The following is a 115,343-nucleotide window of genomic DNA, read 5'->3' as shown; positions in this document are numbered from 1 at the left end:
CCGTGGTTTTGGGCGGCACATCGCTGACAGGTGGGCGTGGCACCATGCTGGGAACACTGCTGGGCACCATGACCATTGCGGTGATCGGCAACGGCCTCATTCTCATGCATATCTCGCCGTTTTTCACACAGATTGTCACGGGCGCGATCATTCTGGTGGCGATCTGGCTGAACACCCGGATCTTTTCCGCAAACTTCCGCTTCGGCGCGGCGAAGAAGGGGTGAGATATGACCAGTGAACTCTCTGAGGCTCACATCCGCTCCGGCAAAGTGATGACGGTGGCCGGCCCCATCTGCGTGGACGAGATGGGCGTAACCTTGATGCACGAGCATATCCTCAACGACTGCCGCTGCTGGTGGCATCAGCCCAAAACGCCTGATCGGCAATATCTGGCGGAAGGCTTTGTCTGCATGGAGATCCTCGGCGAATTGCGCCAGGACCCCTTTGTCAACAAGCACAATATCACCCTGGATGATGAGCCTTTGGCCATCCTTGAGCTGATGGATTTTGCCAAAGCGGGTGGCAAGACCGTGGTGGAGCCAACCTGTCAGGGCATTGGCCGCAATCCTCTGGCGCTCCGCCGTATTGCCAAGGCATCCGGGCTGAATATCGTGATGGGAGCTGGCTATTATCTGGCCTCATCCCACCCCGCCAAGGTGGCGGAGATGACGGTGGAGGCCATTGCCGATGAAATCGTGGCTGAGGCACTGGTCGGCGTCGATGGCACCGATGTCAAAATCGGGTTGATTGGTGAAATTGGCGTATCGTCTGATTTTACCGCTGAGGAAGAAAAGTCACTGCGGGCCGCAGCGCAGGCGCAGCTACGCACCGGCCTGCCGCTGATGGTGCATCTGCCCGGTTGGTACCGGCTAGGCCATAAAGTGCTGGAAATAGCCGCCGAAGAAGGCGCAGACCTGCGCCATATTGTGTTGTGCCACATGAACCCATCTCATGATGATCTGACTTATCAAGGCGAATTGGCCAGCCGAGGTGCCTTTATTGAATATGACATGATCGGCATGGATTTTTTCTACGCCGATCAGCAGGTGCAATGCCCCAGCGATGAGGATGCCGCCCGCGCCATCGTCAAGCTGGTGGAGATGGGCCATCTCGACCGCATCCTGCTCTCCCATGATGTGTTTTTGAAGATGATGCTCAGCCGCTATGGCGGCAATGGCTACGCCTATATTCTCCGGCATTTCTTGCCGCGCCTCCAGCGTCACGGCCTCAGTTCTGACGCTCTCACCACCCTCATGCGGGACAATCCCCGTTCGGTCTTTCAGGCTGGTGCCTGAGACCTGTTGCATAGATAAGGAACACATATCATGACAAAGAAAATTCTCCTCGTGGGTGAAAGCTGGGTCAGCTCCGCCACCCATTACAAAGGTTTTGACCAATTCGGCAGCGTCACCTTTCATCTGGGCGCAGAACCGCTGGTAAAGGCGCTGGAGGGGAGCGAATTTGAGCTGACCTATATGCCTGCCCATGAAGCCGTGGAAAAATTCCCCTTCGAGATGACCGGTCTGGATGCCTATGATGCCATCATCCTCTCCGACATCGGGGCGAATTCCCTGCTGCTACCGCCTGCCGTCTGGCTGCATTCCAAAACCGTTCCCAACCGCCTGAAGCTGATCAAGGCCTGGGTGGAAAAGGGCGGTAACCTGCTGATGGTCGGCGGTTATTTCTCGTTTCAGGGTATTGACGGCAAGGCTCGCTGGCGTCGTACAGCGGTGGAAGACGTGCTGCCCGTCACCTGCCTGCCCTATGATGACCGGGTGGAAATTCCAGAAGGCTCCACCGCCAATGTGATCAAGCCCGATCACCCAACCGTTGCTGGCTTGAGCGGCGAATGGCCGCTGCTGCTCGGCGTCAACGAGGTTGAGGTGCGCGAGGGTGCGGAGGTCATCGTGCGTCTGCCTGAGGATCAGGGCAGCCACCCGCTTCTAGTCACAGGCACGTTTGGCAAGGGCCGCACTGTGGCCTGGACCTCGGATATCGGCCCTCATTGGCTGTCGCCTGCATTTTGTGAATGGGAAGGCTATGGCAAGCTGTGGAAGAATATTCTGGGCTGGATGACGCAAGCGCGGTGATGCTCTCACGTGGCGAGGATGGCGGCCAGCTCGGTCTGTGATGGAAAGGCCGACCGGGTTCCCCGGCGACTGACGGTGATGCTGGCGGCCTGTGCCGCATGGCGCAGCGCCAGCCCATCGGGCATGACATGGCGCAAACTGCTGGACGCCAGCGTAACCGCCATGAACGTGTCGCCAGCGCCTGTGGTGTCAACAACAACGGAACGAACGGCTGGGATTGTGGTGGTGCCGGTGCGATCCGCCAAGATCGCACCCTTGCCGCCAAGGGTAATGATGACGGTGCCAACACCGGCGTCACGCAGGCATTGGGCTGCGGTTTCGCTACGTTCCCCGGTCAGTTTTTCGGCTTCGCCCTGGTTTAAAAAAGCGATGTCGATCAGCGGCCAAAGGGCGGCAAAGCCGGGCCGAAGCGGTGATGGGTTGAAGGCGGTGATCATGCCGCAGCGTTTGGCCTCGTGTAGGAAGGCAGCCGTGGTGTCATCGCTGAGATTGCCTTGCAAAATAGCGAAATCACCTGGTTTTGCTGCCTGCAAAGCACCGGCAACATGCTCTGGCCGGATGCTGGTGGCACAGTCTGTTGTGGTGATGATGGCGTTTTCGCCGTCCGGTGTGGTGAAGATGATGGAGACATCGCTGGCTTTATCGGCGAACTCGATCAAACGGAGATCAACAGGTTCCACAGCGAGGCCCTGCCGGATCAGCGAGGCGCGAAGGTCGCTGCCAACAGCGGCAATCAGCGTGGTGTTCAAACCGGTGCGGCCCAGCACAATCGCCTGATTGGCACCTTTGCCGCCCAGATCCGCGCTTTGCTGCTGGCCGAAAATCGACGCACCCGCCTCTGGCATGGTCGGGACAGACATGATTTCATCGATTGCGACATTGCCGATAACGAAGGCACGCATGGTAAACTTTCAAAAAGACCGGGCTTTCAAAAGGGAAGAGAAATGCTGAACATATCCGACAATACATCAAGCACTATGCGAGAAATTTTTGACCGCGACAAGGCGTTGATCGGCATGATCCATTGCCCGGCTTTTCCCGGTGCGCCGCGCTACCGCGGTGCAAGTATGACTGAGATTTACGATACCTGTATGCGAGATGCAGAAGCGCTGATCGAGGGCGGAATGCATGGACTGATCATTGAAAACCACGGCGATATTCCCTTTTCCAAGCCGGATAACATTGGGCCGGAAACATCCGCTTTCATGAGCGTGGTCACCGACCGTATCTGCCGCTCAGTTGGCGTTCCGCTTGGCATCAATGTCCTGGCCAATGCGCCCATTCCGGCCTTTGCCATCGCTATGGCGGGCGGGGCGAAATTCGTGCGGGTCAACCAGTGGGCCAATGCCTATGTGGCCAATGAAGGCTTCATGGAAGGACGGGCGGCAGAAGCCATGCGCTACCGTTCCATGCTGCGGGCCGAACATATCAAGGTGTTTGCTGACAGCCACGTTAAGCACGGTGCCCACGCCATCACCGCAGACCGCACCATTCAGGAACTCACCCGCGATCTCGCCTTTTTCGATGCCGATGCGGTGATTGCCACCGGCCAGCGTACTGGCAATACGGCGACGATGGAGGAGATTGAAGAAATTGGAGCGGCGACGCATCTGCCTCTTTTGGTGGGGTCAGGTGTTTCCAAGAATAATATCGTCGAGATCCTGAAACGCACCCACGGGGTTATCGTCGCTTCATCCCTCAAGCATGGCGACGTCTGGTGGAACCCGGTGGATATTGAGCGGGTCAAGGCTTTTGTGGCGGCGGCCCAGCCCGGTTTGAAGGCGTAAATACCATGGCAGATGCGGGAAACGAACTGTTACAGGTCAATGGCGAGCGGCTTTTGGCCCGATTGGACCAATTCGCCGCGATTGGCGCGACACCCAAAGGCGGTGTTAATCGGCAGGCGCTCACAGTGCTTGATCGTCAGGCGCGGCAATTGCTGGCCGATCTTGGTCGGGCGCGTGGGTTTTCCGTCTATCAAGACCCGATCGCCAATCTGTTCCTGCGCCGCGAGGGCCAAAACCCAGATCTGCCGCCACTGCTGATCGGCAGCCATCTCGACAGCCAGCCCTCTGGCGGGCGGTTTGATGGTGCGCTTGGCACACTCTCCGCGTTCGAAGTGCTCGAAACATTGGAAGACCACGGCATAGAGACAGAGCGAGCGGTGGAAGTCGTTGCCTTTACCAATGAAGAAGGCTGCCGTTTTGCACCCGGATGCATGGGGTCCACGGCCTTTTCGCAAACGGTTATTCCCGTCGCATGGCCTATGGCGCGGGCAACGGATGGCGCGCTGCTTTCCGATGACTTGGCAGCAACGCTTGCTGATTTGCAAGGTGCTGCCATGAGGCCGCTGGGCTTTCCGGTGTTTGCTTATCTTGAAGTGCATATCGAGCAAGGCCCATCCTTGGAAAAAGAGGGTTTGCCAATCGGCATCGTCACGGGCATTCAAGGCACTCGCTGGCTTCAGGTCACCATCTCGGGCCAGACTGCCCATGCAGGCACCACAGCACTGTCCTACCGCAAAGACCCCATGCGCGCCGCCGTTTCCGGCTTGAACATGCTCTATAATGAAATCATGCCGCAAGATGCCCATTCACGCCTGACAGTCGGCCGGTTTTCGCTGGAGCCGGGGGCCATCAATGCCATTCCGTCAGCGGTGACGTTTTCACTGGATATTCGCCACCCCAATTTTGAGCAACTGGATCTGATCGAAGCGAAGATACGCAAGGTTATGCAAGATCACGCAGGGGAAAATGGATGTGATCTCGAAATAGAACTGCTCTTCGATATGCCTCCAGCTCGTTTCACGGATCATTTGGTTACCATACTGGAGAGCGCCGCGATTGATGCCGGTTTTGCCCATAAATCTATGGTGTCCGGTGCTTTTCACGATGCACTCTTCATCAATCGTGTCGCACCCTCTGCGATGATTTTCACTCCATGCCGAGATGGGTTGAGCCATAACGAAGAAGAGTATGTAAAGCCTGCGGATTCTGTTGCAGGGGCGCAAGTGCTGCTGACTGCAAGCTTGCATCTCCTGTCTCAACAATAGGGCTGAGAATAGCCACCTGCCGTTTCGAAAACCAGAACGAACCATGCAAGGCCACCGATCTCCAGGAGCATTGCAACGGTTCGTCTCCTTGCATTCCGCTAGCCGCAATTGCTTTTCAGTTCCATCCCGCCGCGCGTATGCAGCTCAAAAGGGGATCATGAAATCCATCAAAATCAAACAGGTAACGATTCACGTTTTGTGAACAATGCTCTAGGTTTACAGTGCCTGCAGACGTCGTCGAAGCAATAGTTTGCTGAAAGTCCCGCCGCTATTTTCCGGCAGACACTGACCGCTTGTATTGCCGCGGCGTTTAACCAGGGCATGTTGGTTAACCGGCATAACCATGGACGGCCTGTGCTCTTTCTTCCGTCAGGTAGCCGTTCTTGATGTCTTCGGCGACGGCTTCGGGCGCACGCAGTTTGGGGTCGCCAAAGCCGCCGCCATTGCCGGTTACGACACGGATGACGTCGCCGGTGTTGACAACGACATTGGTTGCAAAGGACAGGCGTTCGCGGGTGCCGTCCGTCCGCCGAACTTCCACATAATTGACCGACCCGTCGAGCCCGCCCGCCACGCCCCATGGCGGGATGCGGGTGCGGGTGTAGCCCACTGACAGGAAATTATTGTCGGCCAGCACACGGTAATGGACGTCGATCCCTTTGCCGCCGCGCCACTGGCCCTCGCCGCCGGGCTCCGCGTTCAGCATGGCCTGGTCCACCGACAGGCCATAACGGGCTTCGGCGATCTCGGCCGGGCAATTGAAGGTCTCGCCGTGAAATCCGGAAAACTGGCCGCTGTTCCCGTCGTAACCCTCCCAGGCACCCCAGCCGCCCACCTGTGGCTCGACGATCGTGTAATGACGTCCGGTGACGGGATGCGGTCCGCCCACTACCGTACCGCAGATGGAGGCAAAATTGCCAGCGGGGACGACGCCGGGAAAGTGCGAGGAGAGGGCCCGCAACAGCATGTCGAAAAGGCGTATCTCGACCTCTGAATAATAGCCGAGCGCGCCCGGTGCCTCGACATGGAAGATGGTGCCTGGCTTTGTGATTACCTTGAGCGGTTGGAAGAAGCCGCCATTACCGGGCGCTTCCGGGTCCGTGAAGGATTTGAAGGCGAGCTGGACGGCAATTTCGGTGCCTTCGCGGCTGGAATTGGACGAGCCCTTCTGTGCGGGATTGTCGCGCAGATCCACGATGAATTCCTCATCGGTGATGGTGAGGGAAACCTTATGGATCGCGCCGGTATCCTGCTCTTCCTCGAATGTGTAGGTGCCGGCCGGGATGCGCTTGAGGGCAGCGCGGGCGCGGCGCGCGCCGAATGCCATGAAGTCGGCCACGGCAGCCTCGAATGTGGCCGGGCCGTATTTGGTTACCAGTTCCAGAATGCGCCGCTCGCCAATCCGCAATCCAGCAATGCCCGCCCAGAGATCGCCGCGCAGAAAGTCCGGCAGTCGCGTATTGACGTAGAGAATGTCGAAAACCGCCTGGTTCGCACGTCCTTCTTCGAACAGCTTCACCGCAGGAATGCGGATCCCCTCCTGGAAGATTTCAGTCGCATCCGATGACATGGAACCCGGAACGTTGCCGCCGACATCGTTCCAGTGGGCGATGTTGGCAACCCAGGCGATCAGCTTGCCGTCGTAAAAGACCGGGGCGGCCAGAACCATGTCGTTCAGGTGGGTGACGCCGCCGAAATACGGGTCGTTGGAGGCGAAAAGATCGCCCGGCCGGATCTCTTCCGGCTTGTACTTCTTGAAGATGCCGGCGATCGCCTTGTCGAGCACGCCGATGAAGGCGGGAATGCCGGCGCCCGATGCGGCGATCTGACCATCCTTGTCGAGGACGGAGGTGGACAGGTCGAGGACCTCGTAAATGATAGCGCTCATTGAGGTCTTGCGCTGAGCAACGAACATCTCGTCGGCCACCGCTTCCAGCGCGTTCTGGATGATGTCGAAAGTAACGGGATCGTGGGGCTCGGTCATCAGATCAACTCCGGATGGTGATATGCGTGTTGCCGTAATCGTCGATCAGGACGATATTGCCTGGGTGAACGACGATGGTGGTGCCGGGATCCTCGATGATTGCCGGTCCGGCGAACTGCATTCCCGGCTCGAGCTTTCTCGCGTCATAGATCGCGGCTTCGTGGACACCTTCCGTCGCGTAGTCCACGCTGCGGCGACCCTTGACGGCCTGCTCGACTGACGCTCCGGTTCGTGGCAAGGGAACAAGCTCCAGCTTGCCGATTTCGCTCGACGCGATCAGATGCAGGCCGATGATTTCGACGTCGGCATCCAGCCGGTAGGTGTATTCTCGCTCGTAGATCTCGTGGAAATCCGCCACCATGCGGGCGGTCTCTTCCGCGCCTATCGGCCCGGAGATGACCGGAACCTCGACGGCAAATTCCTGGTTGCGGTAGCGGCAGCGGATCAGCGGGCGCATGGTCACCTTCGCAGCCTCGACCCCTTCATGCGCAAACTCTGACACGGCAAGCGCTATCGTCTGCGAGACCAGATCGTCGAGTGCTGCGTGATCCGTTTCGTCTAGCAGGCGGGTGACGAAATAATCCCGGCGCAGATCCGACATCATCATGCCCCAGGCAGAAAAGACCGAGGCTCCGCGCGGGATCACCACCTTCTTGACATTCAGTTCCTGGCCGAGCGACACGGCATGCATGGCGCCGCCACCGCCGAAAGCCACCAGAGTGAAGTCGCGCGGATCGTAACCGCGATTGACGGAAACCAACTTGAGGGCATTGACCATGTTGGAATTCGCGATGCGGACAATGCCGCGCGCAGCCTCGGTGGGGGAGACGCCGAGTTGCCCGGCAAGTATGTCCAATGCCGTATTGAGCGCCGCCATGTCGGCGACGACTGAGCCGCCGCAGAAATAGTCGCGATTGATGCGGCCAAGTGCCAGATTGGCATCCGTCGTTGTGACGTTCGTTCCACCCCTGCCGTAAGCGGCGGGGCCGGGCGATGCGCCCGCGGACTGCGGACCGACATGAAGCTTGTTGAAGTCGTCCACCCAGGCGATCGAGCCGCCGCCATTGCCGATTTCCACCAGATCGACCACCGGCACCATGATGGGATAACCGGCCGATGTTTTGTTGCGCTCAATCCAGTAGTCGGTCTTGATCCGCACCTGCCCATTCTCGATTAGCGAGCATTTGGCGGTGGTGCCGCCGATGTCGAGCGCCAGGACGTTGGGTTCGTTGATGATGCGGCCAAGCTCGGCAGCACCCCAGAAGCCGGAGGCAGGCCCGCTTTCGACCATGGTGATCGGCACGGCCTTCACGGCATCGACAGAATCGACGCCGCAATTGGACTGCATGATGAACAGGTTGCCGCGATATCCCTTGTCCCTCAGGCCGGTTTCCAGCTTTTCGAGATAGCGCTGCGCCTTTGGCTGTACATAGGCCGAAAGCACCGTAGTGTTGGAGCGCTCGTATTCGCGCCACTCGCGGGTGATCTGGTGGGAGGCGACGGCAGCAATCTCCGGCCAGCGTTCATGGATCGCCTGCAGAACGGCGCTTTCATGCGCAGGGTTGGCATAGGAATGCAGAAGGCAAATGGCGATTGCCTCCACCTTCTCAGCCTTGAATCCGGCAAGGATGGTGTCGAGTACGGAAAGGTCAAGCGGTATGGTTTCCCGGCCCTGATAGTCCATCCGCCCCTGCAGTTCCTGCCGCAGGTGGCGCGGCACGAAAGGCGCCGGCTTGCGGTACATCAGGTTGAAGAAGTCGGGCCGGTTGCCGCGTCCGATTTCGAGCGCGTCCCGGAAACCCTTCGTGGTGATCAACCCGACCTTCGCGCCTTTGCGCTCCGTCAACGCATTGATGATGACGGTGGTGCCGTGAGCGAACAAATCGACGCTGGCGATATCGACTCCGGCCTTGTCCAGCACGTTGAGCACGCCCTTTTCAAAGTCTGGAGGGGTCGTGTCCGATTTTTCCGTGCGCACGGTCTGTACGCCGCTCACGCGATCGGTTTCGAAATAAACCAGATCCGTAAAAGTGCCGCCGACATCGGTGGAGACACGGATAGTTTTGTCCGTCATGTGTGGTGTTCCCTAAAGACGATGCGAACCTGCCGGTGTCGCCCGGTTGGCGACGTTCAGCGCCGCGAATTCGATGCGGCGAGCGCGACCGCAATCACGATGATCACTCCCGTTGTCAGGTCCTTGAAGAAAGGATTGACGTTGAGGATGTTGAAGCCATTGCCGATGAGCGCCATTAGGAGCACGCCGGCGATCGATCGCCAGATTGCGCCCGCGCCGCCCGTGATCGCCGTGCCACCGAGAATGACCGCCGCAATCGCTTCCAGTTCAAGACCGGCGCCCGCCTGCGGTTCGGCCATGGAGAGGCGCGACACAGTGATCACACCGGCAAGCCCTGCCGCGCCGCCACTGAGCGCGAAGGTGATTATCTTGACCAGATTGGTTCTGATGCCGGAGAGGATGGCCGCTTCTTCATTGCCGCCGACGGCGAAGACCTTGCGACCGAAGGTCGTGCGGTTGAGCAGCACCACCATCATGATCATGAAAACGATGACGACGATGATCGCCACGTTGACCATGCCGATGCGCCCGCGCCCGAGCCAGGAAAAGGCATCGATACGCACCGGAATGAGTGAGCCGCCGGTGATCAGGATCGCGATACCGCGATAGACGAGACTGGTTGCCAGGGTCACGAGGAAGGAATGTACGTTGAAGGTGGTGATGATCAATCCGTTGACAGTGCCGAGCGCCAGCCCGATCAACGGGCCCGCAAGGATGGCGACATAGGGATCGACCTGGGTTGCGATCCAGCCGGACGAGACCGCGGCCACGCCGAAGATGGCACCGGTCGACAGGTCGAATCCGCCGCCGATGATGACCAGTGTCAATGCGCAGGCGATGATCATCAGCGGCGCGCTTTGATTGACGATATTGAGTAGGTTGCGCACCGTCAGAAAACTGTCCGAAACCAGGCTGAGGCCGATCAGCAAAGCCGCGATGATGACGAGAACGCCGTATTCGCGGGCAAAGGCGCCTGCGTTGAAAGGTCTGCCTTCACCTTTTGCAGGTGCGGCTGTCTGTGATTTGGTCATGGACCCTTAAACTCCTCGGATGGCATGTTTCGGCTCTGGATTTCGAAGATGCGCTTGAGGGCCCTTTCGACCGTCAGGGAGCGGCAATCTTCCTCGCCGAAAATGCGGCCCTCGCTCATGAGGTAGCCGCGATGCGAAAGATTGATGACTTCCTCGAGTTCGGACGAGATGAGCACGACACCCGCTCCGCTCGCAGCCATTTCAACAATGAAGGCGTGAATGCGCTGGCGTGCGCCGATATCGACGCCGCGGCTCGGCTCGTCCAGAATGAGAAGGCTTGGTTCGGCCACTGCCCATTTGGACAGAAGCACTTTCTGCTGGTTGCCACCGGAATAATAGGCGACGTCCCCGTCGATCTTCTCCGGTACGATGCCAAAGTGCCGGATCATGCCACCGGTGCGGTTGCGCTCCTGGCGGCTCTTGAGAAAACCGAAGCGACTGATCCGGTCCAGGGTCGCAAGGCTGATGTTGGGTCGGGTGGTCTGGGTCAGAACGAGGCCCTGCTTGCGACGATCCTCGGGAACAAGGGCGACGCCCTGCGCCACTGCCGAGGGAATATCGAGCCGATCCTGTCGCTGTCCCCGGATGAAATAGTCGCCCTTTGTGATGGTGTCGGCGCCGAACAGCGCGCGGGCCACCTCCGTGCGGCCGGAGCCGACAAGGCCGATCAGGCCGACGATCTCACCCGGCCTGACCGTCAAAGAGATATCGTGCAGACCGGTGCGGGTCGAGACCGCACGCATTTCCGCGATCGGGGCGATCTCGCGCGAAGGTGCAGCAGGCAGGGTTGGCCAGACGATTTCGAAAGCTCGGCCCAGCATGCTGTCGACAAGGCTCTCCTTGCTTTCGTCGGCGATGTTCGTTGTGCGCACCACATGGCCGTCGCGCATGATGGTGACACGGTCGCAATTAGCGATGATATGGTCGAGAAAATGGCTGACATAGATGATGGTTACGCCCTGGCTTTTCAGTCGGCGGATGAGAAGATGCAGGCGTTCCGCCTCGTCCTCCGTCAGCGACGAGGTTGGTTCGTCCATGATGATGACGCGGGCGTCGCGGGCGATTGCCCGCATGATCTCGACCTTCTGCCGTTCGGCGATCCTGAGGTCCGCCACCTTCGCATCCGGGTCGAGCCCGAAGTCGCAGGTGATTTCGAGTGCCGCAAAGCGTTCGCGATCGCCGCGCGTGAGAAAGCCTGCCTTGTTGGTCTCCCGGCCGAGGAAGACGTTCTGCAGCACGGTCAGTTCCGGCACCAGCTGAAGTTCCTGGTGGATCATGGCAATGCCGCGTAGAAGCGCTTCGCGCGGGGAATAGCGGCTCATCTGCTCGCCAAAGACGACGATCTCGCCTTCGTCAGCGGAATAGTATCCGCCGACGATCTTACCCACACTGGATTTGCCCGCGCCATTTTCACCGACCAGCGCGTGAACCTTGCCCGCCTCGAAATCGATGCCGATGTCGTGGAGAATGCGTGTGCCGCCGAAACTCTTCGCAACGCCATGGATACGAACGGCGATGTCGCCTTTGGTCATAGAGCGTGGTCTCCGGATGTATCGAGATGCATCGTCCGCATCTGGAATAGCGTCGATGTCATGGGCTGACGATCAGCCCTGCCATTCAGCCGTAAAATCGGGATGGGCATCGAGCCAGGCCTTATCGACGATCTGCGGAATGTCTCGCAGCTTGGATTCGTCAGTCCAGACAGGTACGGTGCCGCCCTTCAGCGAAGTGACGACGGATTCAAGCGCTGCGGAACCCATGGAGACCGGGAAATTGGCAAGTGACGCCTTGAAGGTGCCTTTGCGGATCTTGTCGACGGTGATCTGGTTCAGCCCGCCGCCGATGAGATAGACGGAAGAGGGGTCAATACCGGCATCTTCTAGCGCGATCTCGACGCCCAGCAGATGCTGGTCGGCATTGGACAGCACTGCGTCGATCTTCGGATTGGCCTGCAAGATATCCTGCATAGCCTTGAGGGACGTGTCGGGGCTGTAATTGCCTTCGCCGGTCGCCACGATTTTAATGTTGTCATGCTTGGCGAGAACGGTCTTGAAGGTCTCGTAGCGCAGATTGTCGAATGGGTAGATCAACTGACCGATCATGATGACGACGTTGCAGGGGCGCTTGCCCTCGCAGGATTTTACCACGGCCTCTGCCTGTGCGGAGGCACCGATCGACGGGTCGGACGCGACTGTCGTCGTCAGTCCCTTGACTTGCGGCTGCATGTTCTTGAGGTCGGGGCCGATGGGGAAGAGGGTGGTGGCGACCTTGATGCCGGCAGCCGTGGCGTCCTCGAGCGCGGTGGCGATGCCGACCGTATCGTTGGGCGCGATGATGATCGCGTCGAAGCGCTTTCCGGCGGTCAGGTCTTCGACCTGGCTGAACTGCGTCGGGGCAGAGAATTCACCATCGAAAATCTCGGTGGTGACGTTTCCCGCCGCCTTGGCCGCCTTTTCAATGCCGGCATAGATGGCCTGGTTGAAGCCGTTCTGGCTAGAGGCGGCCAGAAAGGCGATCTTCAGAGGCTTGTCCTGGGCGGTAGCCGCAAACGGCGTGAGGCAGGTGCTAAGCAGAAGGGCGGCGGCAAGAATTCCATATTTCATGGGCTTAGGTTCCTTGTTCTCTGGATGTTGAACCTGCGGCCTTTCCGGCTCTTCACGGTTGGTCTGAAGGACGGCGTCTACCTTTCCGTTGCCGGATGGGCGGTGCCGTCGAAATCTGGGTTGAACGTGGCATTCTCGACACTGCCTTGAGCAAGCAGAAGGAAGCAGAGCGTGACGACCGGTTGCCAGAGAAGCGCGCGCCCGACGCGCTCGGCATCGTAGTGGCCCTTCTTTGCCAGGAGATTCACCGAGCCGATGACGACATCGCTGGCGACTGCCGGAATATTCAGATTGGACTCGAAGCCGAGGTCGCGGATTTTCTCCCAGTCGAAGAACACCTCTGCAATTTCCTCGATGGTCGTGGAGGAAAAGTGCTTCCGTCCGACCAGAACGGTCTCGAAATAGAGGTTGCGGTCGAGACGTTTAAAATTGCCTGTCGGATAGGCTTCGACATTCTCGGAAAAGACGCGGCGTGATCGCATGTTGGCGACGTCGTAGATCGACGCCGTGAGGAGGCCGCAGCCGACGTCGCGGTGGATGCCATCGCGAAGATAGCTGAAAAGTGAAGCCGCAGCGTCCGGTCCGGCTGCCCGTCTCCAAACTTCATCGACGTCGTACGGGTGTCTCATCTGTGAACTCTCTCCGTCCAGTCGAACCTGTCTGTCTCGGTTCGTCGATCTCGTAAGGGCGATCATCGCTATGCGATTTCGGCATCTGAGGTCCGATATCAAAAAAGCTATCACCCAAAATTTCATATGTCGACAAATAATATTTTCATTGTGGTTGTTCCCTTCGAGTGTCTGTGAGAGGTTCTGGGTGACGATCACGCTTGGGAATGGGTGCATGTCGATGTGTCCAAGAAGGAGTTTCAATGCCATCAAATGAAACTGCAAAACCAGACCAGTCTTTGGATCTGGTCAAACTTTCAGAGGCGCTTGACGCCGTGATCGAGGCAGGGTTCCAGAGGCAGGTACAATGGCTGGGCCAGCTCGTCTCTTTCAGATCGGTTCGTGGCAACGAGGCGCCGTGCCAGGATTGGCTGGCATCGGAGTTCCAGGCGCGCGGCTGGCTGGTGGACCAGTTCGCGATTGCCGACGTGCCGATTGCAGGGAAGCCTGGCGCTTCGCCGGCAGTGGATGTGGACTATGTGAAGGCCATTCAGGTCGTTGCCTCGCTTCCAGATCCAGATCCCGCCCATCGCAGCCTTATCTTGCAAGGGCACATCGACGTGGTGCCGCCGGGCGCGCCGGAATTGTGGGATCGTGATCCATTCCAGCCAAAGGTCGAAAATGGTTTCATGTGGGGACGCGGCACCAACGATATGAAAGCCGGTGTCTGCGAGATGGTGTTCGCGCTCGATGCTCTCCGCGCGCTCGGCTATGTCCCAGCCGGACAAGTCTTCGTCGAAACGGTCAGTGAAGAGGAATGCACCGGCAATGGCGCCCTTGCTACGCTCGAGCGTGGCTATCGGGCGGACGCCTGCCTTATCCCGGAATCGCTCGATCATCGCCTGCTGCGGGCCGAGCTTGGATCCGTCTGGTTTCGAGCCCGGATACTCGGACGACCCGGCCATGTCCTGAGCGCCTCGCGCACCTCGAACGCGATTCTTGCCGCATTCGAATATGTCGCCGATCTCGAGGAACTCACAAAAACGATCAACGAGGAGGCAAAACAGCATCCCTGGTTCGGTCACATTGAAAGCCCGGTCAAGTTCAGTCTTGGCAAGATTCAGGGAGGAGACTGGCTTGGCTCCGTACCCTCTTGGTGCGAGATCGAATGCCGGCTGTCGGTCCTGCCGGACCATCCGCTGCCACAGGTCAGGCAACGTGTTCTGGATTGCATCTCCGCCTGTGCGAAACGCCTGTCCGCTGAAAAAATTCCGGACGTCACCTGGATTGGATTCCAGGCAGACGGCCACGTCTTCCAACCTGGTTCGGAGGCGGAAGCCGTCCTTTCCAGGTGCCATCGCTACGTCATGGGCACGGAATTGGAAACGTTCAGCCAGACCGCAACGAGCGACACACGGCAATACGACCTGTACTATGGCATTCCGACGCTCTGCTACGGCGGTCGCGGTTTCGACAGCCATTCTCCTCGGGAACGAACAGATCTCGATAGCGTGAAATCCATGACAAAAATCATCGCAATTTTTATTGCGGATTGGTGTGGACTAAGGCAGATGTCGGTGGCGGATCTACTTAATGCGCGTCAACAATAAACATGCGTGCTTCCTGAGCCTCATCGCGTTCGACCTTGATTGGCGCATATTCTGACGACTTATAAAACGCCTGCGCATCGGCGAGGGTGGCGAATTCGAAGATACCAGCCATAGGCAAAGGGATCACATCCCCTTCCAGAATCTCGGCTACAGGGCCAAAGTGGAGGATACGGCCTCCGGCTGCTTTTAACGCGGCTTGAAAGCGTGGCGCCAACGCGGCTTGTTTGGTTGGATCTTTGATCCGTAGGTTGACGTGGACATAGGCAGTCATGGTGCAGCTCCCTATAATACTGTATATACAGTATTAGGTGAGTCGAAGATTGTCGAGACCTGAAAATGACGGATGCTTCAGATTTCTATCGCCGCGTTGAAGCCGAGTGCCCGGCCTTCCAGGCCCGGGTCGCCGCGAGGGCACTGACACGCTACTACAATGCCTGCTTTCGACCCTTGGGGATCACCGCAGAGCAGTTCAGCCTTCTGGTGGGAATTGGCGGTAGCCATGAGCCAACGCTCGCTGAACTGGCGGCACGCGCTGGTGTCGACGCCACCACTCTCAGCCGAAGTGTAAAGAGCTTGGAACGGAATAATCTTGTGCATAGTCGTGGGGGGCGGGGCCGGGCTGGTAAACGCCTAGCGCTTACCGACGAAGGCCGCCAATTGATGGCCAAGTCCATGGCCGCCTGGGAGGATGCTCGCGTCCGCCTGGCTGAGGCTCTCGGTGAGGAAGCATCGCGTGTCACGGGAAGCGTCATGTCACAGCTTGCTGTCGCCGCGCAGACTGCGACCTCGGCGGCCGGTTTCGGAGTGGCCTTCGACGCGACGGAATAACATGGTTAGGCGGAAGCGCCACGCTCACTGCATCCGACACATTGGCTCATCAGAGCATGAGTTAGTGGTATGCGTGGGAGCCACGGAGCAGATCCTCCAACTCAGCCGATCAATGGACTTATGACATTCGAGCAAACCCAAAGGATGGTGGCCGGCTCGCTGGAAGTGCTGACCAGCGCATGCCCCATCATGCTGTCGAAATAGCAGCTGTCGCCGGCATTGAGGACGGTGGGGGAGTAGAGATCGGTATGCAGAGTGACGCTGCCTTCGAGAACGTAGACGAATTCCTCTCCAGGATGGACGACCAATGTCTCGAATTCCTGTACCGAATGCGCGTTGATCCGCGTCAGTAGCGGAATGATCTTTTTGTTGGCAATGTCTGCACAGAGAAGTTCATATTCGTAATGACTGGTCTTCAGCTTTGAGCCTTCGCCGGCACGGGTGACGGCGCGGCGTCCGCTGACTGGTGAGCTAGGCTTGTGGGCGAACAGTTCAGATACATCGACACCCAGGCCGCTTGCCAGGCTGAGGATCGTCTCATAGGTGGGCGACATTTGCGCGTTCTCGATTTTCGAGAGCGTCGAGGGGGCGAGAGTACTCCTTTCGGCGAGTTCGCCGATGCTGAGACCCGCATTTTTTCTCAGTTTGCGCAAAATTACCGAAAGAGATTTCGTACCCGCTCGCGGCGAGCTGCGCTGAGAGGTCTCCGTCTCCATATGCGATCTTCCCATTGTCACGTCTCAGGTGCATCACTTGTAGACGTTGTTTCTTATGTAACTTCCGATGGCCCATGCCACAGAGCCGCAACTTCTGCAAGGATCAACCTGATCCCCGCCCCGCGACATCAGGTTGGTGCCCATCTTTGCTGCGCGAGAAGTTCCATTTTCTCCAGATCGCTCTTTTGCAGGCACACGCCCTCCCGCATTGAACGCTCGCGTGTGACCAGCCGGCGATCACCTGGCAGGCGCGAGACCTTTGCCAGCCGGAGCCGTTCGACCAGATGCCGGACGCGGCGGCTGAATTGTGCGTTGCGGCCAGCATCCGGATCGATCAGGATAACAAGCTGGCCCGTATGCGGCGTCTGCGCCCCGGGATAGTCGGACCAGTCCACTTCATAGGAGAACTTGCCTCCGGTCAAAGCGGCGCTCATCACTTCCACCAGCATGGAAATGGCCGAGCCCTTATAGCCGCCGAATGTCAGCAATGCGCCGCCATCCAGCACCGCATGGGGATTGACGGTTGGCTCTCCGTTCCGGTCGATGCCGAGCCCGGGCGGCAGGCTGAAGCCGTCGCGCGCGGCAATCTGCACATCGCCATTGGCGATGGCGCTGGTGGCCATATCGACGACCATGGGGGCCATGCCGTCACAGGGCGCGGCAAAGGCAACCGGATTGGTGCCGAAAACCGGCACCTTGGCATCGAAAGGCGCGGTACAGGCAAAGCTGTTGACCATCGCGATGGCCAGTAGTCCCTCTTCGGCGAAGGGCACGACATCCGGCCAGAGCGCACTGAAATGATGGGAATTGCGGATCGAAAGCAGCGCGACGCCTTCCTGCCTTGCGCGCTCCTTTAAAGACTGTGCCGCGAAATCAAGCGCGACCTGGGTAAATCCGTTACGGGCATCGACCCGCAGGAAGCCCGAGCCACCGGTCTCCAGAACCGGCACGGCGGCAGGATCGACCCAACCGCTGCGGATGGAACTTACATAGCCGGGCATTCTGAAAATGCCATGTGAAAGCGCGCCATCACGTTCGCATCCAGCGCAATTGGCGCTGAGGATGTTCGCGACGTGCTCGCTGGCTCCAGCCGCCAGGAAAATGCGCTTGAGGAGGTTCTGAAGGGCTTCGAACGGCAGGCGGCAGGTTTCCGCTGCGAAATTCGTTTTCAATGTCATAGGGCAACTTCACAAATGTTTCTTATAGGAAAGATAAGCGTCAAATAGGGTAATCGCAAGCGGATTATTCCTTGATTGCCTTTGAGTAAGGTTCGTTCGATTTATCAGCGCCTAAAATGTTTTTCTGAGAATGTTATTTCTTATCAGTAATCTAGCGTTTTGATCGAATTCGAAAATGATGATCTTAAGAAATTTTTATTGACAACATGGCCTCTTAAAATACGATAGGAAAATAATTTCTGATCAGAAAAATATAAGCGCCTTCCTTAAAGGGTGACATAAAAAGGGAACTAAATCATGGGCATGATGAGCAGAATGTCATCGCGATTGTTGGGAATGACGGCTGCCGCCGCGCTTTTGGGCGCTGGTACGGCTCTTGCGGCTTCGGGCGATCTCGTCGTCAATGCGCCAACCGCGCCATCAACCCTTGACCCGGCCTGGGCCTGCGGTGTTCCGGATATCGGGTTTCTGCAGAACTTCTATGTGCGCCTGGTCGATCTCGGCATCAAAAAGAATGCTGCGGGCAGCGAGGAAGTAGATTACGGCTCGGTTCGGCCCTATCTGGCAAAATCGTGGACGATCAGCGATGATGGCAAGACCTATACGTTCAAGCTGAATGACAATTACAAGTTCGCCTCCGGAAAGCCGGTCGATGCGGCTGCTGTCAAATATTCCTTCGAGCGCGGCCTCAAGATGGGCGGTTGTGGCCAATACTTCCTGACCGATGGATTCCTCAGCCCGAGCATTATCGAATCGATCGAGGCGCCTGACGCGACCACAGTTGTCATCAAGTTGATCCAGTCCAATGCCAATTCTCTCGCCGACTGGGCGACGGGTGCGGCATCGATCGTCGATCCGACGGTCGTTGAAGCCAATGGTGGCGTCGTTGCCGGTAAGCCGAACGAATACATGTCGTCGCATGTTGCTGGCTCCGGGCCATATGTGCTGGATTCCTACTCGCCTAACCAGTCGGCCCATGCCACGGCCAATCCAAATTTCGGCGGCGAGCCGCCGCTGGCGAAGTCGATCCAGATGAACTGGATTTCGTCAGCTCCGACCCTGCTTCTACAGGCCCGAAGCGGGCAAGCGGACGTCACCTACGGTCTCTCCAAGCAGGCGGTATCGACGCTTAAGTCTTCGCCGGATGTGAAGGTTGAGGCCTTCTCCAATCCCTTCGTCCAGCAGATGATGCTGCCGAACACAAAGGCTCCCTGGGATAACCCGAAGGTGCGCGAGGCCGTCGCCCATGCCGTCCCTTACGAGGATATCGTGAAGAAGGTCGCATTCGGATACGGAACGCTCTATTTCGGTCCGGTGCCACCGAGCATGGCCGGTTTCAATGCCGAACTTAGCAAACCGATCCAGTTTGATCTTGCCAAGGCAAAGACATTGCTGGCGGAGAGCGGTGTGAAACTGCCGGTCGACGTTGAAGTTCTCGTTCAGGAAGGCGACACTACGCAGCAGCAGATCGCCACCGTCTTGCAAAGCACCTGGTCGAAGCTCGGCATCAACCTGAAGATCCGCATTGCGCCAGGCGCCGAATATCAGGACCTGACGCAGGGCCATAAGGTGCAGTCGCTGATGCGGCTCGATGGTCCGGGTGTCTTCGAGGCTGGCTACTATTTCGGCTACGACGTCATGTGCAAGACGCCCTATAACCTGACGGAATCCTGCAATCCGCAGCTTGATGAGCTGGTCGTGAAGTTGCGGGCGACGTTGGACAAGGTCGAGCATCAGAAGATCCTTGACGAGATCACCAAGCTCTGGCGAGCAGACTATCCGAAGCTCCTCTTCTTCGAAGACCAGCCGGTCATTGTCCTGAGCAAGAATGTCAAGTCGTTCCGTTTCGCGCCGCTCACCGACTTCCGCTTCATGGGTAAGTAAACCGCCTCTACTGCTTAATTCCTTAAATCGGCATGGATTTAAGGAGGAAATTATCCAGCAAATTTAAAGTGTTACGGCGTCCTTTGTGCGCTTTATAAAACGCACGGCGCTGTAAGGCACGTTGTCGGTCGCCGATATTTCCCTCTCGGCGGTCGATGAGAACAACGTCGTGTCGGGCGCACAAGAAGCGAAGCCTTCTGCGTCACTGCGACCCATCAGGAGAAAACACGCATGGCTACCCGGATTGGTGTCGATATCGGCGGCACCTTCACAGACCTTGTTTACTTCGATGAGGAAAACGGCAGAACGGTTGAAGGAAAAGTTCCCACCGTTCCATCAGCGCCTGAGGAAGGTGTCGCGCATGCGATCCGTGCTCACGTGCCTCAGGACATTATCGATAGCGCCGCGTATTTCCTGCATGGAACGACAGTGGGCCTCAATGCTCTGCTTGAGCGCCGTGGGGCCAAGGTCGGCCTGATCACGACACAGGGCTTCCGCGACGTCCTTGAAATCCGGCGCGGCGACCGCGCGGAAATGTACAATCTGTTCTGGAAACAAACGGTGCCGCTCGTTCCGCGCCGCCTTCGTCTGGAAGTCGATGGGCGCATTCGGGGCGATGGCACGGTTCTATCGCCGGTGACGCGAGAAAGTGTTCTGGCGGCCTATGAACTGCTGGCGGCAGAAAAGGTCGACAGCATTGCCGTCTGCCTGATCAGCGCCTTTGCCAATCCGCAGCACGAGCTTGAGATCGAAGCCATTCTTCGTGATGCGGGATATGAGGGCGGCATTTCGCTCTCCCACAAGATCTCCGGGGAATACCGGGAATATGAGCGCACGTCGACAACTGTCATCGATGCGTTCGTTCGCGGTCGCATGTCGAATTATCTCAGGCGGCTGGAAAACACGCTGCGCAATCTCGGCTTTAAGGGTCAGTGCCTGATTACGCGTTCCGGCAGTGGCTCCATGACATTTTCCGAGGCGGAAGACCGACCGTTCGAAACGATTATGTCCGGGCCTGTCGGCGGCGCTCAGGGGGCAGGTGAGCTTGCCAAGATGCTTGGGCGGAAGGCCATGATCACCGCCGATGTCGGCGGGACGAGTTTCGACACGGCTGTCATCATCGATGGCGAACCCCAGGTTCTATTCGAGGGCATGATCGACAATATGCCGGTGCAGACCCCATGGGTCGACGTGCGCTCGATCGGTTCGGGCGGCGGGTCGCTTGCCTATGTCGATGCGGGCAATCTCATGCGTGTAGGGCCACAAAGCGCTGGCGCCGTTCCGGGGCCTGCCTGCTACGGTAAGGGAGGTACCCAGCCCGCGCTCACCGACGCTGCGGCCTATCTTGGCATGCTCGGTCCGGGTAATCTCGCCTCCGGCATCCATCTCGATATCGGCAAGGCCGAGGCCGCGCTTGCCCCTGTCGCATCGGCAATCGGACAAGATATCGAAACGACGGCGGCGGGCGTTCTGCGCATTGCCAGCTCGGCCATGGCCAATGCCATGCGGGAGATTTCTCTGGACCAGGGTTTTGACCCTCGGGAGATGACGTTGCTGCCCTTCGGTGGCGCCGGACCGCTGATGGCGACCCTGCTTGCGGACGAGTTGAAGATGAACGAGATCGTCGTGCCGCCACTCGCCGGCAATTTCTCTGCCTGGGGACTTCTCGGGGCGGACATGGTCCAGTCGGCAGCGCGTACCCGCATCCTGGATCTGACGGATGACAGCCTTAAGATCGCCAATGAGGTGCTGGAAGGGCTTTTTGTCGCGATCCGGTCGCGAAGCGAGCGTTCGTTCGCCGAAGCGGTCAATGCCGTTCGCCTCGACCTGCGCTACAAGGGGCAGGAGCACCGGCTGTCTATCGTTGCCGATAACGAGAATGGCAGGATCTCTGAGAGCGCGGAGTCCATCAAGACGAAGTTCCGCGCCGAATACACCAGGACATTCGGCAGCACGATGAACGACGAAATCGAGGTGGTTTCCATTCGTGCCACCGTGCGCGTGCCGTTGCCGCGGCGGGAAATCCGCTTCACGCACGAGCCGGAAGCCGTTGCAGAGTTCCAGACGCTTGAGGCTTTTTCGTTCGAGAAAGGAAAGCGCATGTCCTTTGCGATCGTACAGCGTCAGGCGATTGCCGGTACGCTCTCAGGCCCCGCCATCATCACCGAAGGAACCTGCACCACCTATCTGGACGCCGATTGGACGGCGCGGATCGGGACTGTCGGCGAAATCATTCTGGAACGGAAGAGTTAATCATGAAGCGGAAAGATCCAGTCCTTCACTTGGCAGGGGTTCCCAGCAAGGGCCTTGCCGTCAACTCCGATCCGATCACGACGGAAGTCGTGCGGCATGCGCTGAATTCGGCCGCCAACCAGATGAAGCGGGCGCTGATCCGTACGGCTTTCTCGCCGATCATTTACGAGGTGCTGGACTTTGCTGTCGCCATCTATGATCGCGAGCTGCGCATGCTCTCTCAGGCGCCAAGCCTTCCCATCTTCATGGGAACGCTGAACTTTGCCGTGCGCGAGGCCGTCAAGAATATCGGTGGCGAAGACAAGCTCTTCGATGGCGATATCCTGATGTACAATTGGCCTTATGGCACTGGTTCGCATCCCCAGGACATGGTCATCATCATGCCGGTCTTCTATCGGCAGGACCTGATCGGCTACACGGCGATCAAGGGCCACTGGCTCGATATCGCCGCCAAGGATCCCTATTGCACCGACACCACGGATGTCTTCCAGGAAGGCACGATCTTCCCGGGCGTGAAGATCTACAAAAAGGGTGAGCTTAACGACGACATCTATCGCATGATCCTCGGCAACAGCCGCGTTCCCAAAGCTGTGTCGGGTGATCTTGATGCCCAGGTTACCGGATGCCGCGTCGGAGCCAAGAGCTTCCTCGAGGTGGTGGAGCGTTTCGGCCTCGAAACGTATCGCAATGCTGTCGAGCATATGTTTGACCATGGAGAGGCCATCATTCGCAGCTTCTTCGAGAAGATTCCCGATGGCCGCTATGTGGGCAATGGGGAAATGGACGATAACGGCGTCACCAAGAACAGAATCCCCTTTGAAATCACTGTCGACGTGAAGGGCTCGGACGTCACCATCGACTTTTCCGAAGTCCCTGATGCGCAAGGCGGTCCCGTTAACAGCCCCCTGCCATCGACGATCTCGGCGAGCCGTGTTGCGATTACCATGCTTGCCGGCTATGGCGAAGCGCCCCATGAAGGCCATTTCCGGCCGATCAAGGTCATCACCCGCCCCGGCAGCATGTTCGATCCCGAACCGCCGTCTCCCTGCTTTCTCTATGGCTGGTCGGCATTGCAGGCGATCGAAGTCATCTACAACGCTATTTCCAAGGCGCTGCCTTCATCCGTTCCGGCCTGCTCTGGCGGATGCATTTGCTCGGTCGTCTGGTGGGGAACCCGCGAGGAAACCGGCGAGGCCTGGGCGGATGGCGCCCCGCATCCGACCGGGCAGGGCGCCTGGGATGGCGGCGATGGCGGCACCATGCTGCATATCTCGGAATCGGCCACGCGCTTCACCCCGGTCGAGGTCTGGGAGGCCCGAAATCCTTTCCTCGTCGAGCGTCTTGCTCTGGCACAGGATTCCGTCGGTCCCGGCAAATATCGTGGCGGACCAGGCATCGATCTGTTCTTTGAAATGACGGAAGACACATTCATCACAACGGTGTTCGAACGCTCGAAGAACCAGCCTTGGGGACTTGAAGGCGGCCTTGGCGGCCGTGCGAACAATGCAATGGTGGTCATGCCGGACGGCACAGAACATGTCGTTCCGAAAACCACGCATTTCCTCGTCCCCAAGGGCGGCTTGCTCAAGCTTCAAACCGGCGGCGGCGGCGGATATGGCGAGCCCGCTGAGCGACCTCTGGAGAAGATCCAGGCCGATCTCGATGATGGTTATATCTCTGAGGCCTTTGCGCGGCAGCATTATCCGCACGCATTCTGAATCTCATGAGCCGGAAGGGATAGGATTTCTCCCGGCTCTTTTTGCAAGGGAACATCATGCGGTCCTTCTTCGGTCAAATATTCAGGGACAGTGAAATGGCAACGGGTGCGATCATTCTGGCCGTCCTGTTCGCCATCGCGATCTTCGGGCCGATGGTCTGGCATTTCGATCCGCTCGAAGTGGACATCTTGACCGCTCTTTCACCGCCGGACTGGTCGCATCCGATGGGAACGGATGATGTCGGTCGCGATGTGCTGGCCCGCTTCATGAGCGGCGCACGGGTTTCATTGGGCGTGTCGTGCGTGGTAACGGTTCTCGCCACGCTGCTTGGCGGGGGGCTTGGCCTGCTCGCCGGTTTTTCAGGCGGCTGGTTTGACCTCGCCGTTTCGCGGATCATGGATGCAATCTTGTCCTTTCCGCCGTTGATCCTGGCCATGGCAGTTGCGATCGGGCTCGGTCCCGGTGTTGTTTCAGCCGTGTTCGGCATCGTTCTGGCGGCGATCCCCTGGTATTATCGCCTGCTTCGCAGCGAGGTGCTGCGCATTCGCAATCTCTCCTATATCGATGCGGCGCGGGCCCTCGGCGTATCCCGGCTCAGCATCCTGCGCCGTCACGTCCTGCCGCAGACGGTTTCAACGGTTTTGATCCAGGCGTCGTCGGTCTTCAGCTTCGCGATCCTGACGCTGGCAGCGCTCGGCTTTGTCGGCCTCGGCATCCAGCCGCCGCTGCCCGAATGGGGAACGATGATCACGGAAGGTCTCGCCTATGCGCTGACGGGGCAATGGTGGCTCGGCCTTTTCCCCGGCCTTGGCATCTTCCTTCTGGCCGCATCCGCGAACCTGATCGCCGACCGCCTGCGCGAATATTACGATCCAAAATCCGCGATGGGAGGGCATTAAACATGCTTCGCTTCATCATGGAACGGGTCTTTTCCGCGCTGCTGACGCTTTTGGGCGCCTCCCTTATTGCCTTCATCGTGTTGCGCGCCGTGCCGACCAACCCCGCACGTCTCATTGCTGGCCCCTTCGCGACAGACGAGGTCATCGGGCAGGTGGAGGCAGCGCTTGGCCTCAATAAGCCGCTTTACATACAATATGCTGATTATATTGTCGGATTTGTCAGAGGCGACTGGGGGTTCTCCTATAGCGCCGGCCAGCCGGTGCTTCAGCAGATCGGGCAACGCCTGCCAGCTAGCGCGGAACTTGCGCTTTACGCCTTCCTCTTTGCCTTCATTGGCGCGATAGTCCTGACGGTGTTTTCCGTCTTTGCGCGTTCGCGCTGGCTCGATCGGCTGCTGCGTGGCTCTGCTTTCGTTTTCGTTGGCGTTCCACCCTTCTGGATCGCGCTGCTTTTCCTGATCATCTTTTCGGAAAATCTCGGCTGGTTCCCAGGCCCTGTTGGGCGTGGCGATGCGCCTCCGGCGCTCGTGACAGGGCTCTACAGTATAGACTTCCTGCTCGCCGGAGACGTGTCCGGGTTCTTCGGCGCGCTTCACTATCTGGCGCTTCCGAGTGTGACGCTCGCGCTGGGATCGCTCGGTTATCTGATCCGGCTATTGCGCGCCAATCTCCTCGATACGGCAAACGAACCGTTTGTCACTGTGCTCCACGCTAAGGGCGTTCGCGGCCTTGCGATAGCATTTGGCCATGTGTTGCCGAATGCCTTCCTGCCAACGCTCACGGCTGGTGGGTTGATCCTCGCCCAGTTGCTGGGCGGGTCCGTGCTGGTCGAGCGCATCTATACCTGGCCCGGTGTCGGCGGGTTGGTGATCGATGGTATCCTCAGGCAGGATTATGCTGTGGTGCAGGCCTTCATCCTGTTGAGCGCGTTGATTTATATCGTCGTCAACTTCCTTGTCGACATCCTTTACGGTGTTGTCGACCCAAGGGTGAGGCGCTCATGACCATGAACACCCAAGCGTCCTCCTCCGCCACGCTCCTGAGCGTCTGCGACCTGAAGACGACCTTCGACACGCCGCGCGGCCTCGTCACCAGCGTGGATGGTGTGTCGTTTTCCATTGCTCCGGGCAAGACACTGGGTCTCGTGGGCGAATCCGGTTCGGGCAAATCGGTGACCAGCCTTTCGTTGATGCGCCTCATCGAACGCAGTAACGGCCGGATCGCCGGCGGTTCCATGCTGTTCAAAAGCCGAAACGGCGAGGTCGATCTTGTCAGGCTGCCGGAAAAAGAGATGCGAACCATTCGCGGCAACGAAATCGCGATGGTATTCCAGGAGCCGATGACCAGTCTCGATCCGGTCTGGCCGGTCGGTAAGCAAATCGCCGAGGCCGTCCGGCTACACCAGGGTGCCAGCAAGGCCGAGGCACGCCACCGTGCCATTGAAATGCTGCGTCTGGTCGGCATTCCAGCCCCGGAGAAGCGTGTCGATGACTATCCACACCAGATGTCGGGCGGAATGCGCCAGCGCGTGATGATCGCAATTGCGCTGTCCTGTCGCCCGTCACTGCTGATTGCAGATGAGCCGACAACGGCGCTAGACGTGACGATCCAGGCGCAGATTATCGACCTTATCAAGCGTCTGCAGGTCGAGATCGGCATGTCCGTTCTTTTCATCACCCACAATATGGGTGTGATCGCGCAGGTCGCTGATGACGTGGCTGTCATGTATGCCGGGCAGATCGTGGAGCACGGCCCCGTGCGACGGATTTTTTCCAATCCCCGCCATCCCTACACGATCGGCCTGTTGAACTCGATCCCGCGCAAAGGGGCTGTCGGCAGCGACGGTCGCCTGCCAGCGATCGGAGGCATTCCTCCCAGTCCCCTCGACCTTCCGGCGGGCTGTCGCTTCGCGCCTCGTTGCACATTCGCGACGGACGACTGCTCGCGCGCCAACCCACCGTTCGAAAGCGTCGAGGCGGATCACATCGTCCGCTGCTTGCACTGGAAGGAGGTGGCGCCATGAGTGACAAACCTGATCTTCTGGTTCTTGAAAACCTCGTCAAGCGCTTTCCGGTGAAGCGCGATAGGTTTTTCGGCCCCGCCCGCTACGTCCATGCTGTCGCGGATGTGAATTTTTCCGTGCGCAGGGGCGAGACGGTTGGACTTGTCGGCGAATCTGGATCGGGAAAGACCACCATAGGCCGACTGGTCATGCGTCTGGATGAGCCAAGCAGTGGCAATATCGTCTTCGACACGCAGAATATTGGAAATCTTGTCGAGCGCGATATCCTGCCTTTTCGCAAGCGTATTCAGATGATCTTCCAGGACCCGTTTTCGAGCCTCAACCCGCGCATGCGGGTGGGCGCGCAAATTGCGGAAGGACTTGAAGTGCATGGCATTGGCAACAAGGTGGACCGTGCGTGCCGTGTGACGGAGATGCTGGACCATGTCGGCCTGCCGGTGGATGCCGCAAACCGTTACCCGCACGAGTTTTCCGGCGGCCAGCGTCAGCGCATCGTGATTGCCCGCGCGCTGATCGTTGAGCCCGAATTCGTTGTGGCCGATGAGCCTGTCTCAGCGCTTGATGTGTCCGTGCAGGCACAGGTTCTGAACCTCCTGCAGGATCTTAAAGAGAGGCTACATCTGACGATGCTGTTCATCTCGCACGATCTCGCTGTCGTGGAGCATTTATGCGACCGCGTCGTGGTGCTTTATCTTGGACGGGTGATGGAGATTGCACCTCGCGACGCGCTCTATGCGCGCCCGCGCCATCCCTATACGGAGGCGCTTCTTTCGGCCTCGCCTGTTCCAGACCCCGACCACCAGCCGATCCGCGCCATGGCGGAGGGTGATCTTCCCAATCCGATTGATCAGCCGAGCGGCTGCGTATTCCGAACGCGGTGCCGCTACGCCATGCCGGCTTGCGCGCAAACCGTGCCACCCTTGCGGGCGGTGGGTCCCGATCATGTGACGGCCTGCCTGCGCGATGATATTCTTTAGCAGAGGTCTGCTGAAACCGGGTTCACCACAGGCCGCAATTAAAGGAACCTTCGAATGCGCACCAACAAGGTTATTCATGTTATCGGGGTTCACGCGGAAGGGGAGGTCGGCGATGTGATTGTCGGTGGCGTCTCACCCCCGCCGGGCGACACGCTTTGGGAGCAGTCGCGTTTTATTGCCAGCGACGACACCTTGCGCAACTTTGTGCTGAATGAGCCACGCGGCGGGGTATTCCGGCATGTCAATCTGCTGGTCCCGCCGAAAGACCCGCGCGCGCAGATGGGCTTCATTATCATGGAGCCCGCCGATACGCCGCCGATGTCAGGCTCGAACTCTATCTGTGTTTCGACCGCCATTCTCGACAGCGGCATCATTTCGATTCAGGAACCGCTGACGCATATGGTCCTGGAAGCACCGGGCGGTATCATCGAGGTGACGGCGGAATGTGCCAATGGCAAAGCCGAGCGGATCAATGTGCTGAATGTGGCCTCTTTCGCAACACGGCTCGCCGCCGCGCTGGAAGTCGAGGGGCTCGGCACACTCACGGTCGATACCGCCTATGGCGGCGACAGTTTCGTGATTGTCGATGCGGTCGGTCTCGGCTTCTCGCTTAAGCCCGACGAGGCAAGGGAACTGGCGGAACTCGGTATGAAGATCACCGCCGCCGCCAACGAACAGCTCGGGTTCGTGCATCCGAGTAATGCGGATTGGAACCATATCTCCTTCTGCCAGATGACGACGCCAGTCACGCGCGAAAACGGCATCCTGACTGGCAAGAGCGCCGTTGCGATCCGTCCCGGCAAAATCGATCGCTCCCCAACGGGAACCGGCTGTTCTGCCCGACTTGCCGTCATGCATGCGCGGGGAGAAATCGGAATTGGTGAGGCCTATATCGGGCGCTCGATCATAGACTCCGAATTCAAGTGCCACATCGACTCGCTGACAGAGATTGGCGGGCTTAGCGCCATTCGCCCCGTCATTTCCGGCCGCGCCTGGATAACCGGAGTGTCCCAATTGATGCTCGACCCGACCGACCCATGGCCTTCGGGCTACCGGCTTTCGGATACCTGGCCAGCATTTTGAACGAGGAGAGGGCGATCACCGCATCGGCATGCCGCAGCCCGGCTCACGACGGCAAGATACAGATGGTCACAAGAACGACCGTCATGTCTGGGTGCCGCCCGCTTGGTAAGGTGATGTCGTCGATGTATGCGCTTGTTCGTCCAGCCCGAGAAGTTCAATCCAAAACCGGGTCAGCTCTGCGTGGGCACCAGCAGGTCAAGGCGCTCACGACGAAATCGTCAGGCTCCGGTCGCAGGCATGTCCTATGAGGGCGGCATCGTGGCTGACGATCAGTACGGCGCAATTCTGTTCGCGTGCCAGTTCGCTAAGCAGTTCAATGGTTTCCTGTTGAGTGATGAGATCGAGCCTTGATGTTGGTTCGTCGGCGAAGAGGAAGACGGGATCAAGGAGCAGTGCCCGCAGTAGCGCGAAACGCTGTAATTCGCCGCCGGAGACTTCCGCTGGTCGGCGTCCGAGCAATGTCTGCGACAAGTGCAGGCGCTCCATCAGCGGCGTGATCCGTGTCGGGTCCAATCGGTGCAGGCGGATAAGATCGTCCAGATTAGTGCCTATGCGGATCTTGGCTGGAAATGCGGAGGGCGGGTCCTGGTAGATCTTCTGATAGCGCGTCCGGGCGACATCCGCCGGGCGGCTGACCGAGCCCTTGTCCGGTTGCAGCAGTCCAAGTAGAATGTCACCGAGCGTGCTCTTACCCGAACCACTGGGACCAGTGACGCCGACAATCTCACCCGCAGCTATGTCTACATCAAGCCCCTCAAACAGGCCGTTTCCACCACGGCTCTTGGCGATGGAGCGGGCGGTCAGGATGGGGTCGCCCTTCATTTCAGATCGGCTGGCATTCCTCTGCCAACGGTCCGGATCGGCTGCGATCAGGCGGCGCGTATAATCATGTACCGGGTGAGCCAAAATGGTTGCGGCCTCGCCGTGCTCGACGATGCGTCCATTGACCATGATGGCTAGGTCACCGCCCATTTGCCGTGCGAGCGCCAGATCATGCGTGATGGTGAGGACCGAGCCGCCTGCCTCGATTTCTTTCATCAACAGTGCGATGACGTCGTCGCGGCGGGAGACATCGAGCCCTTTTGTCGGTTCGTCCGCAACCACAATCCGGGCGCCCCCTGCGCGTGCTGCGGCAAAAGCCACCCGCTGCGCCATGCCACCGGACAATTCGCCCGGCAGCTTTTTCTCGGCATCGGCCACGCCGAGCGCGGCCAGGTCGATACGGGCCGCCGCGAGAGAGGCTGTCGTCGTCATGCCGCCAACAAACCTATGTCCCTCGGCAATCTGCCGGGCAGAATCCATGGTTGGGTCCAGCGCCAGCCACGGTTCTTGCGGCAGAATGCTGACCTTGCGCCCCCAGAGCGCGCGATGCCCCAAGGGGTTGGCGAGGTCAAGGGCAATGCCGTCTATTATGGCGTTGCCCTTCGCGGTCAGTCCGTCCGGCAGGATGCCCATGATGGCTTGTGCGAGCAGGCTCTTGCCCGATCCGGTTTCGCCAAGAATGGTAAAAGCGCGTCCGGCATGAAGCGTGAGGCTGACCGGCTCTACCAGGACGCCGGTTGAGGTGCAAACCGTCGCATTGGTCACATCGAGTAAAACGGTCATGGCTTGTTCTTTCCCCCGATGAGCTGCAACGCGAGAACGATCAGAAAGATCGTTGCGATTGGTTGGAGAATGGCGTGGGGGGCTTCCTCATAATAGGGAAGAAGCTCGATCATCATGGCACCGAGCTCGGGTGTTGGAGGCCGAACGCCGACGCTGACGAAACCGAGGGCGGTGATAGCCATCATGGCGGATGCTGCCCCATAGGCCCCCATAGTCAGCAGCACCGGCGCGATGTCCGGCCATAAATGCCTGCGTAGAATATAGATTGGCCCGAACCCGAGAAGCCTTGAGGCTTCGACGGCTGGTGACGCAAGCAACGGCTTTGTGAGAGCGCGGGTGATACGGAAGTATTCGACCCAAAGCACCAGAGAAATGCCGAGATAGAGCATGGCGGCGCTATCGGGGACGATCGCGGTCAGCATCAGGATCAAGAGTAGTCCGGGCAGAGCCAGAAAGGCTTCCGAGACCGCACCGATCGCCCTATCGATAAAACCGCCGCGCCAGGCGGCGGCAGCACCCAGAAGAGCGCCAGGGATCATCGCGGTCAGGACCGACAGTGCTGCCAAGCCGAGGGATAGCCGCAGCGCAGCCGAAAGGCGCGCTTGCATCGAGCGGCCAAGGTGGTCGTATCCGAACCAGTTACTCACAGTCGGCCCCTGCAGCGAGAGCCGTAATGATTGTTTCAACGGATTCTCGCCCCCGATCAACAGAGGGAGGAAGGCGAATACCAGCAGGCCTGCGAGGATCGCAAGTCCCGCCAGCCGGCGTGGCGGCCAACGCGCCTCAGTTGGCGCTGTATAATCGAGAGCCGTCATGTCGTGCGTCTCCGAGGATCGATGATGTGACACATGAGGTCGATGCCCGCGTTGAGGATCACGAAGAACAGACCCATGATAAGAGCTGTGCCCTGGATCATCGGCAGGTCCCGTCCAAAAATGGCATGGACCAGCGCATGTCCAATCCCCGGCCAAGCGAACAGCGTCTCGACCACGACCACGCCTTCAACGAGGTAGACGAACTGGACGCCGAGATAGGTGACGATCGGCACAGCGACGTTGCGCAAACCGTGATGACGAAAGACCTGCCATTCTGAAAGGCCCTTGGTGCGTCCAAACGCATAATAGGCGGATTGGGAGACGGAGAGCATGGCGTCTCTGGCGACGCGATTGGAGACCGCCGCAAGACCGAGCGCCAGCGTAAGGGCTGGCAGGACAAGGTGGCCGCCGTGCTCGTGCCCAGCGGTCGGCAACAGATTGAGGGTGAGACCGAAGACGATAATCAGGATCAGACCAACGACGAATTGCGGCAGTGCCCGCAGCGCGGTCGACAGTAACATCAATGCACGATCGAGCAGACCGCCGGGTCGCAGACCCGCCAGAACGCCAAGCGGCGGGCCGATGAAGCGATAGCAGAATGGCGACAAGCGCCAATTCAAGCGTATGGCCTAACTGGGCACGGATGGCTTGCGCCACCGGCTCACCGGTCACCAGAGATGTGCCGAGATCGAAACGCAGCAGGTCCAGCAACCATTGCCCGAGAGCGGCAAGCGATGGTTGGCCGATGTTCAACTCCGCTGCAACTTTGGCCGCCGCGGCGCTATCGACGATGTCGTAGCCGTAGCGGCCAGCCGCGATCCGGTAGACAAGGTCTCCGGGCAGCGACCTAGCCATGACGAACGTCAGGATACCAACCATGAGCGCCACCAGAGCTGCCTGGATGAGACGGCTGACGATAGTGCCGATCATTTTGCCCACCGCATATTCTGGAGGCCAAAACTCCGCTCAAAGGGGTCGATGGCAGCCCCCTCCAGCTTTGGAGATACTGCAATCGTCTGCTGATACCAGGCAATCGGAATCACTGGCAAATCGTTTTGAATGGCAGCGACGGCTCTATGACGCAAGGTTTCGGCTGCTGCCGGTTCCGTGGCACGGGTCAGCTCGTCAAGGGCCTTGTTGAAATCCGTATTGGCCCAGTTCATGGCACCCCAATCGCCGCCCTTGGGGCCATAGTCAGAAAGCATCGTGCCAATGGGATCGGGAACCAGGGCGAAGTTGCGCGCCATCAGCGCCAGTTCCAGCGTGCCGTCCTGATGCTTGGCTGGGATTTCGCTGGAATTGGCCGAATTGATCGTCAATGCGACGCCGATTTCCTTGAACTGGTCCTGAAGGACGGCGGCAATCAGCGGTAACTCGGGGCGATCCGGATAGGTGGTCAGCGTCAGGGCGAAGCGCTTTTCGTCCTTCTGAAGAATGCCATCTGATCCGGCCTTCCAACCGAGTTCGGCAAGAAGGGACTTTGCCTTGTCTGGATCATAGGTGAGGGGGGCAAGCGACTTGTCGTACCAGATTCCGACGCTCGGTGGGAAAAGCTGGGTTGCTGCGGCCGGATAGCGCAGGATGGCCACCGCCAGCCCTTCACGGTCGATGGCAAGGCTCAGCGCCTCGCGCGCCTTGACGTCTTCAAGTGAGGCCAGACCAGCATTCACCTTCAACAATACGCTGCGCGGGATCGAGGTCGAGAGCAGCTTGACCTTGTCGCTCTTGGCCAGACGTGTGCGGCTGGCCGGATCGAGGTTGAAGACATAGTCCGCATCGCCGCTTTCAGCCATCAAAGCGCGGGTTTCTCCGCGGCTTACCGTGAGATAGGTCGCTTTCTCAATGGCGGGCTTGCGGCCCCAATAGCCATCAAACCGTTCGACGGCGAGACTTTGCGGTGCCTCGATACCTGTCAGCTTGAAGGGGCCGGTGCCGATAATTGCCTTGACGCTGTTGCCCTCATAGGCAGACGGCGCAAGTATCTGTGCGCGACTTTCAGCAAGGAAGGCCAGAATTGGGGCAAAAGGCCGCGTCAGCGTAACGACAACGGTGCCTTGCCCGTCGGCGGTTATGGACTCAATCGGCGCTTTGCTCAGAAGGCCGGGTTTGCCCCGCGCAATGTTCAGCGCTCTGGCGACATCTTCCGCAGCAAGCGCCGATCCGTCATGAAAGGTGATACCCGGCTGGAGACTGAAACGCACCGACGCGCCGTCAGGCGAGGCGACCCAGCTTTTTGCGAGCGCCGGTGCCGGGTTGCCGTCCTTGTCGGATTCCACCAGTGTTTCGACAATGCCCATACGCAGGAAGATATCGCCCGACTTGGCTGGATCCAACCCGGTGATCTCGAAGGGAGCGACGACGTCCACGATCATGTCGTTCGCGCCGGCAAACGCCGAGCCGGAAAAGAGCAGCAGTACAGATGCTGCGAGCATGGATATGGATGTCTTGAGCATGGGCATCTCCCTTATGTTATATCGTTACGCTATTAGCCATACTCGTTTTCGTTGTCGAGACCTTGATGGATATTCAATTGTCCAGTTCTGCGATTGCAATGGCTGGCTGTGGAAAACTTGCGGAGTGATGCTGCTTCCCATGCATCGAACGCTTCGAGCCGATGGTAGCGGATTGTGTGCGCGGCGCGGCGGGACGGAACTGAAAAGCAATTGCGGCTGGCGGAATGCATGGAACGGCAGGTTTCTATTCCCAGCCCTATTGTTGAAGCCCTTGTGGTGGCAGTGGTCGAGGCTGGATGACAGGTCAGCCTTTGCTGCGCCGTTTATTGGTTGTGATCCGCTTTGGGATAAAGCCATAGCGCTTCATCAACGCCATCAGCAGGCGCTTGGCCGAGCTTTTATCACGCCGCTTTCCAAAAGCGGTCATAGGCGGAAAATTCCAGTTCTAAGCGGTCCAATTTATTGGGAAGCGCTACTTTTGCGTGTAAATTAAAAGATGATAAAAGCAATCATGTTTTTAATTGACAACACCTATAATCGCGCTAAGGTCAGGGCATAAAAAAAATTTATACAAAAGTCTCGTCAATACAAACGTCTAGGGAGACGTCAATGAATACGGGCATTCCAATATATTTTCTAATAGATCCAAACAAACTTATACCGACCGAAGAGGTTGACGAAATTCATGTCGTGGGGCTCGAACGCAAGATCGTGCGGCATGGCGTTTGGACCGATCCCATCTACGTCCATAAAAATGCATTCTTTGTGATGGATGGACACCATCGCCTCACGGTTGCCAAGAGGCTTCAGCTGGAAGTTATACCGGTCTCATTCAGGGACTATGACACTGTTGAGGTCAGCGCTTGGCGGCCAGGTGAGATCATTACACCACACAGCATTTTCGAAATGGCGCGCACCGGCAATAAATTCCCTGTCAAGACAACACGACATATTTTCAATGGACCTAAGCCTGAGTGTGCGGTTCCACTTGACGATCTCAAGTATCCCCGTAGCAAAAGCTGGGCACCAGCACCTTTTGATGGTGCGGGATTTATTATGACGTCGCAATAGACGTTACCTCATCACATAAGTCTTTACTGCATAATTTGTTAAACAGGACTCTGTTTAAAGAAAAACTATGCGGAACTTTTAGAGTGTTACAGAGTGCTTTTTGCGTTTTGTAAAGCGCTCCTCCTATGGTCAATCCTCAAGAAATACACGGGTCCTGTTTCAGGAATCCCTTGCGCTTTCGCATGCCCAAAAACCATTTTCGCCATAAAGGACAGTTCATGACTAAGTCATACCTGCATACACCTGCGTTGCATATTTTGAGTCGCACAGACATATCGGATATTGAGTTACCGCCGGCCGAGGTCATCAGGTTGGTCGAAGATGCCTATCGATATTACGCGAATGGTGCCTCTCGTTGCCCAACGAAATTGATGATGCCTCTTCCAAAGGAGGAGCGCGATGCCGTATCCTATTCCATGCTGGGATATGATGGCGCTCTGGAACAACTGGGTTTCAAGACATCCTATCGTCAAGGCAATGATAGTGCAGAAAAATATTATACGACGATCAGCCTTTATGATGACACAACCGGCTTGCCCTTTGCGCTTATGGATTGCCAGCGGATTGGTGGCTCACGCACGCCGGCTACGACAGCCATCATTGCAAAATATTGCGCCAAGGAAAACCCGCAGTCCGTTTTGATGGTTGGAACCGGCGCGCAGGGCGTCAATACACTGGCCTATCTGTTGACGGCATTGCCATCACTGAAGACGTTTCGCCTCTACGGCACGCACCCGGATGGGTTGGCGCTGAGCCTCTCGACATTCGCCAAATACTTTCCTGATCGCACCATTGAATTGGTGGATGATGTGCCCGAGGCTGTTTCTCAATCGGACATCGTTGTGGCCGCCTCGGGGCGTGCAGCGCATCCGAAGATCCAGACCAATTGGCTCCCCGCTGGAGGGTTGTTGATTTCAGTTGCGAGCAAAGGTGTCGAGGCCGGTGCCCTGCACCAAGCCGATTACGCTATTGCCACAAACGAAGGCCAGATGGGCGTGACCGGCAAAAGGCTGGCAGGTGAAGGGCAAGTTGCCAGCATTGACGCCGAACTCCCGGAGATCGTTGCGGGTCGAAAGCCTGGACGTCGCTCACAGACTGACCGGGTTTTTGCTTTCAGCAGTGGCATGATCATTACGGATATTCCCGTTGCGCATGCTTTTGCAATGCGTGCGATTTCGGCGGGCCGGGGTACGAGGGTCGAGCTATGGAAATAGCACCCAATACGATACGGGCTGCACCCAATACGATGCGGGCCATTGAGCGGCCTTGGGCGATCGACATCAAGCGTGATGTCAAAATTCTGGATCAGATTGCACACGTCGCCAACGGCCCATTTCACCTCGTTCATCCGCAGAGTTTTGCCGATAACTTGCTGGCGTTTCAGGCAGCTTTGCGCCATCGAAACGTTAACGGGCATGTGTTTTATGGCAAAAAGGCCAATAAGGCGGCGGCATGGCTCCGCGAAGTGGCCAAGCATAATGGTTCGGTCGATGTCGCAAGTGTGCCTGAATTTCACCATGCACTTGCCAATGGCATCCGTGGTGAAAACATCGGGGTAACAGGGGCCGCCAAAAGCGATGAGCTTCTATGGTTGTCAGCCCGACACCGGGCAATTGTTGCGATTGATGCATTGGACGAACTTGAACGGGCGATCATGATCGCATCTGAAACAGGATCATTGCGGATTTTGTTGCGCATCTTGCCGCCCAAGGCACCAAACAGCCGCTTTGGTCTCAATCCAAACGATCTTGCTACAGCTTTGCAGCGCTGCGCCGAAAACCGGCACTCTATTATTATGGACGGATTCTCGTTCCATCTTGACGGGTACGCCGTTGCACCACGAGCAGAGCTGGCATCTGCGTTGATTGAGCGGTGCAGAGAGGCAAGAGAGCGCGGATTTCCCTGCAATGCGATCTCGATTGGCGGAGGCTTTGCCTGCCGTTACGTTGATGAAGAAGATTGGCTCGCGTTTAACGCCAATCTCAACCCCAGCCACTTTCATGCAGGCAAGAGCTTCAGCCAGTTTTATCCGAATTATCAAACTCCCACGGGTGCAGATATGCTGGATGCTATCCTGCAATCACCGACAGGAAATGCGACCCTGTCGGCACAGCTCAGCGCCGCCAAGATACAGCTCTATCTCGAGCCGGGAAGGGCGCTGCTGGATGGCGCGGGCATGACGGTGTTCCCGGTCCAGGGGTTTAAGCAGAATGATGACCACGGCATTGTCACCGTTGCCGGACTGAGCATGAGCCTGTCCGAGCAATGGAAGAACAGTGAATTTCTGCCCACGCCCTCTCTCATTCAGCGCGGGGCAGCGCGTGCGCAAATACCAGTTCGGGCTGCCATTGGTGGCTCAAGTTGCATGGAATATGACGTTTTGACCTGGCGAAAAATCTTTTTCCCCGCAACGCCACGTCATGGCGACCTGATTGTCTATCCCAATACTGCCGGCTATCAGATGGACAAAAATGAGAGCGAGTTTCACCAGCTTCCGCTCCCTCCAAAAATTATTGTGTCTCAACAAGGTGAACATTTCACCTGGAGGATAGATCAATGAATATTCTCAATCGTCACTCTTTTGATTGCGTCAAGGCGAAAGCCTCAGAGTTGATTGGCGATACGCCAATGCTCGAACTTGCGAAAACGGGCACGGGAAGCCGACTTTTGCTGAAATTGGAACAGTTCAATCCGACAGGATCGTGCAAAGTGCGCATGGCGCGCGCGATGATCCTCGCCGCCGAACGTGAAGGCAAGCTTAAGCCCGGCGGGCATATCGTGGAGCCAACATCGGGCAATACCGGCACAGGGCTCGCGCTCGTGGCCCTTGAGCGAGGTTATCGGTTTACTGCGGTTGTTGATCATCATGCGTCACGCGACAAGTTGCGCGCCATGAAAGCGATGGGAGCCGATCTGATTTTTGTTGAAGGCAATGGTGAAGGCCCCAGCACGGTGCAGCGCCGACGCATGGCCGAAGAGATCGTGGCCGCAACCGGAGCCTTCTGGCCTGATCAGCACTATAATCCCAATAATAATTTGGGCTACATTGGGCTTGCGGAAGAACTGCTGCGGGACGTCGATGCCGACATTGATTATCTCGTGGGTGCCGTTGGCACGGGTGGAACCCTGTGCGGTACAGTCAAAGCGCTGCGTATGCTTGGCTCCAACGTCACCAGCATAGGTGTTGAACCCACGGGATCGATTATTTTTGGTGGCCCCGCCGGAAAATACTGGCAGACGGGGGCCGGTGCTCCGGGCGGATTTACCGTTGGTCCGAATGTGGATCATGCCTTCATTGATGAAGGCCTGACGGTTGATGACGTTGATGCCTTTAGTGCTGCGCGTGTGATTGCCCGCCGCACAGGATTGCTGATCGGTGGCACCGCAGGTGCGGCAATTCATGTTGCCATGAAACGATTGGCGCTTATTGAGCCCAATAGCACAATGGTTGTTCTCGTCTGTGACGCGGGCGAGAAATACCTTGATAGTATTTATGACGATGATTGGCTGATTGAGCGCCATCTTTTGGATGGAGCAAAGCACATGGGTGTTCATGGGCTTTTCGATGCCTATCAAGAGTCCATGCGTTTGGTGAGCGCTCCGGCGTTCTCAATGGGAGTATAGGAACGTCATGGCTTTTGAATTTCGCCAATACCGCGCTATTTTATCCCTCGCTGCCCCCATTGTCGGCATTCAATTTGCACAGGTCGCCCTGACCAGCACTGATCTGTTTATGATGGCCTTTTTGGGCGTGCAGGCTGTTGCCGCAGGCGGGCTTGCGATATTGCTTTACAATCAGTTCCGCACCATGTGCGTTGGTATGGTCACAGGTGTTGGCAACATGATTGCAGCTTCGGTGGGCCAAAGCGAAAAGCGCACTGGCACATCATTGATAGATGATATCGCGCGTAACGATGTGCGCGATATTCTGAGGGCGGCGATGCTGCTGGCTACCCTTGTTGCTCTTGGTGCTGGCGCGCTTTTGGTTTTGATTGCTTGCTCCCTGAGCTATTTGGGGCAAAGCCCTGCCGTCGTTGCTCTTGCTCAACCCATTATGATAGCCTTGGCACCGGGTTTGGTTCCGATGTTGTGGCTGAATGTTCTGCGGCAATTTGCTGTCGGAATGCGCAGGGCAGGGTCTCTTCTGGTTGTCACAATCGCATCCATCATCATCAATGCCGCGCTCAATGCCCTGTTTATTTTCGGCTGGTTTGGAATGCCGAATTTAGGATTGGCAGGCATAGGTCTGTCCACCACAATCGTGCAATTTTGGACGTTCTTCGTTTACTTCAGGACGGTCAAACGCGATGAAAAGCTCAATGATCTGCTTGTGCTGGACGGCTGGCACGCTCAAACCGCCACCGTTAAAAAGATTGTAAAAATGGGTACTCCGATCTCGCTGACCTATGGATCGGAAGCTGCCATTACCTCGTTTGCCACCGTTCTGATGGGAACGTTTGGCCCGGTTGCGCTGGCGGCATCCAACATCGTCAATCAGCTTGCCTATATTGTCTATCAGTTGAACATTGGCCTCTCACAGGGATCGTCCATTCTTGTGAGCAGAACCGCTGGTAAAGGCCGTTTGGATGAGGTTGGTGCGATTGCGCGACGAACGTTTACGATCAGTTTTGGGACCATGAGCGTCATTGCTTTGGTTTATGTTCTGGCACCGCAATCTGTGCTGCATCCTTTTCTTGCCGAGCCCATAGATCCTGCCCTGGCTTCGCTCGCAGCAACATTACTTTGGTTTGCGATCGCCCATCAGTTCTTCAAGGGTTCTCAGAACATTTGCATCGGCCTGTTGCGCGGATTGGGCAACACGAAATCGGGCCTGATCAGCACGTTGATTGGCTATTGGCTGATCGGTATTCCCGCCATGTTCGTCAGCGGATTTTGGCTTGGTTGGGGCAGTCTCGGGATATGGTTTGGGCTGTGCCTTGGCTTTGCCACGACAAGTATCCAGCTGTGGTGGCGTTTTATCACTGATTTGCGGTTGGCACACACAAGGAGCGGCCTTGTTGTGCCGAAAGCGACGGTTGCTGCCGGTTAGAGCCTGTCAGGTTCAGATCGAACCCAGACAGTCTCTAGAACATCGTACAGAAAACCGGAATCGGAATGATGTTATAAGTCATTGTTTTCGTTTGTATGTCTTGGAAATTGGTGCCCACTTTTCCCTGGCAAACTCTCATGGCTTTGAGGAAACGCAAGGTCGCGCAAATCAATTGGGCGATCGCAGGTAAAACATGATTGTAATGTTCATGATTCATTGTTAGGGATTTTCCCAACAACACCTCGTCGAAAACCTGGGTCTTTTTTTATGCTTCGGTACTGGGTGCCGTCTTGAATACGGCGCAAGCCGCAATCGAGACGATCACACCATCTTTTTTATCAATTCGCTTGAATTTGGAGAGTCTATTATGAAAGTCAAAGGCTTGCGCCTTAGCCCAGTGATGGGTTTGCTTGTGGCATTGGCATCCAGCTCTGCCATGGCCGATGAGGCCGCTAAGATTACAATCAAGGATGATCGCGGCGTGTCTGTTGACGTTAAGGTCAATCCACAGCGCGTCGCTGCCGTTTCCTATGTTGGTGTGGATGTGGCGCTTGCGCTTGGTATCAAACCTGTCGCAACGACCTATATGATGCCTGATCGGAACCCGGATTATTTGCTGGGTCTGACGAAAGGCATGGTTCAAATCGGGCAGCGGGCAAAGCCAAACCTTGAGATTTTGTCTGAGACAAAGCCTGACGTTATCGTTGCCATGCGCCGCTATACGGTTGGCAATGCTGCGCAATATGAAAAGATCGCTCCCTATATCGCCTATAATATGGAGCTTTTAAGCCAAAGTTATCAAGAGGTTGCCGATCTTTCAAAACTCCTGGGCAAGCCGCAGGACGGTGAAAAGCTCAACGCAGATTTTAAGCGTGACATGACAGATTATGCCGCGAAGGCCCCCAAGGGGGTTCATCCACGTTTTCAGATTATGTGGGGCGGTGATACGCCATTTTCATTCCACACAGAAAATACAGCGGCTTCGATTGTCGCAGCGCTGGGCGGCGATAACATCGTCGGGCCAACCCAGAAAGACGGCAAGTTTGGCATGGAGGTCAGCCTCGAAACCATGCTGGAAAAAGACCCTCAGGTCATCTTCGTGTATGACAGTGGGCCAGATCGCCCACAGGAAAACAATCCAATCTGGAAAATGCTGTCCGCCGTCAAAAACAATCGAGTCTATTACGTTGGTGATGAGTGGGTCGAAACCAATGGTCCGATTGCTCGACAGCTGGTGCTGCGTGAGGCCGCTCACTTCCTTTATCCCGATACATTCCCTGTTGTTGATGTGAAGGCGGAAGCGTCAAAGCTGATCCCTGCCAGCGTACAGAAGTAACATCTGTCGTGAAGGCAGCAAGTTCACACGGCAACCTGCACCTGTTGGCGCTGACGACCCTGTTTCTGGTCGCCAGCGCACTGGTGATTGTTGCTGGCTTGATGCTGGGCACATTGCCAATTCGGCCTGAGGCGCTTTTGCATGTGCTCTTCGCACCTGATGGCAAGCTTGACTCCATTCTTGTCTGGACGTTGCGCCTGCCGCGCAGTCTTGCGGCTTTTGCAGCAGGGGTTGGACTGGGTGTGGCGGGCTATCTGCTGCAAACGCTAACACGCAATCCATTGGCTGGACCGGGGTTAACGGGTGTCACGTCTGGGGCCATCGCGCCAATCGTGGTGTGTTTCGTTTTCTTGCCCTGGCTTTCCTCGGTCTATTATCCGTTGATTGGAATGCTCGGCGGAATATCGGCAGCGCTTGTGACGTTCTGGATTGCGCGTGGCGGCGTGGGGCGTTCGTTGCATCTGGCTCTGGGTGGCATCAGTATTTCCATTTTTCTCAGCGCCATCACCACATGGGTTATCCTGTCGAGCGGGCCGCAGGTGCCATCGCTATTGTTTTGGCTCTCTGGCGGTTTTCAGGGGCGGTCATGGCCGCAGCTTGTCTTCATGCTTCCCTGGGTTGGCATTGGTGTGGTCGGTGCGTTGGCCTGCCATCGCGTTCTTGCCATGCTGGCTTTGAGCGAACAGGCGGCCGCAGGCATGGGTTTGCATTTACGGTTTTGGAAACCTCTGCTGCTGCTTATAGCGGTTATCCCGGTGGCGGGCGTCGTGCCTGTGGCTGGGCCTGTGGCCTTTGTTGGTGTGGCGTCGCCCCATATCGCTCGACTGCTCAAAGCCAAGGGGCCAGTCTGGAACATTATTTTAACCGCCGTTATTGGTGGCTTTATGGTCGTATCCGGTGATGTGATTGCACGCAGTATTGCGCCGCCGCGCGAACTTCCGGTGAGCATCATCACCGCGCTGCTTGGCGGGCCGCTCTTCATCTATCTGGTGCAACGCCGCCAAATCGCGGTCGGAGGCTAGGATGGACACGGCTGTTCCTGCTCGAAATACCGAAGTCCCCATTTGGATCTGGGTGGTTGCCTTTGTCCTGATGGTGCTGACACCGATTGTGGCTGTTTTGCTTGGCGTGGTCGATATACCGCCCGCCGATGTCCTTGCGGTTTTCACGGGCGGTGGCTCTCACGAGGCGCGGTCGATTATCTGGGATATCCGTTTTCCGCGCATTCTCATCGGAATGCTGGCCGGTATTCATTTGGCGCTGGCGGGGCTGTTGTTGCAAAACATCACCCGCAATCCTCTTGCGGATCCCTCCATTATGGGCGTTTCCCAGGGTGCCACGCTGGCGGTCAGTTTATTTTTGTTCTTGTCCGTGTACATCCGCTACACGGGCACAACAGTGTTGCCTGAGCTGCCTTTGGGGTGGTTACCCACTGTCGGTACGCTGGGAGGGATGCTCGCCGGCGGCTTGATCTATCTTTTGGCCTTTCGCTACGATCTCGGCCCGTTGCGGATCACGCTGTGCGGCATTGCCGTTGGTGCCGTGTTGCAGGCGCTGGCCATCGGCCTTATTGCCGGTTGGGGCTCCAACAGGCTTGAAGTTCTGCTCGACTGGTTGTCAGGCAGCCTCTATGCGCGCAGCTGGGAGCACGTGAAATTCCTCTTTCCCTACACGGTGGTTGGGCTGCTCGCGCTGCCGTTTTTGCGACGTTCTCTTGATTTGCTGCGGTTTGATGCGCCTGTCGCACGCTCCTTTGGCCTGTCCTACCGCCTTCAATTCTCTTTGGCCTTGCTCCTGTCCTGTTTGCTGGCGTCAAGCGCTGTCGCAACGGTTGGCCCAATTGTTTTTGTTGGTCTGGTGGTGCCGCATCTTGCCCGTAAATTCGCAGGCAAAAGGGCAGCATTGGTCATGCCCATGACCATCGCCTGTGGTGCTATTGTTGTTACACTGGGAGACCTGATCGGCAGGCTTCTTGGACAGGCAGAGGAAATTCCGATTGGCGTTATCACTGCCATTTTCGGGGTTCCCGTGCTGATTATTCTGATCCGAAAAACACCGTGAGGAACCCATGTTGCTGTCCTGTTCGGGGCTGTCCGTCCATTATGCCCGGCGCAAAGCACTCAACCGTCTGACCCTCTCCATCAAGCCAGGGGAGATCCGGGCGCTGATCGGCCCGAATGGCTCTGGCAAAAGCACAGCGCTTCAGGCATTGGCCGGACTGATTGTGCCACAGGAGGGCAGTGCGGCCATTGATGGCACACCTGTGAATACAATGCCAAGGCGGCAATTGGCCAAAAAACTGGCGTTTTTGCCCCAGCAACCAACCGCGCCTGACGAAATGACAGTCGCACAATTGGTTCGGCAAGGGCGCTTTGCCCATGTTGGCCTGCTCAGAAGCTATAGCCAACGGGATGAGGATGCCATCCATTGGGCGTTGGACAGCACAGGCCTGAGCGATCTCGCGGACAGAAGCCTCAAAGAACTGTCCGGCGGCGAGCGCCAGAGAGCATGGATATCAGCTGCAATTGCGCAGGAAGCCCAAATTCTGCTGTTGGACGAGCCCACTTCATTTCTCGATATTGGCTATCAAATCGAGATCTTGAATCTCGTTCATCAACTGAGCCGAGAGCGGGGCGTGAGCATTGTTATGGCAATCCACGATCTCAATCAGGCCATGTCGATCTGCGACCAGATCTCATTGCTGAGCAAAGGCGAACTGATGTTTGACGGCGCGCCGCGCGCGCTGGCCGAAAGCGGCTTGATTGAAGAGGTGTTTCGCGTCAAAGGGCGGTTTGTCGAAATCGCCCATGACGCACCACCGCATTTTGACGTTGAATTGGCGCACCGACACGCCAATCATGCATTTTAGCACAGCGCCGTGCGTTTTATAAAACGCACTGGGGATGCTGTAACACTTTAAATCTGTGTCTTTCCTCCGCTGGTGATGGCAACCTCATCAAGATGCCAGATATCTCCAAGCTTGCCAGCAGCTCGCTTCTGGAGATCATTGGCAAAGTGTCTGACGAATTTCTCAGCCCAGAGCCACGCGGTTTGATGAGAGATGATGACGCGCTGCCTGCCAGAACGGGCTGCGCAGTCACCACAAAATCGGACATAATGAGCAGTAAGTGAAGCTTCCCACAGACGCTGAATGTGAAAAATGTATATGGGATCGATGCAACACGTCCCACTTTTACATCAATGTCCACAGCGCTGTGAAAGAATATCCGGAACCCGGCATGCGCAAGATTGCCTTCAGTGTCACACCGCTTTCACTATCCTTGACCGCCTGATTGATGTCGGCAAGAGGGTAGAACTTGACCAATTTATCAAAGGGGAAGCGTCCTTGACGGTGTAGCTCTACCAGTTGCGGAATAAAGATCTGTGGCACACTGTCACCTTCCACAATGCCCCGAATGCTGCGACCCTTGAGCAGCAGGTTGTTGACATCAAACTCAGCCTTGGTGCCAAGCTTCGGCGCGCCGACCACACCAATCATACCCAGCAAGCCAAGTGTCTCGATGCCTTGGGCCAGAACCTCGGGACGGCCTGTGGATTCCAGCGCGAAATTCACACCTGAGCCGGTTATTTCGGTGATGGCTTCGACAATATCCTGTTCACGGCTGTTGACCACATGGGTCGCGCCAAGCGTCTTGGCCAGCTCAAGCCGTGAAGGCACAACGTCAACCGCGATAATGGTGGTGGCACCGACAATGCGCGCCGCCATAATGGCGCTGAGGCCCACCGCACCGGCACCAAAGCTGACAAAGCTTGATCCCGCTGTCACCTTCAGCGCGTTCATCACCGCACCGGCACCCGTCTGGATGCCGCAACCAAGAGGGCCGAGAATATCAAGCTGGGCATCTTTCGACACTTTGACCGTATTGTTTTCCTCTGCAAGGGCATAGGTTGCGAAAGAAGACTGTGCGAAAAAGTGATCGTGCAATGGTTTTCCATCAGCATCGCGAATGGCCGTCTCGCCATTACCATCCGAACCGCCAAAATTGCGACCGTAAAAATGGGTGCAATAAGCACCCTGGCCTTCGGCACAACTGTCGCAATGACCACAGGCACCATAGGTCAGCACCACATGGTCACCGGGCTGGATATTTTTAACGTTCGGCCCGACTTTCTCGACGATTCCAGACCCTTCATGGCCAAGCACGGCAGGCAGCGGCACGGGATAATATTGATCGCGCACGATGAGATCGGTATGGCAAAGCCCGGTTGCAACAACGCGCACCAGCACTTCACTGCCTTTTGGATCGCGAATATCACCTTTTTCAATGGTAAATGCAGCACCTTTGGCGCGCGTCACAGCGGCGGTGATTTCGGTGCATTGAATTCTCTGATTCATAAGATTTCCTCCTCCTCAAGCATTTCCAAACGACATCATTTTCTATGTGAAAATCCGGGGCAACAAACAGATAATCCATGAACTTTCAGAGCGGGTAGGCGGGTGCATCGGCCTTGATTGTCACCCACTGCCACTGCGTGAATTCCTCCCAATTTGCCGGACCGCCAATGCTGGTTCCATTGCCGGATGCACCAACACCGCCGAAGGGATTGATCACTTCGTCATTCACCGTTGCATCATTAATGTGGAGCAAGCCGACATTGAGCCGCTCGCCAATGGCCAATGCACGGCCGATGGAGCGGGACACAATGGCACCCGACAGGCCGTAATCGGTATCATTGGCGAGAGCGATGGCGTCCTCGTCTTTTTCAAAAACAGTTACCACGGCGACCGGGCCAAAAATTTCCTCGTGGAAGGCAGGATTGTCGGGATTAACGCCTGAGAGCACCGTCGGCTGGAAAAACAACCCGTCATGGCCGCCACCGGTAACGATTTTGGCTCCCCCGGCCACGGCGGCCTCGACAGCTCGGGCTGCATGATCCAGCTGCGCCTGATTGATGAGGGGGCCAAGCGCCACCTGGCCGCTGGCTGGATCACCTGACGTCAAAGTCCCTGCATGTTCTGCCAGCCTGCGGGTGAACTCCTGCGCAATCCCGGCCTGCACCAAAATACGGCCTGCCGACATGCAGATCTGGCCATGATGCAGATAGGTGCTCCAGACAGCATTTTTGACAGCAAGATCAAGATCGGCGTCGTCCAGTACAATGAAAGAATTCTTTCCGCCCAACTCAAGTGAGACTTTCTTGAGATTGCGGCCAGCGGCTTCACCCACTCTGCGGCCCGCCGCAGTGGAGCCAGTAAACTGGATCATGCCTATGTCTGGAGCATCACACAGCGCTGCCCCCGCTTCACCATCGCCGGGCAGGACCGACAATATGCCCGCGGGCAGACCTGCCTCTTCAAAAAGTCGCGCGACGACATGACCGCCACAAATGGCCGTGCGTGGATCTGGCTTGAGCACAACGCCATTGCCGACGGCAATGGCAGGCGCAATCGCGCGCATGGCAAGGTAAAGCGGGAAATTGAAAGGCGAAATGACCCCGATAACACCAATTGCCCGGCGGCGCGCAAGATTGAGGCGTCCGGGCTGCGTTGGCAGCACTTGCCCCGCCGCTTGAGAGGGCATGGCCGAGGCTTCAAACAGTGCTTTTATTGTCAGGGCAACTTCAAAGGCTGCTTTTGGAACGGTTGAGCCAGATTCACGCACGATCCAATCAACGATCTCATCGCGATTGTTTTCTGCAATGCGCGCTGCGTTGCGCAATATCTCTGCCCGTCGCTCATAGGCTGTTGCCGCCCAGGCTGGCTGAGCCTTCCGGGCCATCGCGGCAGCGGCCGCGATGTCTTGCGCCGTTGCCATCGCAATTTTCCCCAGCGTCTTGCCGCTCGTAGGCGCGACCGTCTCCTGCACCCTGCCGAGGCTTTTCCAGCCGCCATCAAACGCGACGCCGTTCAGATGTTCGGGTTTGATGAAGGGCGTTGATGTGGTCATTGGTGTTTGCTCCTTATGGATCGATAAATGGCTTGCACGCGGGCAGGTGAGGGGAATTGATCAGGATTGCCCGAGGCGAGAAACGCGAGGACCGCTGCATTGATGGGTACGCTCGATGCCAAGCGTGCCGAGCAAGGCAATCACATCAGCGCCAAGATCGCTCAGGGCATAGGGTGGCGGTGGTGCTGCTGAAGACAATCCATGTCCGCGACGGTCATAGCGTAAAATGCAATAATACCGGGACAGGTCCTCGATCTGACGATCCCAGGCGTGGAGATCGGTTCCCAATGAGTTGCAGAAGGTAAGCCAGGGCTTATGCCCCGGCGTCCCATCAATGCGATAGTGCAGATGAAAGCCCGGTCGCTCGAAAACGGCCATAATCAGTTTTCCTTTGATTGATAACGCCGCCCCGAATAGGACACCGGGCAAATGGTCAGGCGGTTGCCAGTGTCAACGTTTTGGCTTTGCGGGCGTTGCTGGCGGCAAAGACCACCATGGCCAGAGCGGCAACTGCTGCGGGGATGGCAAAAATCAGAAAGTTTTGCTGCAAGGGCAGTTGTTGTGCCAGAAGCACGCCGCCCAGCGTTGGTCCAACAATCGCACCAATTCGGCCCACGCCCGATGCCCAGCCCAGGCCCGTCGAGCGGATGGAGAGATGATAGAGTTGCGCCACGCTGGCGTAGAGCAGGATCTGTGTGCCAATCGTCGCGGCTCCGGCCACAAACACCATGAGAAACAGCAGTGTCGAGGGCGGATTATAGCCAATCAGCGCAATGGACACCGCTGCTGCTACAAAGAAGCCAACAACAACCTTTGGCAGCCCGAAGCGATCCCCCAGCCAGCCGCCGATGATTGCGCCAGCCATGCCGCCAAAATTTAGCGAAAACAGGCTGAGAAGGCTGGCTTTTTCGGCATAGCCAGCTTCCTGCAACACTTTTGGAAGCCACGATGACAGCAAGTAGACCAGCAGCAGGCAGCAGAAAAAGGCCAGCCAAAGCATGAGCGTGCTCAGGGCGCGCTGATGGCGAAACAGCTCAGCAACCGAGGCCGGGGCTCCTTTGGTTTCGGCAAGGACCAGCGCATCGCCCTCTCCAAGGCGGGCTTGCGGATAAAGCTTGGCATAAATGCGCTTTGCTTTTTCCTGCTGACCCTGCCGAACCAGAAACCCGATTGATTCCGGCAATTGCCATAGAATGAGCGGTAGGAGCAGCAAAGGCGCGGCAGCGACGAAGAACATCGGCTGCCAACCATAGTGCGGGATCAAGCCAATGCCGAGGCCAGCCGCCACCATGCCGCCAACAGAATAGCCGGAAAACATGAGCGCCACCATGGTGCTGCGCAGACGTTTGGGGGCATATTCATTCATCAGCGCAACGGTATTGGGCATAAGACCCCCGCAGCCGAGGCCTGCAATGAAGCGAAAAACCTTGAACTGGTCGGGCGATGTGGCAAATCCGGTGAGAAGCGTGGAAATGGTGAACAGCAAAAAGCTGATCGCGATGCCCTTTTTACGGCCAATCCGGTCGGCCAATGGGCCGAAAACAAGGGCACCGAACATCATGCCAAACAGTGCCCAGGCCTGCAACGCACCCGCTTGCGGCTTGCTCAGACCCCATTCCGCAATCAATGTCGGCAGCACCGTCCCGGCCACGAACACATCATAGCCGTCAACAATCAGCAGCATTGCGCAAAGCACAACCACTGTCCATTGAAAGCCGCCAAAGGGGCTGTTGTCTATTGTTTCATTCACGTCGATCTGGCGCATCGTCACTCCTCCCAAAGTGGTTTTGGCGCAAGGCCCTTGCTTCAGCCCAAATCGCCCCCGGCGACAGGCAGCACGGTGCCGGTGATGTAGCTTGCCTCGTCCGAGGCTAAAAACAGAATGGGCGCGGCCTGCTCTTCAATTGTGCCGTACCGTTTCATGAAGCTGGATTGTTTGACCTGCCCGACAACATCCGCCATCCAGCCCTTTTCCGCCTCCGTATCACCGGCGCTGTTGCGCGGAACAATGCGGGGTGGCGCTTCTGTGCCGCCGGGTGCTGTGGCCACGACACGAACATTGTGTCCGGCCACTTCCATAGCCAGCGATTGGCTGATGGCATTGACGCCGCCCTTGGCCGCTGAATACGGCACACGGTGAATGCCACGTGTGGCATTGGACGACACGTTGACAATGGTGCCCCCGCCACGCGCAAAGAGATGCGGCAAAACCGCATGGCAGCCGTAGAGTGTTGGCATCAAGGAGCGGCGGATTTCGGCGTCAATCTGTTGCGGCTCGAATTCATGATAGGGCCGCATACGGATGGCACCGCCAACATTGTTGATCAGAATATCAATGCCGCCAAATTTTTCGGCTGCAAAATCCATAGCAGCAGCTGCACCCTCATAGGTCTCAAGATCAACCTGGATCGCTGCCGTCTCCGCATCCTGAATTTCAGCTGCAACATCTGCGATGAAATCTGCGCGATCGACAAACACGACGCGCCCGCCCTCTTGCGCCGCCCGGATGGCGACGGCGCGGCCAATGCCCTGAGCGGCACCTGTCACCACAAGAACTTTGCCATTGAAACGACCGGGAAAAGTTGCGGTGCTCATGCCGCCACCTTTGCCGCGGCATTAGGGGTGAACTTCTCATAATAGAAGCTGTTGGGCTTCACGCCCTTCTCATCGAAATAGCTGCGCACGGCATCCACCATCGGCGGCGGACCACACAGATAAACATCAACATCACCCCCATTCAAAATCTCCGGCGGCATATGCTGGGTGACCCAGCCTTTGCGCGGATGATTGGCTGTTTCTTCCGCCACCACGGTTGCATAGGTAAAGTGGGCCAATCGGGATGCATAAGCCTCAAGCGCATCCACCAGCACCAGATCAAGCGCGCGCGTAACACCATAAATCAGGTGGATTGCCTGCTTTGAATTCTCTTTTGCGAGCACATCCAGCATGGAGAGAAAGGGGGCAAGTCCGGTGCCGCCAGCCAGAAACAGCAGCGGTCTTTGCACGTCGCGCAGGTAAAAGCTGCCGAGCGGTCCTGTCATCTCCAACTGGGTGCCAGCTTGCGCCCGCTCCAGCCAATTGCTCATCAGCCCGCCGGGGATTTTCTTGATCAGAAAGCTGATCCGCTTGTCGCCAGGCAGGGAGCTGAAAGAATAGGACCGGCTTTGAGACGATCCCGGCACGGCAATATTGACATATTGACCCGGCAGGAAGGCAGGGGCCGTGTCCACGTCCAGCTCCAGCACAATGGCCGCATCATGGTGAGGTGTAACGCCTGCGACTGTTGCGGAAAATGTCTGCTGCCCGGTTTTGCACGATGCCGAGGTGCTCGGCACCGCAATCACGCAATCCGAAGTTGGCTTCATCTGGCAGGTTAGCACCAGACCGCGCTCGGCCTCATCGGCTGTCAGCGCATCGTCAATGAAATCATCGCCGAGGTCGTAAGTGCCGCTTTCGGCGCGGCATTTGCAGGTGCCGCACACGCCGTCAGAACAGTCCATCGGCAGGTTGATCTTGCTGCGATAGGCGGCATCGAGAACCTTCTCGCCACTCTTGCACTCTATGAAACGCGTGACGCCGTCCTCAAAGTTCAGTGCAATTTTATAGTCGTTCATAGAATCCTCCTCATCCCGCCCGTGGTGGCTGGACACTCCATCAAATGTGGTAAATGTCGATCACTTGCCGGATATAATCGTTCTTCAGCACGACCTTCTTGCTGGCGATCAGCAGCCCATCGCCGCTCTGTCGCAGCGTGACAAAAGTGGTGCCAAAGAACTGGTCGGTGACTTTGTAGCGATGGTTCAACGTGAGGAAATTATACCGCACGTCAATTTCACTGCCCCGATCCGCCAGGACTTCCACATTGGTGACGTTGTGACTGGTGCGCGGCTCTGGCGTGGAGGCGCTGGAACGCTCGGTCTGGATGCGAAATACCCGGTCTTCCAGCCCGTCACGGTTGGGATAGAAGATCAGCGAGATTTCCGATTGCGGATCTTCCGTGAGCTGATCGTCATCGTCCCAAGCCGGCATCCAGTAAGATGCATCCACGGCGTAGCAGGTCAGCCATTCAGCCCATTCACGATCATCAAGCAGCCGCGCTTCCCGGTAAAGAAAGGCGCAGATAGCGTCATAAGAGATGCTCATGTCACCACTCCGTTCTTTTCAGTGGACAGTGCATTGCGCATCACGCTCGCCCAATATTCATGCTGGCGCACGAACAGGCCTTCATCCTCGCTGCGCTCACCGGAAAGAAGAGGGTTCATGCCCATGCGCTTGGCATTGTCATCCGGTCCATCAATCCACAGTGGTGCGCCGCGTGACAGGTCATTCCACAGGGCGGCGGTGCCAGCATACCCTTGCTGACAGGCGCGGAACTCTTCGAGATCGTCAGCCGTGCCCATGCCGGACACATTGAAGAAATCCTCATACTGGCGGATGCGCAAAGCTCTGTCCTCTGCACTTTCGCCCTTTGGAGCAAAGCAGAAAATGCTGATCTCGGTCTTATCAACGGTGATTGGCCGTGTGACACGAATCTGTGTGCTGAACTGGTCCATCAGGAAAACATTGGGGTAGAGACAGAGATTGCGTGTCTGGTTGATGATGAAATCGGCTTTGTCTTCGCCAACCCGCGCTTTGATTTCCTCGCGGTGGTTATAAACCGGGCGAACCTCCGGGTTCATGGTTTTGGTCCACAGCAGGATATGACCGTTCTCAAAGCCGTAAACGCCCGCAATCGAGCGGCTCCAGCTGTTGGCGTCCACGGCCTTTGTGCCTTCTTCCTTGCGCCGTCCCATAGTGGCGGCATAGTTCCAGTGCACCGAGCTGACATGATAGCCATCGCAGCCGTTTTCCATCTGCAATTTCCAATTGCCATCGTAGATGTAAGAGGAATTGCCGCGCAGCACTTCCAGCCCTTCCGGGGCCTGGTCAACGATCTGGTCGATGATCACCTTGGTTTCGCCCAGATAGTCTTCCAGCGATGCCACATCCTCTTCAAGGCTGCCAAACAGAAAGCCGCGATAGCTTTGAAAACGCGGCACACGCTTGAGATCGTGCGAACCATCCTTGCCGAACTGCGCCGGATATTGGGTGGTTTTCTCGTCCTTGACCTTCAAAAGCTTGCCCGTATTGGAAAAGGTCCAGCCATGGAATGGACAGGTAAAGCTGCCCTTATTGCCATGTTTGCGACGACAGAGCATCGCACCCCGGTGGGCGCAGGCGTTGATCACGGCATGCAATTCGCCGGTCTTGTCGCGGGTGATGACAATCGGCTGGCGGCCGATATAGGCCGTGTAATAGTCGTTATTGTTTGGAATCTGGCTCTCATGGGCCAGATAGACCCAATTGCTTTCGAAGATGTGCTTCATCTCCAACTCGAACAGGTCTTCATTGGTGAAGATGTCGCGGCGGCAGCGGAAGATCCCGGCGTCCTTGTCGTCCTGCACCGCAGTGGCCAGCAGATGGTCGAGATCTCTCGCTTTGTCGATAATCGCAGACATGATTTATCTCCCAAATAGAGCGCGATAAGGCGCCGCCTTTGCATACAAGTCGGTGATGACAATTATTTTTGTTTGGTGTTTTTCTGTGGCTTCTGCCTGTGCGCTGGCGGCCCGTTGGACCGCCAGCCTTGCCGATCAGGCCGCCGCGCGCTTGCGCTGTTCGTTGATCTGGTTATCGACGCCGTCCACCAAAGACGTCAGATGAATATCGAACCTGATTTCGGCAAAGGGTCCAGACAGGCCATTGGCCTTGATGCTGGCTTCATCGGTGCGCTCGATCACCGGCGGGATCAGACCATCACGCGTTGCATAGGCAAAATCGTCGTTGACCAGCGGATCACCTTCAATGTTGATCTGGGTTGTCAGCTTGCGATGGCCGTCGGCACTGACAAACAAGTGGATATGGGCCGGGCGCTGACCATGACGGCCAAGTGCCGACAACAGCTTTTCGGTTGGACTGCCTGGAGGCACACCATATCCACTCGGCAGGATGCTCTGGAGCTTATAACAGCCCTTGCCATCGGCAATGATGGTGCGGCGCATGTTGAAATCAGCCTGTTTGCCGGTTGGGTCAAAATGCGAGTAGAAACCACGGGTGTCACAGTGCCAGACTTCAACAGTCGCGCCGGGAACCGGCTTGCCATCGGCACCATGAACGGTTCCATGCATGATCAGCAGGTGACCGTTTTCGTCAGTGCCATCATCCAGCCGTGCAAAGCCGTTGCAAACCGGCGCACCAGCCACGTAGAGCGGACCTTCGATGGTGCGCGGCGTTGGATTTTCAATGCCCAGGGCGGCATCAATGGCGTCGAGACGCTCGTCAATGAAATGGTCAAGGCCCAAACCGGGCGAGATCAGGCCAGCCTGACCGGCGGCACCAAGCTCGTTCAGCCACGCAATCCCTGTCCAATATTCATCTGGTGTGATGTTCAATTCATCAATGGCTTTGAACAAGTCGGACATGATCCGGTGAGTGATCTGTTTCATGCGGGGGCTGCCGCCGTCTTTGTCAAGGCCGCTCAGGGTCTTGAGAAAAGCCTGAATGTCGGGCCGATTAAAGATCTCTACGTTCATATTTTTATCCTCCTCTAGGACTTTTAGAAATCGAGCGCCACTCTCCTCGGCGCTGTGTTGCTGCCATCAGCTATCGTTATCGCGGATGGAAGAGGGATGCCGCAGCAGCGGCGTTACCTCGATGTCCATAAATTTAAACAGTGGCAGGCCAGACAGAATCTCGTGCAGTTCCGCATTGTCGCTCACGTCAAAAATGCTGTAATTGGCGTATTGGCCAGCAAGCCGCCAGATGTGGCGCCACTTGCCGCTGTTTTGCAGTTGCTGCGAATAGGCCTTTTCGCGTGCCAGAATGTCGGATGCTTCGGCCTGCGGCAGGTCGTGGGGCAGGTTGACGTCCATTCGTACATGAAACAGCATGTGACAATCCTTATCCGATGACGCTGATGGTTTTGCGCACGCCGTCGCGTGTAAAAAAGGCCACCCGATCGTCGTCCAGTTCAATGCCAAGGCCGGAGCCTTGGGGAACCGTGAGTTCAAAATCACTGTAATCCAGCGGTGTTGTGAGAATTTCCTCGGTCAACAGCAGCGGTCCAAACAGCTCGGTACCCCATTGCAACTGATTGAAGGTCGAAAACACATGGGCGGATGCAATGGTGCCAAAAGCCCCCTCCAGCATGGTGCCGCCGTAAAGGCCAATTCCGGCTGCATCGGCAATCGCCGCCACGCGCTGCGCATTGAAAAGACCGCCGCTTTGTTCAATTTTGACCGCAAACACGTCGGCCCCGCTGAGCTTGGCAAGCTCAAACGCGCTTTCAGGACCATGCAGTGATTCATCTGCCATCAAGGCAATGGGAAAGCGACGCACCAATCGCGCCAACGCCGCCGAGGAGGAGACCGGCTGCTCCACCAATTCACAGCCCGCATCGGCAAGGGCGGCCATGCCATAGGCAGCGTCGGTTTCGCTCCACGCCATGTTGACGTCCACACGCACCGCGCCGCGATCTCCCAATGCCCGCTTGATGGCCGCAACATGGGCAATGTCATCCCGCAACGGCTTTGCGCCGATCTTGAGTTTGAAAATCTTGTGCCGACGCAGGTCGAGCATTGTTTCAGCTTCAGCAATATCCTTGGCGGTATCGCCGGAGGCCAGCGTCCATGCGACGGGCAAGCGGCTGCGCAGCCGCCCACCCAGCAATTCGCTCACAGCCAGACCCAGCCGCTTGCCATGGGCGTCCAGCAACGCCGTTTCGACGGCACATTTGGCAAAGCGGTTTTCTTTGACCATTTTGCCGATGCGCATCATCAATGCCCTGACAGTGGTGGCATCCTGTCCCAGCATGAGAGGCTTGAAGTAAGTATCGACCGCAAGCTTCATGCTTTCGGGGCTTTCGCCGCCATAGGCCAGCCCGCCAATTGTGGTGCCTTCGCCGATGCCCACAATGCCGTCACTGCAATAGATTTTGACCAGCATCAGGGTCTGGCCGTTCATGGTCGCCACCGACAGCTTGTGCGGCCGGATGGTCGGAAGATCGACAAGCAAGGTCTCAACCCGCTCAACAACGGGCAAAGCGACTGTTTTCGAGGCAAGGGGTGTAAAGGTCGTGTTCATGGCGTGACGGTAAGCGCAGCCACAAAAGACGTCCAATATCATTACTATCGCCTATCATACCTATTTCGTATAGTAGGGGAAAAATTGTCTGCGTATAGGCACTTGCCGCACCGCAACCTATCTTCCATGATAGGTATTTTTGAAAACAAGGAGGGCCGACACGATGGATCTACGCCAACTCCGCTACTTCGTCGCGGTCGCGCAGGAGCGCAATTTCACACGGGCAGCCCAGATTCTGCATATCGCGCAGCCACCGTTAAGCCGCCAGATTCAATTGTTGGAAGAACAGCTCGGCGTGCCACTGATCATCCGTAAAAGCCGCCCGGTGCGGCTGACGGAGGCCGGTCGGCTATTTTACGAACAATCCCTGCAAATTTTGGGGCGGGTGGAACAGATGCAGGCGGCAACCCGCAGGGTCGGGCTGAGCCAGAACAGCGTTCTGTCCATCGGCTTTGTGGCTTCGACCCTTTACGGCGGCCTGCCGTCGCTGGTGCGAAAACTGCGTGAACACGCGCCAGAACTGGATATTCAATTGCTGGAACTCGTCTCGGTCCAACAGATTCCGGCGCTGAAAGAAGGTCGCATCGACATTGGCTTTGGTCGCGTCCGTCATAGTGATCCGAATGTCGTGGGCCTGTTGCTTCGGGAAGAGCGCCTGGTGGCGGCCATTCCGAAAGGTACACCGCTTGCCCGGGATATATCGCCCCTCTCTGTTGCCGCCCTGAATGATTGCAGGATTATTGTTTACCCCAAGGAGCCTCGCCCCGGTTATGCAGATCAGGTGCTGGGTCTGTTACAGAGCCACGATGCGCGCCCGGCCGAAGTGCAGGAAGTCCGGGAGATCCAGACGGCTCTGGGTTTGGTTGCCGCCGAAGCTGGCATTTGCATTATTCCGGCCTCCGCACGGCAAATGCGCTCGGACGTGCATTACCGATTGCTGGATGGAAAGGGCGTGACCTCACCGGTGATTATGAATCATCGCATTGGCGACAATTCGCATTACATTGATCTTGTGAAACAGTTGATTCAGGAGATGTATGCGGAACAACCACCTTGGCTGGATCTCGAACACAATCTCTTGCATCCAGAATTTCAATCGTAGATTGTGTCTTGGATTATCTATAGCGCAGCGGCTATGGACGCGGGTGTTTGTCTTTTCGGCTGTGGCTCTAAGAGCGGCTCTTAAAGCGCCATGATTGATTTCCGGTGCCTTCAATCTCGCTATGGTTGGTGAGGCTGCTCGAGCAGAGCGGCGGCCATCTTGGCATCGGCGAACACGACCGGCCATTCGCCGAAGGCCAGGTTGGTCGTGACGATAGAGTCTGTCTGGTTCAATTTGAACCTGACAGACTCTACAGCGCCGTGCGTTTTATAAAACGCACGGCGCTGTAACACTTTAAATCTGTCGCGAATCTTCCAGTTTGCAGTTAACTGGCATCACCCGTTTCACAAAGGCATCCTGACCCTAAACCGTTCCCGGAAAATGGCAGGCCACCGCATGGCCGCCACCTTGCAAGGCGGGTACCTCCGCAGCACATCGCGCTTGCGCGCGGGGACAGCGGGTGCGAAACACGCAGCCGGAAGGGGGAGACATCGGGCTTGGCAATTCCCCTTCCAGCGGGATCACGATTTTTTCGCGCTCCAGTTTGGGGTCTGGAATGGGAATCGCCGAGAGCAGCGCCTGCGTATAGGGGTGTTGCGGATTGGCATAGAGCGTATCGCGATCGGCAATCTCGACCGTGCGGCCCAGATACATCACCATCACCCGCGTTGAGATGTGTTTGACCACGCTGAGATCATGGGCAATGAAAATCAGCGCCAGCCCCAGATTTTTCTGCAAATCCATCAACAGGTTGATGACCTGCGCCTGAATCGACACATCCAGCGCTGATACCGGCTCATCGCAGATGATCAGCTTTGGCTCGACAATCAAGGCGCGGGCAATGCCGATGCGCTGACACTGGCCGCCGGAAAACTCGTGCGGATAACGATTGATCAGGCTGGGCAGCAGGCCCACCTGATCCATGGCCGCTTGCACCCGTGCCTTGATCTCCTTGGAGGACAGGCCGTGGTGATGGGTGATCAGCGTTTCAGCAATGATCTGGCCCACTGTCATGCGCGGATTGAGGCTGGCGAGAGGATCTTGAAAGATCATCTGGATATCGGCGCGATGTTTCAACATGTCTCGCGGCGACAGGCGCAAGAGATCGGTATTGCCCTGCCATATCACACTGCCCTTCGCATCCAGCATGCGGATGATGGCGCGGGCAAGGGTGGATTTTCCGCTGCCGGATTCGCCCACAATGCCCAGCGTTTCGCCAGCCCGCAGCTCAAAATTCACGCCATTGACGGCATGCAGGGTACGTGGCTTTTGCCATGGCAACCCGCCAGTTTTGCGCTCAAAGGTCACATGCAGGTTCTCGGCCTTGAGAAGGGGGGTGGTGCTCATACCAGTTCCTCCACAGGACGTGTGCACGCGCGGGCGCGATCTGGCGCGAAATTTTTAAGCGGACGCGGCGCAACGTTGCAATCGGCAATCACATAATCGCAGCGGGGTGCAAACGGACAGCCGCTCGGCATGTTCATCATATTGGGCGGCACACCGGGAATGGTGCGCAGCCGCTCATCCTCGCGATCCACCCGGGGAATGGCCCGCAACAAGCCTTGGGTATAGGGGTGCGATGGCGATGCAAACAGCGCCTCTGCCGGTCCTGTTTCCATCACCCGGCCACCGTAAAGCACCAAAACCCGCTCGCACGAGCCTGCCACCACGCCGAGATCGTGGGTGACCAAAATCATCGCCATGCCAAATTCGGCCTGTAAATCCCGCAATAGCCGCATGATCTGGGCTTGTACCGTCACATCAAGGGCGGTGGTCGGCTCATCGGCAATCAACAGATCGGGGCGACAGAGCAGTGCCATGGCAATCATTACCCGCTGGCGCATACCACCGGAGAATTCATGCGGATACAGCCGGATGCGGGATTTGGCATCGGGAATTTTCACCGCATCCAGCATGCGGGTGCATTCCACCATGGCATCGCGTTTCGACATGCCCTTTTGATAGATCAGCACCTCAACCATCTGATCCGAGATGCGCATATAGGGGTTGAGCGATGTCATCGGGTCTTGAAACACCATGGCAATGCGCGCACCGCGAATGGGGTTGAGTTTGGCGGGTGGCGCATTGAGAATTTCCTGACCGTCAAACAGCACAGAGCCGGAGGCCCGGCCATTGCGCGCCAAAAGGCCCATGATGGCAAAGGAGGCCTGACTTTTGCCAGAGCCGCTCTCGCCAACAATGCCAAGCGTTTCACCCCGGTTGAGCGTGAGGTTCAGGCCTTGTACGGCCTGAACTTGGCCGTCTGGCGTATCAAAACCCACAGAAAGATCGGTAATCTTCAGCAAAGTCATATCAGCGATCCTTCGGGTCCAGCGCGTCGCGCAAACCGTCTCCAACGAAATAGAAGGAAAACAGCGTGATGACGAAGAAAAACAGCGGTGCCGCCAGTTGCCACAAAGTGCCATGGGTCATGCTGCCAGCCCCTTCGGAAATCATCGCACCCCAACTGGTCAGCGGCTCTTGAATGCCAAGGCCAAGGAAGCTGATAAAGCTCTCTGTCATGATCATGATCGGAACCAGCAAGGTGGCATAGACCGTGACCACACCCATCAGATTGGGCAGAATGTGCCGCAGAATGATCTTGATGGACGATACGCCCGTGGCCTGTGCGGCCTCGATATATTCCTTTGATTTGATGCTCAAGGTTTGGCCGCGCACAATGCGGCTCATATCCAGCCACGACATCAGCCCGATGCCCACGAACAAAATGGTGGTGGAGCGGCCAAACATCACCAGCAGCAGGATCAGCACAAACATGTAGGGGATGGCCATCAGAATATCGACAGTGCGCATCATGATGCTATCGACAATGCCGCCCGCGTAGCCGGAAATCGCACCATACAGCGTGCCAACCACCACGGCAATCAGGCTGCCGATTAGCGCCACTGACATGGACACCTGCGTGGCCTGCACCGTGCGGGCAAACAGATCGCGGCCAAGATCGTCGGTGCCAAAATAGTGGCCGTTTTCAAACGATGGCCGACCCAGATCCACCACCTGTCCCATCACCGAAAAATCCAGCTCATCATTCGACCAATGGGCGAGGAAGGAGCCGAAAACGGCGAAAAGGGCGACAAGACAGAGACCGATCAGGCCCGCAATTGCGGCCTTGTTGCGCATGAAGCGTCGTCTTGCATCGGCCCAGGGCGAGCGGCCTTTGACTGTTTCGTCACTCAATCGTGTCGCAAGCTTTTCCAGCTGCGCTCTATCAACCATCATCGCATCAGTACCGGATTTTCGGATCAATCCACGCATAGAGAAGATCGACCACAAGGTTGAACAGAATTGTCAGGCCACCGATGAGAATGGTAATGCCCATCATCACGGCATAGTCACGGTTCAGCGCCGCATCGACGAAAAACTTGCCAATGCCGCCGGTGGAAAAATACATGTCCACCACCACCGATCCGGTGATCATGCTGACAAAGGCAGGCCCGAGATAGGAAATCACTGGCAACAGAGCCGGAATAAGCGCGTGGCGAAAAATCACCACCCGCGCTGGCAAGCCCTTGGCGCGTGCGGTCCGGATATGATTGGCAGTCAGCACTTCCAGCATGGACGAGCGAGTGAGCCGTGAGATGGAGGCAATGAACAACACGGAGAGTGAAATCACTGGCATGATCAGATAGGGCCATTGCCCACCCTCCCAACCGCCGCCCGGCAACCAGCCAAGCCAAAGGGTGAAGACCAGCACCAGAATGGGGGCCAGCACAAAGCTTGGCAGCACATGGGTACCAATGGCCACGCCCACGGCCAGATAATCCAGCCAGCTATTGTGCCAGACCGCCGCACAGATGCCCAGCGCGCCGCCAATCAATACAGCCACCACAAAGGAGATGCAGCCATAGGTTAGGGTAACGGGAAAGCCTTGCGCGATGATCTCATTGACCGTGCGATCCTTATAAATAAAGGACGGCCCGAAATCGAAATGGGCAATAACACCCCAGACATAAGTGACAAGCTGCCGCCACAGCGGCGCATCAAGACCATACTTGGCGTTGAGATTGGCCAGAATTTCCGGCGCTAGCGCCTTCTCTGTTGTGAATGGCCCGCCGGGTGCCGCCTTCATCAGCAGGAAGGACGCAATAATCAAAATCAGCAGCGTCGGTATGGCAACAGCCAGACGCCTTAACACGTAAACAAACATTCTGGATCGCCCCGGTAAGAGGGGCAGCACGGGTTGTGCTGCCCGCTATAGCATCGGACCGAAAAGTGGATACCGGTTTTCGGAAACACCCGATGCGACGACAAAAAACGAGCATTATTTGGCTACGCGGTACATGTCCTTGGCGTACCAGTTGCCCATTACGCTTTTTTCAGGAAAGCCCCGAACATCCGGTTTCAGCATCATCACGTTGGTATATTGATAGATTGGCGTGTGTGGAGCATCTTGCGCCAGAATTTCCTCTGCCTTGGTATAGAGAGGCTGTGGATCGGCGGCGGTTTTGCTCTCTTGCATTAGCTTGTCATAGGCTGGGTTGGAATATTTGCCATAGTTGTTGCCGGAGTTCGATGTGAACATATCCAGATAGGTGGACGCTTCGTTATAGTCACCGCACCAGGCATAGCGGCCAACTTCAAAGTCCTGATGATTCATTTTATCGGTCAGAACCTTCCATTCCATATTGGTCAGGGTGAGGTTGACACCAACCTTTTTCCAGAACTGTGAAACGGCAATGGCAATCTTCTTGTGGCCTTCATCGGTGTTGTAGCTCAGGGTCAGATTGAGCGGATGTTCCGGACTGTAGCCTGCTTCTTTCAGAAGTGCGACGGCTTTGTCGTCACGTTCCTTTTGCGTCATGTGTGCTGCCGGAATTTCCGGCATCTTGAAGCCCGCGGTTGCCCAGTGAACCCAATTGTAAGCCGGTTTCTGGTCCCCCTGCAAAATGTTATCAACAATCACATCGCGGTTGATGGCGTAGGACAGAGCTTGCCGCACGCGGACATCCTTCAGTGCTGCCGGACCCTTGTCGGAGACGTTGAAAAGATAAGTATAGGTGCAGGAATTTGGTGTGGATTTGGCTTGATCCGGATATTCCTTTTTCATGCGCGGATACTGACCAGTCGGAATACCGACTTCATCAAGTTCGCCAGCAAGATAGCGGGTCATAGCCTGATTTCCATCATTGATAATCAGAGCCGTGACCGTGTCCAGAATGGTGTTGGCATTGTTCCAATAGTTCGGATTGCGCTTCATCACCAGTTTTTCGCCGGGAACATGCTCAGCCAGCACATAGGCACCGTTGCCCACCAGATTGCCGGGCTTGGTCCAATCATCACCGAGCTTGTCGATGACCGATTTCTTGACCGGAGCCGTCGAAGCATTCACGGTCATCTTCACGAAATAAGGAATCGGTGCGATGAGTTTGACCTGAAATGTATGGTCATCCAAGGCTTTTACGCCCAGATCTTGCGGCGGTTTCTTGCCGGCAATGATTTCGGTTGTGTTTTCCACCTGCATCATTTCGAGGTAGGATGCATATTCAGAAGCAGTCTTTGGATCTGCAAGCCGTTGCCAGGCGTAAACAAAATCACCTGCGGTCACGGGCGTACCATCGGACCATTTCGCTTCGGGACGCAGATGAAATGTATAGAGCATTTTATCGCTGGAGACGTCATAGCTTGCTGCCGCGCCGGGCACCAGATTGCCCTGCGTATCCTCATTCATCAACGTTTCGAACAGGTTTCTAATAACTGCGGAGCCACTGGTGTCTGCATTCAGCTGCGGGTCCAGCGTTTTGAAAGAATCCAGTTCACGATATGTATAAGTCTGGCTTTGTGCCAGTTTTTCGCCATTCTTCGTGCCGTTTTCAGCATAGGAAAGACCAGTGAATGAAAAGGCAAGACAAGTTGTCAGTAAAAGAATTTTTCTCAATTTTATTCCCCTTTTTTGATTTTCGGCGAAGGAAAGGCAAAAGCGAATTTTATGCATTTGCCATTTACACGCTAGTTTTCAATCATGTTATATTGCGTTCAGCGCGAATCCTTCATGTATTTGAACGATTGGGTTGCGGGATATTTTTGCACCATGTATGAAAGCGAGGTTCAGCGTAAGTTGTACTATCGCCGCATGTATTTCTCCTGAATGTCTTTCCATTCACGACAGAGAGAGGCCGTTCATGTAATCCGAATGATTATCCGGTTTTTTCCTTTGCGCAAGACGGATATTTATCCGATCTATTGATGGCAGGCGATTGATGATGGGGGCAGCGGCATGGGTATGGTAACGAATTCCGGCACCAAACGGAGACCGGTTCAGGCAAGATCGCAAAAAATGAAGACGGCGATCATGGAATCGACCCACGCCGTGATGCGTGAACAAGGTGTGCGTGCCGTGACCACCAATGCCGTTGCCGCGTATTCTGGTATCAAGGTCGGCTCGATTTATGACTATTTCCCCAACAAGGAAGCCATTATTGCCGAAATTTACGAGGAAAAGCTGGCCCAGGTGCGGACTTTTCTGGAAGCTGGATCGGAGAAAGTCCAGGCTGATGGCTGGCAGGCGCAATTGGCAACGCTGATCCGCGAGACATGGGTTTATCAACTCTCCATCGGGCTGGACCGCACCATTGTTGATGCCGCTTATTATTATGAGACCCTGTTTCCCATTGCCCAACAGCATGCAAGGCTGATTGCGTCGAACTATGCACGGCTGTTGCGTCGTCTTGGCTCAACATGGCCGCAGGAACAGCTTTTTGATCTCGGCATTAGTCTTTACACCCTCGTCAATGCCAATTGGAGTTATTGGCGATTGACAGGTACGGATGATCAAATTGCGATTGAGCGACAGATTGTGTTGACGATCAAACTGATCACGCCGACCCTGACCGGGTCGGAAAGACCTCCTGGCACTACGCTGGAAGATCGCGCTGACGCGACGTAGCAATGGATCACCCTACAGGGGTCAGAGTCCTGTCGAGATAACCCGACTGCATAATTCCTTAAATCGGATTGAAAAGGCGGACGTCAATCCTTGCCGCCAACCGCCGCACAGGCGACAACGCTACCCCTGCTGCGGCGAGGGCTGCGATGACTAGCCGGCAATGGCTTCGATCAGCCGAAGCCTTCGCATGGTGGTGACCGGATAATCGTTGTCGAGAAAGCGGCTCGGCACGAAGTCAGGCTCGAACTGCTGCAATCGGGAGACGGCACGTTCCATTTGTTTGATCATGTTCATTTGTTTATACAGCGCGACCAAATACCTTAGAGGCGCTCGAAATGCAGGACGCAGAATAAGCGCTGCTTCTGCGTGGCCTATGGCTGTTGCATATTCGCCCAACGCGGCGGCGGACATACAGCAAAAGAATTCGACAAAAGCCCTGTGCTCGCCTCCGCCTGTTAATGCAAGTGCGCTTAAAGCCGATCCTCGGCTATCCCTCAGCTTGTCGAGAACCAGTTCCGTATTGGATAAAATCGCCAAGTTGACTGCGTTCAGCGGATCGAGGCTGACAGCGCGTTCAGCAAGCCGCAACGAACCACGGCTTGAACCGCCTCCAAGATATTCGAGATGGGCCCCGATGCCCAGGATGCTGGCGCTACCAGCGTTCGCGCGCAGCGCTTCCTGCACCAGTTCCGCTGACGTTATCTTGTCGTCCAGGAATGCGGTGCTGCAATGCTGGAACTGAGCCATGTTGCGCAGGAATGCCCGCCATGCCAGATATTGCGGGCGCGGATCGCGATCATAAGCATAGCGCAGATTTACGTCTGCATCTCTTAAACTTTGCCGATCAAATCGGAAGATCAAGGCCCGCGCATGATTGGCGAGCATGGCTCCCGAATGGGAGATTCCAAGCTGATCCTTCCGCTCGCGCAACGTCGAAAGAATGGCTTGGACAAGAATCCCGGATTCGTGATGCAGCAACTCTGTGTGTGATGCCGATATTTGAGTGGTTCGCGACCAATAGAGCTGTCCAGTCCCTGCATGGCTGATGGCAATAGCCACATGGCTGTCTCGACCTAAAGTTACAGTCCGCACTGCGACAGTGAGGCCCTTGACAGGCAGGGGAGGGAGCGTGCCGCCGATGGCAGCGTGACGGGGGAAGATTTCAAAATCGTCTAAATCGCGGAGCGCCGCCGTGGTCAGCGTCATCAGCCGACTTGATGTCAATTCACTCGCAAGCTGGTTATCGGATAGGAACTGGAAAAAATTGCGGGCTTGGGGGAGGTATGACTGCGTAGGACATGGGGCGGACTGATCCGCGCCTTGTGCGCAAGAGACGCTCGTAAGTTCCGGATCCAGTCTTCGAACTCAGTGTCACGAATGTCGAGGTCGGCAAATGCGTCCTGCTCATTATTCCAGTCACCAGAGGTGGGCATGAGCTGGTATTTTATCTTAAAGCGGGTGGGATCGAGTGTCACCTTTTCCCGATCCGCTTGCAATACGGTGTGATAGGGGCCAAACGCCCGTCGTATGTCGACGAGCGTCTGGCGAAGGCTATCCGATCCTCTCTTGGAATCCCGGTCGCTCCAAAGTTTGTCCCGCAGCCAGGTCCGGTTGCGCGAATAGCCTTGTGACATGGCAAGTAATGCCAAGATACCGCGTGCCTTCGATCCTCTCGGGCTGCGGTCGCACCCATGAGAGTCGACAATCAGAAAGCGGCCAAAGATGTTTAACGACAACATGCGCACCTCCTGAAGACGGGATATATTTAGATTATAAGATTATGTCAGCGAAGGAAAAGCTTGCCGGTCGGATCGGTTCCAAATTTTTCAGTACCGGGGGCAGTAACGTCAACAGGCGCCACGGTGATTGTGTTGCCGGGTTTGAAGGGGTAGGGCGGGACATCCGAGGTGGATGCGGCATGATCAGGGAAATCGGTCTTCACCCAATTGGACACCTCGATTTACCGGTCGCAGTTGGCAAGATGGTGCCGTGGATGTATTTCCGCGATGAACTCGCGCGGATGATCGCCCATTTTTTGTGATGATTGCCGCATCTGCGGCATGCATTTCGGCCTTCCGGCCAGCTGCGCGTTATGCGGTCCGTGGTTTTCCAGTCAGCCAGACATAGCGAAGCATGTTGTAGGTGATATTGGCCATGCCGATCTTCACCCTCGCTCGGCTGATTCCGATGGTGCGCACGAAGAGCTTCATCTTGTCCTTCTGCCGCGCAAAGACATGTTCGATGGCGGAGCGGACCTTCGAACGACGGCCGTTGGCGCGCGACATCGCCTCCGGCATGGGTTTGCCCTTTGGCTTCTTCTGATGGATGTCGGACTTTAGGCCATTGTCCTGCAACCATTCCTCGTTGGTCTTGGAGCGATAGGCCGTATCGGCCCAGACCGTCGACGCGGTATTGTCTTTGGTCACTACGTTTCGAAGCTGGGCTCCGTCATGGGCGCTCGCACTCGTCACCGTCCATCCCCGGATAAAGCCATGGGCTCGGTCGATGCCTGCATGGTTTTTGTAACCAAACATTGGAATGGCAATATCGTGCTGGCCAGTCGTCGTCGACGTCGGCGTCTCCGTTGGCCGTTTCGCCTTGGAATACTTCACTGTCCATCGCGCGTCGCGGTCCTTCTGGGCCAGCCTGGCGGGTTTATCCTTCCAGTCCTCAGGGATTTCGCCGGCCTTGATCGCGTCTTTCTCGTCCTGGCTGTTATGTTGCTTGGGAGCCTGGATGATCGTGGCGTCAACGATCTGCCCGCCTTTGGCCAGATATCCGGAACGTGAGAGATGCTTGTCGAAACGGGCAAACAGATTATCAATGGCACCTGCACGCACCAAACTCTCTCGGAACAGCCAGATCGTCTTGGCATCCGGCACCTTCTGCGAAAGGGAAAGGCCAAGGAAACGCATAAACGACAGCCGGTCCTGGATAACAAACTCTGCTTGGTCGTCGGAGAGATTATAAAGCGCTTGCAGCACCAGGATTTTAAACATCAGAACCGACGGAAATGGTGGACGTCCACCCTTCGATCCGTCGGACCGCTTCAGCGCCTTCGCTAAAGGTTTTTCAAATATCGCCCATGGAATGATGCTGTTGAGCTTCTCCAGCGGATCGCCGACGGCACTCAGCCGTTCGTAACGATCATCCAAATCCCAAAAGCCCGGTTGCCCACGCATCATCCGCTCCCAGAAAATCACACTGGCCGGATTGAATCATGAAACGCGGAAAATGGGGAGGTTTTTAGAGGTGTCCAATTGCGGAATGCAGCAATCCCTTTTGAAACCTGTAAAACATAATCAAGCGATTGCGTATCCGGCACGGGTGAATTGGACCCAATGTTCCTGAAATAGGCGGCGACGGCTGAGTCGTTGTATGGATCAGTGGGAGCATCTGGCAACAGTTCCGCCGCTTGTACCGCTTCAGGGCTGCCAGGCAAGACCGCTGTCCCCCAGTCGAGAGCGCGTTGATGACATGTAATGCAGGCGGACATTGGGTTGTCGACCGGGCCATTGGCGCGCCCGAAAAGGCCGAGATTCTGCCTCGGGAGGGGATAAAACATAGTCGCGACCGCAGGATTGACCCAGCTTTCGGTCAGTGACATCGCTTGTTCGAGATAGGCTGTTGCATTCAACGCGGGATCGCTTCCCCAGATCAGACCGACCGGAACCAGGCGTTGATAAGGTGTATCGCCGGGCTGCATGGCATTGTAGACGAAAGTCCCGAAGAACCAGCCGTTGGGCGAACGCTTGTCCTTGATCGAGAGATCAAATTGCAAAAGCCGCATCGTCATGGTGCCGCCGTCCTTTTCTCCGGCAACTTCCCACTCCTTTGACCCTGCAAGATAAGGAACGCTGGAAGGCGTCGCTGAGGTGAACAGCATTTTGGCCGCAACGGCGCCCTCCGCGAATGCAAAATCAAGGGTTTTGGGAAAGGCCGGATCGGCCCAGATCTGGCCAAAACCGTAACAGGCCACATCGTTGTAGATCCCCACAGCGAAATTTCGCTCCTAATCCGTTTGCAGAGCGTGCAACTCCTTGGGGCGAGACCATCGTTCGGTCGTCATACCGTGCAGGGGTTCCCTCAGCATGAAGAACCATGGTGCATCGCACCATTCTTCGAGCATGTTGTCCTGAATGCGCCAATCGATATCGGGTCGGGCGTTCACTTTGGTAACGTAATTCAAGACGGCCTGCATGTAGTCAGCGGGATTCTTGAAGGGATCAATCGTCAACCAGGGCAACTTGCTGGTATCGGGCAAGGTCTTTGGAAAATCGTAGTGGATCTGGAACTTGCGATCCGTCTCGTGACCTTTCAGGGGCAGGCTGCTGGAGCAGTCGAACTTGGCTTTGGCTGCTGCTGCGAAACTGTTGTCGATGGGGGCGGAACAGTCGGCAAGAGCAGCTGAAACAGGCAAAAGAAAAATTGCTAAACAAAAAAGAACAGTTTTCATCATGGCTCCCAGCTCGGTGATGTTAAACCGATGTAAAGCCAAGAGTCTGGGATTGTAAATATGCAACCTGACGCGTGCTTTACGTTTATTTTTTAGTTTATCCAGGTGTGTTAACGGGTGATAATGCCCAGTTAATCCTGGCGCGTGCCCATCCGGCACGGTCTGGTGGCAGCTTGGCCAGGCTCTTTGAATGCAGGACCATCCCGACGTGATGCAGAGGGACGTCGATTACTAAATGGTTATGGCCAAAATCACCGGCCGCTGGGCGCAAATTGAAGGAAATCATCCATGAAAAAACGATGCATTCCTCCGAGCTCATGTAGAGCACCGTGCAGAAAATCGGATGCAACACGATGCTCTACTGCATATTTTCTCAGAGCCTGACTCTAAAAGCCTTAAACGATATCCGTATTTTGCCAAGCGTGGTGTCAGGACGGGGATGTGGGCGATAGTGATCCAGGCCTCGGCTGAAGCGAGGGACTTTCACGGCCTCGCGAAGATCGGTGCTGCGCGGCTTGCCCAATCGCTTCGCTCAAGGCAGGCAGGGCGAAATTAGCTCCCATTCCCGGTCCCTCAGATCGCTTGGATACCGCATTGCGCGTCGGTGATATTGTCGGCGGGTGATATCAGTCCAGCCCATTGGGGTCTCCGTTCGTCATAAGCAAACAAACAGAAGCGCAACTGGATTATTTCACGCAACTCTTTTTCGCGCAGTTTCTAATGGCTCAAAATGACGCTTGAAGCCGCCATTCAAGTGGTTACCCCGTTTGGATTGCTCATAAGAGGCATGAGGCAAGAGGCGGAATTTTTCGTCCTTGGAGCTATATTCGAAAGTGCTATATCGGCGATAACGGTAAGTTCTACCGTCACGCATATACTCATCCAACTATAAGCGGTTCCAGCGACCGGCAAAATCATAAAAATCGGCATCTATTTCAATGTAAAAGGCTGATTATGTATGTCGCTTCTTGGGAAGAAATCCGTTTTTCAGGAGATGGTCAACGCCTTCCTGCTTATTTTATAATTAGCCTTAGAGTCGGACTCGAAAAGCCTTCAATGATATCGATACCTTGCAAGGCGCCGAGTGATCAGGCGAATGTGGGCGATCATGATCCATGCCTGTGAGGAGGCGATGGACTTTTCTACGTCTTTTGCCAGTCTTCGGCATCTGCCAAGCCAGGCGAAGGTCCGCTCGACGACCCAGCGTCGTGGCAGCACGTCAAAGCCTTTCGCTTTGTCCGAGCGCTTGATGATCTCGACCGTCCAGCGCCCGATCTTCTTCAGTCGCCGCTTCAGCTTGTCGCCTGCATAACCACCATCGGCGAAGACATGCAGCAACCATGGCCACCTGTGGCGAATGGATTTCAGGAGATCGGGAGCACCGTCGCGATCCTGGATGTCGGCGCTGTGCACCATGAGGCCGACCATCAGGCCGAGCGTATCGACGATGATATGGCGCTTGCGCCCTTTGACCTTCTTGCCCGCATCGTAGCCTCGTATGCCGCCACTTTCCGTGGTTTTCACGCTCTGGCTATCGATCACGCCAGCCGTCGGGCTTGCCTCTCGGCCCTCCAACTCGCGAGCCTCCATCACCAGATGATGGTTGATACGTGTCCAAAGTCCCAGTGCACGCCATTCATAGAAATAACGCTGGACGGTTGAACAGGGCGGAAAGTCCTTTGGCAGCATGCGCCACTGGCAACCGGTCGTGGCGATGTAAAGCAGAGCGTTGACGACCTCGCGCAAATCAGTGGTGCGGGGACGGCCCAAGCGGCGGGGTATCGGCAGAAAAGGCTCAACCAAAACCCATTCCCGATCCGTCATGTCACTTGCGTAGCGTGCCGTGCGCCGGGCATAGTGCCGACGGGTGATTTCAGTCCAGGCCATCGTGTACTCCATCGAATCTTCGCAAATCCGAAGGAATCATAACCTGTTGAAATCACCCACCTCTTTTTGAGGCAGCCTCTTAGATGAGACTTACTTCAGAATGATAGATTCCTGTTGTCGTTGTTAAGCAAAGTCGAAATTTATAGCCGGTGTTGTCGCACCTGCAGCCTGGTATTCCAAGAGTACCCTGTCCCGGATATGTTTCGGATTGTGAGTAACGCCGGATACGGCCTCTTGGACCCAAGCTTGTTCGAGACCTTGCTTCAGGATGATCGAACCGGTGCTGAGAGACGCTTTTTCCAAGTGGCGCAAAGCGTCCATGATGATGGCTGCTGCAGGCGCTTCACGAACCTCAAGAACATCTCGCCGGACGAAATATGCTCGAGGCCGACGAACCGGCCATGACCGAATGTGCCGACTTTTTGATTCAAGATAGACATCGCCTTAATGAGCGTCATATTTTCATTATCAATGGAGACAAGATTCCCATCCAAAAAGCCAAGATTGAGATCTTCCCTCCCTCGGTCAGCAGCTTTTCTGGTCCAGGAAAAACTCTCGGGATCGTCCAAAGGACCAGACTCAAATTCCCTGCGCCATAGATTTTCATCTCCACTCAAGCAACGGTCCGTCAATGGTCTCTCCGACATTGACCGCAACCACCTGAACATCTTTAAAACCCAGGCTTTGCAATTTGTAGAGAAGGTACGTGCTGTCAAGGCCGCCGCTGAACATGGTAACGACCGGGGCGCTTCTGTCTGGTAAAGCGAGAAGATCTTCAAAATTTGAAACACGATTGGCAGATATCTTTATCGATTGTGGAACGAAATTCATGATCTTTTCCTGTTTTCGGAGAGAATTCCGGCAAAGGTCCCTGCGAGGATGAGGGCGGCACCCGATACGCTTGTCGCGCTGATCGGTTCGGCGAGCAAAAGATGTGCGAGAAGGAAGCCGAAAAAGGGCTCAGTTCCCATCAGAAATCCAACACGCGTTGGCGTTGTTCTCCTCACCGCCGCATTCTGTATGTAGAATGCGGCGATGGTGCAAAAGAGCGAAAGGAATGCGACTGCAAACCAAAATTGGGGATCGGCATCAACCGCAATGCTGCTGACACCAAATTGAGCGATCACGACAACCAAGGTCAGTGTTGTGACCGAAAAACCCTGGATTGCAGTGAGCGCCGCAGAGGAAATCTGGCGACCGACCATAAGCCGCTTTGTCGAGACAACCATAATAGCCCGCAATACTGCTGCACCCAAAACGAGCAAGTCACCTGCACCGAAGGCGTTTATACCGCCGGTCAAGATACCGACGCCAACGCAGCAAACGATAGCACTCGCAATAACGGCAGGCGGCGGTAGTTTCCGTGACAATCCGTAGTCCAGAATTGGTGTAAAAATTGGACACCTCGATTTACCGGTCGCAGTTGGCAAGATGGTGCCGTGGATGTATTTCCGCGATGAACTCGCGCGGATGATCGCCCATTTTTTGTGATGATTGCCGCATCTGCGGCATGCATTTCGGCCTTCCGGCCAGCTGCGCGTTATGCGGTCCGTGGTTTTCCAGTCAGCCAGACATAGCGAAGCATGTTGTAGGTGATATTGGCCATGCCGATCTTCACCCTCGCTCGGCTGATTCCGATGGTGCGCACGAAGAGCTTCATCTTGTCCTTCTGCCGCGCAAAGACATGTTCGATGGCGGAGCGGACCTTCGAACGACGGCCGTTGGCGCGCGACATCGCCTCCGGCATGGGTTTGCCCTTTGGCTTCTTCTGATGGATGTCGGACTTTAGGCCATTGTCCTGCAACCATTCCTCGTTGGTCTTGGAGCGATAGGCCGTATCGGCCCAGACCGTCGACGCGGTATTGTCTTTGGTCACTACGTTTCGAAGCTGGGCTCCGTCATGGGCGCTCGCACTCGTCACCGTCCATCCCCGGATAAAGCCATGGGCTCGGTCGATGCCTGCATGGTTTTTGTAACCAAACATTGGAATGGCAATATCGTGCTGGCCAGTCGTCGTCGACGTCGGCGTCTCCGTTGGCCGTTTCGCCTTGGAATACTTCACTGTCCATCGCGCGTCGCGGTCCTTCTGGGCCAGCCTGGCGGGTTTATCCTTCCAGTCCTCAGGGATTTCGCCGGCCTTGATCGCGTCTTTCTCGTCCTGGCTGTTATGTTGCTTGGGAGCCTGGATGATCGTGGCGTCAACGATCTGCCCGCCTTTGGCCAGATATCCGGAACGTGAGAGATGCTTGTCGAAACGGGCAAACAGATTATCAATGGCACCTGCACGCACCAAACTCTCTCGGAACAGCCAGATCGTCTTGGCATCCGGCACCTTCTGCGAAAGGGAAAGGCCAAGGAAACGCATAAACGACAGCCGGTCCTGGATAACAAACTCTGCTTGGTCGTCGGAGAGATTATAAAGCGCTTGCAGCACCAGGATTTTAAACATCAGAACCGACGGAAATGGTGGACGTCCACCCTTCGATCCGTCGGACCGCTTCAGCGCCTTCGCTAAAGGTTTTTCAAATATCGCCCATGGAATGATGCTGTTGAGCTTCTCCAGCGGATCGCCGACGGCACTCAGCCGTTCGTAACGATCATCCAAATCCCAAAAGCCCGGTTGCCCACGCATCATCCGCTCCCAGAAAATCACACTGGCCGGATTGAATCATGAAACGCGGAAAATGGGGAGGTTTTTAGAGGTGTCCAATTACACAAAGGGAGATGATTTGGCGATCTATTCGTGCCAATCATGTATTCACGACAGAAGAGATATAATGCGACCAAATATTGAATAAAAGTGTATGTCAATATCTCATGATAATGACGGCGTTAAATAGAAAAATTAGAATTTATTAGATTTAACTGCCTCAACGAAATTGGCATTTGGGCGCCGGTTTTGCCAACCGGAAATGGGCAAAAACAAAGATCTACAGCGCCGTATCACAACCATACTGCTCCTTGGGAATCGAGCAGCGGCCCTTGGTCCCACCACCCAGGGCTTTAAGACGCCGTCCAGTTCTAGCCGCAGGTCGCAATGAAGCCGGGTAGCGTCATGTATTTGGATCACGAAGCGGCGGCGCTTGGACGGGTTCACTCCAACGTCACCGTTTGGCTCGGCGGTGTTCTTGAAGTCAAGCTTCGCACGGTATTTGAAAGACTATCAAGCGTTGTTCGCATCTTATACGAAGATTCATTAAAAATGACTCTTCGTATTCCTTTTGAAAATATCTCAAGCATCTGATGCATTTGTGATATTTTCAATTTCTTCAAGTCGAGGATGCGTGAGCATGTCAGAGACTTGGTATTAAAGGCAGTTGCCAATATTCCTGTAGCTGGAATATTGGCGCTCAACATCGAGTTTAGCGGAATCAAATGTCTGCGTCCCTTTGACATGGGTGCAGCGGAACGTCTGTTCCCACTTTCCGGCCCAGATGCGGCAAGTTTAGGAGCCCAGTCGGAGCCTCGCTTTAAGCCAGATCAGAAGATCATCTAAAAATGTGAACACCACCGGGATGACCAGGAGGCTCAAGAAGGTTGAGGTCAACAATCCGCCAATCACGACGATGCCCATGGGTTGACGGAAGCTCGAGTCACCAGCGACGAGGCTGAGTGCTGCTGGTGCCATGCCGCCAGCCATGGCGATTGTGGTCATAATGATTGGACGCGCGCGTTTGTGACACGCATCGACAAGGGCGTCATAACGAGACATGCCTCCCCGACGTGCTTCAATCGCATATTCCACAAGCAGAATGGAGTTTTTGGAGACGATTCCGATCAAAAGGAGCAGACCAATGACCGCAGGCATCGAGAAGCTGGTGCCGGTCAGCACAAGCGGCAGCATTGCCCCGCCAAGTGCCAGCGGAATTGCCATCAGGATGGTGACTGGTTGCAGGAAATCATGGAAGAGAAGGACAAGAACGGCGTAGATGCAAAAGATGCCAATCGCTATCGCCGTAGCGAAACTATCGAACAACTCTGTCTGACGCTTCAATTCGCCCTGTTCGACAAATTTTACCCCTTGTGGCAGGTTTTTATAGCCCGGCAACTGAGCGGCCTCAGCCGTGACGGCCGATAGGCTCCTGCCATTCAGTTCAATGGTCAGGGTGACATTGCGTGATCGGTCGAGCCGATTGATTTCGCTTGGGCTCGACCCAATTGAAATATCAGCGATTGCCCCTAAGGCAACATTGCCAGCACTGCCCTCAACCGGGATAAGAGATATTGCGTCCAGTGACTGACGGTTTGTTGTGTCCAGCATGACCCGGATCTTGATCTGCCGTTCTGGGAGATTAAGCTTGGGCAGTGAAGTATCATAGGCTCCTGCCGTCGCCACCCGAATAGCCTGCGCAATCGCCTTGGACGTCACACCCAAGGACGCGGCTTTCGCCAAATCCGGTTTGATGATGATCTCTGGTGACTGCATGGCCGCAGAGGATGTCACGTTGCCAATGCCTGACAATGTGCGCAGACCCGTCTCGAGGCTGGCGGCTGCCTTTTCCAGAACTTCGGAGTCATCCCCGGACAACGTCAGAGTGAGCTGCGTGCCATTGCCGCCAGTGCCTGTTTCGAGGCGGAGACCGGGCACTTTTTCCAATGCTTTCCGTAAATCCGCTTCGATCTGTGACTGCTTGACATCGCGCTCGCCAATCGGCGTCAGGTTGACAACAATCGTGGCGCTGTTGGTGCTGGACGTTGTTGTACTGTTCGCACCGCCTCCGGTGGAAGCTGTCCCTGTTGCCTGAAACACCGAGGTAACATGATTAACCTTGGAGATGATTTCGGATGCCTTTCGAGACGCTTCGTCCGTTGTCTCAATCGTCGATCCTGTCGGTGTCGTGATGGTAACCTTGGTTTGGGCATCGTCAGATGCCGGAAAAAAGCCAGTCGACAAATGGCTCAGAAGCAGAAGCGTGAATGCCAAAAATCCGACTGTTCCCAGCACCGGTATCCAGCGACGCCGGAGCGCCCCTTTTACGAGCCAGATATAGGACCGCATCAAACGACCGTCCTCTTTTTCTTCTGTACTGCCTGGCTTCAATATGTAAGCCGCCATCATCGGCGTGACCAATCGTGCAACCAAAAGAGAAGCAAGAACAGCCACGGAGGCCGTGACGCCGAATTGCTTGAAAATGATGCCGACCACCCCGCCCATGAAGGCGGTGGGCAAAAACACGGCGACCAATGTGAAGGTTGTGGCAATAACCGCCAAGCCGATTTCGTTGGCCGCTTCCATCGCCGCATCGAAGGGGCTTTTTCCCATTCTAAGGTGTCGCTCGATATTCTCGATTTCGACAATCGCGTCATCGACAAGAATACCAACGACCAGGGACAGCGCCAGAAGCGTGATGGTGTTCAGCGTGTAGCCACAAAAATACATCGCGAGGAATGTGGGTATGATCGACAGCGGCAAGGCGACCGCCGCCAGAAGTGTTGCACGCCAATCGCGCAGGAACATCCAGACCACCAGGACCGCGATGACCGCACCCTCGTAGATCATGTCCATTGACGATTCATAATTTTGCTCGGTCGGAACAATGGTGTTGTAGGCTTCCTCGATTGTCACCTGCGGATTGGCGGCGGCAAATGCCTTCATCGCTATGCGGACATCGTCGGTGACGGCGATATCTGAATAGCCCTTGGACCGTTTGATTTGGGCGGCAATGACGGGTTTGCCATTGAGATAAGCAAGCGAGGTCAAGTCGCTTTGGGAATCGGTCACTGTGCCGAGTTCGTCCAGCCTGACCCAACTGCCCTTTGGCAGGGGGACTGGCATTGCGCGCAGTTGATCGGCATTTTCTGCCGCTGCCAGGGTTCGCACAGACTGGCTTTCACCACCAATTCGTCCTTTTCCGCCAGACAGATAGGTTTGCACGGCCTCAAGCTGGGTATTGATGTCATTTGCGGTCAATCCCAGGCTGTCGAGCATGTTAGAGTTGAGCTCTACCCTGATCTCCCGATCGATGCCGCCCAAACGGCCAACCTCACCCACGCCTTTGACAGCCATCAGCGCTTTTGACATGTCGTTATCGATGAACCACGACAGTTCTGCATCGTCCAGCTTGTCGGAATGCACCACGAAGGTGATCAGCGGAGAAGAGTTCAGCGATTGCTTTGAGACGGTTGGATCATCCATATCTTGCGGCAGGTCGCTTTTCGCCTGATCGACCGCGCTTTTCACCTCGTCCAATGCGGCTTGCGTATCTTTCCCAACCTCAAATGCGACAGAAATGCTCACGGAGCCGTCCGTGATCGTCGTGGTCACCGAATCCAGCTTGCTCAGGCCGGTCAGTTTGTCCTCAATCTTGCGGGCCACTTCCGTTTCAAGTTGAGCGGCCGCCGCACCGTCCAGCGTTGCGCTGATATTGATGGTTGGAAGATCCATATCCGGGAAGTTTTGAATGTCGAGACGGTTGAACGCCCAAAGGCCGCAGGCCGTCAACAATGCAAAAAGCAGCAACGGCGGGACAGGATTGCGAATAGACCAAGAGGAGAAATTCACTTGGATTCCTCCTTCGCTGCCGCATCATTGCTGTCTACAACGTGGACAACAGAGCCGTCTGCCAGGAATACGCCGCCCGACGCTACAATGTCTTCGCTCTTCTCAATTCCCGAAATGATTTCAACACGATTGTCCTGCCGCCGTCCAAGTTTTACCCGCTTGCGTATCACCGTTTTTTTGTCTGTCGAGTTCAAAATGAACACATAGGAGAAGCCGTCCTTGAGGATGACAGCCGTGGCAGGCACTGTAAGTGCATCCGTGTTGTTGAATTCAAAGTAGCCGCTGGCGAGGATGCCGATTTTGGGGCTCTCCATCCCTTTCGTGGGGGTCAATGTCACATAGACGATCACGCGACCATTGTCGGTTGACATCGAAGGCGCCACCATCCTCACCACACCCTGCACGTTGCCGCGCGGCGTTGGGATGACGGCTTTCGTTCCGACCTTGACATCAGCCAGCCGAGTATACGGCAACTCGGCCTTCCATTCGATGCGATTTTGCCGGATCAATTTGAACAGTTCACCACCGGCGGTGACCACATCGCCAAGAGACGCCGAGCGCTCGGATATGACCCCGTCGTCCACCGCATACACCCTGGTCCTGTCCAGGGTGAGTTGGGATGACGCCAACGCAGCCCGCGCCGAGAAGAGAGAGGCTTTCGCTTTCCGCTCCGTAATCAGATATTCCGTTATCTGTTGGCTTGATAGTGCGCCAGAACTCGTCAATCCCCGGGCCCGGTCACCATTCGCTATTGCTTGATCGAGATCCGCTTCCGCTTTTTCGACATTCGCTTGTTGTTGCTCCAGGTCAGCTTGGGCTGACTCGGGCGCAAACTGCACCAGCAAATCGCCTTTTTTCACGTATGAGCCAACATCTGCTTTGACCTCAGTGACCTTCATGCCGCTGGTTTCTGCTGCGATTGTCGCTTCATGCCAGGCGGCAAGGCGACCACTTGCAGGGATAATCACAGGCCATAGCAAAACCTCCGGCTTGACCAGGCTAACACTCAGCGCGGCTGCCTGATCCGTCTTTTGTTCACTGTCCTGGCCTCGGGCAGCGAAGGCGATCATGACAAAAGACCCCATGGCGAGCATTGCCGCGAGAGAACTGATAGAAAGTTTGCGCATCAATAAATTCCCATTGCAGAGGTCGGCGCACCCATAAGGGCGGTGCACCCGCCTCCCGAAGACGTGCGGAGTGCGACCCAAGAGCGGACGATGTCACACTTGATTTCAATGAAGGTGATAGCAGCAGGCCACACATCGCCATGCGGTGCGTTCACTCGAAAGCACGCCGTATCCACGTCGATAGCAGTTGCCAAAAGGTCAGGTTTATCAAGCGTTACCGCAATATCGCGATCCACAATAGCGTTGCCGCTCACGTGCTTGTCCGAAAGACTTTCTCGTCCCGTCAAAGCCAGCAATGCCTCGGTGACGAAAATTGATATGGACCTAATAATGGTACTCCGCTTGAATTCGTGGTGCCCTCAGCATTCGGCCGCACTATAAGCATCTTCATGTTAATGTCAGTTAAGAATATGTAAAATTATGTAAAGATGCCGGACTTTGCGGCTTCAGACCGAGTAATATAGCTGTGTTGCCCTGTTGGCCACGTGACAGATTTATTGCTGATGCAGCCTATAAAGGGGTGCCAGCCCTCGACCTTCTGGAAATATGCGTTTGCGAGATCGTTGCAGTCGTTATTCCGCCACCCCGTCAGGCAGCCAATCTTAAAAAATCCTCGGTCTTCATAAGCTCCAGTTGCACCGAGAAACGATCCCCGAGCAATTCGAGCGAGGCTTCATGGGTGTCATCGGCGGCGCTGCAGACCGCGTCAGTCAGGAGGAGGACACGATAACCAAGATCTATGGCGCCAAGTGTTGTCGCGAGAACGCAGACGTCTGTCTCCCCGCCGGTGATGACAAGGGTAGATGTGCCTTCGGATTGGAGGACGGCATGAAGACGGCCATCGACCCAGGGCGAATACGTACGCTTGTCGAATTGGCGCGCAGGCGGCATCAATGCGGCCAGCGACGGGACGATGTCGACCATTTCGGGCGCGAGATGCGTACCGGTCATCATCCACCATTTTTCATAGTAATCATGCCAGCGGCCTTGGGCGTCGCCGATATGTTGCGGCGGAACAAACCGGGTAAAGATAGTCGAGACTGGGTAACGGCCCGCAAGTTCAAGCACTTGAGGAGAAATGCGCTCCAGCCACGGCATCCGCCATGGGGTGTCTTCTGCGAACATGCGCTGCATATCAACGCAAAGATGGCGCCATTCGCCCAAAACTTTCATCTGGTTTCACCTCCTGTCGGCTGAAAGTTTCCAACCTCACAAAGGTTCCACAACCGCAAACGATCCCAAGCTTTCTATGGATAGGCCGCGTGAGGATCGCTCGATGTAAATGGCCATCGCCGCAGCTGTTTTTCATCGCAAGACCGAAAAATACAGAAGAAGAGGCAATTCGATTGGAACACTCAACGCTGGATCGTTGTTAGAGCAACAGGACAATCATGGAGGTTCCAATGAAACATCTGGTTATCGCGTCGCTTGCTCTCGTCCTTGCAGGACCGGCCCTCGCACAATCTGCAGCCGAGAAGTCCGGCGTCAATTCCCTGATCGGCGTTGCGCCCAAGACAGAAGATTTCGTGAAGGAGGCAGCAAGCAGCGACATGTTTGAGATTGCCTCGAGCAAGCTCGCAATCGAGCGCGGTGATGAAGCGACAAAGGCCTTTGCGCAGAAAATGTTGTCCGACCATCAGAAAACCACCGACGAATTGAAGGCACTGGTCGCAAGCGGAAAGGTCAAAGCCCCGCTTCCTCAGGCGATGACATCGAGCCAGCAGAGCATGCTCGACAAACTGAATGGCTTGCAAGGCGCAGATTTCAACAAGCAGTATCACGCCGATCAGGAATCCGTGCATGAAGATGCGGTCGATCTTTTCAAGCGTTACGGTGACGAAGGCGATAATGCCGATCTCAAGACCTGGGCCGCGACAACACGACCGGCACTGGAGCATCACCTCATGATGGCGAAGGATCTCAACAAGTAAGCCGTTCGACATGAACGCAAGCAGCCTGGCCGATGAAGAGGCAGGAACGCTGAAGCCCACCCGATCTGGGAAAGCAAGGGTGGGAGCGATGCATCAGTGAAAATCGCGGTCAGCCAAAATCAGGAGCAGTAAGATGCAAAATAGAGATCAGAAATCGAAAGTCGAGCAGGATGCGCGCGGCCAGTCCGAAAGCAACCATGCGGGTGGGTCGAATGATGGGGTTAGCAGCGCAAAACCCCGCGTCATTACCCATTCGGACGATGCCACCGTGAACAACAAGACCCCTGGTCGCAAGCAAGGCAAGGACTGGGATATCAATTACGATGATCGTGACATGAAGGACGGCGAGTTTCGAGGGTAACGCACACCCTTGATCCGCAAGGCGCGAAAACTCTGGAAAGGCGGCAACACGCGAAGCTCCGCGCTGCCGCCTATCCTTCTGCGTGCTGTCCTTCTGCGTGGCCGTGCTGATCTCGCCATTGGCCGTTCAGCGTTCCGATCAATATCCGCTGGCCAGTCTACATTATCGGGTTTTTGCTCTCATTTTGACCGTCACCACCCGGATTTGCGCCGACGGGACCGCCGCGATCCATTCATTATTCGAGGAGATATTTTATGAAAGCACTGTGCTGGCATGGCAAAGGTGACATTCGCTGCGACAGCGTTCCAGATCCACAAATTGAAGATGGCCGTGACGTCATCATCAAGATGACCGCATGTGCAATTTGTGGCTCGGATCTTCATCTCATGGATGGCTACATTCCTTTCATGGAAAAGGGCGATATTCTTGGCCACGAGTTCATGGGCGAGGTGGTCGAAGTCGGTCGCGACAACAAGAAGCTGAAGGTCGGCGACAGGGTCGTCGTGCCCTTCACTATCTGCTGTGGTGAATGCCAGCAGTGCCTTAAAGGCAACTGGTCTGTCTGCGAACGCACCAATCGCACTGCCGATAATGCAACCAAGGCATTCGGTTATCCGACCGCTGGCCTGTTCGGCTATTCGCACCTGACCGGCGCCTATGCCGGTGGCCAGGCAGAGTATGTCCGCGTTCCCTACGCCGATGTTTCCCCAATCATCATTCCCAATGGGATGACGGATGAACAGGCACTGTTTCTCGGCGACATTTTTCCAACCGGATGGATGGCCGCAGCCAACTGTGAGATCGAACCGACGGATATCGTTGCTATCTGGGGCTGTGGCCCCGTTGGCCAGTTCTGTATCAAAAGTGCGTTGATGCAGGGGGCGGCACGTGTCATCGCGATCGATAACGTGCCGGAGCGTCTGGCGCTGGCGCAGCAAGCCGGAGCCGAAATCATCAATTTCGATGATGAGGATGCAACCATCCCGGATCGGATCAAGGAAATGACCGGTGGTCATGGCGCCGATAAATGCATTGATGCCGTTGGCGCAGAGTCGCACGCGACGGCCTCGTTCGATGCAATTGTTGACAAAGTGAAGGCCGCGACCCTGCTTGGCACGGATCGCCCACATGCCCTACGAGCCGCGATCATGGCCTGCCGTCCGGGTGGAATCGTGTCAGTTCCTGGCGTTTATGGCGGTTTCCTCGACAAGATCCCTTTTGGGGCCGCTATGAACAAGGGCTTGACGATCCGCACTGGCCAGACCCATGTGAACCGGTATTCGCTCGATCTGCTTCGCCGCATCGAGGAAGGGGAGATCGACCCGAGCTTCATCATCACGCATCGGGCGAAGCTCGAGGACGGCCCGGCCCTCTATGAAACCTTCCGAGACAAGAAGGATAACTGCATCAAAGTCGTACTGACGGCGTAAGATGGTGAATGCTGGGGCGGACGCTCTCAAGGAAGTGTCTCAAAGTTTCGGAGCAAAATACGGCTTCGAAACTTTCCTTGAGGCGATGGTCGAAATTAGACGGGACAGTCGTGTGGACCATCGTAGATTGCCAGACCTTCTAAATAGGGCTGGCTAGCGCCCGCCGCTCACCAAATCCTTCATCTTCAGAGCGTCCTCAATCGCAGCGCCGGACGCGGTATTATCGAAGACGCACCAGCTATCCGGGGCCAGCAGCTTTGAAAAGGAGCTTATCTCGTCGTCCTTGTAGCTCGAATAGTAGATTTTCGGCTTACCGTGCAAACGGACATAGTAGGGAGCTTCTTTGAAGCCTTCTATGGGCCACACCAACGCAGGGTCGGCAAGAACGCGAGAGATATCGTATGTCTTGAGCAGATCTGTCACCTCCGCCGATGACCAGCTTTTGTGCCGTACCTCGATGACGATCCGTCCGGAATCGGCGTCCCGCATTGTCTTAAATGCCGCTTCGAGCTCTTTGGCATCGAACGCCAAAGACGGGGGCAATTGGCAAAGGAGCGGACCGCGTTTCTCTCCAAGAGGCGCTATATCCTCGAGAAAGGTGCCGAACGGCCCCTCAATATCTTGCATAGCTCGGGTATGGGTGATCTCTTTGGGGATCTTGACCGAAAATCGAAAACTGTCGGGCACGGACTCGGCCCACCGCGCGAAGGTCGATATCTTGTGCCGTCGGTAGAAGGTCGAATTGATTTCCACGCCGTTGAATACGGACGCATATCTCGTCAATCCGCTGCCTTCCTTGGCAAATCGGTCGGCCACCGTTTTCGGAATCGACCAAGCAGCGGTTGCTATGATCGGCATATCAATGATCTCCTATGAGCCGTTCACGCTTGCTGTTTCCAGAGGGTTTCTGCTCTCCATGGAATCGAAGCAACGCTATAGGTCTTATTTTTGCGCATTTCCGATTGGCAAAACCGCCGAAGTGGTCACAGGGTTCCGGCCCTGTTTGGAAGGCGCATCTATTGGCATCGGATCCTGCGGCTGCCTGTCATCGGCGGGCAGGGAGATGGACCCTTTGAGGTACTGACGTGGCGAGCTTCCAAGCATGCGCCGAAACATCGTTGTGAATGCAGCGATGCTTTCATAACCGACATCCATGGCAACGGTTGTCACCGCATCGCCCGCAGTCAATCGCGGCAAGGCCGCAAAGAGACATGCTTGCTGGCGCCAGGTTGCGAAACTAACACCCGTCTCTGCGCGGAAAAGCCGGGTGAAGGAGCGACGGCTGATGCCGAGCCGCATCGCCCAATCGTCGATCTCGGACCGGGCGGCTGGCATCTTCAAAAAATCGTGACAGAGTGCTGCAAGCCGCGGATCTCCCGGAAACGGAAGTCCGAGCGGACGATCGGGAAGGCGATTGATCTCATCCAGCAGTAGCCCTCGGATCAGCATCTTGCGATGGTCGGTTGTCAACTGACTGTCCTCATCGACCACCTCGGCAATAAGGCATATGGCGAGTGCCGTGATCTCGACGACACGGGGCCGGTCCGTCCTCAGCGCATCTTGCTCTATATAGATGGACTGCATTTCAACCCGGCTGATGGTTTGGGCAGAATGGACCAGACCAGCCGGGATAATAAGCCCATGCCCAGGCGGGATCATCCATCGCCCCTCGGCGGTGCTGACCACCACCACCCCCTCAAGCGCACACCAGATCTGGGTTCGGGAGTGACTGTGAAGGGGAACCCTATGTCCTGCCCCATAAATTCGCCGTAGCGCCAGAACGGGATCGTTGGCACCCTCAATGAGAACAAGGCTCTCCGGATGATCTTTTGAAAAGCGTTTGCTTGTGTCGGTCAGATCCACAGTTCGCATTTGGCCCACTCACGAAAGAAATAGACCAAAACACAAAAGCAGGCCACGAGCAATCCTTGTAAAACGGCGTTAAAACAAGCCGCATATGAGCGGCGTTCGGATAAGGAAACACCATGGCCAATGTTATCGCCGCCGGCGTCAGCCCCCAACGGACGGCATTTACCGTCATCGCTGCCGCCAGCTTTTGTCACATGCTGAACGACATCATGCAGTCATTGCTGACCTCCCTTTATCCGTTGCTCAAGGCCAATTATGCGCTTGATTTCGTGCAGATCGGTTTGCTCACCTTCGCATTTCAGGTGACGGCCTCGTTGTTGCAGCCCGCGATTGGGGTGGTGACAGACCGGTGGCCAATGCCGTTTTCGTTGCCGGTGGCGATGCTCTCGACATGTGCGGGCCTTGTTACGCTGGCCTTTGCCCATAGCTATCCGATGCTGGTGCTCGGTGCGTGCCTCATCGGAATTGGTTCAGCCATTTTTCATCCGGAAGCATCGCGCGTGGCACGGCTGGCATCCGGCGGACGCCACGGGCTGGCGCAATCCTTCTTTCAGGTTGGCGGCAATACAGGCACCGCCATCGGGCCACTTCTCGCAGCGTTCATCGTCATTCCACGCGGACAAGAGAGCCTGAGTTGGTTTTCCGGGATTGCACTTGTCGGCTTTGGAGTGCTATCCTGGGTCGGCCTTTGGTATAGTCGGCATCGCCGCAGTGCCGCCGGACGCTCCACTGTCAGTCGCGCCTTGCCGCTGTCCAGAGCCAAGGTTCTGGTCACGCTTGCTGTTCTCGTGGTTCTCACCGCGACCAAGAATGCCTACCTCGCCAGCCTGTCGAGCTACTTCACCTTCTATACGATGGCGCGTTTCGGTCTCGCCCTTCAGGATGCACAGATCCTGCTGTTTCTGTTTCTCGGAGCATCTGCTGCTGGTGTGTTTTTTGGAGGGCCTATCGGGGACCGTTTCGGCTCGATCGTCGTCATCTGGTTTTCGATCCTCGGCGTCATTCCGTTTGCGCTGCTGCTGCCCTATGCCAATCTGTTCTGGACAGGCGTTCTCGTGGTGCTGATCGGCTTCGTGTTTTCATCGGCCTTTTCCGCCATCGTGGTGTTCGCGCAGGAACTGGTCCCCGGACGAGTGGGGCTGATCGCTGGCATGTTCTTCGGCTTCGCCTTTGGTTTCGGCGGCATCGGAGCAGCAGTCCTGGGCGTGTTCGCCGACCGGGAAGGCATCGAATTCGTTTACCATGTCTGCTCGTTCATGCCGCTTCTGGGTTTACTGACAATATTCCTGCCAAGGCTCCCAAGCCATCGATGATGGCGATCTACCAATCCCTGTACATCCAAGGACAGGACAGCATGACTGCGTCCAGCGAAAGTCATTTCTAAAACCCTTCCAAAATCTGCAATAAACCCGCCAGCCCTACATCAGTTATCACTAAAAAAAAGGGGATTGCCTTAGGGCATGGTTAACAATTGCATCTTATAATTGAGAATGTACGCATCTGGTTGAGATGCTCCTTCGCATGATGCGACGCAAAATCACGTTTTAAGACCGAGTATAGTAGTCGATCCCTTGAGCTTCAGGCGACGAGAGGTAGTCGTGCGCGTTTTCGTCATCAATAACAATGTATTGGCTATCGCGTTTATGAAGCGGGTCATCAAAAGGGAAGCGGGCTAGACCATAGGGGTTTAGTGCGCATTCCCGGTGGCGTTGATGACCTGCCTGGGCTTCAGCAGACCCCCGGCCGGTCTGTTCTCGACAGGGCGGTCGCCACACAGTGCCCATGACTTATCAGCGACAGCAACTTACAAAACAGCTTCCGATAGAGGATATACGATGTCTTTCTACACTCAAATGAAGAAATCTTCCAAATCTCGGGCGGCTGTGGCTGAGATACAGCGCATCAAACTTAGTATCGCAGACGGAAAACTAGCCGAGCGTGCAAATCTCGATGCAGTAACTGGCGAAGCCAGAGAGATGCTGATTGCTGTCAACGAATTACTTGAGGCCGGTATGCAGCCGATGCAGAAGCTCGGGGCATCTATCGCTGACATGTCAGGTGAGCACGACAAGGGCGACATCGATGTCAGGTTACCCTCAGAAGTCTTCAGGGGCGACTTCGCTGTAATGGCCAAAGGCATTAACGACATGGTCGGCGGCCATATCGCGGTCAAGAAAAAGGCCATGGCTTGCGTCAAGGAACTTGGGTTGGGCAATTTCGAAGCGCCGCTCGAGCAATTCCCTGGCAAGAAAGCCTTCATCAATGAGACAATCGAGACCTTGCGCGCCAATCTCAAAGGACTGATTTCTGAAATGAACACGATGTCGATTGAGCACGATAAGGGCGACATCGACGTCTTCGTGCCGGCTGGGAAATTCAACGGCGACTTTGCCGTGATGGCCAAAGGCGTCAACGATATGGTCGCAGGCCACATCGCGGTTAAAAAGAAGGCCATGGCTTGCGTCAAGGCGTTGGGCGAAGGCGATTTTGGAGCGCCACTCGAGCAATTCCCCGGCAAGAAAGCCTTCATCAATGAGACAATCGAAACCTTGCGTGCCAATCTCAAAGGTCTGATTTCTGAAATGAACACGATGTCGATTGAGCACGATAAGGGCGACATCGACGTCTTCGTGCCGGTTGGGAAATTCAACGGCGACTTTGCGGTGATGGCCAAAGGCGTCAACGATATGGTCGCGGGCCACATCGCGGTTAAAAAGAAGGCCATGGCCTGCATCAAGGCACTGGGTGAGGGCGATTTTGGAGCGCCGCTCGAGCAATTCCCCGGCAAAAAGGCGTTCATCAATGCTACTATCGAGACGCTGCGTGGAAATTTACAGGCGATTACCACTGAACTTCACCGGTTGATTGCCGCGTCTACAGCCGGCAAGCTCTCTGAGCGCGGCGCGGCCGATCATTTCGTCGGGGATTTCGCCAAGGTGGTCTCCGGAATCAACGGGATGTTGGATGCTATCATTCTCCCGATCTCTGAGGGCAATCGCGTTCTTCGTCAGGTGAGTTTAGGTGACCTCACCCAGCATGTCGAAATCGAATGCGAAGGCGATCATGAGCGCATGAAGAATGCGATCAACAATATGGTAGACAACCTGCGCAACACAGCGACGATAGCTGACCTGATCGCCAGTGGTGACCTAACCGTCGAGCCGGAGCCGCTTTCAGACAAGGACACGCTGGGAATTGCGCTTGTGTCTATGGTTGAGCGCCTTCGCGGAGTCGTTGCCGATGCACTAGCCGCAAGTCAAAATGTTTCGGCGGGTTCGCAGCAGCTCTCCGCCGGATCAGAGCAACTTTCGCAAGGTGCGACCGAACAGGCTGCGGCGGCTGAAGAAGCCTCTGCATCAATGGAAGAAATGGCGGCCAATATCAAGCAGAACGCTGACAATGCTGCGCAGACCGAAAAGATCGCCCGCCAATCATCGAAGGATGCCGAAGCTTCCGGCGAGGCCGTCAACCGGGCCGTCGCTGCGATGCGCACGATTGCCGAGAAGATCTCCATCGTCCAGGAAATCGCCCGTCAGACCGACCTTCTCGCTCTGAACGCAGCCGTGGAAGCAGCCCGTGCTGGAGAACATGGCAAGGGCTTTGCGGTGGTCGCCTCTGAAGTGCGAAAGCTTGCTGAACGCAGCCAGTCCGCCGCCGCTGAAATCAGCGGCCTGTCTGGACAGACTGTGCAGGTCGCCACCGAAGCTGGTGCAATGCTGGTGCGTCTCGTTCCCGACATCCGCAAGACTGCCGAATTGGTCTCTGAAATCTCTGCGGCTTGCCGTGAGCAGGATATCGGCGCCTCGCAGATCAACGAGGCAATCCAGCAACTTGACAAGGTGACACAGCAGAATGCCGGAGCGTCGGAAGAAATGTCGGCAACCTCTGAAGAACTCGCGGCCCAGGCCGAGGAGCTTCAAGCCTCCATCGCCTTCTTTAAGGTCGACAATGCCGCTGACGTTAATCTGCAAGCATCACGCAATCAGTCGGCCAAGGCTCGGCCCAATCGCAATACCCTGACAAAACCGACAGCCAAAGCGCCGATGACCAAACCCGGCCAGTCCGTTGCAAGCCAGCAGGCTCGCGTAAAGGGCTGGATGCTCGATATGTCAATGGGTGGCCCGGATGCCGAGGATTCCGACTTTAAAGAAATCGCATAACCATTGAGCCACGATAACGGGGATCATAAGCCAGCGTCCCTGAATACCCTCGATCCAAACCGTGTACTTGCCACCGGGCAAGAGCACGGTTTGGATCGAGGGTATTCGCTGTTTGACGCAAAGGCAGGATCGCGATAGGCATTATAGGAATTAGGAAAGGCGATCCTGCCAATGCAAAGCATTGCCTAATCTCACCAGCCAAGGAAATATCCTATGATGTCGAATGAGAGCCTGCTTGTATTTCTTCTTGTTGGCGCCCTTGCTGGATGGCTTGCCGGCCTGGTGGTCCGTGGCGGCGGCTTTGGTCTGATCGGAGATATCCTTGTCGGCATCATCGGCGCGTTCATCGCGGGATGGCTGTTTCCCCGCCTCGGTTTCAGCCTGGGTACGGGCATCGTCAGAGCGATTGTCAACGCTACGGTCGGGGCGATCGTCCTTCTGCTGCTCCTCAGGCTCGTGCGCCGGGCATAAATCACTGATAGCCCAGGGGGCTTAACCTGCTGCTGGTTTTCAGACGCCGAGTTAAGCTAATCCCGCCTGGGGTTCAAAGTCATTAGACATGCATTTCAAACAGCGTGTCATGGCTGGCCACAACCATGCGTCCATCCGGGCCGATCCAACCGCGAAACATGCCCGCTGTATTGTACGGTGCGGTAACGGAGCCATCTGCGCCAACTGCCACCAATCCGGCTCCGATCTGATGGGGGGCAAGATCGGTGAAGATAACGTGCTGGCAGGCGTCCTCCAGGCTTTCGCCCAGAAAACGCATGCGGCTGGCAATCTCGTGAGCCACGGCATGGCGAATGAAGAATTCGCCCTTGCCGGTACCTGATACGGCGACGACGCCATCCCGGGCATAGGTTCCGGCACCTATCACGGCGGTATCGCCAATGCGTCCGGCAGGCTTGTTATTGAAGCCACCGGTGGAGGTTGCGGCGGCCAGATGGCCGTGGCTATCGAGTGCCACAGCACCGACTGTTCCATGCTTTTCGGCTTCGCTGGCTTGGGCGTCGGTGCCCGCTGCCCTATGGGCCTTCAAGGATGCCAGCGCCTTTACCCGCCGCTCGGTGGTGAAATAGCTTTGTCCCACCATGGGCAGGCCGGATTTTTTGGCAAAGGCATCGGCAGCACTTGCACCCAGCATCACGGTCTCGCCGCTGTGCATCAGACTGCGCGCGGCACAAATCGGGTTGCGAATGCTGCGCGCCATGGCAATGGCCCCCGCCTCAAGGGTGTGGCCATCCATGATTGAGGCATCCAGCTCATGATCGCCATCGGTGTTCAGTGCTGCACCATGGCCCGCATTGAAATGCTCAGAATCTTCCATCACTATCACGGCTGCCTCGACAGCATCCAGCGCGGATGCGCCTTGCTGCAACAACGCCCATCCGACCTGCAAGGCGCGTTTGAGATCGGCGCGTGCGGCTTCCCACTCACTTTCCGGCATATCTGCCTTGTTCATCACGCCGCAACCGCCGTGGATGGCGAGTGCAATGGGGCTTCGTTGGGTGTCGCTCATAAATGCCTCGAAATGTTCAACGGTAGATCGGTTATTATTAGCGCAGCATGGTGGTTATGGCAGATTGTTTTGATGAGAAAGGGTCAGAGAATGCATCATTCGAGACTCAGGATCATCATCTTCGCTTGACAGCCCCGCTTCGCAAATTTTGGAGCAGCTATTTCCTTGAATTGTAAAAAACTGCGGCTTGGCCCGTCGGCACTCGAATGGAGTGATTGACTGCATGCAGTAAAGCCTGTTTGCTTTCTTTTTTGCTGATAGCAAAGATTACAATGAAACCACCGATGGAAATTTGAGTGTGGGACGACGACTTGTAAGGCATCAGACGGTTCGGCCCTTGGAGGATCGCGATGCTCAGGGCCTCAGTCCTGAAGATATCGCAGATCATAACGGACGTACTGTCTCCGCGCTTTTGCTGCGCGAAGGGCCTATGACCCGTCAGGAGCTTGCCGCAAGGCTGAAGCTCACAGAGCCCGCCATTACCGGCATTCTCCAACGGTTGCTGTCAGCGGGCCTTGTGTGCAAGGGCAATCGCCAGACCACTACACGCTATAAAGCGGCGGAATTTTCGCTTGTGTCATCTGGCGCGTACGGTCTTGGTGTTGAGCATTACCAGAAGGGTGGCTCCCTTGCGCTGTGCAATCTCGCCGGTGATATGGTGCTTTATCAACGCTTTGAGTGTGATGAAGCCTTGCTTGCGGCTGTCAGGAAAATTGTGCAGGCAGAGACAGGCTTTCCCGCCCCCATTGGCGTCGGCGTGGTGATGAATGCAGACAAGGATGATGCATTCACGGCGGCTTTTGGCGAATTGCCAAGCTTTACCCTGTCAAAACCCGAGGCGGTGCTGGCTGGGGAGAGATTGTTTGGCATAGGCGAGCCGGAAGGCGGGTTGGTTGTGGTGCTGATTGATGATCAGGTGCAGGCAGGCCTGATTATCAATGGTCGCTTTTACCGCGGCACCCATGGCAGAGCAGGCGCAATTGGTGCCATGCGTCCCGGCCTTGCGGAAGGTACGCTGGATATGATGGCGAGTGCGGCGTCTTACAGGGCTTTCATTGCCGCGCAGGGTGAACGCGAGGTTGATCGCTGGATTGAACAAGCCGCCAGCCGACTTCTGGACGGCGTTGTCACTATCGCGGGTTTCATATCACCAGGCGCCATGCTTCTGGGCGGACAATTGCCCGCCGATGTGATTGATCGACTGATTGACAAAATCGCCGAAGCCCGGCTGGGCAAAGAGCGATATTTTGTCCCCGCAGCCTGGATTCCGCCCGTGCGCCCTTTAAGCTTTCCAGACCGCGACGCCGCCTATGGCGCTGCTATTGCGCCGTTTATCGAACTGCTGCTGCCAAAACCGAATTGATCGATGAAGGCCGGACGGCTGTCGTCAGCGGTGAGCGGCTGAGATGGGCTGGATCGGCAGAGGGAAGACAGAGCCGGTCGGCGAGTGCCATGGCGGCAGCGCCAAGGGCTGCGGTATCCTCTGAAGCTGCTGCGCGGTGTAGGCTTGGGGCCAAGGTTTCTCGACGGCTGATTTCCTCGTGCACATAGAGCAGCAATTCATCAATCAGCCGCACCGGCAGGCGCCCACCCAGAATAATGCCATCGGGGTCCACCACCATGCCAATGTCGATGACGGCTTCGGCAAGATTAATGGCCATTTTCTTCAGCCAGCCGCTGAGAAGGGCGCGTCCCCGTCCATCCAGCGTCAACAGATCCGCAGGCGTCGCCACATCCACACCATTGTCGGCAAGGTAATCGAGCAACACGAACATTGATAGCATATCGCCCAACGGTCGGGTTTCCCCGGCAAAGGGACCGGTTGTTACCGCCGTGGGCAGCCAGCCGATTTCCCCACCCAATCCGCCAGCGCCCTTGTGGCGCATACCGTCAATCACCAGACTGCCACCAAGACAGGCGGATATAAGAATATAGAAAAAGCTGCGCATTTCGGTGCCCAGCCCATATTCAATCTCACCCAAGGCTGCCGCGTTGGCGTCATTGTCGATATAGATCGGGTGGTCGGTGATATGCGATAGAGCGGCGCGCACATCAAAGCCGTTCCACTGGCTATACGTGTCTGGCAGGCCAATCACCTGTACCTCGCCCAGCCAGTCGGGAATGGCAAGGCCAATGCCCGCAAGCCTCGATTCACGAATAACCTTGCGGCGCAGGAAAGACGAGACGGCATCTTCCATCAGCTTCACAAACGCATCCGGCAACAAAAAACGGGCTTCATGATGAATCCGTCCGCGCACGTTGCCGACGGCATCCACCGCCACAATGGTCAGGTGATCGCGGTCAATATTGGCTCCGATGGCAAAGGCCCCCTCAGGGTCAATCTCCAGCTCGATGGCCGGCTGACCACGCAAGCCTTGCCGGCGGCGCGCCTCCATCACCAAGCCTTCATCCAGCAGCTTATCGACAATCCGGGTGACAGCCTGCTTTGTCAGGCGCGAAAGCTTGGCAATTTCGGTGCGCGAGATTGGCCCACCACGGTGAATGGCGTTCAGGATAATGGCCCTGTTGAGGGCTGCGGCCTGCTCGCCATTGGCTCCGGAATAACTCATCGTAATCGTCAATCTCCTCGCCGCCGGACAGCGGCGGCGAGGAAACCATGCACCATAGACGTGCGGGGCGAAAGCATTTTCAAGCGGTTTTCGACAGACGCCAACTCTTCACCTCAAAGGGTTTTAGCGCATCCGCATCCACCGCCTCCATGGGTTCTTCCAGAATGCTGAGTGCGCCACTGACGGCCCAACCATCTGACGGCGTAAGCTGGAAGCTACCCCGGCGACCGGCTGGCTCATACACCCTCACGATCAGACCATCGCCATCCTCGGCAGGTTTGATGACTGATAGAGCGACCTCCAGCCCTGCTGCTTGCAACGGGCACCATTCACCAGCCGCTTTACCTGACACCGGAATGGCAATCAGCGGCTGATTCAGATCGTCAGCTTCTTCGCGCACATGCCCCTCATACCAGGTCCCTTCATGCGGCATCAGCGCATAGGTGAAGGATTGATAGCCTTCATCGGCCAGCGGATCGGGATAGATGGGCGAGCGTAGCAGGGACAGGCCCAGCACATTACCAAGGGCCGAGTGGCCATATTTGGCATCATTCAGCAACGCCATGCCAAAACCCGGTTCGGACAGATCAATAAACCGATGCGCCGGTGCCTCAAACATCGCCTCATCCCACGAGGTGTTGGAATGGGTGGGGCGTTCCACCACGCCGTAGGCCACTTCGCAGGTCGCGCGGGCGGCGCTGACAGCCACGCCATTTTCCGTGCGCAACATGACGCGGCGTTCATGCCAGTCGATTTCGGTGAAAATATCGAGACGGCGAGCGTTGGCAGCAAGGCTCAAGGTCTGCACAATAGTGGAATCACGCCAGCGGCGTTTGATACGGATGGCGGCGCGGTGGGCTGTGTTTTCAACAAGTTCGATGGATTCGTATCCGCTCAACTCCTCGGATTTTTGTGCGTAATCCTCTTCCACATCCCACGCATCCCAATTGCGCGGTTTGTCTGCCGTATAGGCAAACAGCCGGTTGGCCCCACCCTCGACAGCTTCGCGGCCGGATGCTTTGTGCAGGATAGAGGCGATGGAGCCGTCGTCGGCCAGCGTCACCTTGATGATGTCATTTTCCAAGGTATTTTGCGTGGCCTTCAGGCCCGGTTTGGGGCCAAGAGCGCTGGCGGGCAAAACGCTCACACCAAGGGCAGGTACCATGCCGTCAGCCGCTATGCTGCTATCATTCAGCGTCAGCCGGACTGGCCGGGCGCTCAGTGTGGGGTTGATCACCAGCACCGCGCCATCATTGCCTTCAGGCAGTTGCGTGAGAATGGCATCAACAGCCGCCTTTTGCGCAGCAGCGCCATCTGCCAGCACCTGTTCAAGCTCGGCTTTCGCATCCACATAAACCTCGGCAATCGAAGAGCCGGGAAGAATGTCGTGAAACTCGTTTTTCAGCACCAAGCGCCATTCTGGCTCCAATGAGCGTGGTTTGTCCGCTCCCAGAAGATGGCCAAGGGATGCCAATGTCTCCGCTGTAATCAGGCTGCGCTCGGCCTTGCGGTGCAGTTTTTTGATGGCGCTTTGCGTGGTCAGCGTGGCGCGGTGCAGTTCCAGATAGATCTCGCCTTTCCACACGGAAACGGGCGTTGTTTTGGCCATCGCATGGGCGTCTTCAAAAAAGTCATGTACACGGGTCCAGCGCGCTTCCGGGATGGCGGGGAAAACGCGAAGCTGTTCTGCCCGCACCACCATTTCCGGGCTGGGACCGCCGCCGCCATCGCCATAGCCAACGCAGAGCAGCGTTGTATCGTGGCGGTCTTTCTGGCGATAGTTTTTCCAGGTTGGCGTAATGCAATCCGGTCGCACAAAGCCGTTATAACCTTCCATCGGATTGTCGAACGAGTGGGCAAGTACCCGGCTGCCATCCAGCCCCTCCCACCAGAACAGATCAGCGGGGATATGGTTGCTTTCCGACCAATTGACCTTGATGGTGAAGAAGCTCTTCATCCCACCCTGTTTCAATAGCTGCGGCAGCGCTCCTGCAAAGCCGAAGCAATCCGGTAGCCAGCAGACGCTATGGCGCAGGCCAAAGCGCTTTTCGAAATAGCGCTGACCGTAGAGAATTTGCCGGGTCAGGCTTTCGCCCGTGGGCATATTGGTATCCGGCTCAATCCACATGCCGCCCAGCGTTTCCCACTGACCATCTTTGGCACGGTCAACGATTTTGTCGAGCAGTTCAGGATCATCCTCTTCCAACTGCCAATAATAATGGGCGGTTGACTGGTTGAAGCGGAAATCCTTCGATGTTTCCATGATTGATAGGGCCGTATGGAAGGTGCGACGCATCTTCCGGCGCGTCTCGTCATAGGGCCACAGCCAGCACAGATCGATATGGGCATGGCCGGTGAGCGCCACCTTGCCCTGAGGGGGGAAGCGTTCACGAAGTTCACCAAGGCGCACCATCAGCGCCTCATAGGCCTGATCCAGTTTGGCGCGCTGGGCATCACTCAGTCCATCAGGGTCGGCCTTCAGCTCTGGCAGTTGCCAGATCTTTTGCTGCATCACCGCAGGCGCGGTGCGCGCCACATAGTCCGCCGTCGCCGATGGCCAATCGATGGCGTAAAAGGCCTGTTCGGCAGCATCCAGCAGATAAGGCACCACATCATGGCCTTGTAACACCCTTAGTGCTTCGGCAATCTGGCGCATTAACAGTCCCATGCGGTCCACGGAACGGTCGATCCAGAACAGTTCTGCCCGTTCAAGCTTTGGTGCGCGTACCGGCTCACCAAACGGCAGACGCGGAACGGATTGCGCATGCAGCGAAAAACTCTGCGAAGGGGCTGCAAATTCGCGGTGGTAGGGGTCCAGCCCGTAGCGCTTGAGAGAACCATCCTGTGCGGTGATGCTCAGAAGGCTTTCACCACCGAGGTTGAGATAAAGATAGGTATCGGCAAGCGGCCAGCCTTCCGGCACCGTCACATCCGCCGTGAAGCCAATGGGTGGGGTCTTGTGCGGCCAGGCCTCACCCACGGCAATGGGTTGGCCATTGAAACTCCAGCCGGTCAGTTCAACTGTTTTACGGGCACGCCAGAACTGGAATTCGGCGTTGCGAACTTCGATCCGCTCAAGGCGTTGGGTGTAGGTCAGGCTCATGATAACTTCCTAAAGTCTTTCAACAGGATGGGTTCAGCCCTTCACGGCTCCGGCGGTCATCGCGCCCAGAATAAGGCGCTGGAGCGAGAGGAAGGCGATGATGGCCGGCACCACCGAGACAAGGCAGGCCGCCGCGAGAAGTTGGATGGAGGAGTCATTTTGTGTGCCGGCATATTGAAAAATGCCGACGCCAATCGGGGTGAGAGATTCCTTGGTAATCAGCAGGAACGGCACCAGAAATTGCGACCAGCCGCTGATGACCGCGATGATGAAGGCCGAGGCAATACCCGGCGTGGACAGTGGTAGGATGACACGGATAAACACGCCAAACCGGGTGCAGCCATCCATCATCGCCGCTTCATCAAGGGTTTTGGGAATGCCGTCGATCGAGCCTTTCAAAATCCAGGTCGAGACCGGAACGGCAAGGGCCACATAGACCATGGTGGTGCCAAAATGGCTGTCCAGCAGGCCCATGGCCGCCATGTAGCGATAAAGCGGCACCATGATCACCAGCGGGGAGATCATCTGCACCGATAGCAGCGCCATCATCCACGCGCCTTTGCCCTTGAACTGAAAGCGCGAAAAGGCATAGGCCGCAGGCAGGGCAACGATCAGGCAACCTGCCGCCGACAAGCACGACAGCTTCAGCGCATTCCACAGGTAGGAGATGAACTTGTCCGAGGACAGGATCATCGCAAAATTATCCAGCGTCGGTGCTTTGGGAATGAAGCGAGTGACACCTAGAAACACTTCCCTGCGGGTTCTGAGTGCCAGCGACAAAAGCCACAGCAGCGGCCATGCGAAGAAGGCAAAGGTGACGACCATGAAAACATAACTCAGCAGATCGCCGAGGCGCTCACTCGTGCGGGCTTTCATTGGTCATCTCCCTTCGGCAGGAAGGCGGCATAGATCAAGGCGAGCGTCAGCGAGATCACCAGCATGAGGATGGAGAGCGCAGCGCCCGCCGCAAGATCATAATTGCGAAACACCACATTGAACGTATAGAGCGACAGCACTTCGGTCGCCCGTCCCGGTCCGCCACCGGTGAGCGAGATGATCGCATCGAAGGTGTTGAGGGTCTGGATGGTGATCAAAATCAGGTTGACCAGAATGGCCGATTTCAACTGGGGCAGAGTGACATAGCGAAGCCGCTGATCGGCCCGCGCCCCATCCACAGCCGATGCCTCGTAAAGCACCGGATCAATCGCCTTGATGGCCGCATACATCACCACCATGGAAAAGGCGGTTCCGCGCCAGACATTCGACAAAACCACCGACCACATCACGAGGTTGGGATCGGAGAGCCATTGTACGGGCCCAGCTCCCACAAGCCTGAGCAGGCTGTTCAACCCGCCAAATGGAGCTTCGTTAAACAGCATTTTCCAGATAATGCCGCCCGCAATGCCCGGCACCACCCAGGCAATCAGCGCCGTGGTTCGCAGGATTGTCGCCCCAAACAGACCACGCTTTTCCGCCCGCACCACGACTAATGCGATCACAAGGCCAAAGAGTTGCTGTGCCAGAACCGACCCAGCCGTGAAAGTGAGCGTGACCCACAGGATCTGCGGGATTTCTGCACGGGTCAGCGTGTTGATCAATGTTGTGATGGTATAGCCACCATCATCCCCGAGCAGGGTGGCTTTGGTGAAGGCAAGGCGCACCACATCCAGCACCGGATAAAGGTAGAAAATGCCGAGCACCAAAATCAGCGGCATAAGCCAGGGCGCTGCCTTCGGTCGGTGACGGCTTTGGACAGCACCCGTCTGTTTGCCTGCCTGCAAGCTGATTGTTGCCATGGAGTGCACCTTTTGGATTCAAACCACAAAGCGCTGCGGAGCCCTTTGGCTCCGCAGTCTCAAGAGGCGGTTAATGGCGGTCAAATGCCGCAAGCGACGCTTTGAAGGCTTCATCGACAGCCGCATCCGTGGCTTGCGTTCCCGTCAGCACCTTGCCCATCATGATCTGGATCTGATTGGAGATTTCAGGATAGACCGGCGCACCAGGCCGGGCCTGACCGACTTTCAGTGCCTCTGAGAAAGCCTTGTTGATATCAGAGGAGAAGATTTTGTATTTTTCATAGAGGTCTGCGCGGGTTGGCAGCTGCCCCTGAACCTCATTGGCAGGCCCCATATAGACATCACGAGCCAGATCGGCGCACATTTTCACTTTTGCCGGATCGGAGGCAAAAGAGGCAACCGTCCAGCCACCCGTGCCGGTCGAGCGCTGATCCTTGGTGGGTCCGGGCAGGGGCGAGAAGGTCCATTTGGCCAGTTCTTCCGGCTCAAGAGCGGCTTGCAACTGCCCGTATTGCCAATTTCCACCGACAAACAGCGCCGTGGTGCCAGCGGCAGCGGCGGCATTGAAATCATCATAATTGCCAATGGTGGCCACCCGCTTGGGAGCAGCACCTGACTCTACCAGGTCGCGATAGTAATTCACTGCCTTGACGAATTTTTCCCGCTCAGCACCTTCGCCAAAGATCGGCTTGCCACTCTCATCGACCAGCTTGCCACCCTCAGCCCAGAAATTGGCCAGCCAGTCGAAAGTGGTGCCTTCATAGCGCGAGCCGTTGAACAGAATGCCTTCCATGCCCTCTTTCACGGAGTGCAGCGCGGCCTTTTTGGTCTCGTCCCATGTCTGCGGCGCATCGGGAACGATCTCCTTGTTGCGATAGAGAACCCGCAGATCGGTCGACCACCACCAGGCATAAATCTGGCCGTCAGCTCCGGTAACGCCCTCGCGAATGAAGGGGAAAAGCTGGTCAATCTCTTCCTTGGTAAAATAGGGCGAGAAGGACTTCAGCACGCCGGCTTTTTTGAAAACAGGCAGCACGAAGGAGTCCACGGCCGCGCAATCGGGCGCATTGCCGGATTTGGCCTGCTCGACCATGCGGGCCTGTTCCTGGCTGATATCCCCCGTCATCATCTGCAATTCAATGCGCCAGCCGGGGTGCTTGGCAATAAACTGATTGAACAGCTTACCATAGCCTTCAGCCACGACCGGATCATTGTTGCGCGGGCCGTCGGTTGTCATGCGGAATGTCATTTTATTGGGCGCGTCAGCCGGGCCAACCGTGTCGCCGGTGATCATGTCACTGGCATTCGCACCCGCCGGGGCGACCAACAGTGCGACAAGCGTCAACGCATGCCTGTTCTTTTTCATGTACCTTCCTCCCAAAGTCGCATGCCGTTGAGTGCCATGCGTTAAAACCCTCAATCGCGGGCAAGCCTCCGCCTGCGTGATCATCCGAGACCCGCTGTCTCCTCCAACAGGCATCTTCCCTGAATGCAAGAAATAGATTAAATCACTTTTGTTTTGCGTCAAGCGATTTGTCTGGGAGGAAATCATGGCTGTGGTGCGGATTGAAAATTTACGCAAGCATTACGGGGCCTTGGAGGTCATCCACGGTGTGGATCTTGAGGTCGGGGACGGGGAATTCCTGGCGCTGGTTGGACCATCCGGCTGCGGAAAATCGACGTTCCTACGGATGATCGCTGGTTTGGAAGAGGTCACCAGTGGCGATATTTTCATTGATGGTGTCCGCATCAATGACCTCAGCCCACGCGAACGCGACATTGCCATGGTGTTTCAAAATTATGCGCTCTATCCGCATATGACAGTGGCCGAGAACATGGGTTTTGCCCTCAAGCTCGCGGGGCATTCTGTGGCAGACATCAATGCGCGCGTGGCAAAGGCGTCTGAGGTCCTGGGTCTGGAACCATACCTGAAGCGCAAACCCGCAGCTCTTTCAGGCGGGCAGCGTCAGCGCGTTGCCATGGGCAGGGCTATTGTCCGAGACCCCAAGGTTTTTCTGTTCGATGAACCTCTCTCCAATCTCGATGCCAAGCTGCGGGTGCAAATGCGCTCGGAAATACGGGAATTACAGAAAAGGTTGAATGCGACAACCATTTACGTCACGCATGATCAGGTGGAAGCCATGACCATGGCGGATAAGATTGCCGTTTTCAATAAGGGTGTCCTTGAGCAGTTGGGAACGCCGTTGGAGCTTTATCACAGGCCAGCCAATCTCTTTGTTGCTGCCTTCATTGGCTCGCCACAAATGAATCTCGTATCGGGCGAGGCGGCCCAGCAATACGCCGCAAAAACCATTGGTGTAAGACCAGAGCATCTGGTGCTTTCGCAAGACCATGACGCCTGGGGCGGTCCCGTCGTGGCTGCGGAATGCCTTGGAAGCGATACGTTCATGACTATCGACTCCGCTCTCTATGGAAAGCTGCTGATCCGCACCAGCGGCAGCCATGAGCCAAGGACCGGCGATATCGTCAGCGTCAAGCCGATGGAGGGATGCCTTCACCGGTTCGATGAGGCCGGTAGGTCAATTCAAAAGCGCACATAGAAGCGTGAGCGCATCTTCGTCTTAAACAAGCCGCAGGGCCTGCAAGGGTCCTCCACCCGCGTCCGTCGCGGGTGGAGGTATACGGCCATGGAGCCGTCAATCGAGCCTTACAAAGATGGTCGTCTCAAGCCATATTGACAGGCTTGAACGTCGGGGCCATCAAAATTCCTCCCAATCGCTCTTGCTGTTATCGACCGCGGCATTACCTGCGAAGGCCGACGCAATCTTGCGACCGAGGGCACGGACAGGAGATGTCGTGGGTTTGTCACTCACGCTCGCTGGCCGCGGGCTGGAAATTTGGTATTGCGTATCGGAAAGCTTGAACTGCGCCAGTAGATCGTTGAGAGAGGTGACTTCCTTGGCAAGGCTGTGGCTTGCTGCCGTGGTTTCTTCCACCATCGCGGCGTTCTTCTGGGTGTCCTGATCCATCTGATTGACGGCAGTGTTGATCTGCTGAAGCCCGGAAGACTGCTCCTGAGCAGCGTCAACAATCGCTGATACATGGCGGTTGATCTCCTGGACTTCGGAGACGATGGTCTCCAAGGCTTTTCCGGTGTCTCCAACCAGTTGTACGCCTTCCTCGACCTGCTGGTTCGACGTATTGATCAGCGCCTTGATCTCCTTGGCGGCATTTGCCGAGCGCTGCGCCAGTTCACGCACTTCCTGCGCGACAACGGCAAAACCCTTACCGGCCTCGCCAGCGCGCGCGGCTTCGACGCCCGCATTCAAGGCCAGAAGGTTGGTCTGGAAGGCGATCTCATCGATCACACCGATAATATTGGAAATTTCCCCCGACGACTTCTCGATCCGCTCCATGGCAATCACCGCTTTGCGAACCACCTCACCGGAATGTTCGGCTCCAGCTTTGGTCCGGGCAACGAGATTACCCGCTTCCTGGGCGCGCTTGGTGGAATCCGTGACTGCGGTGGTGATCTGCTCCAGGGCTGCCGCGGTCTCTTCCACCGCTGCGGCCTGCTGTTCAGTCCGCTTGGCAAGATCGTCGGCGGCAGACCGGATTTCATTGGTGCCCGCACCAATGCCATGGGCATTCTGAGCGACACGGCTCAGCGCCGACTTTAATTTTTCAGCAGACGAATTGAAGTCATTGCGAACACCATCGAGTGCGGGGGTAAAGGGTTGGCTGATCCGATAGGACACATCCCCGTCGGACAGCGCCGCAAGACCGGTTGCAATACTATCGACGGCGAACTGAACGTCAGCGGCTTCCTGTGCTTTCTGTTTGTCGCGCTCGATGCGTTCCCGTTCGCTCATGGAACGATTGGCGTCCGTCTCCTGCTCAAGGCGAACACGTTCAATGGCGTTTTGCCTGAAGACTTCCACGGCACCAGCCATTTCGCCAATCTCGTCACCCCGCTCGGCATGCGGTATCCTGCTGTCCCGGTCGCCATTGGCAAGCTTGTTCATGGAAAGATTGATATTGCGGATGGGCTTGATCACAGCGACAAAAATCGCCCAGAGCGCCAATATAGACAGACTGATTGTCAGGCCACTGGTGATATAGTTGCTCAAGCTTGTGGATTGGGCCGCCGCACTTGTTTCGTTATTGCGTTTCTGAAGCAAATCACGTTCTTCGGCGGCCATTTCAGCGACTTTCGACCGAATGGCGTCCATGGCAGCTTTACCGGCTCCTGCCGATTCCATCGCGAGCGCCTGCTCACGCGTCGATGGGTTCTGCACCAGAGCCACTTCCTTGGTCAGAACATCGTTGGTCCAGGTTGACGCGAAGCCGTCAAGGTCGTCCAACCTCTTCTGCTGGACCGGGTTGTCAGCTGTCAGGCTTTTGACACTCGCCAAAGCCTTGCGATAGGCCGCTTGCCCTGCTTTTTGTGGTGCGAGAAATGCCTCGGTGCCGGAAATGAGGTAACCTCGAAGTCCTGTTTCCTGATCGACCATGGCTTGCGAGATAGCGTCAAGGGTCGAAAGCACCTTATAGGTGTGCTCCGTCATGGCAACGGCCCTATTCTGGCTGTTGAGACCGGAAATATTGATAATGCAGATCGCAATACTGAGAATAACCAACAAGGTGAATGCCAGCGAAATCTTCGTCAGTATCTTGAAATTGTTGAATGCGAACATGGCAAGCTCCATGGAACACGCGCTCTGAACCGGCATGTTTCAGCCGAACAGCGGTGACAAGGTGAGGACAAACGGCCGCCATCGTCCAGGGTTCTGGAGCGTCAACACGGTCAGATGAGAAGAATGTTTGCAGCTATGTAGCGACGACGCGACAGCGATTGAATGCGGTACGTGTTCCACCGTTGCCCGAGTGCGGCGGAACGCGATGCTAAGAACACATCTACAAATGGGACAGAGATGGTAGCGCCATCATGGCGACCTTGACATGCTCTCCGATATCCGAATATTCGGATTAAATTATTTAAAATTTCTTAATTGAGAATTTTTAGATAGTATTATTTATAGTAACGGATCGCGAATAAGTAAAAATGGCGTCCAATTTCAACTATTAGGATATAAGGCGGATTTTAATCGCCACAGCAATTGCCTGGGTCCGATTGATAAATGGATCGATGAGCCATTCCACATCATATACCTCGACATAGGCTGGAGGCGGATCTGAAGTGGTCTCACGCGCGGTACAAGTGAATGCCCCGTGGCTTGAATGACAGACTGCTCGAGAGGTTCAGCAGTTCGGCTGCAAGCCAACAGGTAGCAAGCCACATTTCAGTTCCCTGCAACCCGGGCCGATGACCATCTGCGAAGGCAAAGCCTTGCCCGCTTTCCCACCGCGTCGACAGTTGCAGAATGATATCGGTTGCGATCTCCATCGCCTCCTTGCGACGATGAGGTGTTTGTTTCAGGCAAAGCAGCAGCGGGTGGATCGTATCGAGCAGATTGCAGGCATTGAAACCTTGCCCACGAACTCCGTCATGAGCCCGGTAATTGGCGATAACGGAATCGATGGTGGCATCTGGATAAGGAACCGGTATGCCAAATTGCGCATGGGCGCCGCGCGTCAGCCGGTAAAAACCATTGATCGGCTGCAGCAGCCCGCCATCCGGTGTTTTTGCACCCCAAAGGCCGGATGCTGGATTGCAATTCAGGCTCAGCCAGCCAAACAAGGGGTGCCGGTTAGCTCCTGCATCAAAATAGAGGCCGTTGAAGTGCAAGGCCGTTGCAATGGCGTCGACGGTCGCTCCGCAATGCCAGGCGCGTGTTTGCCAAGGCAGCCCATCCAGCCATTGCACGAGATCGCCTGCACTCATGCGTTCGATAAACCGAAAGGGGTGGAGTGGCGCTGATCCCAGGCATTCAAGGGCATATCCAACCGCCAGTACATTGTACAAGGCAATCGGATCGTGATGCAGAACCTGTTGCGCTTCACGATAAGGGTCCGGGAAAAGCCCGCTTTCCGGGTCCTGAATGGCTTGCAGGCGGGCTGTAGTGGCATCGACATCGAATATCGAGCCGATATCACCGAAGGCAGCGGCAATTTCGATGGCGTCGCAGAGATGGCGAATGCTGGTAACGGGCTTGCCGCTTGCATCCGGCGCGCCGTAATCATCTCCGATACGATATCGCTCCACCACCGCTCGCCAATCAGCGGAAGCGGCAGCATCGATCGCGGCAAGCGCTGTCTCGACCACCTCGGTTTTGCGGGTAGACGCCGTGTCTTTGCCGCGCATCCGCAGCACGCGGGCCGGTACGCCGCCCGCAATGGCCTGTGGTGGGATGTGTTTTGAGACCACGGCACCGGCGGCGATAATTGCACCGCTGCCGATCCGGGCGCCATCCAGAATGACCGCATTGGCGCCGATCCAGACATCGTCACCGATCTCGATGCCAAGCGATGTCAATGGCTGGCGATAGATTGGTGTTTCGAGATCATCGAAGCCATGATTGAAGCCGACAATGCAGACATGAGAGGCAATCCGCACACCATTTCCCACCCGTACCCGGCCAGAGATACAGGCATAGGCATTGATCGAAACGTTTTCGCCAAGCTCGACATCGCCACGCACCAGCGCGTGACCGGCAATCCAGGAGCAAGCGCCCATCACCAGCCTGTCGGTATGGATTTCAGCTTTTTCCGCCACATAAGCACCTGGAGAAAATATTGCGCCGGCATAGGTCTGGAGTTGGCGAAGCCGTGCCTGATGGGCCGCGCTCTCGATATCCTGCCCGTTCCGCTCCCAGGTGAGGATATTGAGGCGGTGGCGGCGCAAGGATGCTTCGTCCTCGTTTACTTGGTCATCCATGCTCATGGCACTCAGCCGATATCGAAGGCCGCGACCCGGCGTCCAGACTCTCGAAACTGTTGCTCCAAGGCCTCGAGATCAGGGCAGGCGGGCGGGTTAGCAAGGGCCTCGTCTGCTTCACCTCCCAGCGGCAAGGCGAAGGCTGCCGTCACCAGCACGGTTTGACCCGGTTCGACTGCGCCACGCAATTGCGGCAGATTGGTTTTTGCCCATAAAAGATTGGTATTGGCAATCGGCACATGGGCGCGACCGGTGCGTTGGTGGTCGGATAGATCGACAATGGCGCTGATGTCCGTTTGCCCAAACCACACCGCGCGGCCAGCGCTTTCTTCCATACGGTCGCGGTTGAAGTCGGCGCGGGCAATGGCAAAGCCACCTTCGCTGGTCATCAGGCTGCGCGGCGTTGCAATCTGATGGATGCGGATATGCCAGGGATTTCGCGGCACGAGCCAGGTTTCGACGGTCACATCCGCCCAGGGTTTCCAGCGGGAATAGAGGCTGTCATCGGCAATCATCGCCTCTTCAAGCGTCTCGCGCATCCTAAAATGCACGCCGTCATCCGATAGGCCCAACATCCCATCAAAACTTGCCGCATCGAAATGACGATCATTGGCCTCGATATTGAAGGCATAGCGCGTCGAATAGACGAATTTGGCGTATTTCTCGTTGGAGCCGCGCATCTTGTCATGTTCCTGGCCCGAGGCGAGAATGACGACATTGCCCGGGGTGTGCATAGCCACCATGCCCGGCTTTTCGAGCGGCACAGGCGCATTGAAGGACGGCGCTTCGGTTTCCTGCGCCAGCCAGAACGGATGATTGGCGGGCAGGGCCAGCGGGAGAAAGAATTTCAGCGCCCAATAGGGCGAACCGGGCGAATTGTAGCTTTCGCTCATCAGCAGATTGGGATAGCCATAACCGACGGACAACACGCCATCGCGGTCGGCAATCGGCAATGCCGACCACCAGCGGATATGGCGCATGTAATAGCCCCTGATCTCACCCCATGGCAGGGCATCAAGATCTGCAAAGGCAAGCGCGCCCCAGAAACCGCCAGCGGCAAAACGGTAGGTCTGGCTGCGCCCGAAGGCGAGCGCAGCACCATCCGGGCCGAACCAATGGCGGATATCCCTGGCAAAGACCGTTGCGCGGTCGCGAAGACGGGTTTTGCGGGCCTCGTCGTCATTGGCAAGGACGGCATAAATCAGCCCGTAAAAATGCATGGCAAAGGGAATGTAGTGGTCCACCCGACGCACCGGCCCATCGCGGTACCAGCCATCACCGATATCGAATCCTTCCAGCTCATCGAGATAGGCAATGGTCTTGGTGTGGTCGAATTCTACTCCAACCCGCTCCAGTCCCAGATCGACCAGAACGCGGAAGAATTTCCAATTGTTATCGACGTACTCGCGATCTCTAGCCTTGAGCAGATAGGCTGAGATGGTGGTCTTGGCGGCATCGTCCAGAGGCTCCCAGATATGCTGCGGCACCATGGCGAGTGCAAAGCCGATGGCGGCGAGCTCCACCAGCCGTTGATTGCGATCAGAGACGTCGCCCCAATAGTCTTCGTGTTGCGGATCGGTGCCATGGGTCAGGCCACGTCGGTAAAGGTCCCAATGCGGAAAATCGCCACCGCCCGCCACAAAGGGAGCGATGCCCCAAAGCGGCCGGGCAAAGCCTTCGAGATCGGCAGCTGCATGATCGAAGATCGCGCCGGATGCGCCAAGCCTTACCCGTGCGCCGCCTTGCGAAAAATAGGGCAGGAGCGGCGTGAACAGGTCGAGCAGAGCTTTCGCCACATCGTCGCGGCTGCGCAACGGGTTGCCGTAGAGCGGATTGGCCTGGGCTGGATCGTAAACCACAATCGATATCCATGAACTATTTTGAATGAATTGGCCGCAGGAAGGTGTGAACCTGCGGCCAGGCTTGTTGTGGACTATTTGATCGCCTTCACACCGTCGTTCATCTCCTTCAGGCCATCGTCGATAGACGTGTTGTCTGTCATGATCGCGTCATGCACACGGTTCAGCACGACCTCGATTTTTGCCGCATTGGGACTGACCGCCATTTCCAGATAGGACTTGCCGGCTTTAAGCGCCGCCTTGCTGTTTTCGTCCTGTGGGAAGCCGGGCAGCGAGGTGATCTTGGTGCTGACATCGTCTGTGCGCACTGCGGGCAGAGTTCCCGTATCGGCAATGATTGCCGCGCCCTCAGGTCCAGTCACGAACTTGATGAAGTCGAGCGCCACGTCTTTGTGGGCTGAGTTGTTATTGACCGAAAGGGCCGCAATCTGCGCCGCCGTGGTGCCGGCTGCAACGCCGTCCGGGTGCGGGAACTTGACGATACCCCAGTTCTTGCTCTTGGATTCGCCGGACTTTACCTTGGCGATCTGGGTGCCGATAAACCAGGTGCCCATCGGTAGCATGCCGACCGTCCCGTTGAAGAACAGTGCCGAATAGTGGGTATTGGAGGTTTTCAGCGATGCATAGGACGGGATCGCTCCTTCCTTTTGAAGCTTCAGCGCCCGCGCGTACCAGGGCTTCAGAAAGGCGTAATCACCGCCGACCAGCGTGTGCTGACCATCCATGATGCCTGGAAGCTGAACGGCCGAACGCCATGTGTGCAGCAATGCGCCATAGGTCTTGTTGACCCCCATGCCACCCTTCAATTTTCCGGCGATCTCATCGAACTGCGCCCAGGTCATGTCATTGGTCGGGTAGGAAACGCCTGCCTTGTCGAAGATATCCTTGTTGTAATAGACCACCCAGAAGTCGGAGCGGAAGGGCAGGGCATAGACCTTGCCGTCGATGCTCAGTTCCTCGATAAGCCCGCCATATCCAGCTTTGTCGATCTTCTGCTCGGTCATGAAGCCCGAGAGATCGCCGATAGAGTTGGCCCGCACCAGGGTCGCGTAACCCGGCACGTCCTTGATGGTGACGACATCGATATCCTTGGCGCCACCGGTCAGCTGGGTGGCAATCATCTGCGTGTAGTCCTGCGAACCAAGATCCACCGGCTCGAATTTCACATTCGGATGTTTTGCCTGATAGGCTTCGATCAGCGGCTTGTAATAGGCCACCTTGTCCCAGTCCCACAACGCCCATTTCAAGGTGACGGGGGCTGCCGATTGTGCGAACGCACCGCCTGCCATGACGGTGGCCATTCCCAGAGCCGCAGTGGCAATGGTCAGCGATATCCCAAATTTCTGCCTGTACATTCTGTTCTCCTCCCTGAGTGTTTCCTCGACAGTGCCTCCCAGCGCTGCCTATAATATTTTCGTCGTCCGATACGCCGCATCAGGCCTGGTCAGAACCATTACCGCCGCCCGATGCGCGCCGAATGAAATAGCGAACATGCCAAGTGAAAAATTGATCATTGCCGGCATGAAGACGGAAACCGGGTAGAGCAGCACATGCACAAGCCAGAGTGCTGCGACAAACATCAGCGCCGCCACCGTCGGCAAGGGCCGCAGAAGCGTTGCCAGCGCCGATAGCCGCAGGATCTCCAGGACACCACGCTTGCTCATCACCGCAAGCACAATGAAATGCGCCGACCACACGCCCACGAAACCGGTTGCGACAAGGCTGACAGCCAGGGGCCCCGCGTAGATCAGGCTGTCGCGCACTTGGGCGCCATAGGCTGCGATGGCACAAAAACCAATCCACAGTGCCAGAGCGGTTGCCAGACCCCACACCGTTGCCACGACCAAATAGCGACGAAAGGCTTCGATGAAATCACGCAACAGATAGACGTTGCGGTCCTCTACCATGGAGCGACAAATACTGGCGGTGGCAAAGAGCGCAGCGGGCAGCGTGACGATGGGCAGCGCGGCCACCAGAAACAGAAGGTTGAGCTTGACCAGTTCCCACCATTCGCGCCCGATGATCTCGCAAAACAGCGCAAGGCCGGTGCGCTTCGGCGCATCCTTGGCGATGCCCTTTCCCTCTTTCGTCCAGATGGCCTCCAACCATTGCATCGTGTTGTCCTGTCAGTAGAGGATCGACCGCTCGGTCTGCGGATCGAACAATTGCGCATTGGTCATGTCGGCGGTGAGACGCACCTGCTCACCGAGTTTGGCCTTGAAGCGCGGCGACACACGGGCGACGATGGAGCGCCCGGCAACGACGAGATTGAGATGCACTTCCGAGCCCATCGGTTCGGCCAGTTCAACGACAGCCTCAAAGGGCGCGGTATTGGCCGGATCAATATCGCCGGGTGCCAGCTCATGAAAATTTTCAGGCCGTATGCCTAAAACGATGTCACGGTCCAGGTATGGCGCGATGCGGCTCTGATCGAAAGTGTTCGGCAAGGGCAGGGCATGATCGTTGAAGACGGCGACGAAACCATCCCCCTGGCGCCGGATCGTCGAGGGAAGCATGTTCATCTGCGGCGCACCAATAAAGCCCGCCACGAACATGTTGATCGGATGGTCATAGAGCCGCTGCGGCGTATCGACTTGCTGGATATGGCCATCCTTCATGACAACGATGCGGTCGGCCATGGTCATGGCCTCCACCTGATCATGGGTAACATAGATGAACGTGGCGTTCAGCCGCTTGTGCAGCTTGGATATTTCGGCGCGCATGGTGCCGCGCAGCTTGGCATCGAGGTTGGACAGCGGCTCGTCCAGCAGAAACACTTCCGGATTGCGCACCATGGCACGGCCCAGAGCCACGCGCTGCCGCTGGCCGCCCGACAGCGCCTTGGGTTTGCGGTTCAACAGATGGGTGATGTCGAGGATCTTAGCTGCTTCCTGGACTTTTGTCTCGATCACATCGCGCGGCGCTTTCCGCAGCTCAAGCCCGAACGCCATGTTCTTGTAGACGGTCATATGCGGGTAGAGCGCGTAATTCTGGAAGACCATGGCAATGTCGCGGTCCTTCGACGGAACGTCATTCATCAGGTCCTCGCCGATCAGCAATTGCCCGCCGGAGATCTCCTCCAGCCCCGCGATCATTCTGAGCGTGGTGGATTTGCCGCAGCCGGACGGCCCGACAAGGATGATGAATTCCTTATCCGCGATCTCAAGGTCGATATCGTGCACTACTTTCAATGCACCGAAGGATTTGTTGAGCTTTTTCAGCGAAATGCTTGCCATTTATCCCTCACGCATCACCAATAGGAAGACCAGTTGCGCGACAAACGCGTCAAAGCTTCCATGTAATAGTAGTCACCCCAGGACACGCACTCATCGACACCTTCGCCGCGGCAGGTGTTGTGTGGGGTCTTCTTGGAATAGGTGCCATGCAGGACAAGCCCGTTGGAGATGGACAGGTCCTTGACGGCATAGCGCTCGGCCAGGCTTTTCATCATTCGGCGAGCGAGATCGCGGTAGCGTGCGGCGTCCGCTTCTTCCACGAGATCGGCCATTTCCAGAAGGCCGCAGGCGACGATAGATGCAGAGGAGCTATCGCGCGGCTCACCGTCCTCTGCCGAAAAGATCAGATCCCACACCGGCACGAGATCGTCTGGAAGCCGTTGCAGATAAAAGCCCAGCAACCGCTCAAAAGCCTCGCGGTATTCGGCAATGCGCTCGTAACGATAGGACAGGGCCATGCCAGAAATACCCCAGGCCTGTCCGCGTGCCCAGAAACTGTCGTCGCTATAGCCCTGCTTGGTCACGCCGCGCACCGGAGCGCCGTTTACCGGGTCCATGTAAAACGTGTGATAGGTGGAGCAGTCACTCCGCACCGAATGGGCAAGCGTGGTGCGCGCATGGGAGAGCGCGATCTCGCGGTATTTTTCATCCCCTGTTTCGCCTGTCGCCCAGTAGAGCAGCGGTAGGTTCAACAGGCAATCGATAATGTAGCGATATTCGTTGGGATTGCCCTTGGCACCCCAGGCCTGGATGAATTGTCCAATGGGCTGGTAACGTTCGATCAGCTGATCGGCGGCAAGGAGTGCCGCCTTGCGCCCATCCTCGTCGCCCACCAGTTTCCAGGCTGCAATGCAGGAGGGCGAATAGAGAAAACCCATGTCGTGATGGTCAGTGGCGATACGGTTTTCGATGCGATGCAGGAAGCTTTGCACCTGGATCTGTGCAGCATAGCGAAACACCTTGTCGCCGCTATGCTCATAGGCAAGCCAGATTTCGCCGGGCCAGAAGCCCGCCGTCCATTGGTCATTCGCCACCGCCGGATACCGGTTGCCGACGCTGGAATGGTTCTGCGCCGCATAGGTGAAGTCAGGCAGGTTGCGCCGCACCTGAGCGACCGCGATGTCGAGCGCAATAGTCACCTCTTGATCGGTGATCGGCTGTGGTGCGTTGGAAAACATGGCATTCATGACATCACCCCTTCAGCCCGGTTGATGCGACGCCTTCGACGAAGAAGCGCTGCAAGGCGAGAAAGACAATCAGTACGGGAATGAGCGCGACAACGGACGCCGCCATGATCAGCCCGTATTCGGCGGAGTATTGCGATATGAACATGCGAAGCCCGATCTGGATGGTCTTCAGTTCGGTCTTGGTGAGATAGATCATCGGCCCCAGAAAATCGTTCCAGGTGGTGACGAAGGTGAAGATCGTAAGCGTCGATAGCGCTGGTTTCGACAGCGGCAGCATGATCTTCGCCCAGATCTGGTATTCGTTCATGCCATCAATCCGGGCGGCTTCGCAGAGTTCCGTTGGAATCGACATATAGAACTGCCGCATCAGGAAGACGCCGAAGGCTGTGAACGCCTGAAGGCAGATCAGCGCCAGATGGGTATTGTTCAGCCCGAATTCGCGCATCAGCAGAAATTGCGGCACCATATAGACCTGCCAGGGCATGGCGATGGTGGCGATATAGCCGAGAAACAGCGTGTTCTTGAAGGGAAAATGCAGTTTGGCGAAGGCATAGGCCGCGAAACTCGACGTCAACAATTGGAGAAGGGTGACGATGATCGTCAGCTTCGAGGTGTTGTAGATGAACAGCGCCAACGGAATCTTCGTCCAGATATCGACATAGTTCTGCCAGCGCGGGTGGGCCGGTATCCATTCGATCGGAAATACGAAGACGTCGCGGTCGAGCTTCAGCGACGCCGACAGCATCCAGGCAAACGGCAGCAACATGATGATGGTGACGGCGATGACCGTTGCGTAGATGGCAATTGTAGAGACCTTGATCCTGCGTCCGGCAATCCGCATGGCTCAGTCCTCCCTTTGGCGGCGGAACTGGATCACGGTGACCGCCAGAACCAGGAAGAACAGCACCAGCGAAATCATGCTGGAATAGCCGAGATCCCAGGAAATGAAGGCTTCGTTATAGATATGATAGACCAGCACGAGGGTCGAGGTTCCAGGCCCACCCTGGGTAATCATATAGACCTGATCGAACACCTTGAAGGACTGGATTGTCAGCATGACCGTGACGAAAAACGTCGTCGGGGCAAGCTGCGGCAGGGTGACATGCCGGAATTTCTGCCAGCCATTGGCGCCGTCGAGACCGGCTGCCTCGTATAATTCGGCATTGATGCCCTGTAGCCCGGCCAGATAGATGACCATGTAATAGCCCATGCTCTTCCAGATCCCGAACAGGATAACGGTGACCATTGCCCAGTGCCGGTCAGCCGCCCAGCCGGGCATGTCATTAGGGTCGAGGCCGAGCGTGTAGAGCAGCATGTTCACCGGCCCCATTTCTGGGTTGAACAGCATATTCCAGACAACGGCGACCGCGACCAGCGACGCGACATAAGGAAAGAACATCGCGGTGCGGAAGAAATCGCGACCACGGATTTTCTGGTTGAGCAGGATGGCGAGACCCAGCGCGCAGGCAAGCGTCGCAGGTACAGAGACAACAGTATAGATGACCGTGTTCCAGAAGGCGGCGATAAAGGCCTTGTCTTCAAACAGCCGCCAGAAATTGTCGAGCCCGGCAAAGGTGATCGGGTTTGAGCCGTCCCAATGCATGAAAGCCAGCGCAAAGGCAAACAGGATAGGGCCGAGCGTGAAAACGGCAAAGCCTAGGAAATTTGGAGCAATGAAGGAATAGGCAATCAGCGCATTTTCGATCCGCCGCCGGCGCCTGGACACGATCCGCACCCGGCGCTTCGAGGTCGCACCTTTGCCGTCCTCGGCGCTGCCGCCAGATAGAACCGGACTGATGACCGTCATCAGCTTTCCTCCCGCACGAAGCGTATCGTGCCATGCTCAAGCGTTCCATGCGGGGCCGCCTGTCGGTTGCACCCGTCTCCCGATCCCTGCATAGCATAGATCGTTTATTGGTCAAACAACTTCCGATAACATCAGACAAATTTACTGGAAAGGTGAAAATAGGTATGATAGCAGGGGATTGTCGGACCGCGAGGACGGGGGAGGTGGACATCATGTTCAGCGAGCATATCGGCAGCTTGCCGCCTCACCTTGCCGATTTCCAACCTGTCACAGGTGCTGACGTCCATGGGTTGCGGCAACGATTGGGTGCCGACCATCTCACCGCTCTTCAGGCCGCAGGCCGCGCCGCGCTGGAGGCTGACTGGCCGCAAATCCTCTCTTCTCATTACCGTGACTATACCCAGACAGGAAACCGCTCGCGCTTCGAAGACCTGTATTTCCGCCGCCGCCTGATGCTGAACGATTTGGTTCTGGCCGAATGCGCGAAAGGCAAGGGGGAGAGCGGCGGGGGCGACTTCATCGACGCGATTATCGATGGCGTCATCCTGATCTGCGAGGAGAGCGGTTGGCAATTGCCAGCGCATAATGCCTATGGACGCGGCGGTCCGCGCCAGCCACTGCCCGATCCTGATGATCCGGTGGTCGATCTCTTTGCGGCCGAAACGGCGGCGAACCTGGCAACCCTGGTTTGGCTGCTAAGACCTGCCCTTGCCAAACGCGATCCGCGCCTGCCTGCCCGCATAGAGCAGGAGATCCACCGCCGTATCATCACCCCTTATCTTACCCGGCATTTCTGGTGGATGGGGCAAGGAACCGAGCGGATGAACAACTGGACCGCCTGGATCACCCAGAACGTCCTGATCGCCACCTTTTCCCTGCCGACGAGCCAGGAGATCCGCCGTGCAGTGCTGGTCAAAGCGCTAGGTAGTCTCGATGCCTTTCTCAAGGACTATGCCGAGGACGGCGCCTGCGAGGAAGGCGTCCTCTATTACCGCCATGCCGCTCTCTGTCTGTTTGGCGCCATGACCGTGCTGGATCAGGTTGCGCCGGACCTATGCCGTCCGCTTTGGCAGACAAAAAAGATCCGCAACATGGCGGAATACATCCTCAACATGCATGTGGCCGGACGGCATTATTTCAATTTTGCCGATTCATCCGCAGTTCTGGAGCCCTGTAGCATCCGGGAATATCTGTTTGGCGAAGCGGTGGGCTCGAAGGTGCTGATGGATTTTGCCTCCGCCGATCTTCGACAATCCGCCGATCCACTGCTGTCGAGGGAGTGGAACCTCTGGTACCGGCTGACGGCGGCGACATGCTTGCCGGATGTTGCGCCTGCGCCCGAAAAGCTGGCGGCAAAAGGCGAAATTTTCTACCCCGGCACTGGGCTTTTCATTGCCCGCGACAGCCGTTTTGATCTGGCGGTGAAGGGCGGACACAACGGCGAAAGCCATAATCATAACGATGTCGGCAGCCTGACGCTTTACAAGGACGGACAACCATTTCTCATCGATATCGGCGTCGAAACCTATACGGCCAAGACTTTCTCGCCGCAGCGGTATGAGATCTGGACGATGCAGTCGGCCTACCACAACCTTCCAGCTTTTGCAGGCGTGATGCAGCAGGATGGACCGGAATGTGCCGCACGCGATGTCAAGACTGCTTTCGAGGTGGAGGAGGCCCGCATTTCGCTGGAGATCGCCGCAGCCTATCCGCAGGAAGCAGCGCTGCGCTCTTATCGCCGCAGCGTTAGGCTCATTCGCGGCAGCCATATCGAAGTTGTCGATGAGCATGACGGTGACAAGCCTGCGGTCCTGTCGCTGATAACCTGCGTTGCGCCCCGCGCGCAGGCGGGGCGGCTGATCCTGGATGGGCTCGGCGAAATCAGTGTGAGTGGTGCGGCAGAACCGATCATCGAGGTCATCGACATCGGCGATCCCCGGCTGCGGCAGGCTTGGCCGGACAGAATTTTCCGCATTCTGCTGCCGTTCGAGACAGCACGCTTATCGCTGACGATTACTTGAGGAGGGTGAGAATGAGAGTGACACTCACGGTGGTGGATGCTGCGGGCCAAAATCTGGCGCAGAGCAGTGCTGATCATGAAGCCTTTCTGGTCTATCGCCAGCCCTACCGTGACGGCGACCGGCTATTGGTCGAAGTGTCAGAGCCCGGTCATGTTCGCCTGGCGCTTGATGCCGCCATGGCACCGGCCATCCTCTATTTGCCTCAGGGCCGTTTCAGCTTTTCCATACCGTTCGGCACCAGGAAAATCGCCTATCCACCCCATGCATTTTGCGGAGATCTGCACCGGCTTCACGCTACGAAGGCGAGGCCGGAAGAGATAGCGGCACAGAGAAACCTTGCCTTTAACCCCCTGGATGATCAGGCCAATTCTCAAGCCTATCCGCATGTCGAGGCCAATGTCGAAACACGCGGGGAGGCGGCCTTCGCCGTTCGCAATGTCATCGATGGCGAGCGGGCCAATAACAATCACGGCTTCTGGCCTTTCACCAGTTGGGGGATCAACAGAGACCCGCAGGCCGCCCTGACCCTGTTTTTCGGCCGCCCGGTCACGCTCAGTGAAGTGGTACTCACTCTGCGGGCTGATTTTCCACACGATGCCTGGTGGGAAAGTGCCGTCCTGAGCTTTTCGGGTGGAGAAGAAATGCGGTTGGCGCTGATCAAATCCTCTGCCGCCCAGTGTTTTTTCCTGCCCGAAACGCGCACCGAATGGGTTCGGCTGCACAGTCTGGTGAAAGCTGACGATCCATCGCCGTTTCCGGCACTGACCCAGATCGAGGCTTGGGGGACGGAATCCTGAAAATTCAGGCCTCGCTGCCGATGCCGCGTAGATCGCGGAGCAGATCACGGTAGCGCAATTGGCTGCCGCGCAGATGATCCTGCATAGCGGTGCGAGCCGCTTTTTCGTCGCCGTCGGAAATCGCTACGACCACGGCCTGATGTTCTCTGTGGATGAGGCGGCGATAGGCAGTTTGTTCAGCCGCCCGGTTTTCCGCGACCACTTTGGACTGAGGGATGGCGGATGCGCCGTGCATCTCGAGAAATTGCGTAAACAGCGGATTATTGGTGGCCGCGGCAATCGCCATATGAAGGGCCAGATCGGCCTCGCGAATGGAGCGGTCGGCCTCGATACAGTCCAGCAATTTTGCATGGCAATCGAAAATCGCTTCCTCCTGCGCTGGCGAACGACGCAGCGCGGCAAGACCAGCGGCCTCTATCTCCAGCGGGGTGCGAATCTCCAAAACCTCGAGATCGGACGACAACCGGGCGCGATCCAGCTTCGACGGGTTTGAGCGTGATTGATGATGATTGAGGACGAAAATGCCGGCCCCTTGGCGCACTTCCACCAGCCCGTCGTAACGCAGGCCGGTTACGGCCTCGCGGATGACGGTCCGGCTGACACCATGAGCCTCGGTCAGTTCCATTTCGCTGGGAAGCCGATCGCCCGGCGCATAATCCCCGCCAAGGATCGCCTTGCGAAGGCTTTCGCTGACCTGTGCGACCAGGGAGCCAGCGCCCTTGGCGCGTGTTTTCACTTGACCGGTCACACCATCCACCACTTTCATACCCTGTCGCCAAAGGCAGAACAGTTTTCGTCCTTCTACGCAGAATATGTATGACGAATCGCACGAAAATTCAACTGCTCTGTAAAAGAGCATAAATATGTCTGATGTCTTTCAAGATAGACGACCCGCATCATGATAACCACGTTTTCTTTTCGTCCGCTCAAGGCGTGAAAGCACACGTTGGGCATCCTCCTTTCGATCGAAAGTCTCGATCAGGGTCTGGCCTGTCGTACCTATCCGACCCCAGTTGCGGATCACGGAAGCGCCGCCGAACAAGGTCGGTTGCAGTGCGAGCGTGTAAAAGCGCCGCATGTTTTGCGACGGGTCGATACGGCGAAGTTGGATGGGGCTGTTATTCTCTTTCTCCATGGCCAGAGTCTGGCGTGGTTCGATTGAAGCGTCCAACGAGTTATCTGAATCGATCCGGCCTAATCGATTCACACCTCTGATAGGTCATTCCGCCTTGGCGCCTTTGTATCAAACGACACCCTTGCTGAAAATAAAACATCCGTAGGGGCCGGGATCGGACGTTCTGACGATCGCAAAGCACGCCTTTGCCTCGGCGTAAAACGCGAAACGTTCCAGGGCGTCGATCTTCACCGGTCGTCCTTCCGCATGGTCCACCACGCGCTGGATGGCCGAAAAGATCGGCACCTGGCCACCGGGATCACCAACCACCTGCATCCTCTTCACCGGCGCGTCCACAAAGGTATCGAGGGGGAACAGCGTCAGGATCGCCGCCGTGGCAACCTCCAGGCCGCATCCAGAGAGATTGATGAGCTTGCCATATGTGGTGTACTTGGCAATCGTCTCTGCCGGATGGTTGATATCGCAGAGCACCAATTGGTCGCCGTGGCCCATCAGCATCAAGGCATGTAGCAATTCAGCGTTCAAAACCGGATCTATTCCCTTCAACACTGGCCTCGCCTTCCCTTTGTGGCCGTGAATTTCTTCACGATTTGACATTTTTTTGTGATGTTACCCAATACGGTGATGCTTAGACAGAACAGCACGAGGGCGATATTTACCGCAATCCATAGTTCAACAGAGCCAAAACTCCCGTTTCGACTGCGCTTCGATGAACATCGAAAATATTTAGGCGAAACGCAATAACGGACTTTACCAAAATAAAAGACTATGTGAAGTTCCCGGTGAAGACAGCGTCTTTCCGGACGCAAGGACT

100 protein-coding genes and 8 pseudogenes (1 of these 108 only partly in view) are annotated in these 115,343 nt (G+C 56.5%); 38 read left to right on the top strand and 70 right to left on the bottom strand.

The window, feature by feature from the left end; all coding sequences use genetic code 11:
- The 3 genes in view from V6582_RS01140 to V6582_RS01130 are tightly spaced (at most 30 nt apart) and all read left to right on the top strand, a layout consistent with a single transcriptional unit that may run on beyond the window.
- On the top strand, nt 1-224 hold the end of the coding sequence (locus V6582_RS01140; RefSeq protein ID WP_156632060.1) for an ABC transporter permease. It extends 781 nt beyond the left edge of the window; 224 of the gene's 1,005 nt are visible here — the last part of the coding sequence; the start codon falls outside the window, past its left edge; it ends in the stop codon at nt 222-224.
- Nucleotides 225-227: 3 nt separating this feature from the next.
- Nucleotides 228-1,295 (top strand): phosphotriesterase family protein, encoded by a 1,068-nt coding sequence (locus tag V6582_RS01135; protein ID WP_156632059.1) that lies wholly within the window; start codon nt 228-230, stop codon nt 1,293-1,295.
- A gap of 30 nt (nt 1,296-1,325) precedes the next feature.
- A complete protein-coding gene (locus tag V6582_RS01130) occupies nt 1,326-2,090 on the top strand; it encodes a glutamine amidotransferase (RefSeq protein ID WP_156632058.1) in 765 nt (254 codons plus the stop codon).
- A 5-nt stretch (nt 2,091-2,095) separates the two neighbouring features.
- On the opposite strand, the gene V6582_RS01125 is transcribed toward V6582_RS01130, so the two are convergent.
- Entirely contained in the window at nt 2,096-2,992 is an 897-nt protein-coding gene (locus V6582_RS01125; protein ID WP_156632057.1) for a ribokinase, read from the bottom strand.
- A gap of 42 nt (nt 2,993-3,034) precedes the next feature.
- On the opposite strand from V6582_RS01125, the gene V6582_RS01120 reads away from it, so the two are divergent.
- From V6582_RS01120 to V6582_RS01110, 3 genes and pseudogenes are all read left to right on the top strand, one after another.
- Complete coding sequence (locus V6582_RS01120; protein WP_156632056.1) at nt 3,035-3,877, top strand: BtpA/SgcQ family protein; 843 nt, start codon at nt 3,035-3,037, stop codon at nt 3,875-3,877.
- A 5-nt stretch (nt 3,878-3,882) separates the two neighbouring features.
- A complete protein-coding gene (locus V6582_RS01115; RefSeq protein WP_156632055.1) occupies nt 3,883-5,142 on the top strand; it encodes a Zn-dependent hydrolase in 1,260 nt (419 codons plus the stop codon).
- Nucleotides 5,132-5,344 (top strand): annotated as a pseudogene (locus V6582_RS01110) (hypothetical protein); the annotation flags it as partial. The gene V6582_RS01115 and the pseudogene V6582_RS01110, both read left to right, overlap by 11 nt.
- A 126-nt stretch (nt 5,345-5,470) precedes the next feature.
- Here the strand turns inward: V6582_RS01110 and V6582_RS01105 are convergent.
- From V6582_RS01105 to V6582_RS01080, 6 genes are all read right to left on the bottom strand, one after another.
- A complete protein-coding gene (locus tag V6582_RS01105) occupies nt 5,471-7,126 on the bottom strand; it encodes a hydantoinase B/oxoprolinase family protein (RefSeq protein WP_156632054.1) in 1,656 nt (551 codons plus the stop codon).
- A 4-nt stretch (nt 7,127-7,130) separates the two neighbouring features.
- On the bottom strand, nt 7,131-9,200 hold the full coding sequence (locus V6582_RS01100; protein WP_156632053.1) for a hydantoinase/oxoprolinase family protein: 2,070 nt from the start codon (nt 9,198-9,200) through the stop codon (nt 7,131-7,133).
- A gap of 56 nt (nt 9,201-9,256) precedes the next feature.
- Nucleotides 9,257-10,231 carry an ABC transporter permease gene (locus V6582_RS01095; RefSeq protein ID WP_156632052.1) on the bottom strand — a complete coding sequence of 325 codons (975 nt, stop codon included), beginning with the start codon at nt 10,229-10,231 and terminating at the stop codon, nt 9,257-9,259.
- On the bottom strand, nt 10,228-11,763 hold the full coding sequence (locus tag V6582_RS01090; protein WP_156632051.1) for a sugar ABC transporter ATP-binding protein: 1,536 nt from the start codon (nt 11,761-11,763) through the stop codon (nt 10,228-10,230). Before V6582_RS01090 ends, V6582_RS01095 begins: the two co-directional genes overlap by 4 nt.
- A gap of 72 nt (nt 11,764-11,835) precedes the next feature.
- The gene (locus V6582_RS01085) at nt 11,836-12,834 is read right to left on the bottom strand and encodes a sugar ABC transporter substrate-binding protein (RefSeq protein WP_156632050.1); all 999 of its coding nucleotides are present in this window, start codon (nt 12,832-12,834) and stop codon (nt 11,836-11,838) included.
- A gap of 77 nt (nt 12,835-12,911) precedes the next feature.
- Entirely contained in the window at nt 12,912-13,463 is a 552-nt protein-coding gene (locus V6582_RS01080) for a hypothetical protein (protein WP_156632049.1), read from the bottom strand.
- A gap of 242 nt (nt 13,464-13,705) precedes the next feature.
- On the opposite strand from V6582_RS01080, the gene V6582_RS01075 reads away from it, so the two are divergent.
- Nucleotides 13,706-15,052 carry an ArgE/DapE family deacylase gene (locus tag V6582_RS01075; protein ID WP_156632048.1) on the top strand — a complete coding sequence of 449 codons (1,347 nt, stop codon included), beginning with the start codon at nt 13,706-13,708 and terminating at the stop codon, nt 15,050-15,052.
- Here the strand turns inward: V6582_RS01075 and V6582_RS01070 are convergent.
- Entirely contained in the window at nt 15,033-15,323 is a 291-nt protein-coding gene (locus tag V6582_RS01070; RefSeq protein WP_156632047.1) for a DUF1330 domain-containing protein, read from the bottom strand. The two genes, V6582_RS01075 and V6582_RS01070, sit on opposite strands and share 20 nt — an antisense overlap.
- 65 nt (nt 15,324-15,388) lie before the next feature.
- On the opposite strand from V6582_RS01070, the gene V6582_RS01065 reads away from it, so the two are divergent.
- Nucleotides 15,389-15,880, top strand: coding sequence for a MarR family winged helix-turn-helix transcriptional regulator (locus V6582_RS01065; protein ID WP_156632046.1), 492 nt, complete (start codon nt 15,389-15,391; stop codon nt 15,878-15,880).
- A 101-nt stretch (nt 15,881-15,981) separates the two neighbouring features.
- Here V6582_RS01065 and V6582_RS01060 read toward each other — a convergent pair whose 3' ends face one another.
- Both V6582_RS01060 and V6582_RS01055 read right to left on the bottom strand, forming a co-directional pair.
- Nucleotides 15,982-16,596: a helix-turn-helix domain-containing protein gene (locus V6582_RS01060; protein ID WP_156632045.1), complete on the bottom strand. Its 615-nt coding sequence runs from the start codon at nt 16,594-16,596 to the stop codon at nt 15,982-15,984.
- Between the two features lie 128 nt (nt 16,597-16,724).
- Entirely contained in the window at nt 16,725-17,774 is a 1,050-nt protein-coding gene (locus V6582_RS01055) for an Ldh family oxidoreductase (protein ID WP_156632044.1), read from the bottom strand.
- A gap of 315 nt (nt 17,775-18,089) precedes the next feature.
- Between V6582_RS01055 and V6582_RS01050 the strand changes: the two genes are divergently transcribed.
- From V6582_RS01050 to V6582_RS01015, 8 genes are all read left to right on the top strand, one after another.
- Nucleotides 18,090-19,658, top strand: coding sequence for an ABC transporter substrate-binding protein (locus tag V6582_RS01050; protein ID WP_234889688.1), 1,569 nt, complete (start codon nt 18,090-18,092; stop codon nt 19,656-19,658).
- A gap of 231 nt (nt 19,659-19,889) precedes the next feature.
- On the top strand, nt 19,890-21,911 hold the full coding sequence (locus V6582_RS01045) for a hydantoinase/oxoprolinase family protein (RefSeq protein WP_156632042.1): 2,022 nt from the start codon (nt 19,890-19,892) through the stop codon (nt 21,909-21,911).
- 2 nt (nt 21,912-21,913) lie between these two features.
- A complete protein-coding gene (locus V6582_RS01040) occupies nt 21,914-23,629 on the top strand; it encodes a hydantoinase B/oxoprolinase family protein (RefSeq protein ID WP_156632041.1) in 1,716 nt (571 codons plus the stop codon).
- Nucleotides 23,630-23,724: 95 nt separating this feature from the next.
- Nucleotides 23,725-24,528 (top strand): ABC transporter permease, encoded by an 804-nt coding sequence (locus tag V6582_RS01035; RefSeq protein WP_234889687.1) that lies wholly within the window; start codon nt 23,725-23,727, stop codon nt 24,526-24,528.
- A gap of 2 nt (nt 24,529-24,530) precedes the next feature.
- Complete coding sequence (locus V6582_RS01030) at nt 24,531-25,532, top strand: ABC transporter permease (RefSeq protein ID WP_156632039.1); 1,002 nt, start codon at nt 24,531-24,533, stop codon at nt 25,530-25,532.
- A gap of 2 nt (nt 25,533-25,534) precedes the next feature.
- Nucleotides 25,535-26,551, top strand: coding sequence for an ABC transporter ATP-binding protein (locus tag V6582_RS01025; RefSeq protein ID WP_156632138.1), 1,017 nt, complete (start codon nt 25,535-25,537; stop codon nt 26,549-26,551).
- On the top strand, nt 26,548-27,528 hold the full coding sequence (locus tag V6582_RS01020; RefSeq protein ID WP_156632038.1) for an ABC transporter ATP-binding protein: 981 nt from the start codon (nt 26,548-26,550) through the stop codon (nt 27,526-27,528). Before V6582_RS01025 ends, V6582_RS01020 begins: the two co-directional genes overlap by 4 nt.
- Nucleotides 27,529-27,582: 54 nt before the next feature.
- Entirely contained in the window at nt 27,583-28,611 is a 1,029-nt protein-coding gene (locus V6582_RS01015) for a trans-3-hydroxy-L-proline dehydratase (RefSeq protein WP_156632037.1), read from the top strand.
- A 204-nt stretch (nt 28,612-28,815) separates the two neighbouring features.
- On the opposite strand, the gene V6582_RS01010 is transcribed toward V6582_RS01015, so the two are convergent.
- The 5 genes and pseudogenes from V6582_RS01010 to V6582_RS00990 all read right to left on the bottom strand — a co-directional run.
- Nucleotides 28,816-30,216: an ABC transporter ATP-binding protein gene (locus V6582_RS01010; RefSeq protein ID WP_156632036.1), complete on the bottom strand. Its 1,401-nt coding sequence runs from the start codon at nt 30,214-30,216 to the stop codon at nt 28,816-28,818.
- A complete protein-coding gene (locus V6582_RS01005) occupies nt 30,213-31,031 on the bottom strand; it encodes an ABC transporter permease (protein WP_156632035.1) in 819 nt (272 codons plus the stop codon). Before V6582_RS01005 ends, V6582_RS01010 begins: the two co-directional genes overlap by 4 nt.
- Nucleotides 31,028-31,961: pseudogene (locus V6582_RS01000) on the bottom strand (ABC transporter permease). The gene V6582_RS01005 and the pseudogene V6582_RS01000 overlap by 4 nt, the downstream one beginning before the upstream one ends.
- Nucleotides 31,958-33,484 (bottom strand): ABC transporter substrate-binding protein, encoded by a 1,527-nt coding sequence (locus V6582_RS00995; RefSeq protein WP_156632034.1) that lies wholly within the window; start codon nt 33,482-33,484, stop codon nt 31,958-31,960. The pseudogene V6582_RS01000 and the gene V6582_RS00995 overlap by 4 nt, the downstream one beginning before the upstream one ends.
- Nucleotides 33,485-33,609: 125 nt before the next feature.
- Nucleotides 33,610-33,896: pseudogene (locus tag V6582_RS00990) on the bottom strand (IS6 family transposase); the annotation flags it as partial.
- A 197-nt stretch (nt 33,897-34,093) separates the two neighbouring features.
- Between V6582_RS00990 and V6582_RS00985 the strand changes: the two are divergent.
- The 9 genes from V6582_RS00985 to V6582_RS00945 all read left to right on the top strand — a co-directional run bounded on the left by V6582_RS00985 (nt 34,094) and on the right by V6582_RS00945 (nt 43,810).
- Nucleotides 34,094-34,555 carry a ParB N-terminal domain-containing protein gene (locus V6582_RS00985; RefSeq protein ID WP_156632032.1) on the top strand — a complete coding sequence of 154 codons (462 nt, stop codon included), beginning with the start codon at nt 34,094-34,096 and terminating at the stop codon, nt 34,553-34,555.
- A 218-nt stretch (nt 34,556-34,773) separates the two neighbouring features.
- Nucleotides 34,774-35,769 (top strand): ornithine cyclodeaminase, encoded by a 996-nt coding sequence (locus tag V6582_RS00980; RefSeq protein ID WP_156632031.1) that lies wholly within the window; start codon nt 34,774-34,776, stop codon nt 35,767-35,769.
- Nucleotides 35,760-37,115, top strand: a complete 1,356-nt coding sequence (locus V6582_RS00975) for an alanine racemase (protein WP_197434391.1) — start codon at nt 35,760-35,762, stop codon at nt 37,113-37,115. Before V6582_RS00980 ends, V6582_RS00975 begins: the two co-directional genes overlap by 10 nt.
- Nucleotides 37,112-38,179, top strand: coding sequence for a PLP-dependent cysteine synthase family protein (locus V6582_RS00970; RefSeq protein WP_156632030.1), 1,068 nt, complete (start codon nt 37,112-37,114; stop codon nt 38,177-38,179). Before V6582_RS00975 ends, V6582_RS00970 begins: the two co-directional genes overlap by 4 nt.
- Before the next feature lie 7 nt (nt 38,180-38,186).
- Nucleotides 38,187-39,605, top strand: coding sequence for an MATE family efflux transporter (locus tag V6582_RS00965; protein WP_349508865.1), 1,419 nt, complete (start codon nt 38,187-38,189; stop codon nt 39,603-39,605).
- A 436-nt stretch (nt 39,606-40,041) separates the two neighbouring features.
- Nucleotides 40,042-40,941: an ABC transporter substrate-binding protein gene (locus tag V6582_RS00960; protein ID WP_337739270.1), complete on the top strand. Its 900-nt coding sequence runs from the start codon at nt 40,042-40,044 to the stop codon at nt 40,939-40,941.
- 8 nt (nt 40,942-40,949) lie between these two features.
- The gene (locus tag V6582_RS00955) at nt 40,950-41,963 is read left to right on the top strand and encodes a FecCD family ABC transporter permease (protein WP_337739269.1); all 1,014 of its coding nucleotides are present in this window, start codon (nt 40,950-40,952) and stop codon (nt 41,961-41,963) included.
- A gap of 1 nt (nt 41,964) precedes the next feature.
- Nucleotides 41,965-43,002: a FecCD family ABC transporter permease gene (locus tag V6582_RS00950; protein WP_156632027.1), complete on the top strand. Its 1,038-nt coding sequence runs from the start codon at nt 41,965-41,967 to the stop codon at nt 43,000-43,002.
- 7 nt (nt 43,003-43,009) lie between these two features.
- On the top strand, nt 43,010-43,810 hold the full coding sequence (locus V6582_RS00945; protein WP_156632026.1) for an ABC transporter ATP-binding protein: 801 nt from the start codon (nt 43,010-43,012) through the stop codon (nt 43,808-43,810).
- A gap of 324 nt (nt 43,811-44,134) precedes the next feature.
- On the opposite strand, the gene V6582_RS00935 is transcribed toward V6582_RS00945, so the two are convergent.
- The 11 genes and pseudogenes from V6582_RS00935 to V6582_RS00885 form a co-directional block, all read right to left on the bottom strand.
- Complete coding sequence (locus V6582_RS00935) at nt 44,135-45,298, bottom strand: NAD(P)-dependent alcohol dehydrogenase (protein WP_156632025.1); 1,164 nt, start codon at nt 45,296-45,298, stop codon at nt 44,135-44,137.
- Between the two features lie 85 nt (nt 45,299-45,383).
- Nucleotides 45,384-46,850: a benzaldehyde dehydrogenase gene (locus V6582_RS00930; protein WP_156632024.1), complete on the bottom strand. Its 1,467-nt coding sequence runs from the start codon at nt 46,848-46,850 to the stop codon at nt 45,384-45,386.
- 96 nt (nt 46,851-46,946) lie between these two features.
- A pseudogene (locus V6582_RS00925) lies at nt 46,947-47,228 on the bottom strand (alpha/beta fold hydrolase); the annotation flags it as partial.
- Between the two features lie 55 nt (nt 47,229-47,283).
- Entirely contained in the window at nt 47,284-48,615 is a 1,332-nt protein-coding gene (locus V6582_RS00920) for an MFS transporter (RefSeq protein ID WP_156632023.1), read from the bottom strand.
- A 41-nt stretch (nt 48,616-48,656) separates the two neighbouring features.
- The gene (benD, locus tag V6582_RS00915; protein WP_156632022.1) at nt 48,657-49,445 is read right to left on the bottom strand and encodes a benzoate diol dehydrogenase BenD; all 789 of its coding nucleotides are present in this window, start codon (nt 49,443-49,445) and stop codon (nt 48,657-48,659) included.
- Nucleotides 49,442-50,464, bottom strand: a complete 1,023-nt coding sequence (benC, locus tag V6582_RS00910) for a benzoate 1,2-dioxygenase electron transfer component BenC (RefSeq protein ID WP_156632021.1) — start codon at nt 50,462-50,464, stop codon at nt 49,442-49,444. The genes benD and benC overlap by 4 nt, the downstream gene beginning before the upstream one ends.
- A 40-nt stretch (nt 50,465-50,504) precedes the next feature.
- Nucleotides 50,505-50,993, bottom strand: a complete 489-nt coding sequence (gene benB, locus V6582_RS00905; protein WP_156632020.1) for a benzoate 1,2-dioxygenase small subunit — start codon at nt 50,991-50,993, stop codon at nt 50,505-50,507.
- Entirely contained in the window at nt 50,990-52,348 is a 1,359-nt protein-coding gene (locus V6582_RS00900) for a Rieske 2Fe-2S domain-containing protein (RefSeq protein WP_156632019.1), read from the bottom strand. Before V6582_RS00900 ends, benB begins: the two co-directional genes overlap by 4 nt.
- A 135-nt stretch (nt 52,349-52,483) precedes the next feature.
- Nucleotides 52,484-53,422, bottom strand: coding sequence for a catechol 1,2-dioxygenase (gene catA / locus V6582_RS00895; RefSeq protein ID WP_156632018.1), 939 nt, complete (start codon nt 53,420-53,422; stop codon nt 52,484-52,486).
- A 66-nt stretch (nt 53,423-53,488) separates the two neighbouring features.
- The gene (gene catC / locus V6582_RS00890) at nt 53,489-53,779 is read right to left on the bottom strand and encodes a muconolactone Delta-isomerase (protein ID WP_156632017.1); all 291 of its coding nucleotides are present in this window, start codon (nt 53,777-53,779) and stop codon (nt 53,489-53,491) included.
- Nucleotides 53,780-53,789: 10 nt separating this feature from the next.
- The gene (locus tag V6582_RS00885) at nt 53,790-54,971 is read right to left on the bottom strand and encodes a muconate/chloromuconate family cycloisomerase (protein ID WP_156632135.1); all 1,182 of its coding nucleotides are present in this window, start codon (nt 54,969-54,971) and stop codon (nt 53,790-53,792) included.
- Between the two features lie 163 nt (nt 54,972-55,134).
- Between V6582_RS00885 and V6582_RS00880 the strand changes: the two genes are divergently transcribed.
- A complete protein-coding gene (locus V6582_RS00880) occupies nt 55,135-56,073 on the top strand; it encodes a LysR substrate-binding domain-containing protein (RefSeq protein ID WP_156632016.1) in 939 nt (312 codons plus the stop codon).
- 67 nt (nt 56,074-56,140) lie between these two features.
- Here the strand turns inward: V6582_RS00880 and V6582_RS00875 are convergent.
- From V6582_RS00875 to V6582_RS00850, 6 genes and pseudogenes are all read right to left on the bottom strand, one after another.
- Nucleotides 56,141-56,309 (bottom strand): annotated as a pseudogene (locus tag V6582_RS00875) (ATP-binding protein); the annotation flags it as partial.
- A 127-nt stretch (nt 56,310-56,436) separates the two neighbouring features.
- On the bottom strand, nt 56,437-57,420 hold the full coding sequence (locus tag V6582_RS00870; protein ID WP_156632015.1) for an ABC transporter ATP-binding protein: 984 nt from the start codon (nt 57,418-57,420) through the stop codon (nt 56,437-56,439).
- Nucleotides 57,417-58,385, bottom strand: a complete 969-nt coding sequence (locus V6582_RS00865) for an oligopeptide/dipeptide ABC transporter ATP-binding protein (protein ID WP_156632014.1) — start codon at nt 58,383-58,385, stop codon at nt 57,417-57,419. The genes V6582_RS00870 and V6582_RS00865 overlap by 4 nt, the downstream gene beginning before the upstream one ends.
- Nucleotide 58,386: 1 nt before the next feature.
- Nucleotides 58,387-59,313 carry an ABC transporter permease subunit gene (locus tag V6582_RS00860; protein ID WP_197434390.1) on the bottom strand — a complete coding sequence of 309 codons (927 nt, stop codon included), beginning with the start codon at nt 59,311-59,313 and terminating at the stop codon, nt 58,387-58,389.
- A gap of 4 nt (nt 59,314-59,317) precedes the next feature.
- Nucleotides 59,318-60,241, bottom strand: a complete 924-nt coding sequence (gene oppB, locus V6582_RS00855) for an oligopeptide ABC transporter permease OppB (protein WP_156632013.1) — start codon at nt 60,239-60,241, stop codon at nt 59,318-59,320.
- Nucleotides 60,242-60,355: 114 nt separating this feature from the next.
- Nucleotides 60,356-61,969, bottom strand: a complete 1,614-nt coding sequence (locus tag V6582_RS00850) for a peptide ABC transporter substrate-binding protein (RefSeq protein ID WP_197434389.1) — start codon at nt 61,967-61,969, stop codon at nt 60,356-60,358.
- Nucleotides 61,970-62,383: 414 nt separating this feature from the next.
- Here V6582_RS00850 and V6582_RS00845 point away from each other — a divergent pair, with 414 nt between their 5' ends.
- Nucleotides 62,384-62,977 (top strand): TetR/AcrR family transcriptional regulator, encoded by a 594-nt coding sequence (locus V6582_RS00845; RefSeq protein ID WP_234889685.1) that lies wholly within the window; start codon nt 62,384-62,386, stop codon nt 62,975-62,977.
- Nucleotides 62,978-63,127: 150 nt separating this feature from the next.
- Here V6582_RS00845 and V6582_RS00840 read toward each other — a convergent pair whose 3' ends face one another.
- Complete coding sequence (locus V6582_RS00840; protein WP_156632010.1) at nt 63,128-64,183, bottom strand: hypothetical protein; 1,056 nt, start codon at nt 64,181-64,183, stop codon at nt 63,128-63,130.
- Nucleotides 64,184-64,197: 14 nt separating this feature from the next.
- A complete protein-coding gene (locus tag V6582_RS00835; protein WP_156632009.1) occupies nt 64,198-64,716 on the bottom strand; it encodes an AfsR/SARP family transcriptional regulator in 519 nt (172 codons plus the stop codon).
- Between the two features lie 179 nt (nt 64,717-64,895).
- Between V6582_RS00835 and V6582_RS00830 the strand changes: the two genes are divergently transcribed.
- Nucleotides 64,896-65,018 carry a hypothetical protein gene (locus V6582_RS00830; protein ID WP_272950784.1) on the top strand — a complete coding sequence of 41 codons (123 nt, stop codon included), beginning with the start codon at nt 64,896-64,898 and terminating at the stop codon, nt 65,016-65,018.
- A gap of 49 nt (nt 65,019-65,067) precedes the next feature.
- On the opposite strand, the gene V6582_RS00825 is transcribed toward V6582_RS00830, so the two are convergent.
- The 16 genes and pseudogenes from V6582_RS00825 to V6582_RS00755 all read right to left on the bottom strand — a co-directional run bounded on the left by V6582_RS00825 (nt 65,068) and on the right by V6582_RS00755 (nt 78,122).
- Nucleotides 65,068-66,159, bottom strand: a complete 1,092-nt coding sequence (locus V6582_RS00825; RefSeq protein WP_349508847.1) for an IS5 family transposase — start codon at nt 66,157-66,159, stop codon at nt 65,068-65,070.
- Nucleotides 66,160-66,176: 17 nt separating this feature from the next.
- Nucleotides 66,177-66,974 carry a hypothetical protein gene (locus tag V6582_RS00820; protein WP_234889928.1) on the bottom strand — a complete coding sequence of 266 codons (798 nt, stop codon included), beginning with the start codon at nt 66,972-66,974 and terminating at the stop codon, nt 66,177-66,179.
- 15 nt (nt 66,975-66,989) lie between these two features.
- The gene (locus V6582_RS00815; RefSeq protein ID WP_234889927.1) at nt 66,990-67,433 is read right to left on the bottom strand and encodes a hypothetical protein; all 444 of its coding nucleotides are present in this window, start codon (nt 67,431-67,433) and stop codon (nt 66,990-66,992) included.
- A gap of 399 nt (nt 67,434-67,832) precedes the next feature.
- A pseudogene (locus tag V6582_RS27490) lies at nt 67,833-67,916 on the bottom strand (IS5/IS1182 family transposase); the annotation flags it as partial.
- 52 nt (nt 67,917-67,968) lie between these two features.
- Nucleotides 67,969-68,073, bottom strand: a pseudogene (locus V6582_RS00810) (IS5/IS1182 family transposase); the annotation flags it as partial.
- 51 nt (nt 68,074-68,124) lie between these two features.
- The gene (locus V6582_RS00805; RefSeq protein ID WP_156634941.1) at nt 68,125-68,307 is read right to left on the bottom strand and encodes a 2OG-Fe dioxygenase family protein; all 183 of its coding nucleotides are present in this window, start codon (nt 68,305-68,307) and stop codon (nt 68,125-68,127) included.
- 179 nt (nt 68,308-68,486) lie between these two features.
- Nucleotides 68,487-69,320, bottom strand: coding sequence for an IS5 family transposase (locus tag V6582_RS00800; RefSeq protein WP_156634951.1), 834 nt, complete (start codon nt 69,318-69,320; stop codon nt 68,487-68,489).
- Nucleotides 69,321-69,583: 263 nt separating this feature from the next.
- Complete coding sequence (locus V6582_RS00795) at nt 69,584-69,937, bottom strand: argininosuccinate synthase (protein WP_234889932.1); 354 nt, start codon at nt 69,935-69,937, stop codon at nt 69,584-69,586.
- Nucleotides 69,924-70,151 (bottom strand): hypothetical protein, encoded by a 228-nt coding sequence (locus tag V6582_RS00790; RefSeq protein WP_234889931.1) that lies wholly within the window; start codon nt 70,149-70,151, stop codon nt 69,924-69,926. Before V6582_RS00790 ends, V6582_RS00795 begins: the two co-directional genes overlap by 14 nt.
- On the bottom strand, nt 70,148-70,621 hold the full coding sequence (locus tag V6582_RS00785; RefSeq protein WP_349508864.1) for a DMT family transporter: 474 nt from the start codon (nt 70,619-70,621) through the stop codon (nt 70,148-70,150). The genes V6582_RS00790 and V6582_RS00785 overlap by 4 nt, the downstream gene beginning before the upstream one ends.
- Before the next feature lie 239 nt (nt 70,622-70,860).
- Entirely contained in the window at nt 70,861-71,952 is a 1,092-nt protein-coding gene (locus V6582_RS00780; protein WP_349508847.1) for an IS5 family transposase, read from the bottom strand.
- A gap of 357 nt (nt 71,953-72,309) precedes the next feature.
- Nucleotides 72,310-72,474 (bottom strand): annotated as a pseudogene (locus tag V6582_RS00775) (DNA polymerase ligase N-terminal domain-containing protein); the annotation flags it as partial.
- Between the two features lie 291 nt (nt 72,475-72,765).
- The gene (locus V6582_RS00770; protein ID WP_337739359.1) at nt 72,766-75,822 is read right to left on the bottom strand and encodes an efflux RND transporter permease subunit; all 3,057 of its coding nucleotides are present in this window, start codon (nt 75,820-75,822) and stop codon (nt 72,766-72,768) included.
- A complete protein-coding gene (locus V6582_RS00765; protein WP_156633639.1) occupies nt 75,819-76,949 on the bottom strand; it encodes an efflux RND transporter periplasmic adaptor subunit in 1,131 nt (376 codons plus the stop codon). The genes V6582_RS00770 and V6582_RS00765 overlap by 4 nt, the downstream gene beginning before the upstream one ends.
- Nucleotides 76,949-77,203, bottom strand: coding sequence for a hypothetical protein (locus tag V6582_RS00760; RefSeq protein WP_337739360.1), 255 nt, complete (start codon nt 77,201-77,203; stop codon nt 76,949-76,951). The genes V6582_RS00765 and V6582_RS00760 overlap by 1 nt, the downstream gene beginning before the upstream one ends.
- Nucleotides 77,204-77,537: 334 nt before the next feature.
- Nucleotides 77,538-78,122: a cysteine hydrolase family protein gene (locus V6582_RS00755; protein WP_156633641.1), complete on the bottom strand. Its 585-nt coding sequence runs from the start codon at nt 78,120-78,122 to the stop codon at nt 77,538-77,540.
- Between the two features lie 230 nt (nt 78,123-78,352).
- On the opposite strand from V6582_RS00755, the gene V6582_RS00750 reads away from it, so the two are divergent.
- The 3 genes from V6582_RS00750 (at nt 78,353) to V6582_RS00740 (ending at nt 80,671) form a co-directional block, all read left to right on the top strand.
- The gene (locus tag V6582_RS00750) at nt 78,353-78,880 is read left to right on the top strand and encodes a DUF4142 domain-containing protein (RefSeq protein WP_156633642.1); all 528 of its coding nucleotides are present in this window, start codon (nt 78,353-78,355) and stop codon (nt 78,878-78,880) included.
- 133 nt (nt 78,881-79,013) lie between these two features.
- On the top strand, nt 79,014-79,241 hold the full coding sequence (locus V6582_RS00745) for a hypothetical protein (protein ID WP_156633643.1): 228 nt from the start codon (nt 79,014-79,016) through the stop codon (nt 79,239-79,241).
- A gap of 254 nt (nt 79,242-79,495) precedes the next feature.
- Entirely contained in the window at nt 79,496-80,671 is a 1,176-nt protein-coding gene (locus V6582_RS00740) for a zinc-dependent alcohol dehydrogenase (protein WP_156633644.1), read from the top strand.
- 153 nt (nt 80,672-80,824) lie between these two features.
- Here the strand turns inward: V6582_RS00740 and V6582_RS00735 are convergent, their stop codons facing one another.
- Together V6582_RS00735 and V6582_RS00730 are read right to left on the bottom strand one after the other, a co-directional pair.
- The gene (locus V6582_RS00735) at nt 80,825-81,529 is read right to left on the bottom strand and encodes a DUF72 domain-containing protein (RefSeq protein ID WP_156633645.1); all 705 of its coding nucleotides are present in this window, start codon (nt 81,527-81,529) and stop codon (nt 80,825-80,827) included.
- Between the two features lie 84 nt (nt 81,530-81,613).
- The gene (locus V6582_RS00730) at nt 81,614-82,543 is read right to left on the bottom strand and encodes an AraC family transcriptional regulator (protein WP_156633646.1); all 930 of its coding nucleotides are present in this window, start codon (nt 82,541-82,543) and stop codon (nt 81,614-81,616) included.
- Nucleotides 82,544-82,656: 113 nt separating this feature from the next.
- On the opposite strand from V6582_RS00730, the gene V6582_RS00725 reads away from it, so the two are divergent.
- The 3 genes from V6582_RS00725 to V6582_RS00715 all read left to right on the top strand — a co-directional run bounded on the left by V6582_RS00725 (nt 82,657) and on the right by V6582_RS00715 (nt 87,171).
- Complete coding sequence (locus V6582_RS00725) at nt 82,657-83,853, top strand: MFS transporter (protein ID WP_156633647.1); 1,197 nt, start codon at nt 82,657-82,659, stop codon at nt 83,851-83,853.
- A gap of 522 nt (nt 83,854-84,375) precedes the next feature.
- Nucleotides 84,376-86,700, top strand: coding sequence for a methyl-accepting chemotaxis protein (locus tag V6582_RS00720; RefSeq protein ID WP_156633648.1), 2,325 nt, complete (start codon nt 84,376-84,378; stop codon nt 86,698-86,700).
- Between the two features lie 216 nt (nt 86,701-86,916).
- Nucleotides 86,917-87,171, top strand: a complete 255-nt coding sequence (locus V6582_RS00715) for a GlsB/YeaQ/YmgE family stress response membrane protein (protein WP_060720108.1) — start codon at nt 86,917-86,919, stop codon at nt 87,169-87,171.
- An 82-nt stretch (nt 87,172-87,253) separates the two neighbouring features.
- Here V6582_RS00715 and V6582_RS00710 read toward each other — a convergent pair whose 3' ends face one another.
- Nucleotides 87,254-88,219: an isoaspartyl peptidase/L-asparaginase family protein gene (locus V6582_RS00710; RefSeq protein ID WP_156633649.1), complete on the bottom strand. Its 966-nt coding sequence runs from the start codon at nt 88,217-88,219 to the stop codon at nt 87,254-87,256.
- A 298-nt stretch (nt 88,220-88,517) separates the two neighbouring features.
- Between V6582_RS00710 and V6582_RS00705 the strand changes: the two genes are divergently transcribed.
- The gene (locus tag V6582_RS00705; protein WP_337739361.1) at nt 88,518-89,582 is read left to right on the top strand and encodes an ROK family transcriptional regulator; all 1,065 of its coding nucleotides are present in this window, start codon (nt 88,518-88,520) and stop codon (nt 89,580-89,582) included.
- On the opposite strand, the gene V6582_RS00700 is transcribed toward V6582_RS00705, so the two are convergent.
- The 5 genes from V6582_RS00700 to V6582_RS00680 all read right to left on the bottom strand — a co-directional run bounded on the left by V6582_RS00700 (nt 89,551) and on the right by V6582_RS00680 (nt 97,054).
- The gene (locus V6582_RS00700) at nt 89,551-90,789 is read right to left on the bottom strand and encodes an ROK family transcriptional regulator (RefSeq protein ID WP_156633651.1); all 1,239 of its coding nucleotides are present in this window, start codon (nt 90,787-90,789) and stop codon (nt 89,551-89,553) included. The genes V6582_RS00705 and V6582_RS00700 overlap by 32 nt on opposite strands.
- 79 nt (nt 90,790-90,868) lie before the next feature.
- Nucleotides 90,869-93,892: an alpha-mannosidase gene (locus tag V6582_RS00695; protein ID WP_156633652.1), complete on the bottom strand. Its 3,024-nt coding sequence runs from the start codon at nt 93,890-93,892 to the stop codon at nt 90,869-90,871.
- 33 nt (nt 93,893-93,925) lie between these two features.
- Nucleotides 93,926-94,768: a carbohydrate ABC transporter permease gene (locus V6582_RS00690; RefSeq protein ID WP_156633653.1), complete on the bottom strand. Its 843-nt coding sequence runs from the start codon at nt 94,766-94,768 to the stop codon at nt 93,926-93,928.
- Complete coding sequence (locus V6582_RS00685) at nt 94,765-95,607, bottom strand: carbohydrate ABC transporter permease (RefSeq protein ID WP_156633697.1); 843 nt, start codon at nt 95,605-95,607, stop codon at nt 94,765-94,767. Before V6582_RS00685 ends, V6582_RS00690 begins: the two co-directional genes overlap by 4 nt.
- Nucleotides 95,608-95,758: 151 nt before the next feature.
- Nucleotides 95,759-97,054 (bottom strand): extracellular solute-binding protein, encoded by a 1,296-nt coding sequence (locus V6582_RS00680; protein WP_156633654.1) that lies wholly within the window; start codon nt 97,052-97,054, stop codon nt 95,759-95,761.
- Nucleotides 97,055-97,238: 184 nt separating this feature from the next.
- Between V6582_RS00680 and V6582_RS00675 the strand changes: the two genes are divergently transcribed.
- A complete protein-coding gene (locus tag V6582_RS00675) occupies nt 97,239-98,249 on the top strand; it encodes an ABC transporter ATP-binding protein (protein WP_156633655.1) in 1,011 nt (336 codons plus the stop codon).
- A 159-nt stretch (nt 98,250-98,408) separates the two neighbouring features.
- Here the strand turns inward: V6582_RS00675 and V6582_RS00670 are convergent, their stop codons facing one another.
- From V6582_RS00670 to V6582_RS00630, 9 genes are all read right to left on the bottom strand, one after another.
- Entirely contained in the window at nt 98,409-100,346 is a 1,938-nt protein-coding gene (locus V6582_RS00670; protein WP_156633656.1) for a methyl-accepting chemotaxis protein, read from the bottom strand.
- Nucleotides 100,347-100,855: 509 nt separating this feature from the next.
- Entirely contained in the window at nt 100,856-102,493 is a 1,638-nt protein-coding gene (locus tag V6582_RS00665; protein WP_156633657.1) for an acyltransferase, read from the bottom strand.
- A 5-nt stretch (nt 102,494-102,498) separates the two neighbouring features.
- Nucleotides 102,499-104,346 carry a DUF2264 domain-containing protein gene (locus V6582_RS00660; protein ID WP_337739362.1) on the bottom strand — a complete coding sequence of 616 codons (1,848 nt, stop codon included), beginning with the start codon at nt 104,344-104,346 and terminating at the stop codon, nt 102,499-102,501.
- 74 nt (nt 104,347-104,420) lie between these two features.
- Nucleotides 104,421-105,701: an ABC transporter substrate-binding protein gene (locus tag V6582_RS00655; RefSeq protein ID WP_156633658.1), complete on the bottom strand. Its 1,281-nt coding sequence runs from the start codon at nt 105,699-105,701 to the stop codon at nt 104,421-104,423.
- A gap of 48 nt (nt 105,702-105,749) precedes the next feature.
- Nucleotides 105,750-106,460, bottom strand: coding sequence for a DUF624 domain-containing protein (locus V6582_RS00650; protein ID WP_156633659.1), 711 nt, complete (start codon nt 106,458-106,460; stop codon nt 105,750-105,752).
- Between the two features lie 12 nt (nt 106,461-106,472).
- Entirely contained in the window at nt 106,473-107,582 is a 1,110-nt protein-coding gene (locus tag V6582_RS00645; protein WP_156633660.1) for an ABC transporter ATP-binding protein, read from the bottom strand.
- A gap of 14 nt (nt 107,583-107,596) precedes the next feature.
- Nucleotides 107,597-108,769: a glycoside hydrolase family 88 protein gene (locus V6582_RS00640; protein ID WP_156633661.1), complete on the bottom strand. Its 1,173-nt coding sequence runs from the start codon at nt 108,767-108,769 to the stop codon at nt 107,597-107,599.
- A 4-nt stretch (nt 108,770-108,773) separates the two neighbouring features.
- Entirely contained in the window at nt 108,774-109,610 is an 837-nt protein-coding gene (locus V6582_RS00635) for a carbohydrate ABC transporter permease (RefSeq protein WP_156633662.1), read from the bottom strand.
- Between the two features lie 3 nt (nt 109,611-109,613).
- A complete protein-coding gene (locus V6582_RS00630) occupies nt 109,614-110,576 on the bottom strand; it encodes a carbohydrate ABC transporter permease (RefSeq protein ID WP_156633663.1) in 963 nt (320 codons plus the stop codon).
- 212 nt (nt 110,577-110,788) lie between these two features.
- On the opposite strand from V6582_RS00630, the gene V6582_RS00625 reads away from it, so the two are divergent.
- Together V6582_RS00625 and V6582_RS00620 are read left to right on the top strand one after the other, a co-directional pair.
- Nucleotides 110,789-112,597: a heparinase II/III domain-containing protein gene (locus tag V6582_RS00625; RefSeq protein WP_156633664.1), complete on the top strand. Its 1,809-nt coding sequence runs from the start codon at nt 110,789-110,791 to the stop codon at nt 112,595-112,597.
- Nucleotides 112,598-112,608: 11 nt separating this feature from the next.
- Complete coding sequence (locus V6582_RS00620) at nt 112,609-113,394, top strand: carbohydrate-binding protein (protein ID WP_156633665.1); 786 nt, start codon at nt 112,609-112,611, stop codon at nt 113,392-113,394.
- A 4-nt stretch (nt 113,395-113,398) separates the two neighbouring features.
- Here the strand turns inward: V6582_RS00620 and V6582_RS00615 are convergent, their stop codons facing one another.
- The 3 genes from V6582_RS00615 to V6582_RS00605 all read right to left on the bottom strand — a co-directional run bounded on the left by V6582_RS00615 (nt 113,399) and on the right by V6582_RS00605 (nt 115,078).
- Nucleotides 113,399-114,160, bottom strand: coding sequence for a FadR/GntR family transcriptional regulator (locus V6582_RS00615; RefSeq protein ID WP_156633666.1), 762 nt, complete (start codon nt 114,158-114,160; stop codon nt 113,399-113,401).
- A 111-nt stretch (nt 114,161-114,271) separates the two neighbouring features.
- On the bottom strand, nt 114,272-114,529 hold the full coding sequence (locus V6582_RS00610; RefSeq protein ID WP_156633699.1) for a WGR domain-containing protein: 258 nt from the start codon (nt 114,527-114,529) through the stop codon (nt 114,272-114,274).
- 108 nt (nt 114,530-114,637) lie between these two features.
- Complete coding sequence (locus tag V6582_RS00605; RefSeq protein ID WP_349508863.1) at nt 114,638-115,078, bottom strand: RbsD/FucU family protein; 441 nt, start codon at nt 115,076-115,078, stop codon at nt 114,638-114,640.
- Nucleotides 115,079-115,343: the final 265 nt, after the last annotated feature.

Origin of the sequence: Agrobacterium vitis (genome assembly GCF_037039395.1) — a bacterium.
GTDB lineage: Bacteria > Pseudomonadota > Alphaproteobacteria > Rhizobiales > Rhizobiaceae > Allorhizobium > Allorhizobium vitis_E.
Note: the sequence above shows the minus strand (reverse complement) of the source record. Positions and strands in the feature narration are given on the sequence as shown.

Bases quoted from the DNA above. Each gene is read 5' to 3' on its own strand.
- catC (WP_156632017.1), bottom strand. From the start codon at position 53,779: ATGCTGTTTCATGTACGAATGGACGTCAACCTGCCCCACGACCTGCCG.
- V6582_RS00900 (WP_156632019.1), bottom strand. From the start codon at position 52,348: ATGTCTGCGATTATCGACAAAGCGAGAGATCTCGACCATCTGCTGGCC.
- V6582_RS00945 (WP_156632026.1), top strand. From the start codon at position 43,010: ATGTTGCTGTCCTGTTCGGGGCTGTCCGTCCATTATGCCCGGCGCAAA.
- catA (WP_156632018.1), bottom strand. From the start codon at position 53,422: ATGAACGTAGAGATCTTTAATCGGCCCGACATTCAGGCTTTTCTCAAG.
- V6582_RS00960 (WP_337739270.1), top strand. From the start codon at position 40,042: ATGGCCGATGAGGCCGCTAAGATTACAATCAAGGATGATCGCGGCGTG.
- V6582_RS01090 (WP_156632051.1), bottom strand. From the start codon at position 11,763: ATGACCAAAGGCGACATCGCCGTTCGTATCCATGGCGTTGCGAAGAGT.
- V6582_RS00980 (WP_156632031.1), top strand. From the start codon at position 34,774: ATGACTAAGTCATACCTGCATACACCTGCGTTGCATATTTTGAGTCGC.
- oppB (WP_156632013.1), bottom strand. From the start codon at position 60,241: ATGTTTGTTTACGTGTTAAGGCGTCTGGCTGTTGCCATACCGACGCTG.
- benD (WP_156632022.1), bottom strand. From the start codon at position 49,445: ATGAGCACCGCAACTTTTCCCGGTCGTTTCAATGGCAAAGTTCTTGTG.
- V6582_RS00645 (WP_156633660.1), bottom strand. From the start codon at position 107,582: ATGGCAAGCATTTCGCTGAAAAAGCTCAACAAATCCTTCGGTGCATTG.
- V6582_RS00825 (WP_349508847.1), bottom strand. From the start codon at position 66,159: ATGCGTGGGCAACCGGGCTTTTGGGATTTGGATGATCGTTACGAACGG.
- V6582_RS00870 (WP_156632015.1), bottom strand. From the start codon at position 57,420: ATGAGCACCACCCCCCTTCTCAAGGCCGAGAACCTGCATGTGACCTTT.
- V6582_RS01085 (WP_156632050.1), bottom strand. From the start codon at position 12,834: ATGAAATATGGAATTCTTGCCGCCGCCCTTCTGCTTAGCACCTGCCTC.
- V6582_RS00735 (WP_156633645.1), bottom strand. From the start codon at position 81,529: ATGCCGATCATAGCAACCGCTGCTTGGTCGATTCCGAAAACGGTGGCC.
- V6582_RS00625 (WP_156633664.1), top strand. From the start codon at position 110,789: ATGTTCAGCGAGCATATCGGCAGCTTGCCGCCTCACCTTGCCGATTTC.
- V6582_RS00985 (WP_156632032.1), top strand. From the start codon at position 34,094: ATGAATACGGGCATTCCAATATATTTTCTAATAGATCCAAACAAACTT.
- V6582_RS00665 (WP_156633657.1), bottom strand. From the start codon at position 102,493: ATGAGCATGGATGACCAAGTAAACGAGGACGAAGCATCCTTGCGCCGC.
- V6582_RS00840 (WP_156632010.1), bottom strand. From the start codon at position 64,183: ATGACGCTGACCACGGCGGCGCTCCGCGATTTAGACGATTTTGAAATC.
- V6582_RS01055 (WP_156632044.1), bottom strand. From the start codon at position 17,774: ATGACATTGAAAACGAATTTCGCAGCGGAAACCTGCCGCCTGCCGTTC.
- V6582_RS01020 (WP_156632038.1), top strand. From the start codon at position 26,548: ATGAGTGACAAACCTGATCTTCTGGTTCTTGAAAACCTCGTCAAGCGC.
- V6582_RS01060 (WP_156632045.1), bottom strand. From the start codon at position 16,596: ATGGAGACGGAGACCTCTCAGCGCAGCTCGCCGCGAGCGGGTACGAAA.
- V6582_RS01065 (WP_156632046.1), top strand. From the start codon at position 15,389: ATGACGGATGCTTCAGATTTCTATCGCCGCGTTGAAGCCGAGTGCCCG.
- V6582_RS01030 (WP_156632039.1), top strand. From the start codon at position 24,531: ATGCTTCGCTTCATCATGGAACGGGTCTTTTCCGCGCTGCTGACGCTT.
- V6582_RS00700 (WP_156633651.1), bottom strand. From the start codon at position 90,789: ATGAGTTATTCCGGAGCCAATGGCGAGCAGGCCGCAGCCCTCAACAGG.
- V6582_RS00685 (WP_156633697.1), bottom strand. From the start codon at position 95,607: ATGCCGCTGATTTTGGTGCTCGGCATTTTCTACCTTTATCCGGTGCTG.
- V6582_RS00620 (WP_156633665.1), top strand. From the start codon at position 112,609: ATGAGAGTGACACTCACGGTGGTGGATGCTGCGGGCCAAAATCTGGCG.
- V6582_RS01135 (WP_156632059.1), top strand. From the start codon at position 228: ATGACCAGTGAACTCTCTGAGGCTCACATCCGCTCCGGCAAAGTGATG.
- V6582_RS00965 (WP_349508865.1), top strand. From the start codon at position 38,187: ATGGCTTTTGAATTTCGCCAATACCGCGCTATTTTATCCCTCGCTGCC.
- V6582_RS01105 (WP_156632054.1), bottom strand. From the start codon at position 7,126: ATGACCGAGCCCCACGATCCCGTTACTTTCGACATCATCCAGAACGCG.
- V6582_RS00920 (WP_156632023.1), bottom strand. From the start codon at position 48,615: ATGCGCCAGATCGACGTGAATGAAACAATAGACAACAGCCCCTTTGGC.
- V6582_RS00610 (WP_156633699.1), bottom strand. From the start codon at position 114,529: ATGGAGAAAGAGAATAACAGCCCCATCCAACTTCGCCGTATCGACCCG.
- V6582_RS00845 (WP_234889685.1), top strand. From the start codon at position 62,384: ATGGAATCGACCCACGCCGTGATGCGTGAACAAGGTGTGCGTGCCGTG.
- V6582_RS00630 (WP_156633663.1), bottom strand. From the start codon at position 110,576: ATGACGGTCATCAGTCCGGTTCTATCTGGCGGCAGCGCCGAGGACGGC.
- V6582_RS00815 (WP_234889927.1), bottom strand. From the start codon at position 67,433: ATGAAAACTGTTCTTTTTTGTTTAGCAATTTTTCTTTTGCCTGTTTCA.
- V6582_RS00860 (WP_197434390.1), bottom strand. From the start codon at position 59,313: ATGATGGTTGATAGAGCGCAGCTGGAAAAGCTTGCGACACGATTGAGT.
- V6582_RS00745 (WP_156633643.1), top strand. From the start codon at position 79,014: ATGCAAAATAGAGATCAGAAATCGAAAGTCGAGCAGGATGCGCGCGGC.
- V6582_RS01070 (WP_156632047.1), bottom strand. From the start codon at position 15,323: ATGACTGCCTATGTCCACGTCAACCTACGGATCAAAGATCCAACCAAA.
- V6582_RS00780 (WP_349508847.1), bottom strand. From the start codon at position 71,952: ATGCGTGGGCAACCGGGCTTTTGGGATTTGGATGATCGTTACGAACGG.
- V6582_RS00995 (WP_156632034.1), bottom strand. From the start codon at position 33,484: ATGCTCAAGACATCCATATCCATGCTCGCAGCATCTGTACTGCTGCTC.
- V6582_RS01010 (WP_156632036.1), bottom strand. From the start codon at position 30,216: ATGACCGTTTTACTCGATGTGACCAATGCGACGGTTTGCACCTCAACC.
- V6582_RS00750 (WP_156633642.1), top strand. From the start codon at position 78,353: ATGAAACATCTGGTTATCGCGTCGCTTGCTCTCGTCCTTGCAGGACCG.
- V6582_RS00790 (WP_234889931.1), bottom strand. From the start codon at position 70,151: ATGAATTTCGTTCCACAATCGATAAAGATATCTGCCAATCGTGTTTCA.
- V6582_RS01040 (WP_156632041.1), top strand. From the start codon at position 21,914: ATGAAGCGGAAAGATCCAGTCCTTCACTTGGCAGGGGTTCCCAGCAAG.
- V6582_RS00635 (WP_156633662.1), bottom strand. From the start codon at position 109,610: ATGCGGATTGCCGGACGCAGGATCAAGGTCTCTACAATTGCCATCTAC.
- V6582_RS01005 (WP_156632035.1), bottom strand. From the start codon at position 31,031: ATGACGGCTCTCGATTATACAGCGCCAACTGAGGCGCGTTGGCCGCCA.
- V6582_RS00930 (WP_156632024.1), bottom strand. From the start codon at position 46,850: ATGACCACATCAACGCCCTTCATCAAACCCGAACATCTGAACGGCGTC.
- V6582_RS00880 (WP_156632016.1), top strand. From the start codon at position 55,135: ATGGATCTACGCCAACTCCGCTACTTCGTCGCGGTCGCGCAGGAGCGC.
- V6582_RS00935 (WP_156632025.1), bottom strand. From the start codon at position 45,298: ATGAATCAGAGAATTCAATGCACCGAAATCACCGCCGCTGTGACGCGC.
- V6582_RS01115 (WP_156632055.1), top strand. From the start codon at position 3,883: ATGGCAGATGCGGGAAACGAACTGTTACAGGTCAATGGCGAGCGGCTT.
- V6582_RS00800 (WP_156634951.1), bottom strand. From the start codon at position 69,320: ATGGCCTGGACTGAAATCACCCGTCGGCACTATGCCCGGCGCACGGCA.
- V6582_RS00650 (WP_156633659.1), bottom strand. From the start codon at position 106,460: ATGCAATGGTTGGAGGCCATCTGGACGAAAGAGGGAAAGGGCATCGCC.
- benB (WP_156632020.1), bottom strand. From the start codon at position 50,993: ATGAGCATCTCTTATGACGCTATCTGCGCCTTTCTTTACCGGGAAGCG.
- V6582_RS01080 (WP_156632049.1), bottom strand. From the start codon at position 13,463: ATGAGACACCCGTACGACGTCGATGAAGTTTGGAGACGGGCAGCCGGA.
- V6582_RS00865 (WP_156632014.1), bottom strand. From the start codon at position 58,385: ATGACTTTGCTGAAGATTACCGATCTTTCTGTGGGTTTTGATACGCCA.
- V6582_RS01050 (WP_234889688.1), top strand. From the start codon at position 18,090: ATGTCATCGCGATTGTTGGGAATGACGGCTGCCGCCGCGCTTTTGGGC.
- V6582_RS00830 (WP_272950784.1), top strand. From the start codon at position 64,896: ATGATCAGGGAAATCGGTCTTCACCCAATTGGACACCTCGATTTACCG.
- V6582_RS00765 (WP_156633639.1), bottom strand. From the start codon at position 76,949: ATGCGCAAACTTTCTATCAGTTCTCTCGCGGCAATGCTCGCCATGGGG.
- V6582_RS01130 (WP_156632058.1), top strand. From the start codon at position 1,326: ATGACAAAGAAAATTCTCCTCGTGGGTGAAAGCTGGGTCAGCTCCGCC.
- V6582_RS00730 (WP_156633646.1), bottom strand. From the start codon at position 82,543: ATGCGAACTGTGGATCTGACCGACACAAGCAAACGCTTTTCAAAAGAT.
- V6582_RS00720 (WP_156633648.1), top strand. From the start codon at position 84,376: ATGTCTTTCTACACTCAAATGAAGAAATCTTCCAAATCTCGGGCGGCT.
- V6582_RS00740 (WP_156633644.1), top strand. From the start codon at position 79,496: ATGAAAGCACTGTGCTGGCATGGCAAAGGTGACATTCGCTGCGACAGC.
- V6582_RS00680 (WP_156633654.1), bottom strand. From the start codon at position 97,054: ATGAAAAAGAACAGGCATGCGTTGACGCTTGTCGCACTGTTGGTCGCC.
- V6582_RS01035 (WP_234889687.1), top strand. From the start codon at position 23,725: ATGGCAACGGGTGCGATCATTCTGGCCGTCCTGTTCGCCATCGCGATC.
- V6582_RS00725 (WP_156633647.1), top strand. From the start codon at position 82,657: ATGGCCAATGTTATCGCCGCCGGCGTCAGCCCCCAACGGACGGCATTT.
- V6582_RS00695 (WP_156633652.1), bottom strand. From the start codon at position 93,892: ATGAGCCTGACCTACACCCAACGCCTTGAGCGGATCGAAGTTCGCAAC.
- V6582_RS00835 (WP_156632009.1), bottom strand. From the start codon at position 64,716: ATGTTGTCGTTAAACATCTTTGGCCGCTTTCTGATTGTCGACTCTCAT.
- V6582_RS00805 (WP_156634941.1), bottom strand. From the start codon at position 68,307: ATGCGTGACGGTAGAACTTACCGTTATCGCCGATATAGCACTTTCGAA.
- V6582_RS01025 (WP_156632138.1), top strand. From the start codon at position 25,535: ATGAACACCCAAGCGTCCTCCTCCGCCACGCTCCTGAGCGTCTGCGAC.
- V6582_RS00655 (WP_156633658.1), bottom strand. From the start codon at position 105,701: ATGTACAGGCAGAAATTTGGGATATCGCTGACCATTGCCACTGCGGCT.
- V6582_RS00950 (WP_156632027.1), top strand. From the start codon at position 41,965: ATGGACACGGCTGTTCCTGCTCGAAATACCGAAGTCCCCATTTGGATC.
- V6582_RS00715 (WP_060720108.1), top strand. From the start codon at position 86,917: ATGTCGAATGAGAGCCTGCTTGTATTTCTTCTTGTTGGCGCCCTTGCT.
- V6582_RS01015 (WP_156632037.1), top strand. From the start codon at position 27,583: ATGCGCACCAACAAGGTTATTCATGTTATCGGGGTTCACGCGGAAGGG.
- V6582_RS01095 (WP_156632052.1), bottom strand. From the start codon at position 10,231: ATGACCAAATCACAGACAGCCGCACCTGCAAAAGGTGAAGGCAGACCT.
- V6582_RS00690 (WP_156633653.1), bottom strand. From the start codon at position 94,768: ATGAAAGCCCGCACGAGTGAGCGCCTCGGCGATCTGCTGAGTTATGTT.
- benC (WP_156632021.1), bottom strand. From the start codon at position 50,464: ATGAACGACTATAAAATTGCACTGAACTTTGAGGACGGCGTCACGCGT.
- V6582_RS00975 (WP_197434391.1), top strand. From the start codon at position 35,760: ATGGAAATAGCACCCAATACGATACGGGCTGCACCCAATACGATGCGG.
- V6582_RS01125 (WP_156632057.1), bottom strand. From the start codon at position 2,992: ATGCGTGCCTTCGTTATCGGCAATGTCGCAATCGATGAAATCATGTCT.
- V6582_RS01045 (WP_156632042.1), top strand. From the start codon at position 19,890: ATGGCTACCCGGATTGGTGTCGATATCGGCGGCACCTTCACAGACCTT.
- V6582_RS00640 (WP_156633661.1), bottom strand. From the start codon at position 108,769: ATGAATGCCATGTTTTCCAACGCACCACAGCCGATCACCGATCAAGAG.
- V6582_RS00615 (WP_156633666.1), bottom strand. From the start codon at position 114,160: ATGAAAGTGGTGGATGGTGTGACCGGTCAAGTGAAAACACGCGCCAAG.
- V6582_RS01120 (WP_156632056.1), top strand. From the start codon at position 3,035: ATGCTGAACATATCCGACAATACATCAAGCACTATGCGAGAAATTTTT.
- V6582_RS01100 (WP_156632053.1), bottom strand. From the start codon at position 9,200: ATGACGGACAAAACTATCCGTGTCTCCACCGATGTCGGCGGCACTTTT.
- V6582_RS00755 (WP_156633641.1), bottom strand. From the start codon at position 78,122: ATGAAAGTTTTGGGCGAATGGCGCCATCTTTGCGTTGATATGCAGCGC.
- V6582_RS00885 (WP_156632135.1), bottom strand. From the start codon at position 54,971: ATGAACACGACCTTTACACCCCTTGCCTCGAAAACAGTCGCTTTGCCC.
- V6582_RS00675 (WP_156633655.1), top strand. From the start codon at position 97,239: ATGGCTGTGGTGCGGATTGAAAATTTACGCAAGCATTACGGGGCCTTG.
- V6582_RS00710 (WP_156633649.1), bottom strand. From the start codon at position 88,219: ATGAGCGACACCCAACGAAGCCCCATTGCACTCGCCATCCACGGCGGT.
- V6582_RS00670 (WP_156633656.1), bottom strand. From the start codon at position 100,346: ATGTTCGCATTCAACAATTTCAAGATACTGACGAAGATTTCGCTGGCA.
- V6582_RS01075 (WP_156632048.1), top strand. From the start codon at position 13,706: ATGCCATCAAATGAAACTGCAAAACCAGACCAGTCTTTGGATCTGGTC.
- V6582_RS00970 (WP_156632030.1), top strand. From the start codon at position 37,112: ATGAATATTCTCAATCGTCACTCTTTTGATTGCGTCAAGGCGAAAGCC.